Genomic DNA, 114,652 nt, shown 5'->3' with positions numbered 1-114,652 from the left:
GCCGATTTCGACGCTGCGGACGGGGTTGCGGGCATGCTGGGTAAACTGGCGCGGCGCCGAGCGCACGATCTCCTTCAGCATGCCGGGCTCGAACGTCACCCGCACGCCGTCCAGCTTGGCGCCAGCGCGTTTCCAATGATCAAGGGATGCCGGGTCATCGCGAAACTCGATGCCGACTTCGGCAAGAATACGGTCGGCGACCTTCTCGATTCGGAGCAGGTTTTCTTCGCTCAGGATATCGTAGGTCGGAATATTGCGGACGATGTAGGGGACGCCAAGGCTCTTGGCGCTGACACCGCCGCGTTGCGGCCTTGATCCTCGTGTCCGTCTCGGTGCTTCGCCCGCTTCCACAGCCACCATTTCCATCGCCGTCCTCCCATCATTTGAGGTGATGGTATTGACGAAAAATCACGTTGTAACGCTGGAAAAAATTGAGCCATGCGATAAGCCTAAGTTATGGAAAATCTACGCCGCCTGCTCCCGTCTGCAACCAGCCTCATCGTGTTCGAGGCTGCCGGCCGTCATCAGAATTTCACCCGAGCCGCCAACGAGCTCGGCATGACGCAGGCGGCCGTCTCCTACGCCATTCGCGGGCTGGAAGAGCAGCTGGGTGTACCGCTCTTCCACCGCGTGCATCGCGCCGTCGAATTGACGGAGGCTGGTGAGAAATTCCACGCCGACGTATCCGTCGGTCTGTCACGGATCCAGAAGTCGGCGGAAGACATTCGCTCCAAGGGGCGCGAGACTAATGTGACGCTTGCGGCATCGACCGCTTTTGCCTCGATGTGGATGCTGCCGCGCCTCAACCGCATGCGCGAGGATCTGCCGGAGATCGATCTGAGGATCCAGACGAGCGTGCGCGATCTCGACCTCGACGAGGAGCCCATCCCGCTCGGCATCCGCGGCGGCGATCCGAGCCATTGGCCGCGCTACCATGCAGCACTTCTGGCCGAGGAAGTCGTCAATGCGGTGGCGACGCCCGCCTATATCGAGCAGCATGGACTGCCAAGCAAACCTGCCGATTTGCTGCGCCACAACCTCATTCATCTGGAAGAACCGGTCCGGCGCGCCTGCGACTGGACCGAATGGTTCGCCAGCGCCGGCCTTCCCTACCCGCCTCAGGCGCGTCGTCTCGCCATCAACGACTATGTCCTGGTGATCCAGGCGGTGCTATCAGGCGAAGGGGTGGCGCTTGGCTGGGAGCACCTGACCGATCCGCAGGTTCGCTCCGGTGCACTGGTGCCGGTCTGCGGTCACGTGCTGAAGACCGGACTGGCGTTTTACGTCGTCTGGCCGCGCTCACGCGAGCTGAACAGTCAGGCGCGACGGGTCAGGGATTGGCTGCTGGCGGAAGGTACGCGAAACCGGGCCGAGAGCGCCAAGGACTGAAACCCACTATTGCGGCAGGGTCTAAAGCTGAGCTGCAACGCCGCGATAGCGGTCCGAGAGGTAGCGCATCGTCGCGACAGCGTCGGCCGGCTTGCCGTAGAAGTAGCCCTGGCCCATGCCGCAGCCGAGCGCCTTCAGCTTCAACGCTTCGGAAAAATCCTCGATGCCTTCGGCGACGACCTCAAGTTCCAGGCCTTCGCACATCGACACGATCGCCTTGATGATATGCTCGGAGGCCCGGTCGGCGGAAATCCGCGACACGAAGGCACGGTCGATCTTGACCTTGTCGAAGGAGAAGTCGCGAAGGCGCCCAAGGCTCGACTGACCCGTGCCGAAATCGTCGAGCGAGACGCGCACGCCGGCTGCCCGAAGCTCAGTCACGATCTTCTGGGCAGTCTCCGCGTCAGCCATGACGGCCGTCTCGGTGATCTCCAGTTCCAACCGTCGCGGGTCGAGACCGATCTGGTTGATGATCGTCAGGAGACGCGTGCTGGTCGCCGGGTCCATCAACTGTGCCGACGACAGGTTGAACGACAGGAACAGCTCCTTCGGCCAGGCGAGTGCCGCATGGGCGGCCTTGCGCAACAGCGTCTCGGCCAGCGATTCGATGAAGCCGCGCTCTTCTGCCAAAGGTACGAACACGGCTGGAGAGACATAGCCGAGGTCGGCGTCGCACCATCTGGCCAGGGCTTCGAAACCGACGACCGCGTCGTTGCGCAGATCGACGATCGGCTGGAAGTGCACGTCGACCTCGTTGGCGATGATCGCGTTGCGCAGCGCCTGTTCGAGCTGCGTCGCGCGCTTCATCTCTTGGGCGATTTCCTGGGAATAGACGGTGATCTGGCCGCGGCCGCGGCGCTTGGAACGATAAAGCGCCGTATCGGCGCTCTTCAGCAGGTCTTCAAAGACCTCGCCGGCAAAAGGATAGACGGCAAAGCCGAACGAAGCGGAAAGGCGGACGTTGCGATCGCCGAGATCGAAGGGCGCCGACAGCACCTCTTTCAACATCTGCCCGACTTTCTCCGCACCCTTGCGCTCGAAGACGAGCGGCAGGACGAAAGCGAATTCGTCGTTCTCGGAGCGAATGATTGTCGCGCCTTCAGGTGCACAGGCTTGCAGCCGATGGGCAACCTGGCAGAGGATCTCGTCGCCGGCTCGCGGGCCGAACAGATCGTTGATCGGTTTGAACCCATCGATATTGGCAAGACCGATGGTAAAGGGAGCGGGATCGCTGGCGCGCTCTTCAGCCAGATCGCAAACGGTCTTGCGGAGTTGGCGCGCGTTGCCGAGCCCGGTCAACAGATCGACCGAGCCGCCGATAGCCGGAGCCTCCCTGCCGATGCGATGATAGGGAGTTTCGCCCGACATCATCGGCCAAGCCCCTGGATCTCAAAAGAACCCGCCCGTCCGTGCCGGTCGGCCGACAAGGCAAGCCGGTCCGCGAAGCGGCGGTGCGCTTCCGGCGAAGTTCCGACGTTGACGGCTGTGGGGCTGCGATGCATTCCGGAGGGGCTCTACACTTTTTGGCAATACGGTGCAGAAGATCGCAATCGGGGGTTAACAATCCGATATCGCCTCGCTCCAAGATCTGCCATCGACATCCCCAATTCTAGCGAGTTGACACGAATTCCGTTCAACCTGCCGTTCGCATGGCCATTACCGGCATGAATTTTCGCAGCACGGCCTCGATCATGTCGGGGCTAACCGGCTTCATGATGTGATCATCCATGCCCGACCTCTTGCACTGCTCCAGATCGATATCGAGGGCCTGAGCGGTCACGGCGATGATTGGCGTTCTGTCGTTTCTCGCCTTTTCCGCTGTTCGAATGGCAACGGTCGCATCGAAGCCGTTCATGACAGGCATGGACACATCCATGAGGACCAGTGCCGGCTGAAGCTCATGCCAGAGTTCGACGGCCTCGCGACCGTTGGCAGCAATGCGATGGGAGACGCCGAGCCCTTCCAGGATCTGCGTGAAGACGAACTGGTTGATCTGGTTGTCTTCGGCAACGAGGACGTCGACCTGTGAAACCGGCACGGACGCTGTGCCCTCGTCCTCAAACGAGATCGACCAGTCCGATTGTAGGAGCGGCGAGGCCTGCGGGCGCTCGGCACAAACACGGAAAACCTCGGTCAGAACAGCGGCAGCATCCTGATCGGATTCGACGGTAACGACCGGGCAATTGCGCCAGGCCCCCGGAATATGCTGCCCATCCGGAAAAGCACCATCCAGCAGCAGAATGTCGAGCTTCACGCCGGCGCTTTCGGCGGCCATGCCGAAGGCGGTCAACTCATCGAGGTTGCGCACCGCACAGGCTTCAAGGCCCGAGCCGCGCAGACGCGCAACCAGCCGATCTTCCGTCAGCCGATCGGCAGAGGCAAGCAGAACGCGCAAACCGCGCGCCGGAAGGGTCTCGATCATCGAGCCCGCCTCGACCAGTTGCTGTACGTTCAGCGCGCGGAACGGATCGTAGAAATTCTGGGCCGGCGCAAAAATGCTGTAGTCGTTGATCTGGAGACCGCCGGAGGGAGCGGAACCATCCTCGGAGCCATTGTACCAGCCGGCGATATCCGTCACGTCGCTCATGCAGGTCACGACGAAATGGCGGCCTGGCATGCCAACGCGATACTTGCGGGTGAGAACCCAGAGGTCGCTGCCATCAGCGCGGACAATATGTTCCGCTTCCGAATGCGGCTTGCCGGTTTCAAGCACGCGCCGATCGGAGTGCTCGAAACGTTCGGCAAGTTCGCTGTCGACCAGATCCCAGGCCGAACGACCGAGGATCGCGTCCTGCGAGAGATCGTGAATTAGGCAGAACGCCTTGTTGACCGCGATGTAGTTGAGGTTGCGATCCTTGACGCAGATCGGATTGGGCTGGACATCCAGGATCTCTTCGGTCAGTTCGACCCGCTCGAGGTCCGTCTGCAACTGCTCGTCACGCTTCCTCTGGTCGGAGACATCGGTGATCGAAAGGATGCCGATACCGTTGGAAAGACGACGCTTGCGCATGGAAACCCAGCGCGTGCGGCCGGCGCGCTCGACATTCTCGTAGCGCTCGCGCCAGTGCAGCGCCATATGCTCGGCAATCCAGTCTTCGCGGTTCGTCCGACGACGGCTGTTTTCGGGAACTGTGCCGGGGCGAACTCCGGTGTCGTAGACGGCGCCGAGGAAATCGCGCAATCGCGTTCCCGGCAACAGCATCTCGGAGGGAACGGGGAAGTACTGCAGCATGGTGCGGCTGGCAAAGAGGATGGTGTCGTCCCGGCCGCAGACAACCATCGCTGAGCCGAGCGCATCGCAGCTCGACTCAAGAATGATCCTGTTGATGTCCGCGCCGTTCGGCGCCCCATCGTTCATTGCGCTGTCCTCACTCGCCCCCTGCGGCGGTTTCATTTCGGGACATGCTGGGATGGCCTTGGAAGGCGTCTCTTCGAGCGGGGGTGACACGACGTCCAGCAACGCCGCGGTGCTCCAAAGACAAAACCCGTGATCATTCAGGTTGTTGTGGAAAATCGCAGCAGAATATTAAGGGGCAATTAAATCTCCGTCTCATTTTTTGGTGCACCAATGGGTTGCACAACCAAAGCCCAATAATAGAAGGCACGAGGCGGGGACAGAGCTGTATTTCCACTTCCGTTCCGTCGCCGAATCCGGGAAAATAGAGCATGGCCATCAAGCAGCTCTCCGAGACCCTCATCAATCAGATCGCCGCCGGCGAAGTCATCGAACGCCCGGCCAGTGCCGCCAAGGAACTGATCGAAAACGCGCTCGATGCCGGTGCGACCCGGATCGAAATCGCCACCGCCGGTGGCGGCAAGACGTTGCTGCGCGTCACCGACAACGGCGCGGGCATGCAGCCGGCCGATCTGGAGCTGGCGGTCAGGCGGCACTGCACGTCGAAGCTCGACGACAACCTGTTCGATATCCGCACACTCGGCTTTCGCGGCGAGGCTCTGCCGTCGATCGGATCGGTCTCCCGGCTTTCGATCACCACTCGAACGGCAGGCGCTAGCGAGGGTGCCGTCATTTCCATTGCCGGCGGCAGGACGGACCCCGTCCGCCCGTCGCCCGCCAATACCGGCACGGTCGTCGAAGTCCGCGACCTGTTCTTTGCGACCCCCGCCCGGCTCAAATTCATGAAGTCGGAAAAGGCCGAGGCCTCGGCGATCTCGGATGTGGTGCGTCGCATGGCGATCGCCTTTCCGAAGGTGCGTTTCGTGCTGTCGGGATCTGACCGGACGACGCTGGAGTTTCCGGCGACGGGCGACGACCGGCTCGCCCGCATGGCGCAGGTGCTCGGCAAGGATTTCCGCGACAACGCCATCGAGATCGATGCCGAGCGCGAGGACATTCAGCTGACCGGCTTTGCCGGGGTGCCGACCTACAACCGCGGCAACTCGCTGCAGCAATATGTTTTCGTCAACGGCCGTCCGGTTCAGGACAAGCAACTGCTTTCCGCCATTCGGGCAGCCTATTCCGAAACGATCCCGCATGGCCGCTATCCCGTGGCGGTGCTGTCGATCGCGCTCGACCCGGCACTCGTCGACGTCAACGTGCATCCGGCGAAATCGGATGTTCGCTTCCGCGATCCGGGCCTCATCCGCGGGTTGATCATCGGTGCCATCCGCGAGGCCCTGGCCCGCGAGGGTGACCGGGCATCGACGACCGGAGCGAGCGGAATGATGCAGGCGTTCCGCGCCGAGCAGTTCCGGCCGCGTCAGCCCTGGAGCGCGGAAACCTCGCCCTACCGGCCGACGCATTTCGAGACCATCGTGCGCGGCCTGTCCGAGACGCCGCAGGCAAGCTTTTCTGCCTTCTCCGCACCCTCGGCCCGCACGGCGTCGCCTTTGGCAGAGCCTGACCGGACCGTTGCGGACGCGCTGGCGCCGCAATCGTTTCCACTCGGCGCCGTGCGCGCCCAGCTTCACGAAAACTATATCGTCGCGCAGACGCAGGACGGCCTTGTCATCGTCGACCAGCACGCCGCCCACGAACGTCTCGTCTTCGAAACCATGCGAACGGCGCTGCATTCGAAGCCTGTCGCCGCCCAGGCGCTGCTGATCCCGGAAATCGTCGATCTTTCCGAAGACGATTGCGACCGGCTGATGACGCATGCGGAAGAACTGGGTCGCCTCGGCCTCGGCATCGAGCGCTTCGGACCTGGCGCCATCGCAGTGCGGGAAACGCCGGCCATGCTGGGCGAGATGGATGCCGCCGGCCTCGTGCGCCAGCTCGCCGACGAGATTGCCGAATGGGACACGGCCAACGGGCTCGCCAGCCGGCTTGAATATCTCGCCGCGACCATGGCCTGCCATGGATCCGTCCGCTCCGGCCGCCGCATGCGGACTGAGGAAATGAACGCACTGTTGCGCCAGATGGAAGCAACGCCGGGCTCTGGCCAATGCAATCACGGCCGGCCGACCTATATCGAGCTGAAGCTCTCCGACATCGAGCGACTGTTCGGCAGGAGCTGATGCCGGGAGCGGTCCGGCGCGGCGAAATGCACTGGCATTTTACCGGGCGTCGGGCTAGATCAGACAGCAGACCACGAAGACGGAACAGGCCCAGAAAATGATGAACCGGTTTGAAGGAAGCGCCTCGCGCGAAGCGAAGGTCCGTTATCTCGACGGCGACTTTCAGATCGTCCTTGCTGGCTCGCATGTCATCTGCGCGATGACGGGCAAGACCATTCCCGTGGACGAACTGCGCTACTGGAGCGTTGCCCGTCAGCAGCCCTATGTCGACGCGGAAGCCTCGCTCGAAGCGGAAAAGCGCGCAGGCGCCCTGCCGAACCAGCGCCGCTAACGTTTTCCGTCAGGAGGGCCTTCCCATGGCTCCGCTGGCGACAAAAACGCTCTAACGGCCAAATCCAGCCTTACTTCTGTTCCGCTTCCCGCAGCTTGCGGGTGCGCGCGGCCGACAGCGCGGTTGTCACGATCTTTGCCGGTGCCGACGGATCGTCGAAGTGCACGTCGATTTCGATCACCCGGCTTGCCCGAGCCAGTTCCGCTGCCCGGCCGTGGCCGGGCTCCAGGCGAACCATGTCCTTGGCCGTGGTCACGAGCGTGCAGCCGAGTGCTGCGGCCCGGTCGAGAAGGTCCGATATCTCGTCCTCTGAGAAATGATGATGGTCGGGGAAGCTGCGGGTTTCCTCGATGACGGCGCCGGTTTCCCGTACGGTGCGATAGAATTTTTCCGGGTCGGCGATACCGGCCCAGGCCAACACTCTCACGCCGTTCAGCGAGCCGTCGTCGAGCCGCACGACCTCCGCCTGGTAGACCTGCTTGCCGGCCCGGGCGGCGCGACGGATCAAGGCATCCGCCTCGGCGCCGTTGCCGATCTTCAACAGCGCGGTCGCATGGCGCAACTGATTGGAAATCGGCGCGCGCACCGGGCCTGACGGCACGAGGTAACCGTTGCCGATGCCGCGGCGGGAATCGATGACGAGCAGCGCAAAATCGAAGGCCAGCCGCGCGCTCTGGAAACCATCGTCCATGATGATGATATCGACGCCTTCGGCCACCAGCCGGCGGGCACCATCGACGCGGCGACGGCACACAACCGTCAGCGCCTCGCGCGCCAGCAACAACGGCTCGTCGCCAACATCGCGTGCCCTGTGGTGTTCAGGCTCGACGATCGTCGTCACATCAAGCGAACCGCCATAGCCGCGGCTGAGGAAACCCGGCTTCAGGCCTTTGGCCCTGACGGCGCGCGCAAGCGCGATCGCCGTCGGCGTCTTGCCGGCGCCGCCGACCGTGAAATTGCCGATGCAGATGATCGGGACCGGAACGGACGCTCGGCGAGCGCGGTCCATGCGCAGGCCGGCGATACGTCCATAGATCCAGGAAAACGGCCACAAAGCCCGCGCACGCCAATCCGCCTTTGTCCACCAGAACGGCGGCGCTTCCGATACCATCTTTGTTTCCGTGGCCCCGTCTGGTCCTTCCGGGAAGGACGATGCACATCTTGGCTGCCGCTGGCCAAAACCGGCGACGGCGTAACTGCCGACAAAAAACGTCAGAACGCGGAAAAAGGCAAGCGGCACAAGACAATGCCTGTTGCGTCAGACTTGTCGTCTAGCTGAGGTCCCGGCTTTCCACAGCAAGGCCGGCTGCTTTCCAATCCGGGAACCCGCTCTCAAGCCGGCGGACGGTAAAGCCGTTGCCTTGCAGAACCCTCACCGCGTCAAACGACAAGGCGCAGTAAGGCCCGCGGCAATAGGCGACGATCTCGCCTCCTTCAGGCAGTTCGGCAAGGCGTCGTTCGAGTTCCGCAATCGGAATATTGATCGCACCGGGAAGATGACCCGACAAAAATTCGTCCTGCGGCCGCACATCCAGCAGCGTGACGTCCCCTCCCCGCATCCGCAGCAGCAACTCTTCGCGCGAAATCGCCTCGAGGCGGTCCGGTCGGTCGAGGCGATCGGCGACGAGTTCGCGGATCTGAGCGCGATTGTGCTCGGCATATTGACGCAGGGCCGAGAGCAGGCCGATCACCGGGCCGGCACCCAGCCGATAAAGCACGCGCTTGCCATCCCGCCGGGTCTCGACAAAACCGGCGCGGCGCAACTGCTGCAGATGCTGCGACGCGTTGGCGATGCTCAGGCCGGCGAGCTCAGCAAGACGCTCCACCGAGCGCTCGCCCTGGGCGATATGCTCGAGCAGGAGCAGGCGCTGGGGGCTCGCAAGCGTGCGGGCAAGCTCGGCAAATTCCTCGAAGATATGGAGTTGAAGGTCGGTCATTGACAGAAGCCTAGCATTTCTCCATGACTCATTCAATTACTCAATTGAATGATGCTTTGACTTGTCAGATGACAGATCGAACGCCCGCATGTGCGCGATCTGTCGATGCAGCGGCCATGAAGATGATGTGAGAGGATACGAATATGGAAAAGGATCTGGTGTTGCAGGCCATCCTGATCGGGATCGGTGCGACTGCGGTCATGGATCTCTGGGCGGTGGCGGTGAAACGTTTGCTCGGCATACCTTCCCTGGACTACGGCATGGTGGGCCGCTGGATCGGACATTTTCCGCAGGGCCGCTTCCTGCACCAGCGTATCGCAGCAGCGGCACCCGTCCGTAGCGAGCGGCTGATCGGCTGGACTGCACATTATGCGATCGGCGTAGTCTTCGCCGGACTTCTGTTGCTGATCTGGGGGACTGACTGGGCGGAGCGGCCGACGCTTGTCCCGGCACTCATTGTCGGCCTCGCGACCGTGGTCGCACCGTTCTTCCTGATGCAGCCGGGTATGGGCGCGGGCATCGCGGCCTCGAAAACGCCGAGCCCCAACATTGCCCGCCTGCGCAGCCTGCTCGCACATGCGGCATTCGGCTTCGGGCTCTATCTCTCGGCGTTGGCTTTATCGGTCCTCTGGCGATCATAGGACCATGCTTGAAACTCGTGAGAGCGGCAACGAAGGAAATACAGCTCGGCAAAACCTAGAGAACGGCTTCAAGCTCGGTGATATCAGCCAGGCAATGGTCAGAGGCATCGGCGAGCGATTGGCGCGAGCCGGTGCCCGTCAGCACTGCGACGGTCATGCCGACGCCGGCGTTGCGGCCCATGTGCATGTCGTGATTGTTGTCGCCGACGACCACGACCTGCTGCGGATCAAGCCCCGTCGCGGCACAGAAGCCGAGCACCATGCCGGGCTCGGGCTTGACACCGTAGCCGCTGTCGTAGCCGGCGACGTAATGCAGATAGCCGTCGAAACCAAAGCGTCTGGCGGTTTCGCGGATCGAGCGCTCGTTGTCGCTGGATGCGACACCCAGGCGATAGCCCTTGGCATGCAGACCGGCGAAGAACGACCCGAGGTCGGTGACCGGTACCGCGTACTCGGCAGAACGGGCAAACAACCCGTCAAGCAGCGTCGTCAACGCTTCCACGGTAAACGGCGCACCGGCGGTGACGAACCCGGTCGAGATCTCGACGGTGTTGCCGGCGGCAAGCAGGCTGTCGGGCAACACATGGCCGGTGTCCGGATCCATGCCGCCGGCCTTGAGCAGGGTGCGGGCCAGGCCCTCGTCGCCCTTGGCTGCGATCTTCGCCAGTTCGTAGTTCACCGGCACCCAGCTCTTGGCGTAGTCGAGCAGCGTTCCGTCCTTGTCGAACAGGATACCGGCGATGGCTGTCGGTGCGCTCATGGTGATCTTGCGTCTCCCGGTGTGGTCAGATGTCGTTGCGCGGTTCGAGCCGCGCCTTGACGACGAGCGGATTGATATAGGGCTCGAGCCCCTTCATCGTCGCCGACAGCGCTCCGCGCATCTCTTGCACGGTTTCGAGGCCGGCATCGATCATCGAACGACGCATGTCGTCGTTGGCGAGCAGGTAGTTGACGCCCTTTGCCAGCATCTCGGTATCGCGGACGATCTTGGCGCTGCCGTTCTTGGCGAGCATCTGGTAGGTCTCGCGGAAATTCTGGACGTTGCCACCCGAAAGAACGGCGCAGCCGAGCATTGCCGGCTCCAGCGGATTCTGCCCGCCTTCGGCAAACAGCGAGCGTCCGACAAAGGCCACCTCGGTCAGGCGCAGATAGAGCCCCATCTCGCCGATCGTGTCGCCAAGGAAAATATCGACGTCTGATGTCAGCGGATCGCGACGGGTGCGACGCGCAACTTTCAGCCCCTTGGCCGTTAGCGCCGCCTCGATCGCATCGCTGCGCTCGGGGTGCCGCGGCACGACGATGGTCAACAGACCGGTGCGCTCCTTGAGGGCACGATGCACGACGCCGGCAGCATTTTCCTCGCCGTCGAAGGTCGAGATCGCCGCCCAGGTTTTGCGCGTGCCGATCTGCTGGCGATATTCCTTCAACGCCTGCGGGTCGTGCGGCGGCGCGTCGGTATCGACCTTCAGGTTACCCGATACCATTACCGGCAGAGCACCGAGCGTGCGAAACCGCTCGGCATCGACATCCGATTGGGCGATGACGAGCGCGAGGTTCTCAAACAGTGCATCGGCGAGCGCCGGCCGTTTCTTCCAGCGGGCGAATGTGCGGTCGGACAGGCGGCCGTTGACCAGAACCTGCGGGATATGGCGTCGCCCAAGTTCCAGGATGGTCATCGGCCAGATCTCGGATTCGGCGATGATGGCCAGATCCGGCTGCCAGTATTCGAGGAAACGATTGACCGCCGGCTTGAAATCGAGCGGCACGTATTGGTGAATGACCGCCTCGCCCAGACGCCCAGCCGCGACCCGCGCCGACGTCTTCGTGCCGGTCGTCAGCACGACATTGATACCGCGGCGATGGATTTCCTTGATCAGCGGGATGACCGCATTGGTCTCTCCGACGCTTGCAGCGTGGAACCAGACGAGCGGACCTTGCGGACGCGGCACGCTGGCATGGCCGTAACGCTCGCGGCGGCGCGCCGGGTCCTCCTTGCCCTTCGCAGCGCGCAGGGCAAGATAGGACCACACGAACGGATAGATCGCCGAACCAATCCAGCGATAGCTGGAGAGCGCCAGCCGGGCGCGAAAGCTGCTCATGGCCTCAATCCCCAGCCCAATGGAAAGCTCGGGCGAGGGTCAGACGCAGCGCGCGCGCGGGAACGCGCCACGCATGCCCAAGGCATCGGCATCAATCGTTTTCCGGATCGAGCAGGCGATGCATGTGAACGATGAAATAACGCATATGGGCGTTGTCGACGGTCATATGGGCCTTCGACTTCCAGGCAATGTGGGCGCTTTCGTAGTCAGGATAAATGCCGACGATATCGAGCTTGTCCAGGTCACGGAAATGAACATCGGTGAGTGTGGTCAGTTCACCACCAAAGACCAAATGCAGACGTTGTTTCTTCTCGGAGTCGTGAGCCATTGGAGTTCCATTTTTTTTAGGGTATGGGCGTTGGTTTGCGGCATTCGGCCAGAAAGGTCAATGGCCCTCAAGGGTCCTTGAGGCAGCAAGCAATCCCGGCAACGTCGCCTTCGACGCCGCGCAAAGAAGCCCATGAACGACATTGGGGCGATTGTAGGACAGGGCCCGAGATTCAAGCGTATTGAGCGCCCCGCCCGCCCTTTCGAGGATGAGGTCGGCGGCGGCGAGATCCCAGTCATGTGAGTTCTTCTTGACCACCGTGCCGTCGATCCGCCCGTCCGCAACCATTGCCAGCCTGTAGGCGAGCGAAGGCACATGCGGTACCCGCACGATGCCGTTGCGATAGGACGGTGCTAGGGCCGAGACGACGTCTTCGGCGACCGCCACATGCAGCGCTTCGCCATCGTGGACGTCGCGCACGCGAATGCCCGCACCGTTCTTCAGCGCCGGACCATCCACGGTTGCCTGAAACAGCTCGTCGAGCGCCGGCGCATAGAGCACACCGGCAACCGGCAGGCCACGGTGGACGACAGCGACGCTGACGCACCAGAGATCCTTGCCGGCGATGAAGGCGCGGGTACCGTCGATCGGGTCGATGACGAAGACCGTTTCGCGGGTGAGACGGCTCTCATCGTCGTCCGTCTCTTCCGACAGCCAGCCGTAGTGCGGCCGGGCGCCCAGCAGGCGGTCCCTAAGGATGTCGTTGGCGGCGATATCGGCCTCGCTGACCGGCGAACGCCCCTCGTTTTTCCAGCGCACATCGGGCTCGTTCCGAAAGTAAGTCAAAGCCGTTTCGCCGGCGGCGATCGCGGCGGAAAGGATCAGATCCAGATCCTCCTTCCACGTCGCGATCGATGGTGCTTTGTCTGACATTCAAATCCTTATGCGTCGGCATACGGCCGAACGTTTTTGTCATGGCATCGACGTCAGCAGCTCAGAGGCCGGCGAGCGTCATGCCTTCGATGGCGAGTGTCGGTGCGGCAACGCCGAACTTCCTGTCGATGTCGTCGGCCGGCGTGATCGCCATGAACATCTGCTTGAGGTTGGACGCGATCGTGACCTCGGACACGGCAAAAGTCAGCTCACCGTTCTCGATCCAGAAGCCTGAGGCGCCGCGGCTATATTCGCCGGTCACCATATTGACGCCCTGGCCGATCAGCTCGGTCACGTAGAAGCCGGTTCCGACACTGCGGATCAGGTCTTCGCGTGAAACCGAACCCGGTTCGAGCGCCAGGTTGGTGGAAGCCGGATTGACCGTCGGGCCGCCGCGCACGCCGCGGCCGTTGGTCTCAAGACCGAGTTCGCGCGCCGCGGAGGTCGACAGAAACCAATGGTTCAGCACGCCATCCTCGACCATCGTCAGCTTGGAGCCGCTGACGCCTTCGCCGTCGAACGGACGCGAAGAGGAGCCACGGACGATCAAGGGGTCGTCCGTCACCGACAGGCCGGCCTTCATGACCTGCTTGCCCATCATATCGCGCAGGAAACTGGTCTTGCGCGCGACGGATGCGCCGTTGATGGCGCCGGCGATATGCCCGACGAAGCCGCGCGCCATGCGCGGATCGAAAACAACAGTGACATTCCTGGCAGTCGGCACCTGGCGGGGGTTGATCCGCGCGACGGCACGCTCGCCCGCAAGCCGGCCGATTTCTTCGGCAGCACGCAATTCGTCGAAGTAGATGCGGCTGTCGTAGTCGTAGTCGCGCTCCATCTTCGTGCCTTCGCCGGCAATCGCGCTCACCGAACGGCCGAAGCGGGTCGCCATGTAGGAGCCGGAGAAACCATGCGAGGTCACGAGCACGAGCCCGCCCATGCCGGCGGAGGCACCTGCGCCGCTGGAGTTGGTGACACCAGACACCGCAAGGGCAGCCTCTTCCGCGGCGAGTGCCGCCTCGGTCAGGGCGTCCGTCGAAACTTCGCGATCGTCGAAAAGCTCGAGATCCGGGTAGCATTTCGCCAGCCGGTCCGGATCGGCAAGCGAAGCGAAGGGATCTTCGGGCGATGCCTTGGCCATCGCCACGGCCCGCTCGGCGAGCACCTTCAGGTCGAACCCGGGATTGGCCGAAACGCTGGCGACGCGGTTGCCGACAAAGACGCGCAGCGAGAAGTCGTCGCTTTCGGATGCTTCGGTTGCTTCGACCTTGCCGAGGCGAACCGAGACGGAACGGGAGCGCCCGCGAACGACGACGGCGTCAGCGGCGTCGGCACCTGCCTTGCGGGCAAGATCCACCAGTTCGGCGGCGCGTTTTTCGAGGGAGGCGGAATCGATCGTTTCTGACATGATGTGGCCTTTCATTCCTGCCCCATTTATTGTGCACTGAAGCATGCATCAAGGGCATTGGCATGATTCCCGCCCATACACTGCCCCATACACTGCAATGACACTCCCGCCGAAACCTCTGCCTGCCTGGGCAGGACGAGGCCATATCGAAAGCAATCAGCATGACGACGACCCCGATCATCTACTCCCAGGCGTTGATATTGCTCGGGGGCGCAGTCATCGCGGCGCCACTGTTCAAGCGTCTCGGGCTTGGCACGATCCTCGGCTATCTCGCGGCCGGGATCCTGATCGGCCCGGTTGCCCAGAGCATCACCGATGGCGAAGAGATCCTGCACGGTTCCGAACTCGGCGTCGTCTTCCTGCTCTTCATCATCGGGCTGGAACTGAAGCCGTCGCGGCTTTGGCAGCTGCGGCGCGACATCTTCGGTCTCGGCACGGCGCAAGTCCTCATCACCGGTGTGGTCCTGTCCTACGGGATCGCCCTGACCGGACTGCTCGATCATGCCGGAAGCATCGTCGCCGGCTTCGGCTTAGCGCTGTCGTCCACGGCCTTTGCCATGCAGATTCTCGATGAGGGCAACGACCGCAATACGCGCTTCGGCCAACGCGCCTTCTCGATCCTTCTGCTGCAGGATCTGGCGATTGTCCCGCTGCTTGCGCTGATCCCGCTTCTGGCGGCGCAAGCGCCGGAGGATACGACGCCGCCACTCGAAGACTTTGCCATCGCCATCACAGCGGTTGCGGTCCTTGTGGCCGCAGGCCGCTATCTACTCAACCCACTGTTCCAGATCATCGCCCGAACCGGCGCGCGCGACGTGATGATTGCCGCCGCCCTGCTGGTGGTCATGGGAGCGGCAACGCTGATGCAGATGGCCGGCCTTTCCATGGCCATGGGCGCCTTCCTTGCCGGCGTGCTCCTGGCAGAATCCTCCTATCGCCATGAACTTGAGGCCGATATCGAGCCCTTTCGCGGCATCCTGCAAGCCCTGTTCTTCATGGCCGTGGGCCTGTCGCTGCAACTTGACGTGATCATCGACAATTACCTGGTGATCATTGTTGCCGTACCTCTGCTGATGCTGGTGAAGAGCTTCATCCTCTACTGGCTCTGCCGCCTGGCCGCCTCGCATCACAACGATGCGGTGCGCGTCAGCTTGCTCTTGCCGCAAGGCGGCGAATTCGGCTTCGTCCTGTTTACTGCTGGAGCGGTCGCTGGCGTCTTCTCGCCGGGCAGCGCATCGCTGCTCGTCGCCATCGTTACGCTTTCGATGGCGCTGACCCCGATCGCCTCCATGCTCGCCCCGCGCCTCATGCGCGAACAGGACGAGATGGCCGACGAAATGGAGGAGGACTTCGAAGGTGCTGATGCCGACGTGCTGATGATCGGCTTTTCGCGTTTCGGCCAGATCGCCGCGCAGATCCTGCTTGCCGGCGGTCGCGACGTGACGATCATCGACCACTCGGCCGCGCGTGTTCGCCAGGCGGCGACCTTCGGCTTCCGGATCTACTTCGGCGACGGCAACCGGCTCGACGTGCTGCGTGCCGCCGGCATCGAGCGGGCGAAGCTCATCGCCATCTGCACGCAAAAGAAGGAAACGACCGACCGGATCGTCGATCTGGTTCAGGCCGAATATCCGGACGCCCGTATCTTCGCGCGATCCTACGACCGGCTGCATACGCTCGAACTGAGGGCGAAGGGCGTCGACTACGAGCTGCGCGAAACCTTCGAGTCCGGCCTGCTCTTCGGTCGAAAGACGCTGGAGGCGCTGGGCGTCGGCAACGAAGAGGCGCTCGCCATCATGGACGATATCCGCAAGCGCGACGAGGCCCGCCTGGTGCTGCAGGAGGCAGAGGGCATCACCGCCGGGCGCGACATGTTGCATTCGCAGCCCGTGCGTCCCGAGCCGCTGGTCAAGCCCAAGCGCGACGTCGATCATTCCTCGGAAACGGGCGAGAGCATCCTGCCGGGATTGCCGGCTGACGAGCGGGAAAGCGCCTAGAACATTTCCAGGAAAAGGCGAAGCGGTTTTCCGTCAGGCAATGTGTTAAAATAGGGAGATAGAGCGTTTCTGCGGCTCTGTCGCTCTAACAGAAACGGCGACCGGCCGACAGCCTTATCCGGAGACGCCGGCCACCTTCATTCGCTCCTCAAGCGTCCGCTTGAACTGATCCTTGATGCCGGCGGTCGCCGCCAGGACTTCCTTTGCGCGCAGAAAATCCATCACCCGATAGCGGCCGACATCCGGCCGCAGCAGGATATCCGGCGCACCTTCCTTCAGTTTCATGGCGATGATCGACTGCATCATCAGCTGGCTGGCGCCGAACAGGCTGTCGATGCGGCTGGGGATCGTCTCGCCATCACCGTCCGGGCCGCCGACGACATCGACGCCGACGACGATCTCAGCAAGGCCGCGAAGATGATCGAAGGGGATGGGATTGTAGATGCCGCCATCGATCATCACCCGGCCGTCGATCTTGACCGGCATGAAGACCGCAGGCAGGGCTGCGGACGCCGCCAGCGCCTTCTGCAGGTCGCCTGTCGCGCAGATGTGCTCGGTCTGGCCATAGTAGTCGGTAACGACAACTTTGAGCGGAATATCCAGTTCTGAAAACGTCGCGGGGATGGCTTCGGGCAGGAACGCCTTCAAGACGCGCTCGATGTTGAACTGACCGAAACGAAAGCCGTTGGTCATCGCTTCCGACCAGCTAGCCGGTCGCAACTGCCACAGGCGATTGACGACCTCGCGGCGGTGGCCAACCGTCGCAAGCGTGTGTTCCCGGATTTCCTTGCCGCTGAGGCCCGCCGCCATACCGGCGCCCATGATGGCGCCGATCGACGAGCCGGCGATGACAACAGGGCGAATGCCCAACTCGTCGAAAGCCTCGATGACATGGATATGGGCGAGCCCGCGGGCACCGCCGCCGCCAAGCGCCAGCGCGACCGACGGTTCGCTCGCGCTGACCGGCGAAATATCCGCGGTGGAAACGTCCTGCTTCATCGACCTGCACCTCAGTTCAGCCGGCAGTCTAACTTTGCAAGCGAATCAAAAGTGTGACGTCAGACGCCACGGAAGCGGTAGAAATGCATGCGTGTATCGCCGAACACCCTGACGTCCAGCCGCTCGAAAACGGCTGTTGGCGCAGGCTGAACGTCGGCACGCTCCTCCAGCACGACAAGGGCATTCGGAACCAGCCAATTGCCGAGAGCCGCCGACGCCAACGCCTTCTCTCCCAATCCCATCGCGTAGGGTGGATCTGCAAAGACCAGGTGGAACGGCTCCATCGTGCCGACGGAACCGAGGCTGGTCGCATCCCTGCGGAAGACCTTGGCGCGACCTTGCAGGCCGAACGCCTCGATATTGTTCTGCAGGAGACCCCTGCCCTCGACGCCCTGTTCGACGAAGAGTGCCTGACGGCACCCCCGCGACAGGGCCTCGAGGCCCACGGCTCCGGTGCCGGCAAAAAGATCCAGCACCCGGGTGCCATCGAGAGCCTCCGGATACGAATGGCTCAGGATGTTGAACAGGCTTTCGCGCGTCCGGTCGGTGGTCGGACGGATATCATTCGACTTGGGCGTAGCCAGACTGCGGCCACGGAACTCTCCGCCGACAATGCGCACGACCGCTTAGTTTCCTCTGCCGCGCGGCTTGCCGCCGGCCGGGCGCCCACCGCCACCGGGACGGCCGCCACCACCGGGCCTGCCGCCGCCGCCAGCCGGTTTTCCGCCACCGGGCTTGCCGCCACGCGGACCACCCGAGCGTTCACCAAAGGATTTGCCGCCGGATGGCTTGCCACCGAAGGACTTACCGCGAGGCTTATCGCCGAACGGGCGGTCACCGCCTTCGCGGCGTGGCGGACGATCGCCCTCGGCGCGCGGGGTTCTCGGCTTGTCGGAATAGCTGCGCGGACCACCTTCGGCGCGGGCAGGCCGATCGCCACGTGGGCGGTCGCCATCTTCGCGACGTGCAGGCCGGTCGCCTTCAGCGCGCGGGAACCGCGGCTTGTCGGAGAAGCTGCGCGGTCCTCCTTCTGAACGGGCCGGCCGATCGCCGCCTTCGCGACGCGGGGGACGATCACCGTGATCGCGCGACCTGCGGTCTCCGGCATCGCCCGACTTGCGCCGGCCGAAGCCGCCATCACGGCCTTCATCCTTGCCGCGGCGTGCGGGTTCGCTGGCGCTGATCCATTCGCCCTCTTCATCCCGGCGCTTGACCGGTGCGGCGGAAGCCGGACGGTCGAAGTCCCTGGGCGCACCGCCCTTGCGGTCGGGATCGAACTTGCCGGATGACTTCGTCGCAAATCCATCCTTCGTGCGGCCGTAGCGTTTGGTCTTCGGAGCGCCATCCGGGCGCTCGCGACGGGCCGGCGTTGCCGAGGCATCGCCTTCAGCGGACTTCGGCTTCTTCTCGGCCAGCGGACGCGCACCGGGCGCCATCCACACATTGGCCGTGCGGGCGCGTTGCGCCGGCGTGCGCTTCGGCCGATCCTCGAACTTGGCGTCGCCGCGCTCTTCGCGGGGGCCACCCTTGCCGCGGGGACCTTCCTTACCACGCGGCCCATCCTTGCCACGGCCACCGTCGCGGCGGTCGTCACGACGGGTATCAAGACGGGAAAGCGCGCGCTCGCGCTTGTCTTCCGGCTTTTCCCAGCGGTTGGCACGCTCGGGCTTGCGGGTGTCGGAGGCTTCGCCTTCCGGCGCTTCGCCAGGAAGGGTTGCCGACTGATCGTTGTAGAGCGGCGCGTCGAAGTTCGCCTTGGCGTCTTCGATCAGGCGCGGGCCGAGCTGGTCGCGCAGCGTCCGGCCACGGATTTCCTGCACATGGCCTTCCGGCAATTCGCCGAGCTGGAACGGGCCGTAGGAGATACGGATAAGGCGGTTGACGTCGAGCCCGAGCGCGCCGAGCACGTTCTTGATCTCACGGTTCTTGCCTTCGCGCAGACCCATCGTGATCCAGACGTTCGAACCCTGCACACGGTCGAGCGTCGCTTCGATGCCGCCGTAAAGCACGCCGTCGACGGCAATGCCGTCCTTCAGCTTGTCCAGTTCGTCCTGGTCGATTTCGCCATGGGCGCGCACGCGGTAGCGGCGCAGCCAGCCGGTCGACGGAAGTTCGAGCACGCGGGCAAGCCCGCCGTCGTTGGTCAAAAGCAGCAGGCCTTCGGTGTTGATGTCGAGGCGGCCGATCGATAGAACGCGCGGCAGCTCGTCCGGCAGGTTGTCAAAGACCGTCGGGCGGCCCTCCGGGTCGGCATTGGTGGTCACCAGTCCGGCCGGCTTGTGGTAGAGCCACAGACGGGTGCGCTCGATGCCGCGGATCGGATTTCCGTCGACTTCGATGCTGTCGGCCAGTGTCGCGTTGACAACAGGCGTGTCGAGAATGACGCCGTTGAGCTTCACCCGACCTTCCATGATCATGCGTTCGATATCGCGGCGCGAGGCAACGCCGGCGCGCGCCAGGATTTTGGAGATGCGCTGCGGCTCGTCGCTGCTTGCGGCGGCGGGCTTCGGGCCTGCCTTGGGCGGCCGCGAGGCACCGGCTTCAGGCGCTGCCGCCTTCTTGCCAGCGAATTGAGGTTTCTTGTCCCGGCCAGCGGGCTTGCCGCCAGGCCGCGTGGGCTTGTCTTTGGATGTCATTTGTGTTGCCTGCCTTTTGCGGCTGTCCTATCAGGTCGGAGCCCGTGGGTTAAGAGAAATTATTGTTTGAGCGATGGCTGATACGACACGCTTCATGGATGCGGCCCTCGAAGAGGCCAAAAAGGCGGGCCAACGTGGCGAGGTGCCGATCGGCGCCGTCGTCGTTTTCAACGGCGAGATCATCGCGCGCGCCGGAAACCGAACCCGCGAACTCAACGATATCACCGCCCATGCCGAGGTCGTTGCGATCCGCGAAGCGTCCATGGTGCTCAACGACGAACGGCTGACGGGCGCCGACCTCTATGTCACCCTGGAGCCCTGCACCATGTGCGCGGCAGCGATTTCCTTTGCCCGCATCCGTCGCCTCTACTACGGCGCCGAAGACCCCAAGGGTGGCGCGGTCGATAGCGGCGTGCGCTTTTACGGCTCGCCGACATGCCACCACGTGCCCGATGTCTATTCCGGGCTTGCCGAGCGCGAAGCCGCTGACATTCTCAGGGATTTTTTTGCCGGGAAACGCTAAGTGAGCGAACTCTCAGCCGGCTGCGAAAGACTCTAGCGCCGCACCCGCAAGCCGGTAGCGCGTCCACTCCGACATCGGTTCGGCGCCGACGGCTTCGTAAACGCGGATTGCCGGCTCGTTCCAATCGAGCACGCTCCATTCGAAACGACCACAGCCTTCCTCGACGGCGATCTTGGCGAGATGCTTCAACAGCATCTTGCCCGCGCCGGAGCCGCGGCAATCCGGCGTTACGTAGAGGTCTTCGAGATAAAGCCCCTTGCGCGCCTGCCAGGTGGAGTAGTTGTAGAACCACATGGCAAAGCCAGCCGGCTTTCCGTCCTTCTCGCAGATCACCGCACGGGTGAGCGCATCCGGGCCAAAGAGCGAGGCCTGCAACTGCTCGACCGTCGCCTCGACTTCGTCGGGCGCCTTCTCGTAGGTGGCCAGTTCTGTGATGAAGCGCAGGATGGTTTCCGCGTCTTCCGGTCGCGCGTCGCGAATGCTGATCGTCATGGTTTAAAAGGGCCAGTACCACTTGCTGCCGGAATTCTTGATCTGCGCTTCCTTCTTGCGGCGGCGCTCCTTGAGCTTTTCCGGCTCACCAAGGTCGGCTTCCGAAGCTTCCGGAAGGCGGCGGTATTCGAGCGGCGGATCGCTCAGGAAGCGGCGCTTGTCGGCGTAGGCACCCATCTCGATCTTGCGCGCGTCGCGATAGGCTTGCTGCTGCTCCTTGGCCGAAAGGCGGCGGCCATTGGCGCTGGCCTTTGCGAGTGGCGAGACGTAGTTTGGGTTGTCCTTGTTGGCGTCGGCTTCTTCGCGCAGACGGTTGCGCGCCTCTTCCGGAGATTCGACCCACTCCGGATTGGCTTCGCGACTGGCGAGCGACTTCTGCGGCTCCACGAGGGCGGTCTGCTGGCCGGTAGGCGGCAGCACCAGGCCGGGGCGCGGCTGGTACTTGACCGGATCACGCTTCGTCGGGGTAAAGCTCACAGCGCTTCCGAGATCGTCGATCAACTGCTCGCCAGCCGATTTGTCGGTGCCGTAGGTCGGACCGCCGATGCAGCCGGAAAGTACCAGGCCGCTCGTCATAATGGCGGCAACGCTAGCAAACAGTCGCAACTCTCGCGTCATTTCCATGAAATTCCTTCTAGCCGGCCACCGTCACGTGCGCGGCCACTCAGCGCCATGGCGGATAAATCCGCCAAATTTCGGGCAGGTTTTACCGGATGAATGCGGTAAGCGCAATTCATCCGGTAAATGATCCCTTAAGCCTTGAAGCCAAGTTCCCGCAGGGCGGCGGCATCGCGGGCAGACACCTCAGGGTAGAGTGCATCCGAACCGACATCGGTCGTGATCCGCCAGGAGCGGGCGCACTTGCGGCCAACGGCGGCCTCCGGAACGACGCCAACCTTGGCGACCTCAGGCAGACGGAAGGCGTCGGCAGGGCCCTCGCCCGCCTCGACGGTGATCGCCGACGTGATGCAGATCTCGGCGAAGTCTTCGCCTTCGAGCGCCTTCAACAGCTCCGGATCGGCGATGTAGACGACGGGAGCCGCCTCCAGCGACGAGCCGATACGCTTCTCGCGACGCTCGATTTCAAGCGCCCCGGTCACGACCGTGCGCACCGCGCGGATCTTTTCCCACTTCGCCTCGAGGGCGTCGTTCTTCCATTCCGCCGGGATCGCCGGGAACTGCTCGAGATGGACCGAGACAGCGTCAGGCTTGCGCGACAGCCATGCTTCTTCGCAGGTGAAGGGCAGCATCGGCGCGAGCCACAGCACCAGGCAATCGAACAGCTTGCGGATCACCGCAAGCGCCGACCGGCGACGAAGGCTCGACGGTGCGTCGCAATAGAGCGCATCCTTGCGCACGTCGAAATAGAACGCGGAGAGTTCGACGTTCGAGAAATCGATCAGAGCGCGGGCGATCCTCTTGAAGTCGAACGCGTCATAACCTTCACGAACGACCTGGTCGAGTTCGGCCAGGCGATGCAGCATCAGTTTTTCCAGCTCGGGCAGCTCGGCGTGGGCGACTTCCTCGCCCTTGTCGTGCGCCAGCGTGCCCAGCATCCAGCGGATGGTATTGCGCAGCTTGCGATAGGCGTCGATGTTGGTCTGGATGATCGTCTTGCCGAGGCGCTGATCTTCCCAATAGTCCGTCGTCATCACCCAGAGGCGCAGGATGTCGGCGCCGGCATCCTTCATCACTTCCTGCGGCGTGACGGTGTTGCCCTTCGACTTCGACATCTTCTCGCCCTTCTCATCCATGGTGAAACCATGAGTGACAACGGCGTTGTAGGGCGCACGGCCGCGCGTTGCGCAGGATTCGAGCAGCGACGAATGGAACCAGCCGCGGTGCTGGTCGGAGCCTTCGAGATAGACGTCAGCCGGCCACTTCAGATCCGGACGATCTTCGAGCGTGAAGGTATGCGTCGAGCCTGAATCGAACCAGACGTCGAGAATGTCCATGACCTGGTGCCACTTCTCGTGGTCGTGGTCATTACCGAGGAAGCGATCCTTGGCACCTTCGGCGAACCAGGCATCGGCGCCTTCCTGCTCGAAGGCTTCGAGAATGCGGGCGTTGACGGCCTCATCGACAAGGATCTCGCCCTGCTCGTCGGCAAAGATCGCGATCGGAACGCCCCAGGCACGCTGGCGCGAGAGCACCCAGTCCGGACGTCCCTCGATCATCGCACGCAGGCGGTTCTGGCCGGCGCCGGGGACGAAGCGGGTATCGTCGATGGCCGACAGGGCGCGCGAGCGCAGCGTCGTGCCGTCGCCGAAGCCCTTGTCCATGTAGACGAACCACTGCGGCGTGTTGCGGAAGATCACCGGCTTCTTGGAACGCCAGGAATGCGGATAGGAATGCTTCAGACGGCCGCGGGCAAACAGCGCGTGACGGGCGATCAGCGCCTTGATGACGCGATCATTGGCATCGCCCTTCTTGCCCTTGTCGTCGAGCACGCGGCCGGCGCCACCTTCGGCGTCCGGGCCGAAGCCATGGGCGTCGGCGGTGAAATAACCGGCGTCGTCGACGGTGAACGGAATTGCCGAGGAGATGCCGCGGGCTTCAAGCGCGCGGGCATTGTCCATCCAGGCGTCAAAGTCCTCGCGGCCGTGGCTCGGCGCCGTGTGCACGAAGCCGGTGCCGGCGTCGTCGGTGACATGGTCGCCATCGAGCAACGGCACCTTGAACGCGTAACCGCCACCCAGCCCATGCAGCGGATGGGCGCAGGTGACGGCGGCCAGTTCAGCGCCCTCGATGTCGCGGACGAAATTGAAGGTGAGCTTCGCCTTGGCGGCGGACTCGTCTGCCAGACGTTTGGCGAAGATCAGCTTTTCGCCGGGCTGCGGACCGAAATCGTTCTCTGCAGTCGCAACCTCGTAGAGACCATAGGCGTAACGCGAGGAGAAGGCGATGGCGCGGTTGCCGGGGATCGTCCAGGGTGTGGTCGTCCAGATCACGACGAAGGTGCCTGCAAGATCTGCCGAGCCTTCGGTGACCGGGAACTTCACCCAGATCATGTCGCTTTCGACGTCGGCATATTCGACTTCGGCTTCGGCGAGCGCCGTGCGCTCGACGACCGACCACATCACCGGCTTGGAGCCGCGATAGAGCTGCCCCATCTTGGCGATTTTCATCAGTTCGCCGGCGATGCGGGCTTCGGCGTGGAAGTTCATCGTCGTATAGGGGTTGTCGAAGTCGCCCTCAATGCCGAGGCGCTTGAACTCTTCCGCCTGGATCTGGATCCAGCCCGCAGCGAAGTCGCGGCATTCCTTGCGGAACTCGTTAACCGGGACCTCGTCCTTGTTCTGGCCCTTCTCGCGATACTTCTCCTCGATCTTCCATTCGATCGGCAGGCCGTGGCAATCCCAGCCCGGCACGTAGTTGGCGTCGAAGCCGCGCATCTGGAACGAGCGGTTGATGACGTCCTTGAGGATCTTGTTCAGCGCATGGCCGATATGGATGTTGCCGTTGGCGTAGGGAGGGCCGTCATGCAGCACGAATTTCTCGCGACCGGCGGCCGAGGCACGCAGCTTCTTGTAGAGACCCATCTTCTGCCAGCGGGAAACCGTTTCGGGCTCCTTCTGCGGCAGGCCGGCACGCATCGGAAACTCCGTCTGCGGCAGATAGAGGGTGGAGGAATAGTCGATCTTCTCAGCGGTATCTGTCATGGTCTTTGCAATCGTCTTTTCCGCGCGGATCATCGCGCATGCGAAAGGGTTCGGTATCCGGCGCATAACCCTGAAATCGGGATCGATTTTCGGAAAAGGATCATGCGCAGCTTCAAAGTGTTCGAGCTACCTTAGCGTGTCCAAGAGACGCGCGGCGCTCCAGAGATGACTGAGGCGTTGGAAACGCCGAAATCCCGGACCTTCCGGCGGCCTAGTGCGCGCGGAAAGCCGGGCCAATAATTCGCTGATCGATGGTCAGTCGACGGTGCCGGGTCATGGTGGCCGGTTGTTTAAGGCGTTTTCGGCCTTTTGAAAAGGTCCGCCGCTTCGGCGCGACGGATTTCTTTAGGCGAAGTTGATCCGGCGATCGATATCGCTCAAGGGCGTGACGCCGGAGAGCAACGCCCTCGCCTCGTCTTCGTCCTTTCGGATCTGCGCCACCAGCGGGTCGAGCCCGTCGAACTTCAGCTCGTCGCGCAGGTGGCCGAAGAACGAAACCGAACAGACCTCGCCGTAGAGATCGCCGGAAAAATCGAAGACGAAGGTTTCAAGCAACGCCTCGCCGTCGCTGTCGACGGTCGGACGCCGGCCAAAGCTGGCAACGCCATCATAGAGCGAGCCGTCAGCCCGGCGGAAGCGCACGGCATAGATGCCGGTTCTAAGTTCGACCTCGGGCGGTAGACGCATGTTGGCCGTGGGATAGCCGAGGGTCCGCCCGAGTTTTTTGCCGTCGATTACTTCGGCCTCGACCGTGTAGCGATAGCCGAGCAAGCCGGCCGCGTGAGAAACGTCGCCCTGGCCGAGCAGCGAGCGAATGAAGCTCGAGGAGATCACCGAGGCATTCTCATCGCGGAAGGCGTCGACCAGGGTGACGCCGAAGCCGTTTTCGCCGCCCGCCGCCATCAGAAAGGCGGGACCGCCTTCGCGCCCCTTGCCGAAATGGAAATCGAACCCGGTGACCACATGCGAGGCATGCAGCCACTCCAGGAGCACCCGATGGATGAAATCGGACGCGGAAAGTTCGGAGAAGGTGCGATCGAACGGGTATTCGATGACGGCGCCAAACCCCATGCCTTCGAGGATACGGGCTTTCAGCGGTGCGGGCGTCAGCCGGAAGACCGGCGTGTCTGGCCGAAAGACCGTGCGCGGATGCGGCTCGAAGGTCAACACCAGTGCGGGAACGACGCGTGCCGCGGCTTCTTCCAGCGCTCGCTCCAGCACGGATTGGTGGCCGCGGTGAACACCGTCGAAATTGCCGATGGCGACAACGCCGCCACGCAGACGCTCGGGCAGCGGGTCGCGGGTTTCGTTGCGATGAAAAACCGTCATCTCGATCTTCCCGTCAGGCGAGCCTGGGCATCCACCACTTCGGCGAAGCACCTTCCTTCCTCAGGAAGGCAGTAAGCTTCGCCTCGTCGGTGCGGCTTTCGTTCATGTATTCTTGCGCGTGAATACCGGCACTGATGTAAAGCAGATCGAAGCCGGCATCCTGGGCGCCCTTGACATCGGTCGGCATACCGTCGCCGACGGCGATGACACGCGACAGATCGAGTGGACCGCGAACGGCCTTGGCTTCCGTCAGCGCGGCACGGTAGATGGAGATATAGGGCTTTCCGGCGATCCGGGCTTCGCCGCCGAGCTCCTCGTAAAGCTTGGCGATGGCGCCGGCACAGGGGATCAGCCGGTGGCCGCGCTCGACCACCAGGTCCGGATTGGCGCAGATGAACGGGATCTTGCGCTTGGCAAGTCCGGTCAGCGTCGCGCGATAGTGCTCCGGCGTTTCGGTTTCATCGTCGTAGAAGCCGGCGCAGACGACGGTCTCTGCATCTTCCGACGAGACGATCTCGGTGCCGAGCCCTTCGAGCAACGGCAGATCGCGTTCGGCGCCGATGAAGAAAATCTTCTTGTCGGCTGCGGCGATCAAGGTGCGGGTCACATCGCCCGACGTGACGATGCGATCATAGGCTTCATCGGGAACGCCCAGCCCGCGGATCTGTACCTTGACGCTGGGGCTTGGCCGGGGAGAATTGGTGATGAGGACAACCGTAAGCCCTGCTGCACGCGCTTCCGCCAGGGCCTCGCAGGCCGACGCAAACGCCTGAACGCCGTTGTGGAGAACACCCCAGACGTCACAGAGCACGACGTCATAGCGCCCTGCGATTTCCCGAAAACTGTTGATCCTTGCGGCCATGCGGGCTTCCTGCAAACTCGGTTTCCGGCTTGCATGGCAAGGAAGGGCCGAGAATACAAGCCTCGCGCCTAGAAAATCGCCGCCATTCCCAAGGATTCGGCGCCCGCCCCTCCCTCATGCCGAGGAGACGGTCCACGGGACATCAGCGTCAGGGCCTGCCGACCCCGAGGCTCATGATAACAACCGGATCGGGCAGCGAGACCAGGCAAATCCTCGATATCGGATCTGCCCAAATTCCGACCGCTTCATGCAATAGGCAGGCAAACGTTCCGGCCCGGCCGCCGTTCGTTGCCTGTCATCAGCCGCCGATAATCATGTCGCCTGAAATTTTTTGAACGGCCAATCCTTGACTCGTCCCGGACCCAGCCTTATCTCGGCCTCGCTAGCACTCGACAAAAGAGAGTGCTGACACCCATCCATCGGGTCGTTGAGCGATCCGTAGTGTCATTTGATCGAGGGATTAGACTAATGGCAAGCACCAATTTCCGCCCGCTGCACGACCGCGTTGTCGTCCGCCGCGTCGAGTCTGAGGAAAAGACCAAGGGCGGCATCATCATTCCGGACACCGCTAAGGAAAAGCCGCAGGAAGGCGAAATCGTCGCTGTTGGCTCGGGCGCCCGTGACGAAAGCGGCAAGGTTGTTGCTCTCGACGTCAAGGCTGGCGACCGCGTTCTGTTCGGCAAGTGGTCGGGCACCGAAGTCAAGATCAACGGCGAAGACCTTCTCATCATGAAGGAAGCCGACATCATGGGCATCATCGGCTGATCTGCCGTCGTCCACACCTTTTCATGACAACCAATGGGCAATGAGCCCGGGAGTTTTCTCAAATGGCTGCAAAAGAAATCAAATTCGGCCGCACCGCGCGCGAAAAGATGCTGCGTGGCGTCGATATCCTCGCTGACGCCGTAAAGGTCACGCTCGGCCCGAAGGGCCGTAACGTCATCATCGACAAGTCCTTCGGCGCTCCGCGCATCACCAAGGACGGCGTATCAGTTGCCAAGGAAATCGAACTTGAAGACAAGTTCGAAAACATGGGCGCCCAGATGGTCCGCGAAGTTGCTTCGAAGACCAACGACATCGCCGGCGACGGCACCACGACTGCAACCGTTCTGGCCCAGGCGATCGTTCGCGAAGGCGCCAAGGCTGTTGCTGCCGGCATGAACCCGATGGACCTGAAGCGCGGCATCGACCTCGCTGTCACCGAAGTCGTCAAGGATCTCCAGGCCAAGGCCAAGAAGATCAACACTTCGGAAGAAGTCGCACAGGTCGGCACGATCTCGGCAAACGGCGAGCGTCAGATCGGCCTCGACATCGCAGAAGCGATGCAGAAGGTCGGCAACGAAGGCGTCATCACGGTTGAAGAAGCCAAGACCGCCGAAACCGAACTCGAAGTCGTCGAAGGCATGCAGTTCGACCGTGGCTACCTCAGCCCCTACTTCGTCACCAACCCGGAAAAGATGGTCGCTGACCTCGACGACGTCTTCGTTCTCCTCCACGAGAAGAAGCTCTCGAACCTCCAGGCCATGCTCCCGGTTCTCGAAGCTGTCGTTCAGACCGGCAAGCCGCTCCTCATCATCGCTGAAGACGTCGAAGGCGAAGCTCTTGCTACGCTCGTCGTCAACAAGCTGCGTGGCGGCCTGAAGATCGCTGCCGTCAAGGCTCCGGGCTTCGGCGATCGCCGCAAGGCCATGCTCGAAGACATCGCCATCCTGACCGGTGGTACCGTGATCTCCGAAGACCTCGGCATCAAGCTCGAAAACGTCACGCTCGACATGCTCGGCCGTGCGAAGAAGGTTTCGATCTCCAAGGAAAACACCACGATCGTCGACGGTGCTGGCCAGAAGAGCGACATCGAAGGCCGCGTTTCGCAGATCAAGGCTCAGATCGAAGAAACCACTTCTGACTACGACCGCGAAAAGCTGCAGGAACGTCTTGCCAAGCTCGCTGGCGGCGTTGCCGTAATCCGCGTTGGCGGCTCGACGGAAGTTGAAGTGAAGGAAAAGAAGGACCGCATCGACGACGCTCTCAACGCGACGCGCGCTGCTGTTCAGGAAGGCATCGTACCGGGCGGCGGCGTTGCCCTGCTGCGTTCTTCCGTCAAGATCACCGTCAAGGGTGTGAACGACGACCAGGAAGCCGGCATCAACATCGTTCGTCGCGCTCTGCAGGCTCCGGCCCGCCAGATCGCTGAGAACGCTGGTGACGAAGCTTCGATCGTTGTCGGCAAGATCCTCGACAAGGACCAGGACAACTTCGGCTACAACGCCCAGACCGGCGAATATGGCGACATGATTGCCATGGGCATCATCGACCCGGTCAAGGTTGTTCGCACCGCCCTTCAGGACGCGGCTTCGGTTGCTGGCCTTCTCGTTACGACGGAAGCCATGATCGCCGAACTGCCGAAGAAGGACTCGCCGGCGATGCCGGGCGGCATGGGCGGCATGGGCGGCATGGACATGATGTGATAGGGCGCCAGCCCAATCGCAGCATTGTCCATAGAGCTTCGCCCATGCACCAAGAGCAGTTCAGCGCGTCAAGCGCGCTGAACGGGCGGCATGGACATGATGTGATAGGGCGCCAGCCCAATCGCAGCATTGTCCATAAAGCTTTGCCCATGCACTAAGAGCGGTTCAGCGCGTCAAGCGCGCTGAACGGGCAGCATGGACATGATGTGATAGGGCGCCAGCCTTATCGCGGACCTGTTCAAGCAGATCCACGATGATCCATTCGGATCGGAAAGGGCGACCCTCGGGTCGCCCTTTCTCGTTTTTGCGATAATCCTGCGGTTGCATCTAACGTGCACGTCAAAGCTGTCCGCAGGAAAAATTACCCGGTAGCTGCGGCGGCACTAAAAAAGCGTTGAAGTTGAGAAAAAACGAACTATAACACCGCCCCAAGTGGACAGAGATTCACGAGAGACTGGATGGTGGGCCTAAAGCGAGCGAAAAATCGCTCAAACTTTTCATATTAACTGTGTGTCCAAGCTCTCTTTGAGAACATCACGCAAAGCATATAAGTATTTCATCGCAAATTAAGCCGGCCTTTCCTGCGAAATCATTTCGCTTGGCGAGCTACGTCACAGTTTCGTGACCTTTCCGTACAGAAAGACGCAAACGACTATCGTGCGTGTTCTTCCTGCTATGGGTCGATGGCTGGCGAGGGTTGTATATTGGGGATGGGCCTGCCTGGTGGGAAGACGACATTCGCCAGGGGTCGTGCTGGGGTAGACCGTGTTTAAGATCACGAGAACAAATTCAGTTCCCCTCGGTGTTCCGGGACAGATGCATTCCGGTCTCCCGCATCAGGAATTCCTGGAACAGTTCTGCGTTTCCGAAGGTTGGTCGGGCGACCTGTCGACGGGCCTGTTCCGGCTTGGCGAGAAGGCGTCCGCGATCCACGGTCTCAACGAGAGCGAATGCGGGCTGCTCAATTTCGTGCGCTGCTACGACCTCGCCGACCGCAACCACGTGCTCGAGCTTTTTGAGCAGGCGGCAACCACGTGTTCGTCCTTCTGCTTCTCGACGACGATCAGCCTCGAATCCGGCCACAAGCAGCCGGTGTTCTGCATCGGCGAATCCTCGGGCCTCGAAGAACGCTATTCCGGTACGATCCACGGCATCTTCTTCTTCCCGCGCTTCCTTGTCGAAGGTGCGGGAAAGATGCTTCTGCGCCAGTAGGTGCATTCCCGCCTACAGAGCGCTTCCGCGCTTAAACAGAGTCCCAAAAGCGTTCCAGCTCGTTGTCTTTACGCGTTTCCTGGTGGAAAATCGCATCGCACTTTCCTGGAAATAGCCTCAATGATGTTTGCCGGGCCGCCGTGTCGTGCAGGCGGCGGCGACCGTCAGGCGGCCGCCACTTTCACCTTGCCCATGGCGAGACTTGAGATCGGTGCTGGTCTGCCGAGCAGGTAACCCTGCGCTTCGTCACAGCCTTCCGCCTGCAGGATATCGAGCTGCGTCTGCGTCTCGACGCCTTCGGCGAGAACAGGAACCGAGAGGCTCTGCCCGAGTGCGAGGATGGCGCGCACGATCGCCTTTGCCTGCGGACTTGCTTCCACCTCCCACATGAAGCTCTTGTCGAGCTTGATCTTGTCGAACGGGAAGGACCGCAGCGTCTCGAGCGACGAATAGCCGGTGCCGAAGTCGTCGATCGCGATGGTGACCCCAAGCTCCTTGATCTGGCGAAGGGTCAGGAGCGCGCGCTCCTTGTCGTCGATGATCGTCGATTCCGTGATTTCGAGTTCCAGCCGCTTCGGGTCGAGCCCGGTCTCGGAAATCACGTCCTCGACCAGGCTGACGATGTCACCATTGGCAAGCTGCACCGGCGAAAGATTGACGGCGATCTTGTGGGTGCTCTGCCAGCCCGCGGCTTCGCGGCAGGCCTCGCGCAGAACCCATTCGCCGATCGGCAGGATCGCGCCGCATTCTTCCGCCAGCGGAATGAACTCGTTCGGAGGCACCATACCGCGCTCGGGATGGTGCCAGCGCAGAAGCACCTCATAACCGATGACGTCACCTGACATCACCGACTTCTGGACCTGGTAGTGCAACGCCAACTGATTCTTCTCGATCGCATCCCACAGATCGTTGGCAAGGCTGCGGCGCTGGCGTGCAGCCTCATCCATCGACACTTCGTAGAAGCAGACGCTCTGGTTCAGCGCGGCCTTGGCGCGGTACATCGCAAGGTCGGCATTGTTGATCAGCGTGTCGGCCGTCTCGGCGTCCTGCGGATAGATCGCGACACCCATGCTGCCACCGGACTTCAACTCGAAGTCGCCGAAGCGCATTTCTTCATGCAGGCTTTTCTCGATGCGGCGGAGGAAGTCGTTGAGTTCGGACAATTCCTCGAAGCGCTTGACGGCCGCGAACTCGTCGCCGCCGAAGCGGGCCACGAACTCGCCCTCCTGCAACAGCGACTTCATCCGCTGGGCAATCGTCACCAACACGAAATCGCCGGCAGCATGGCCATGCAGGTCGTTGACTTCCTTGAACTTATTGAGGTCGAGACCGATCACCGCGACCTTGCGCGAGAACCAGGCGGCCGCATCGAGTTCCTCCTCTAGATAGCTGCTGAACTGCAGCCGGTTCGGGAGGCCCGTCAGGCTGTCATGGCGAGCGAGGAACGAAATCTGCTCCTCGCTGTCCAGGCGCTCGGTGATGTCCTCGTAGGTGCTGACCCAGCCGCCATCCGCGAGGGTGCGGTGCTTGGTCAGGATCGAGCGACCGTTCGGCAGCTTTTCGACGATGTCGCCACCGCCCTTGCCGACCATGTCGACGCGGTGCCTCTGATAGAGTTCTTCCGATTTCGCCCGGGCGATGACCGGATCGGAATAGGTTCGGGCAAAAACCTCGTCGAGGATCTGGCGGAACGTCAGGCCCTTTCCGGCCAGCGTCTCCGAGAAGCCGAAGATCTCGCGGCAGCGCCGGTTGGATAGCAGCAGGCGGTCGCCGCTGTCGAAGAGGCAGATGCCCTGCGACATGTTCTCAAGCGCAATGTCGAGATTCTTGCTCACTTCGGCGATGCGGTCGGCGTCGACCTTTTCCTTGGTGATGTCCTTGACGATCTTGATGAAGCCCGCATGCGTGCCATCCTCATGCAGGAACGGGTCGATCACGACATGCGCCCAGAAGCGCGTGCCATCCCTGCGATAGCGCCAGCCTACACACTCGAACTTGCCGTTGGCATAGGCTTCGTCGAGCGCCTGTTGCGGTACGCCTGCCCGCTGATCCTCGGGAGAATAGAAGCATCCGAAACTCTTGCCGACGATTTCGTCGGCAGTATAGCCCTTGTTGGCTTCGGCTCCGGCATTCCAGCTCGCGACGCGGCCTTTTGCGTCGAGCATGTAGATGGCGTAGTCCTTGACGCTTTTCACGAAGCGGGCGAATTCGCGCTCGGAGGCGGCGGCGGAAAGCTCGGCATGGTGCGCAAAGCCTGCGGCAAGCAAGACCATGGTTAGCAGGAAGAAAGCGGTTCCGGCGATGACGAAAGCAAGAAAATGCGGCTGTATCATCCCCTCGGGCGACGGCAGCAGCAAATCGGCTTCGATCGTCACCGCACCCATCGCCGTGAAGTGCAAGGCGACGATACCGAGCGTCATGAACAGCGTCGCCAGAATTTTGGCTTTCAACGGCCGATCGATGTGTGTGATGGCCCGCAAGGCGCCGATATCGAACAGGGAGCCGGCAAAGACGGAGGCGACGACGAGCGTCCAGTCCCAGCGGATGGTACCTGGAACATCGAGCGCCGCCATGCCGAGGAAGTGCATGCAGGCGACGCCGAAACCGAGGACGATGCCGCCGGCGATCCAGGCGACAGGTCCCTGCGCATAGGTCGCAATCAGCAGTGCCATCGTCGTCAGAACGACCGCGACGGCAAGCGACAGGGCCGTCAGATCGATCTGATAGCCGAGCACGACGCCTGGGTCGTAGGCAAGCATGGCGATGAAGTGGGTCGCCCAGATGCCGAAGCCACTGGCGATGCCGGCAGCCACGGCCCATATCGCCCGCGCCTTGCCTGCGGATGCGCGTCCTCGCTGAAGCAAGGTCACGGCACCGTAGCTCGACAGGAAGCAGATGAGGGCGGCGAGCACGACCAGCTTTGGGTCATGCTCGACCACGAGGCATGTAAGAACCTTGAACATCGCCAAACGCCTAAATGAAATTTCTGGTCCGGAAATGGAACGCCCACTTCCGGTTCATCGCTTCTGTTGGCGTCGTGCCGTTTAAGGAATTGTGAAAAGTCAGGTCGCAACGTCCGTTTCGAAACAGGACGTTGCTTTCGTCCTTAACGAAGGCTGAAATGCCAACGCCTTGTAGTTAAAGATTTCGAAGCGGCCCAATGACGCTGTGACGGTCACACCGCTAAAGCGCATCGGGGTCTCTACTGCATGTTTCCTTAAATCGTCTTCGATATAAGGATAAAAACATGCAGCAATTCAAAGTGCTACAGCGACCTTTGCGCGTCTAATAAGACGCGCGGCGCTGTAGAATTCGCTTGGTGCGCTTCAAGCCCCTGTTTTCGCCTGTCGATGTCGCAAATCCGCTACGCACTTTTGCGCGACAGGCTCTAAGCCTGGGCCAGAAGCGCCTTCAGATCCGATTGCGGATCGGCAATGACGGCCCTGTCCGGATGAATACCCGTCTCCAGCAGCTTCTTGCCGGTGACATAGGCCTTGGCGTCGTTGATCGCGTCGACGGCCAGAAGCTTGCCCTCGCGGAAATACCAGACCGAAACGCTGCCCTCGCGCTGGCCGGGGCGAACGATGGTTTCGTCGTGGCCGAGGCCAAAGCCGGCGATCTGCAACTTCACATCGTACTGGTCCGACCAGAACCAGGGCTTGGGCGCATAAGGCTCGACACCGCCGGCAATGACGGCGGCAACAGCCTCGGCCTGATCCACGGCGTTCTGAACCGATTCGAGGCGGATGCGCATGTTGCCCCAGGGCTGAACGGCGCAATCGCCCATCGCGAAAATCGCCGGGTCGGAGGTGCGGCCGTGGCTGTCGACGACGATGCCGCCGGCGGTTTCAAGACCGGCGTCGTGCGCCAGGTGGTCGTTGGCGGTCACGCCGATACCGACGATGACGAGGTCGACCGGAAGCACCGACCCGTCGGAAAGCTCGACGCCGGTAACGCGGCCATTCTCGCCAACCAGCCGGTTGAGCCCTGTTCCCTCGCGAATATCGACACCGCGCGATCGATGGATTTCTCGAACGATGCCTGACGTCGCCGCGGAGGCGACGCGTTGCAGGATGCGGTCGGCCATCTCGATGACCGTCACCTCAAGCCCGAGCGTTCGTGCAACGGCCGCGGCCTCAAGGCCGATATAGCCGCCGCCGACGACGAGCGCCCGCCTGCCCGGCTTCATCTCTTCAGCCAGCAGATCGGCATCCCTGAAGTCGCGGACGGTGAAAACGCCGTCGAGATCGCCGCCGACCGAGGCTGGCAACCGACGGGGGGTGGCGCCGGTTGCAAACGCGAGCGTCTCATAGTCGAGCGACGTGCCGTCGCTCAGCATCACGCGGCTGGCATCTCGGTCGAGATCCGTCACCGTGGTCGACAGCCTGATGTCGACATCATGCTCGCCGTACCAGGCTTCCGCCCGATAAAGCAGTCGATCAAGGCTCATCTCGCGAAGCAGGTATTTCTTGGAAAGTGGCGGACGCTGATAGGGCAGGCTTGCCTCGGACGCGACGATGGTGATCGGTCTTTCGTCCTTCAACGCCCGCAGTTTGGCGACCAACGCAAAGGCGGCCTGACCGCCACCGATAACAACAAGCTTTCCGGACACGCTCTCACCCGTCATTTATTCGTTTGTACAACAAGGCGTAGCCTTTCCGCCCGAGCCTCGTCAACTCGAACGACGGCCACGCCGGCCGATCGTCAGCCCTTGGCCGGGATCTCCATGCCCTTTTGCGCTGCCGGACGCGCCAGTCCTCGGTCGACCCAGGCCATCACATTCGGGAAGCTCTTGTAGTCGAGCACATCGGCGCCGCCATAGAATTTGCGCGCACCTTCGACCCAGGGATAGGTGGCGATGTCGGCGATCGTATACTCATCGCCCATCAGCCATTACCGCCCCTGGAGCCGCCCCTCCAGCACGCCCAGCAGCCGTTTCGATTCGTCGCGGTAGCGCTCCACCGGATAGATGTTGTTGGCGACCTTGTCGGCAGCGAATTTGAAGAAGTGACCGAACTGGCCGAGCATCGGGCCGACGCCGCCCATCTGGAACATCACCCAGCAGATCGCTTCATAACGCGCGGCCGCATCCGAAGGCAGAAGTTTCACTGTCTTTTCCGCGAGATAGAGAAGGATCGCCCCAGACTCGAACAACCCGATCGCCTTGCCGCCAGGGCCGTGCGGATCGATGAGCGCCGGAATGCGGCCATTGGGGTTGAGCGACAGGAATTCCGCCGATTTCTGGTCGTTGGTGTCGAACGAGATCCGGTGCGCCTCGTAGGGCAATCCCAGTTCTTCGAGCACAATGGAGATCTTCACGCCGTTCGGCGTCGGCAAGGAATAGAGCTGGGACGATGTCCGGGTTCTTCGCAGGCCAGCGCTTGGTGATCGGAAAGGCGGAAAGGTCGGCCATGGAATGCTCCTCGAAACGAATGGCGCGAACGGCACCCGCCGCTTGCGCCGCGCAGATACCAACCTGCGCTGCGCCCGGCAGAGCGCCTGAGCGGCGGTTCTTAAGTTTCAAAGCGCGTCGCGCACCGCCGAGAGAATGCGACCGACGATCGGGTCGCCGTCATGCGCCGGCTTGCGTGCACGCACCAGGCAGGCCTCCGACCGCAGTATGACGCCGTCGGCAAGGGTCTTCAGGTGGTTGGCATGCAGGGTCGAACCGGTCGAGGTGATGTCGACGATGATGTCGGCAGAGCCGGAGGCCGGCGCACCCTCGGTCGCTCCGAGGCTTTCGACGATGTGGTAGAGCTGGATGCCGTGGCTGCCGGAAAAGTGGTTCTGCGTCAGCCGCCAGTATTTGGTGGCAATCGCCAGCCGCCGCCCGTGGCGGGCGCGGAAGTCGGCGGCGACGTCGCCGAGGTCGGCCATGGTGTCGACGTCGTACCAGATCTCCGGAACGGCGACGACGACATCGGCATGGCCGAAGCCGAGGCGGGCGCAGAACTCGACGCGAGCGTCGGCATTGGCAAGCCCCTCGCGCACAAGGTCTTCTCCGGTGACGCCGAAATCGATCGAGCCGTTGCCGAGCTCGCGCGAAATCTCCGAGGCCGACAGGAAGGCGATCTCGACATCGTCCCAGCCTTCGACACGGCCGCGATAGGAGCGGTCATTGCCGACGGCGACGATCTTCATGCCGGCGCGCTCGAAGATCGCCGAGGCGTCGTCCTTCATCCGCCCCTTGGACGGCAATGCGATGGTGATGGTCATGCGGCACCTCCGCTGGCGGCGATCGCCGCTTCGATCCGGTCGAGCCAGAGCGAGAAGCCGACGGCGGGAATATGTTCGCGCGCGCCAAGCAGGGTTAGGAGCCGGTCGAAGCGCCCGCCACCGGCAAGCACCGCCGGTGTCCCCTCGACTTCGACTTCGAAGACGAGGCCGGTATAATAGTCGAGCGGGCGGCCGAAGGCGGCACGATAGCGAATGACATCGACATCGGCGCCGATGCCGGCAAGCGCCGCCACGCGCGCGTCAAAACGCGCCAGCGCTCCATCGAGCGTCAATCCGGTCTTCTCGGCAAAGCGGAAGAGTGCGGCAGGCGCTTCGGCAAGCGGCATGTCGAGCGCCAGGAATTCACGCACGAGATCCAGCGTTTCCGGATCGAGCCGGGTATTCGCCAGTTCCATCTTTTCCTTCAGGCGGCGGGCGATGTCCTGCGGCGAGCGGCTGGCATTGGTGGAGTAGCCCGTCGCCTCCATGGTTTCGCCGATATGGGCGACAAGCCGCACCTCGTCATCGAGCATGCCGGCGATCGCCAGCCGCTCGACCTCGGGGCCAAAGACGCCGGCAGCCTTTGGATCGGCAAGCTCGGCAAGCAGCTTCTGCAGGTGCTTCTGGTCGCCGAAGGCATGGATCAGCCGCTTCTGCCAGCCGCCCGGCAGGCCACAGGCACCGACGACCGCTTCGAAGACCGACTGGTCGCCGAGCGTGACCGCCAGGCGCCGGCCAGGAAGACGATTGGCAACCACCCGCATGGCATTGCCGACCGCACGCGCGTCGGAGGCGGCGATATCGGTATCACCGAGATCTTCGATGCCGGCCTGATAGAATTCGTTGCCGCCTTCGCGGCGCTGACGAAACACTTCGCCGAGATAGGCATAACGCTTGGGCGTGCCGGTTGCCGTTTCGATGTGGCGAAGGCAGACGGGGATGGTGAATTCCGGCCGCAGACAGAGGCTCTCTCCGGTCTCACTCTCGGTCATGAAGATGCGGCGGCGAAGATCCTCGCCAGCCATGGCGAGAAACGGCTCCGCCGGTTGGATCACCGGTGTGTCGACCCGAAGCGTGCCGAGACTTTCGAACTCGGCAAGCAGATCTGCGGAGAAGGCGGGAAGGTTGATCAGAGGCATCGCCGTCAGCCTGCCCTTGCCCGGTCCTCGGCCTGTGCCGCGAGCATTTCACGCACCTTTTCGACAAGGTCGCCTGCGGGCACGGAGACCTGCGCCACCCGCGCCTCGCGCCATGCCGCATTGTCCTCGATTTCGCCCGACAAGCGCTTGCCCTCGATCAGATCCTTGATCTGCACCAGACCGGCGGCGCGCTCGTCGCCGCCCTGAATGATCGCGAGCGGCGCACCGCGACGGTCGGCGTATTTCAGCTGGTCGCCGAAGTTCTTCTTGTTGCCCTGGTACATCTCGGCGCGAATGCCGGCATGGCGGAGCTGCTGCACGAAGCGCTGGTAGTGGCCCATGCTGTCGATGTCACGGTCCATAACGCAGACGACGACCGGTGCCACGACGTCCGACGTGCCGAGCTTGCCAAGGTTCTTGAGCGCGGTCATCAGGCGCGAAACACCGATCGAGAAACCGGTGGCCGGCACCGGCTGGCCCATGAAGCGCGAGACGAGACCATCGTAACGTCCGCCGCCGCCGACCGAACCGAAGACGACCTTTTCGCCCTTCTCATTGGTGACGGCAAACTGCAACTCGGCCTCGAAAACCGGGCCGGTGTAATATTCGAGACCGCGAACGACCGAAGGGTCGATCTTGATGCGATCGGCCTCGTAGCCCGCGCTCACGACCAGGCTGCGGATGGTGTTGAGTTCCTCGACGCCCTCGCCGCCCTTGGCTGTGCCGGCAACGAGCGCTGCGAGTTCGGCGGCACTTTCGGCGTAGTCCTGGATGCCAACGAAGAACAGGACCTTGTCGATCTGCTCGCCGTTCAGACCGGCGCCCTTGGTGAAGTCGCCGCTCTCGTCCTTGCGGCCTTCGCCGAGCAGCAGGCGCACGCCTTCGGGACCGAACTTGTCGAGCTTGTCGATGGCGCGCAGCACCGTCAGGCGGGCATTCGCCTTGTCGTCGCCGCCGAGGCCAATCGCCTCCATGACGCCATCAAGAACCTTGCGGTTGTTGACCCGGATCACGTAGTCGCCGCGCTTGATGCCGAGCGCTTCCATCGTGTCGGCCATCATCATGCACATTTCGGCATCCGCCTGGACGCCGGCGGCACCGACCGTATCGGCATCGAACTGCATGAACTGGCGGAAGCGACCCGGGCCCGGCTTTTCGTTGCGGAAAACGTAGCCGGCGCGATAGGTGCGGAAGGGAAGCTGGATCTCGTTGAAGTTCTCGGCGACGTGACGGGCAAGCGGCGCCGTCAGGTCGTAGCGCAGCGACATCCACTGGTCGTCGTCATCCGTCAGCGAAAACACGCCCTCGTTCGGGCGGTCGCTGTCGGGCAGGAATTTTCCAAGCGCATCGGTGTATTCGAACAGCGGCGTTTCGACCGGATCGAAACCATAACGCTCATAGACTTCGCGGATCTTGACGATCATGTCGTCGGTGGCGCGAATATCGGCGGCCGAACGGTCGACAAAGCCACGCGGAAGGCGTGCCTTGAGCTTCTGCGGTTTCTTTTGTTTCTCGGTCATGGGGAGCATTCCGGACTGTCAGCGGGTTTCGAGCTTTCCCTATCGGATAGAGGCATGGGCGGCAAGGGTTAGCACGGCGCAAAGCGGCTCCAGGCGTGCGCGAAGGCAACGATCGGACCGGCAGCGTGCCGATCACGTCTTCTCTTTGCCACGGGCCATCCTAAGTAAAGGGCATGCGTTTTGCCGCCGTCATACTCCTGTTCGTTGCAGCCCTGTTCTCAGGCGCGCCTTCGGCGATGCTGCAGGCCCAGGACCTGGCGGCCGGTGCCGCACAAACCGCCGCCCATGACTCGTCGCAAAAGCAAGCCGTTCACGCTGGCCATGCGATCTCCTGCGAAGATATCCGGGCATGCAAGGACCACTCGAAAAAACAGGCGCATCCTTCGTCCTGTTCGGCCTGCATCGCGATCGAGCCAATTGCCTTGATGTTCGATCCGGCGACCACGACATCGTCGCGTCTGGCGGCAGCGACATATCCCGCATTGCACGCGATCACGATCGGGCCGCGCTCGCCACCACCCAAGTCGTTCCTGCTTGTGTGACCGTCATCGTGGCTCACCTTCGGGTGTATCGGCTGCGCTGACGAAACGAAATTCCATATGACCGGCCGCAACAACCGGCCGACATTTCGGCGATTGCACGGCGCTGCCTCAGTCGCGCGAGATGATAATGAGATGAAGAAGGAAACCATCATGTCTTTGAAAACGATCATAGCAGCCTCAGTCCTGATCGCGTCACTTTATGCTCCCGCTATGGCCCAGGACCACGGCAGCAGCATGCATCACGGATCGGCTGAGGCGGCGGCGCCGGCCGGCGACACCTCCGCCTCCAGCAAGGCTTTCGCCGAGGTCAACGCCCGCATGCACAAGGGCATGGACATCGCCTTTACCGGCAACGCCGATGTCGACTTCGTGCGGGGCATGATCGCCCATCATCAGGGCGCGATCGGCATGGCCAGGGTCGAACTCGAATACGGCAAGGACGAACAACTGCGCAAACTGGCGGAAGACATCATCAAGGCCCAGGAGGGCGAGATCCAGATGATGAAGGATTGGCTTGCCAAGAACGGTGGCTGAAGCCGTTCCTGGAAAGATGCAAATTCAGGGTTGCGGGCGCGTCAGCGCCCGCCGCATGTCCTCGACCGTCGCGCGGCAATGGCAGCCTTCGATGTGGTCGTTGACAAGCCCCATGGCCTGCATGAAGGCATAGATCGTCGTCGGGCCGACGAAGGTCCAGCCGCGCTTTTTCAGATCCTTGGAGATCAGCGTCGAGGTCGGAGTCGTCGGATTGGCGGCGATCGCTTCATAGCTGACAAATGCCGGCCGCTCGTCCGGGCCGGGTTCGTGCGACCAGAAATAGGCAGCAAGCGAACCAAACTCGGCTTTAAGCTCCTGGGCGCGCTTGGCGTTGTTGATGGTCGAGACGATTTTGCCGCGATGGCGCACGATGCCGGTATTGCCAAGGCAGCGCTCGATGTCAGCATCGCCGAAGGCGGCAACCGCATCGACGTCGAAGCCGGCGAAGGCGGCGCGAAAGGCCTCGCGCTTGCGCAGGATCGTCAGCCAGGAGAGGCCGGATTGAAACCCCTCCAGACAGATCTTCTCGAAGAGGCGCCGGTCATCGGTAACCGGCCGCCCCCATTCCTCGTCGTGATACCGTCTGTAGTCATCGAGATTGCTCTGCCAGGCGCAACGCCCAAGGCCGTCTTCGCCAATCATTATGCCCTTGGTCGTCATTACCAGCCCCGTTTCATCGTGCTCTTCCGCATTTACCATTCACAAACCAGATTCCTAAAGCGACGGATAACCCTACCCAAAGCTTTATCGGCGCTTCCTCCCTTTCGCGGGCTGCCGTTTACCATTCCGTGGCGCCGCGATGACACGATCGCCCCATTGCCAAGGCGCATGCCGTCCGTCCTGGAGACCCGTTCTCCGGCTGGCCGCGCCCCATTTTGATACGTTTCGGCGAAAGGTAGCGAGTCCGTCCGATGTTGAAAAAATCCCTTGTTGTAGCCGCATCCATCCTCACCCTCGTCGCCGGCCAGGCGCAGGCCCAGGACCGGTACCAGAACCGGCCGCCGGTGATCGTCAGCCCAGACCTGACCGCCCCGTGGGTGATGCAGCTCGGCGGCCAGCCGCAACAGGCGCGCCGGGTCATCTACCGCCAGCAGATACCGACCACCACCCGAAAACAGTATTATCAGGGCCTGACCGTGAAGCCGCAGGCAAAACGCCGCGTCGGCGCCCCGCTGGTACAACCGGTCAACGCCACCCGCGCCCAGCGTCCCGTCAAGTCTAAGTTCGACCCGCAGTATCTGCCGCAGACAGTTGCCTACGACGGCAAGGAAAAGGCAGGCACGATCGTCATCGATACCAACAATCGTTTCCTCTACCTTGTCGCCGGTAATGGTCAGGCACGGCGCTACGGTGTCGGCGTCGGCAAGCCGGGGTTCGAATGGGCCGGCGCTCATAAGGTCACCCGCAAGGCGGAATGGCCGAGCTGGACGCCGCCGACGGAAATGATCTCGCGCGAAGCCGCCAAGGGGCACTACCTGCCGGCCCGCATGGACGGCGGCCCGGAAAATCCGCTTGGCGCACGCGCCATGTATCTCGGCTCGACGCTTTACCGCATCCACGGCACCAATGCGCCCTGGACGATCGGTTACGCGGTCTCCTCAGGCTGCATCCGCATGCGCAACGAGGACGTCGTCGATCTCTATGAACGGGTGAATGTCGGCACCAAGGTTATCGTCATATAATTGGCGCCGGACATAGAATATTTCCCTCTCCCCATACGTTTTGCTGTTGCCTGGTCGTGATCTTCAGGCAACAGACGGGCTTAAAGATACAAAATCCGTGACCATGTTCGGTCTATCGGATGTATCCCGGGCTTGAACTTCGGGCCAATTTGCATAGCCTTGATGTAACGAGGGCTTAGAGGGAATCGTATATGAAACGTCATGCCAGCAAATTGGTCGCGATCGCCATCGCGACCAGCGCTATTCTTGCCGCCGCCAATGCCCAGGCTTTCACGCCCGCGCCGACATCCGGAACCACTCCCAAGAGCAGTGATATCGTCCTTGTCGCGACGCAGAAAAAGCCGCCGAAGCAATTCTGGCGCACCAAGGTTCGCTTCAGCACCGACGAAGCCCCCGGCACGATCATTGTCGATACCAACAACAAGTTTCTCTACTACATCGACGGTCCGAACCGCGCGACCCGATACGGTATCGGCGTCGGTCGTGAAGGCTTCGGCTGGTCAGGCGTGGTGAAGGTGGGCCGCAAGGCTGAATGGCCGACCTGGACGCCGCCGGAAGAAATGCGCCGCCGCGAAGCCGCCAAGGGCCGCATCCTGCCGATCACGCAGGAAGGCGGCATCGACAACCCGCTCGGCGCGCGTGCCATGTATCTCTATAAGGGCGGCCGCGACACGATCTTCCGCATCCACGGCACCAACCAGCCGTGGACGATCGGCCAGAATATGTCTTCGGGCTGCATCCGCATGATGAATAACGACATCGAGCACCTCTACGACCGGGCCGACGTCGGCACCAAGGTGATCGTCATCGGACCCGGCAGCAAGACCGGCGATACCTACTTCAACGATCGCGGCGTCGATATCTTCCGCCAGATCTTTGGCGGCTGATACGCTCGCCAGAAATAGCCCAGAAAAACCAATGCCGGCGCCATCGCGCCGGCATTTTTCGTTTCACAATCCAGCCGGTTTCGCGCCGCCATAGGCCCAGTCGAGCAGTTCGACCGTGTGGACGATCGGGATCGCCGTGCCGGTCGCGATCTGGGTGATGCAGCCGATATTGCCGGTGGCGATCACGTCGGGCTTCGTCGCCGCGAGGTTCTTGACCTTGCGGTCCTTGAGCTTCTGCGAGATCTCCGGCTGCAGGATGTTGTAGGTGCCGGCCGAGCCGCAACAGAGATGGCCTTCTGCGGGATCGCGCACGACGAACCCCGCCTGTTTTAACAGTTGCTTCGGCGCCATGGTGATCTTCTGGCCGTGCTGCATGGAGCAGGCGGAATGATAGGTCACGGTCATGCCGCGCGGATCCTGCACTGGAAGATCCAGAGTCGACAGGTATTCGGTGATGTCCTTCGCCATGGCCGAGACCCTTGCTGCCTTTTCCGCATAGGCGGGGTCGAGGCGCAGCATGTGGCCATAATCCTTGATCGTCGTGCCGCAGCCGGATGCGGTGATGATGATCGCATCGAGACTACCTTCGTCTGCCACGCTCAGCCAGGCATCGACATTGCGCCGGGCCGCGTCGAGCGCCTGGCCCTCCCGCCCCATGTGATGCACCAGCGCGCCGCAACAGCCCTCGCCTGCCGAGACGACCACCTCTATGCCGAGACGGGTAAGGAGGCGGATGGTTGCCTCGTTGATCTCCGGCTTCAGTACCGGTTGCGCGCAACCGTTCAGCAGCGCAACGCGGCCGACGCGCTTGCCGCTGGCGGCATGGGTGCCCGTGATCGCGGTCGCCGAGGGCTCCGGCACCGCCTTCGGCGCCAGATCGAGCATCACTCCGAAGGTCTTGAGCGCCGCCACCTTTTTCAGAACCCTGGCAAAGGGCCTTCCGAAAGCGGCCGCCTTCAAGGCAAGGCGAAAACGCGAGGGATAGGGCAGGACTTGCGCCAGCACGGCGCGGGCCAGCCTATCCTTCAATGGCCGCTTGTAGGTCTTCTCTATATGAACACGGGCATGATCAACGAGATGCATGTAGTCGACGCCTGACGGACACGTGGTGGTGCAGGCGAGACAGGACAGACAGCGGTCGATATGCGTCACGGTTTCGGTGTCGGCCGGCCGACTGTTCTCCAGCATATCCTTGATGAGATAGATGCGGCCACGCGGGCTATCGAGCTCGTCGCCAAGCGTCACATAGGTGGGACAGGTGGCGGTGCAAAAACCGCAATGCACGCATTTGCGCAGGATGGCCTCGGATTCGGCCACATGCGGATCGGCAAGCTGCGCGGGCGTAAAGTTCGTTTGCAAGCGGCTACTCCAGTATCGGGGCTCTGCCCCTCACGCGCGTTGCGATCTCTGATCGCTTACCGCATTTCAAGCTCTTGTTTTCCCATGTCGCTGTCGCAAAACCGCTACACACTTTTGCGCCACACGGTTTAGATCATCCAGCTTTCCGGATTGCTGATCGGCTCCTCGCGAGCGGCGCGTTGCAGGCCGACGACACAGCGCACGACGATCCAGACCGCGGTGGCGATAAACCCTAAAAACCCGATCAGCAACACCATCAGCAGCGCCGAGATGAGACCGAACAACAGCGCAATCCAGAAGGTGCGGATCGCCCAAGTATAGTGTGTCTGGACCCAGGGCGCACCCTTGCCGCGGTTGAGATAAGCAAGCACGACGCCGATGACAGACGTGATCCCCACGGCGAAAGCGACGAGATAGAGCACATAAATGACCTGGACGTTGACCTTCCCGGGCTCCAGCCAGCGATCGGTCTCTCTGGGAGGCGGAGCCTGCGGACCATTGTCACTCATCGATACCTCCCTCTCTCGTCATTTCCCCGTGCCTCAGGAGACGGCCTGCATCCGGCCCGGATTGAAGATCCGCTGTGGATCGAACTTTTCCCGGACGCGCTCGCTCAACAGCGCCACCGGCGCGGGTTGCGGCTCGAACGATGGAATGGTCGCGCGAAAGCCGTCAGCTGCGCGAACGAGGCTCGCATGGCCGCCGCCAAGCGCCTTGATATAGCGGCGCACCAGCGCCGCCTCCGGATCGGCCTCCATGCGCAGCCACACAAGTCCGCCCTGCCAGTCATAAAAGGCATCGACACCCGTTTGCAGGCGCAACGCGGCAACCAGTTGGTGGCCGGCCGAAGGCGCAACCGAGACACGCCAGAGCGGGCGATCCGTGCCATCTGCATAGGGCTTCACATCGCGGATCTCCAACCAGAGCGCCGCCGTCTGCTCCGCATCGAGCCGCGATACCGGACCGAACTTTTCGAGCGCCTTCGACAGTTTTTCCGCGCGGATCGAGACCGAGGCCTGCAAGCCTTCCAGCCGAAGAACGGTTGCTGCGCCATCGGGCAGGCCGCCGGCGATGAACCGGCCGCGGACGCTCTCGGCCAGATGCGCCGCACCTGATACCTCGACCGTTTGCGCCATGGCTTCTGCCATCACGGCCGCCGCCTCGGCATCGTTCAAGCCCGAGACCACGACGGTTTCGCAGGCTGGCGGCTTCGGCAGCACGCGGAATGTCACCTCGGTCAGAATTCCAAGCGTTCCGTGCGAGCCCGCCAAAAGTTTTACCAGATCGAGGCCGGTGACGTTCTTCATCACCCGGCCGCCAGCCTTGATCGCGTCGCCCCTGCCATTGACGAAACGGACGCCGAGCAGGCTGTCGCGAGCGGCACCGGCGATGAGGCGCCTCGGCCCCGAGACATTGGCCGCGAAAACCCCGCCGATCGTCGGTTCGCCGGTCGTTGCAAAGATCGGGCGGTGGTCCATCGGTTCGAATGACAGCATCTGCCGGTTTTCGGCAAGGGCCGCCTCGACCTCGGCAAGCGGCGTCCCGGCGAGCGCGCTGACGGTCATTTCCGCCGGGTTGTAGCTGACAATACCTGAGAGACGGCGGGTGGACAGCACCCGGTCGGCGCGCACGGGGTTGCCGAGGCCGGAGCGCGTGCCGCCGCCGATGACGGTAAGCGACGCCCTTTCCGCGGCCATCGCCCGAACCACGGTTGCGATCCCCTCTTCGCTCGCAGGCTCGAAATGCACGATCATGCGGCGGGGCGTCCTTCGAGCGGAAAGACCTTGGACGGGTTCAGGATCCATTGTGGATCGAAGGCGGCGCGCGCCGCCATCTGCTGGTCCAGATCGGTCTGGGTGAACTGATGCAGCATGAGATCGCGTTTCTCGATACCGACGCCATGTTCGCCGGTCAGGCATCCGCCGGCATCGACGCAAAGCTTCAGGATGTCGTTGCCGGCGCTTTCGGCGCGTGCCGCATCATCGGGGTCGTTGATGTTGTAGAGGATCAGCGGATGCATGTTGCCGTCGCCGGCGTGAAAGACATTGGCGACGCGCAGACCGTAGGAAGCGACGATCTCGCCGGTGCGGCGCAGAACGTGGGAAAGCTGGCTGAGCGGCACGGTGCCGTCCATGCAGATATAGTCGGCGATGCGTCCGGTTGCGCCGAACGCCGATTTGCGGCCCTTCCAGATCAGCGCCGCCTCGAGCGCCGATTGGCTTTCCTTGATTGTGGTAACGCCGTGGCGCCGGGCAACGTCGATGATGCTTGCGAGCATCGCGTCCATCTCGGCCTCCGAGCCCTCCACCTCGACGATCAGTAGCGCCTCCACATCCAGCGGATAGCCGGCATGGGCAAAGGCTTCGCAGATCTCGATTGCCGGCTTGTCCATGAATTCCATGGCGACGGGGATGATGCCGGAACCGATGACGTCGGCGACGCAGGCGCCGGCGGCTTCAGAGGAGGCAAAGCCGAACAGCACCGGGCGGGCGCCCTCGGGCTTGGCGATCAGCCGCACGGTTGCCTCGGTAACGATGCCGAGCTGCCCCTCCGAGCCGCAGACAAGGCCGAGCAGATCGTAGCCGGCCGCATCGAACGCCTTGCCGCCGAGATCAATGATCGTGCCGTCGAACAGCACCATCTTCACGCCCAGCAGATTGTTGGTGGTGACGCCGTATTTCAGGCAATGGGCGCCGCCGGAATTCATGCCGATATTGCCGCCGATGGTGCAGGCAAGCTGCGAACTCGGATCCGGCGCGTAGAAGAAGCCATCGGCGGAAACGGCTTCGGAAATATTGAGATTGGTCACACCGGCCTGGACCGTCGCGGTGCGGTTGAAGAAGTCGATATCGAGGATGCGCGACATCTTCGAGAGGCCGATTACCACAGCGTCTTCCTGGGGGATGGCGCCGCCGGACAAAGAGGTGCCGGCGCCACGCGGCACGACGGGAATGCCGTAGCGGCTGCAATATTTAAGCACCGCTGCCACCTGTTCGGTCGTCTCGGGCAGGGCGACGGCAAGCGGCATGCGGCGATAGGCGATGAAGGCATCGGTCTCGAACGGCTTTAAGCCGCGCTCGTCGCTGATGAGGCAGCCTGATGGCAGCAGGTCTGCCAGGTCAGCAGCGATCTCGCGGCGCCGGGCGATGACGGCCGGCCTTGGCTGCAGAAAGCCGATCGTTTCCGCCATCAAATCCTCCGCCCATATGTCAATTGGTTCATTTTCTTTACCACTAGGATAGCCCCCTCGCAAATGCTATCGAGCTTTTCCATTTCGGAAACAATGGCAACGATTGATGACGAATTTAGGCGATCTTGAGATTTTTGCACGCGTCGTTTCCTCCGGCAGTATGTCGGCAGCAGGGCGGGCGCTCGGATTTTCCCCCGCGGTCATCTCCAAACGGATCAAGCGGCTGGAAGACCGGCTGGGCACGCGCCTGTTGCAGCGCACCACCCGGCAGATCTCGCTAACCGAGGCGGGCCAGGGCTTCTACGACCGCGTGCTCGGCATCCTCACGGGCATCGAAGAGGCGGAAGCCTATGCCTCAGGACGCTCGTCGCAGGCGCAGGGCGTGCTTCGCATTTCGGCGCCGACCTCCTTTGGCCGCATGCATATCGCGCCGCATCTGACCGGCTTCATGAAGGACCATCTGGATCTCAAGCTGCACATCGTGCTCACCGACGACTTTACCGATATCGTCGCCGAGGGCTTCGACATGGCCGTGCGCATCGGTGAGCTGACCGATTCGAGCCTGGTAGCGCGCAAGCTCGCGCCGGTCCGCAGGCTGCTCTGCGCCTCGCCGGACTACATTGCCAGCAACGGCGCCCCGAACGAGATTGGCGACCTCGCCCGGCATTTCTGCCTGCCCGCCCACAACAACGACAACTGGAAGCTCGAAGGGCCGGAGGGATCGCTCGTCTGGCACCCCGAAGGGCCGCTGGTGACCAATTCCTCTGAAATCGTCCGGGCGGCGGTGATCGCCGGCGCCGGCATCGCGCTCCGCTCCACCTGGGATATCGGCCCGGAGCTGCGCAGCGGCCAGCTGGTGCAGGTGCTGCCGCAATGGGAGGGCTCGAAGAACCTGACGCTATCGGCCGTCTACCCGAGCCGCCAGTTCCTGCCGGCCAAGGTGCGCCTGTTCATCGATTATCTCGCCGGCCTCTACGGGCCTGTCCCCTATTGGGAACGATAGGCGCTATTTGTGCTCGCCGTCGCCGTGATGGTGGCGGATGCGGCGAACGATGAGCCAGACGCCGGCGACCGCGAAGGGCACGGCAAGTCCGGTCAACAGACCGGGATCGATCGGCAGCTCATGGCTGACCGCCTTGGCGAGATAGCCGAACAGACCGACGACGTAATAGGAGATCGCGGCAACCGACAGACCCTCGACAGTCTGCTGCAGCCGCAGCTGCAACTTCGCGCGCCGATCCATCGAGTTCAAAAGGGCGCTGTTCTGCCGCTCCAGTTCGACATCGACCCAACTGCGCAGGAGCGCGGTGGCGCGGGCGAGCTTGCGCGACAGGTTCGCCTGCCGCTCCTCCACCGACTGGCAGGTGCGCATTGCCGGCGCCAGCCGACGCTCGAGAAAGGTGCCGATCGTCTCGTAGCCGGGGACCGCCGTCTCGGCCAGGGTGCGGATGCGCTCCTGGACGATGCCGTAATAGGCGCGGCTGGCGCCGAAGCGATAGAGGCTGAGTGCAGCACCCGCCTCCAGATCGGCCGCAAGCCGGGTGATCTCCGCCAGCATGTCGTCCGCCTCTTCGCGGACGTTCTCCTTCATGCGCTGAGTGATCGCCGTCAGGCCGTCTTCGGTGCGGCGGATCTCCGGCGACAGTGATTGCGCCAACGGCAGGCCGACCATCGCCAGCGTCCGATAGGTTTCGATATCGAGCAGACGCTGGATCAACGCGCCGGTGCCGGCCTCGGTCATGCCGCGGTCGATCACCAGGATCTGCGTCAGACCGTCACCGTTCTGGCGAAAGTCAGTGACGAGGATCGCCTGGCCGTTCTTCGTCTCGCTGTAACAGAGGCTGGTCGGGTCGAAAGCCTTGATCGCCTCGCGGGTCTCCGGTGAGTCCGCGCGGATCTCGAGGCGGATGCCCGAAATGAGCGAGCCGGGCGGCGAAAAGCCGTCGCCGAATGGGTGGATCGCCACCTCGCCACCGAAATGCTCCGGCGCCGGGCCGTCCCAAAAATAGGTCGAAAATTCCGTATGCCGTTCCCAGCGCAGCGTGCCCTGCCCCCAGGCCATGGCATGATGGTTGGCATCGCGTCCAGGCGGCGCAATGCCACGCGAACGCGACAATTCCGACAGAACGGCGTGGTCGACGATCGAGCCGCCCTCGGTCATGAAGGCGAGCTGAAAGATCACGCGCGGCGTCGCCACCAGGGCGTAAGGCCGCGAATGGACCTCGCCCAGCGCCTGCGCTCGCATCGGCGCGACCGGAAATGCAAAACTTCCCTTTGCCATGAAGCGCTTTATCCCCCTCACGCGTTCATCATGACTCTCTTATCAACCGAATGAGCAAAAGCAAAAGGACGCATTGCCGCAGTTTGACTTTTGTCAGGGCGGCCAAAGTGGACAAGGAAATTGACCAGTTGGCTGCCGATGCCTAGATTGCGGCGCATGGGAGACCCAAGCGTGACCGAAGACCAGATCGACCTCTATGCCCGCATCAGCCACAGCCGCACGGCGGACGAGGTTGTCCAACAGATCGAGCTTCTCATCCTCGAAGGCATCCTGCGCGACGGCGACAGGCTGCCGGGCGAACGGGAACTGTCGAAGCGTTTCGACGTGTCGCGGCCGATCCTGCGCGAAGCGTTGAAGGAACTGGAGGCGCGCGGCCTCGTCGAGAGCCGCCACGGCGGCGGTACCTTCGTTGCCGATGTCGTCGGCGAAGTCTTCTCCAAGCCGCTGATCGAGCTGATCGGCCGCCACCACAAGGCGACGCAGGATTATCTCGAATATCGCCGCGAACTCGAAGGCTTGACCGCGGAACTGGCGGCAACGCGCGCAACGGATTTCGACCGCGATATCCTCACGCGCATTATCGAGCGAATGCGAACCGCCCACCGCAGTGGTGACTTCAACGACGAACTAGCCTCCGACGTCGAGTTGCATCAGGCGATCGGCGAAAGCGCCCACAACATCATCCTCATGCACACGCTGCGCGCCTGTTACCGGCTGCTGACGCAGGGGATCTTTTTTCACCGCAATTCGGTCTTCGACGCGCCAGGGGCGCGTGACCGGCTGCTCGCGCAACACGAGGCAATCTACGACGCGATCATGGCCGGAGACCCGAAAGCGGCCAAGGCCGCTGCCCAAAGCCATATCGATTTTGTTGCCGCCTCCACCCGCGAGGCCGAGCGCACCGGCGAGTGGGCGCGCATCGCGCGGCTGCGCCTCCAGCAGCGCGATCAGGCGAGCTGAAGCCGGGACCAACGCCCGGTTGCCGCCCCGCTGGCAAAACAGGCGCGAAAGCACCATATTCTGTCGCATCGGGACCACAGTTTGCAGCGAAGCTGACCGCATATCCGGCAGCCGACACGGTGCGACGTTTACACGCAACGCGACGCTGGCATACTGGCTGGAACGTCCAACGAACACTGATTCGCTAAGAGGAGAGCAAACGACCTTGAACTTCCTGAACCGGCTCGCATCCGATGTGCAGCTGATGCTGCGTCGACCGGCGCGCATGCAATATGCAGCGCTCTGTTTCCGTGTTCGCAAGAAGTCCAAGGCGCTCGAGATTCTGCTGATCACCAGCCGTGATACCGGCCGCTGGGTCATTCCCAAGGGATGGCCTATGCAAGGCAAGCGTGCCCACGAGGTGGCCGAGCGCGAGGCCTATGAAGAGGCAGGCGTCAAGGGCCGAGTGCAGAAGGCCCCGGCCGGCTTCTATCTCTACAAGAAGCGCATGGATCACGGCCTGAAGATCTCGGTCAAGGTCCAGGTGCATGCCCTCGAGGTAGACGATCTCTGCAAGCACTTCCCCGAGGAAGGTGTGCGCAAGCTGGAATGGGTCAGCTGCGAGGAGGCAGCCAGCCGTGTCGCAGAGCCGACACTGAAGGAGCTTATCCTCGCCTTCGGCCGCCGCGTGGCGGCACCGCCCTCGCCGGTCCCCAAGGCCGTCACCGGCTAGCCACCGCGGGCGATATCTTCGGCCATCTTTTGCACAGCTTTGCAGACATCATCAATTCCGCTTGAAAGCATTTCGCGGTGGCAGTAGTGGCCATGGTGAAAAGGGAGACCGCCATTGCCAAAGTCGCGCACGCGCCTTGAAAAGCAGACGCTCGACAAGGATCTGGACAAGTTCAGCCTTGCCGAGGAGGCATCGCAGCAGGTGATGCGTGGTCTGGCAGCCCCGGGCCTCGCTCTCCTGTTCCTGCTGCTCAGCATGGCATTTGCCGCAAGCTTCGTGACGAACTCGGCGACCGCGCCGATCATCATCGCCGCAGCCGCGATCGCCGGCTACATGGCGATGAACATCGGCGCCAACGACGTCACCAACAACGTCGGCGCGGCCGTTGGCGCCAAGGCGATGTCGATGGTAACGGCGCTGACAATCGCCGCCGTCTTCGAAATCGCTGGCGCGATGCTCGCCGGCCGTCAGGTGACACTGACGGTCGAGGCGGGCATCATTTACGGAGAAGACATTCTCGGGGCCCAGACGATCGTCTGGGTGATGATGGCGGCGCTCGCCTCGTCGGCCGTCTGGATCAATATCGCCACCTATTCCGGCGCGCCGGTTTCAACGACCCATTCGATCATTGGCGGCATCGTCGGAGCGGGCATTGCGGCTGCAGGCGTCTCCAGCGTGCAATGGTGGGAACTTGCCGGCATCACCGCCAGTTGGTCGATTTCACCTGTTCTCGGCGGCGTCATCGCCGCTGCCTTCCTTGCGCTTCTCAAGGAATTCATCATCTACCGCGAGGACAAGATCGCATCGGCCAGGCGCTGGATGCCCGTGCTTCTCGGGGTGACGGCAGGTTGTTTTACCGCCTATCTCGCGGTGATCGCCCTGGTGCAGGTTGCCTCGATCTCGCTGGTGACGGGCCTCGGCCTCGGCCTGATCGTCGGCATCGTCGTCTATTTCCTGAGCAAACCGTGGATTCGCCGTCAGTCGGAGGGTCTCGACAACCGCAATCAGTCGCTACGCAAGCTGTTTCGTGCGCCGCTGATCCTGGCGGCTGCGCTGCTTTCCTTCGCACACGGCGCCAATGACGTTTCCAACGCCATCGGTCCGCTGTCGGCGATCGTGTCCGCGCTCGACGGTGTCATCACCACGGAGAGATCGCCAACACCGCTTTGGGAACTTGCGATCGGCGCCATCGGCATATCGCTCGGCCTGCTGCTCTATGGCCCACGGCTGATCCGCGTCGTCGGCCAGGAAATCACCCGCCTCAATCCGATGCGCGCCTTCTGCGTTGCGCTGGCAACCGCGGTAACCGTGCTGCTCGCCTCCGCCCTCGGCCTGCCGATCAGCTCGACCCACACGGCGGTCGGCGCCGTCTTCGGCGTCGGCTTCTTCCGCGAATGGTATACTCGGCACTCGCAGCGTCGCCTGGAATATGTGCGCCAGAAGACCGGGCAGGCAGACTTCATGGGATCGACCGAGACCAACTTTGCCGAGGTCCGCCGCCGCCGACTGGTGCGCCGCTCGCATTTTCTGACGATCGTTGCCGCCTGGGTCATCACCGTTCCGGCCTCGGCCCTGCTTTCGGCCGTCGTCTACTTCATCCTTTCCAGCCTGTTCATCTAGAGGTAATCGACATGCGCGCCAATTTTCGCATGCAGCGACTGTTCGTGGAACATGCACTCCATGCCGGTGCAACCCAGGAGACGACCAAGGAACAGTTCAACTATTTGATCAACGTGCTCCGCTACGAGGAAGGCGGGTCCGTCCTCGTGTTCAACGGCCGCGACGGCGAATGGCGAGCCGAGCTTTCGCTCCCGACCAAGAAGCGCCTGATCCTGACTGCCGTCGAGCAGACACGTCCGCAGCCGGCACCTTGCGATCTCGTCTATCTCTTTGCACCGCTAAAGGTCGGCCGCCTCGACTACCTCGTGCAGAAGGCCGTCGAGATGGGCGCCGGGGTGCTCCAGCCGGTGATGACGCAACATGTTCAGGGCAAGATCGGCAACCTCGACCGGGTGCGCGCCAATGTCGTCGAGGCCGCGGAACAATGTGGCGTGCTCGGCATACCCAGTGTCGAAGAGCCCCGCCGGCTTGAGGACCTGCTGCAAAGTTGGCCCGCGGATCGGCGCATCATCTTCTGCGACGAAGGCAGCAACAGCCAGAATCCGCTACCGATCCTGAACGGCATTAAGGAAAAGAAGCTGGCACTGCTGATCGGGCCCGAAGGCGGTTTTTCCGACAGCGAGCGAAGCCTGCTGCGCAGCCTCGATTTCGTCACCGCCATTCCTCTTGGCCCCCGCATTCTCAGGGCCGATACCGCAGCGGTTGCGGCCATGGCGGTCATACAGGCAACGGTCGGTGATTGGCACTAACCGGTCGTTCGCACGCAAGCGCGGCGCATACTTTTTTTGAACAGATCTTGAAAGAAATTGACTTGCACCGCACCTGAATACGGTTCAAGCAGCCCCATCCACTTCCGCTGACCGGCGGAACCGCTCAAGCAAAAGAAGACGCTCATGGCCCGAGATACCACCGACCAGACGCCGGTAACCTCTGTCGCTGACCTGACCGCTTATCTGGCGGAGGGCTCGAAACCGGAGGAGCGGTTCCGGATCGGAACGGAGCACGAAAAGTTTGCCTTCTTTAAGGCGGACAACAGCCCCGTGCCCTATTACGGCGACGCCAGCATCCAGGCGCTGCTCAACGGTATGGCTGCAAAGAGCGGCTGGGATCCGATCGTTGACGAGGGCAATATCATCGGTCTTGCCGAGCATTCCGGCAACGGGGCGATCTCGCTGGAGCCGGGCGGTCAGTTCGAGCTCTCCGGTGCGCCACTCGAAAACCTCCACCAGACTTGCAAGGAATCGAACCAGCACCTCGCCGTCCTGCGCGAAGTGGCCGAGCCACTCGGCATTCGCTTCCTCGGCATCGGTGGCAGCCCGAAATGGACGTTTGACGAAACGCCGCGCATGCCGAAATCGCGCTATGGCATCATGAGCCGCTACATGCCCAAGGTCGGCACCAAGGGTCTCGACATGATGTATCGCACCTGCACGATCCAAGTGAACCTCGACTTCTCCTCGGAAGAGGACATGCGCCGCAAGATGCAGGTGTCCTTGAAGCTGCAGCCGCTGGCGACCGCTCTGTTTGCAAGCTCCCCCTTCACCGATGGCAAGCCGAACGGGCTCCTGTCCTGGCGCGGCGATATCTGGCGCGACACAGACAACCAGCGCTCCGGCCTTCTGCCTTCCGCTTTCAAGCCGGACTTCGGCTTTGCGGACTATGTCGAATGGGCGCTCGACGTGCCTATGTATTTTGTCGTTCGCGACGACCACTATCACGACTGTACCCATGTCACCTTCCGTCAGTTCATGGGCGGAGCGCTCAAGGGCGAGATCGCCGACTGGCAGCCGAACATGGGCGACTGGACCAATCATCTCTCGACCCTCTTCCCCGACGTGCGCCTCAAGCGCTTCCTGGAGATGCGGGGCGCCGACGGCGGCCCCTGGCGTCGGATCTGCGCTCTGCCTGCCTTCTGGGTCGGCCTGCTTTACGACGGCGAGGCGCTCTCTGCCGCCGAAGCACTCACGCGCGACTGGACCTTCGAGGAGGTCGGCTCACTGCGTGACACAGTGCCCGCCCAGGCGCTCAACACAAAATTCCGCGCCGGCAGCCTCTACGACATCGCCCGCGAAGTCGTTTCGATCTCGCGCGGCGGCCTGAAGCGACGCAACCGGCTGAACGGCGACGGCATCGACGAAAGCCAGTTCCTCGCACCGCTCGACGAAGTGCTTGCCAAGAAGGCAACGCTCGCCGAGGATCTGCTGTCGCTCTACAACGGCCGCTGGAATGGCTCCGTCGATCCGGTCTTTGCCGAGTACCAGTACTGAGCCGGTAAGCCTGCCATTACAGCGCCGCGCGTCAGGCATGACGCGCCCAAGGACGCTGTAACCGCTTAAACTTGCTGCATAATTTCGTCCTTAAATCGAGCCGGATTTAAGGAATTATGCAGTAAAAAGCGGTTTCCAGCCTCCAATTTCCCGGTATAGTGCAACGATATGCGTCGCTTGCAGCGCCGCGCATCAGACATGACGCGCAAAGGACGCTGCCACGCTTTACACTTGCTGCATCATTTTCCCCTTAAATCGTTCCGATCTAAGGAATCAGGCAGCAGCCGAAGGGAACCGGGGATGGCACCGCTTTTTGACATGTTCACGCAGGCGCAGAACGGACAGGCCACGGAGCTGATGGCTCGACAATTCGGGCTTGCGCAGGAGCAGATGGCGAAAGCTACCGCAGCGCTGCTCCCGGCCTTTTCCGCCGCCTTCAAGCGCAACACCACAAACCCCTACGATTTCGGCGCGCTGCTGACGGCGATGTCCAGCGGCAGCTATGCCAAATACTTCGAGGACGTGAGCCAGGCATTCACGCCGCAAGGCATGGCCGACGGCAACGGCATCCTCGGCCAGCTCTTCGGCTCCAAGGAAATGTCGCGCGCGATCGCGGCCCAGGCAGCCCAGGTCACCGGCATCAGCCAGGAGATCTACAAGCAGATGCTGCCGGCCATGGCCGATACGTTGATGGGCGGGCTGTTCAAGCAGGCGACGGGCCAGTTTGCAGGCGCGAACGTCGCCTTTGCCAACAATCCGATGGCAACGATGATGCAGCAGTGGATGCAGGCGGCCGGCCTTGCCAGGAAGCCGGAGCCGCAGGCCAACCCCTTCGACAATCCGTTTACGCAGGCGATGCAGGACTTCTTCGGTGCCGGCAAGAAAGAAGAGAAGGCCAAGGCGCCCGACCTCTTCGCCGATAATCCCTTCATGAAGGCGTTCCAGGACATGATGCAGACCGGCGCCGGCACGACAGCCAAGCCGGCTGCTGACAATCCTGCCGTCGCCCAGTTTTCGCAGATGATGAACAGCATGTTCGACAGCGGGCTGGAAATGCAGAAGGAATATCAGAAGAACATCGAGGCGCTGTTCGACAGCTACAAGACCGGCACCGGCGACAAGGCCTGAGCTGGATTAGAGCATTTCCAGAAAAAGTGCGAAGTGGTTTTCCGCCTGGAAATGCGTAAAAACAAAGAGATAGAGCGTTTCTGCGACTCCGTCTAAACCGGAAACGCTCGACGACGCTACCCTCACCAATCCGGCACCTGCTGGAAAAGAAAAAGGCCCGGTACATGTCTTGGTTCATGTACCGGGCCAAGCGGCAGGGTCTATTGGCTCTACCCTGCGGGGAACGTTTGGGCGCGCGATAGAGGCAGCAGCACCGAAACTTCGAAATTCGTAGCATGACCCGCGTTGGCGGCAGCTTGCGCGGATCATGCTCGACTGGCGCATCTCAAGCGGCGGGATGCGCCATAGGGAAATCAATCGTGACGGATCCCCTTGTAGAAGAGGCTCACGCGGTTTCGCGACGCACGCGTCAGATAGCTGGCGGGATTGTCGAAGAAGGGCGAGGTGATCGCCTCGTGCACATCTTCGCGCCGTAGCCCCATATCGAGCAGTTGGCGGTCATCCAGCTCATTCAGACGCGCAATCTGGCATCGGCTTCGAAACAGGCGCCATGCAGCCGTCATCACGCCGATAACGCCAGCGGCGCGGGAGGCATAGGCCTGCTTTCCGGCAACGAGGTCGAGGACGTGGTCGGTCGTGCGCATGACGGTACTCCTTTTTTCAGGCACGAAGGGACCCGTCCCCTGCGCGAGGTCAAACGCAGGGGTGGGCCAGGGAAGTTGGGATTAGCCGGCACCTGTGCCGGCCGGGATCAATGAAATTTGCCCCTGATAGATCGCAAATCCTTATTGATCAGTCCAACGAATGTTTTTAATGATATTCATCAAACAATCTTATGGGTGTATCACGGCCATGTCCGCACCGCTTGACATTGATCAGCTGCAAACCTTTGTCGCGATCGCCGACACGGGCAGCTTCACCAAGGCCGCCGACCGGGTTTTCAAGACACAGTCGGCCGTATCCATGCAGATGCGGCGCCTGGAAGAGCGCATCGGCAAGCCGTTGTTCATGAAGGACGGGCGCGGCAACCGCCTGACCGTCGAGGGTGACCGGCTGCTCAACTTCGCCCGCCGGATGATCCGTCTCAACAACGAGGCGATGGCCTCCTTCGACGACAATCGCCTCGAGGGCACGCTGCGCATCGGCACGCCTGATGACTATGCCGACCGCTACATGCCGGAGATCATCGTGCGGTTTGCCAAGACGCATCCGAACGTCGAGCTCTACATCATCTGCGAACCTTCGGTGGATCTTGCGGAGAAGATGGCCAAGGGCGATCTCGACATCGCACTGGTTACGCACAATCCACGTGCCCGAGCCTCGGACGTGGTGCGCACAGAGCCGCTCTGTTGGGTAAGTTCGATCAACCATCCGCTGCCGGAAAATGCGCCAATCCCGCTTGCGGTCGGCCGACGCGACTGCCAGTGGCGGCAGGCGGCCTGCGCCGCGCTCGATGCGACCGGCAAGGAATACCAGATCCTGTTTACCAGTTGGTCCTCGACCGTGGTCGCGGCCGCCGTGCTTGCCGGCATGGCGGTTTCGGTCCTGCCGGAATCGGCGCTGCGTCCGGGCATGAAGGTGCTGACGCTTGCGGACGGCTTCCCGGCGCTGGCTCCAGTGCAGATCGGCATCATGAAGCGGCCGGGTCTGTCGCCATCGCTATCGAATGCGATCACCAACCACATCACCGCCTGCCTGGACAACATCACGCCGATCACCGTCAACGACGACATCGACGGCGATATCAAGGGTTTTCCGCGCTATCCGCGGCTGCGGCAAAGCCACATGCTGCCGGGCTGGTAAGCATTTTTCGACACTTAGCAAAAAGGCCGCGCTTCCCGTGGGAGGCGCGGCCTTTTTTATGCGAAACGAGACGGGAGGGAAGAGGCGGACCCAGTGCCCGCCTCTTCTCCCCGCTTACAAGGTAGCGCTGCTGATCGCGCCGCCTTCATAGGCGTGAGCGGCTAGATCATTTCACTGTTTCATCGAAACAGTGAAATGATCTAACTCGTTGAAATAACGCAATTCCGGACGGGAAACCGTTTCACACTCTTCCTGGAATTGCTCTAGCCGAGCTTCGCCTTCAGAAATTCGACAGTGCGGCTCCAGGCAAGATCGGCTGCGGCCTTGTCGTAGCGGGCGGCCGACGTGTCGTTGTTGAAGGCGTGGTTGACGCCGTCATAGACATAGATCGTCGCGTCCTTGCCATTGTCGGTCAGCGCCTTGCGATAGGCTTCGATACCCGCATTAATGCGTTCGTCGAGGCCGGCATAATGCAGCAACAGCGCCGCCTTGATCTTCGGCACGTTCTCGGCCTTGGGCTGCGCGCCATAATAGGCGACACCCGCCTTGAGATCGGGCGCATTGACCGCAAGCCGATTGACCAGTCCACCGCCCCAGCAAAAGCCGATGGCGCCGACCTTGCCGGTCGACTGCGCGTGCTCTTCGAGGAATGCGACGGTTGCCACAGCATCCGCATTGGTTTCGGCGGCATCGAGCGCGCCGATCATCTCGCGTGCCTTGTCCTCATCCGCCGGCGTGCCGCCCGATGGCGACAGAAAATCCGGGGCGAGCGCGATGAAGCCCTCGAGCGCCATGCGGCGGGCGACATCGCGAATATGTGGATTGAGCCCGCGGTTCTCGTGGATGACGATGACGGCCGGCAGCTTTCCGGTCATGTTTGCCGGGCGGACCAGATAGCCCTTCATGTCGCCGTCGGCGCCGGGATAGGAAATGTCCTCGCCGATGATGCGATTGTCGGTATCTGCGATCATTTCGGCCTTGGCGCTGCTAGCAGCAAGCAAGGGGGCAATTGATGCTGCGGCCGCGGCAGAGCCGGCAAGTGCGGTCAGCGTTTCCATGAAACGGCGGCGATCAAGACTGAGATGGGTGTACTCGTCGTAAGCGTCGATCATTGCCTGCGTGATGACGGGTTTGTTCATGACGGCCTCCTTCGGTTTCTTCTCCTCAACAGCGCCGCGCGTTAGATATGGTGCGCCAAGGGCGCTGTAAGGCTTTAAACTCGCTGCATGATTTCTCCCACAAATCGGTTCCGATTTAAGGAATTATGCAGTGGCGGCAGCGCGAAAGATTACCGCCCGCGACAGAATAGGTCAGCGGGCGGCATCGAACATACAAACTTGCGTTACCGCTTGGCGGAAAGGCACACTTCGCAGCAGGCGGATCAGCCGGCGAGATCAAGCACAATGCGGCCATCGATCTTGCCCTCTTCCATGCGCTGGAAGATGGCGTTGATGTTCTCGATCTTGTCCCAGGTGAAGTGGGAGGCGACCTTGCCCTCGCCCGCAAACTCCAGTGACTCCTCGAGGTCCTGGCGGGTGCCGACGATAGAGCCGCGGATGGTGATGCGCTTCAGGACCGTATCGAAGATCGGCACGCACATCTGGCCAGGCGGCAGACCGACCAACGCCATCGTTCCCTTGGAGCGCAGCATGTTGAAGGCCTGCTCCATCGCCTTGGGTGCCACGGCCGTCACCAGCGCGCCGTGCACGCCGCCGGTCGCCTTCTGCACCTGCTCGACCGCATCCTTGTCGCGCGCATCGACGACGAGATCGGCGCCCAGCTTTCCCGCCAGCGCCAGCTTGTCGGGGAAGATATCGACGGCTGCGACATGCATGCCCATGGCCTTGGCGTATTGAACCGCCATGTGACCGAGACCGCCGATGCCGGAGATCAGCGCCCATTCGCCGGGGCGCACTTCCGTTTCCTTGAGACCCTTGTAAACCGTGACGCCGGCGCAAAGGACGGGCGCCGCCGGGCCGAACTCGAGCTTATCAGGCAGCCGGCCGACAAAGTCCGGATCGGCCAGGCCATACTCCGCGAACGTGCCGTTGACCGAATAGCCGGTGTTCTGCTGGCTGCCGCAGAGCGTCTCCCATCCGGTCCGGCATGGCGTGCAACCACCGCAGGCGGTGTGCAGCCACGGCACGCCGACGCGGTCGCCTTCCTTCAGCCGCTTGACGCCGGAGCCGAGCTTGGCGACATAACCGACGCCCTCGTGGCCGGGGATGAATGGTGGATTGGGTTTTACCGGCCAGTCACCGTTCACCGCATGCAGGTCGGTATGGCAGACGCCGGTCGCCTGAAACTTGATCAGCACCTGGCCGGGACCGGGCACTGGTATCGGCATTTCCTCGATCACGAGCGGCTTGCGGAATTCGCGCACCACGGCGGCTTTCATCGTTGCGGTCATATCGATCTCCGATGCTGTCTTGTTCGACGTCGGCGCAAAGGCCTTTGCCGGGCACGCGAGGCGCCAGCGACAAAGCTACGCTAACGACAGCCAGACTATCCGCAAAGTCGTGACGGGTACTTGATACGCATCAAGGCGCGAAGTTCATGTCGGAAAGTGTCGCAGATTTGCGTCAGTCGTGCCGGAGCGGCACCCGACCCAAAGCGCCGCGCGTCTTACCAGACGCGCAGAGGTCGCTGTAGCGTTTTGAATTGCTGCCTGTTTTGTCCTGAAACCGGCTGCGATTTAAGGAAACACGCAGCCATCAGTTCATCGCCATCCAGACGGAAAGCCAGATCCACATCCCACCGAGTGCAGCCACGCCGACCATGAACAGCGGTCGGCGGTAGCGGATGCGGTTGCTGGTGACATGGACGAAGGCATGCAGATAGCGCGAAGCAATGAACACCCAGGCGAGCGCCAGCGAGACGATATTGTCAGCCTCGGTGATGTAGAGAAGCACGCAGCAGACGTGGAAAAGCACCGGCAGTTCGAACTGGTTGGCGATGCTGTTGCGGACGACCAGGCTCTCGCCCGGCTCGTCGCGGTTCTCGCGAAACTGCGAAACCGAAACCTTGCCGGCCCGCACGAGACCGACGCGGCGGATCGACAGCAGGGCATAGAGGACGAAAACGAGCAGCACATGCGCCACCATCGGCCGGAAGATCTCGAAGCCCGTCACCGCTCTTACTCCACTCGACACAACCAAACAGGAAAACGGGGGCGCCGGATGGCACCCCCCATCAGGAAAAACGGGGGCGCCGGCCGGCGCCCCCGGGAGGACTCTTAGTGCGAGCCCGGATAGTTCGGGCTTTCGCGGGTGATGGTGACATCATGCGCATGGCTTTCCCGAAGGCCGGCGCCGGAGATGCGCACGAAGGTGGCGCGCTCCTGATAGTCCTTGATCGTCGCGCCGCCGACATAACCCATCGACGCCTTGAGGCCGCCGGCGAGCTGATGCAGAACGCCGGACACAGGGCCCTTGTAGGGAACCTGGCCTTCGATGCCTTCCGGTACGAGCTTCAGCGTGTCGCGCACTTCGGCCTGGAAATAGCGGTCGGCCGAGCCCCGCGCCATCGCGCCAACGGAACCCATGCCACGATAGGCCTTGAACGAGCGGCCCTGGTAGAGGAACACTTCACCTGGGCTTTCGTCGGTACCGGCAAGCAGCGAACCGACCATGACGGCGGAAGCGCCGGCGGCGATCGCCTTGGCCAGGTCGCCCGAGAACTTGATACCGCCGTCGGCGATGACGGGAATGTCCGCGGCCTGAGCGGCTTCGACAGCAGCCATGATCGCGGCCAGCTGCGGAACGCCGACGCCGGCCACGATACGCGTGGTGCAGATCGAGCCCGGACCGATACCCACCTTGACCGCATCGGCACCGGCGTCGATCAACGCCTTGGTGCCATCAGCGGTGGCGACGTTGCCGGCCATGATGCGAACCGAGTTCGACAGCGTCTTGACGCGGGTGACCGCATCGAGAACGCGCTGCGAATGGCCGTGCGCGGTATCGACAACAATAAGGTCGACGCCGGCGTCGATCAGACGTTCGGCGCGCTCGAAGCCATCATCGCCGACGGAGATGGCGGCGGCGGCGCGAAGACGGCCCTGCGCATCCTTGGAGGCGTTGGGGTTCAACTGCGACTTCTCGATGTCCTTGACGGTGATGAGGCCGACGCAACGGCCGTCGCCGTCGACGACCAGAAGCTTTTCGATGCGGTGCATGTGCAGCAGGCGCTTGGCCTCCTGCTGGTCGACGCTTTCCTTGACGGTGATGAGGTTTTCACGCGTCATCAACTCGTAGATCTTCTGGTTCGGATCGGAGGCGAAACGCACGTCGCGATTGGTGAGGATACCGACGAGACGGCCCTGCTTCTGGCCACCGTTGCCGCCGTTTTCAACGACCGGGATACCGGAAATGCCATGGATCTTCATCAGGCCGAGGGCGTCCGCCAGGGTGCCATCGGGACCGATCGTCACCGGATTGACGACCATGCCGCTTTCGAACTTCTTGACCTGGCGGACCTCTTCGGCCTGCTCGACCGGCGTCAGGTTGCGGTGGATGACGCCGATGCCGCCGGCCTGTGCCATGGCGATCGCCAGGCGTCCTTCGGTCACGGTATCCATGGCCGAGGAAAGGATCGGGAGGTTGAGGTCGATATCCTGCGCGATGCGGGTAGAGATGTTCGTCTGTCCCGGCATGACTTCGGAATGCCCGGGCTGGAGCAGAACGTCGTCGAAGGTCAGAGCCTCCAGACCGGTTGCCGTTTCGATGATACGCGCCATGGCCAATTCCCTTCAATAAACGAAAATCCCCGGGAAACGGGCTGCGATTTGCCCACCGGGTGACTTCAAAGCTTTTCTTGGAAGTTGGCGAGGGCTCGTAACACGGATATGTCAGGATGAAAATAGCAAAGCCCGGGAAATGTCCCGGGCTCGACCCATTGTTGTTGCATGGCAACATTTTTGCCCGTCCGCAAAGCTCAGATATCGAGCTGGTAGCTCGCCGGCACGAAGCGATAGCCCTGGTCGTGCACTTCCACGAAACCGACGGCCGGGAATGGCATGTGGTAGCCGATGAAGGGCAGTCTTTCGTTCGCAATCATGTCGAAGACCTTGCGGCGCGAGACGGCAGCCGCTGCCTTGTCCATGTCGAAGCGCACCTCCCAGTCCGGCCGCTGCAGCGACAGGACATAATGATTGGCGGTATCGGCCGTCAGCATCATCGCCTTGCCGTCCGATTCGAGACGGAACACCATGTGTCCGGGGGAATGGCCGAAGGCAGCCATCGCCGAAATGCCCGGCGCCACGTCGGCGCCGTCGCCGATGAACGTCGCCTTCTCGGCGAGCGGCACGACCTTTTCCAGCACACCCTTATGGCCACCCTCGGCCGGCGTGCCGACCCGGGCCGGGTCCTTCCAGAAGGCATATTCGGCCTCGCCGATGATATAACGGGCATTGGCAAAGGCCGGCTTGCCGCCCTCCATCAGGCCGCCGATATGGTCGCCGTGCATATGCGTCAGCACCACCACGGAGACGCGCTCGGGCGCGTAGCCAGCCGCGCGGATGCCGTCGATGAGGCGGCCGGAACCCGCTTCCCGTCCGGCTTCGCCCAGGCCGGTGTCGAACAGGATCACCTCGCTCCCGGTATCGACGAGAACAGGCGAATAGCTGTTGAGCAGCGCGTCGGTTGGAAGAAAATTCTTGGCCAGCAATTCGGATACGGCCTGTTCCGACTGGTTCGTGCCGTAGGTCTCATGCGGCCTGGCAGAGACGCGCGTGCCGTCGCTGATGACAACAACCTTGAGCGCGCCGAGTTTGAGAGCCCGGATGGGCGTTTGTGCTGATTGCATGTTCCGGTTGTCCGCTTTTTCCTGCGCTGCGGCAGATCCCACCATGATTGAGGGTGCCGCCAATACACCCGTTGTCCCCGCCGTCATCAAGGTGCGGCGGTTCATCGACATGTCGCTCGTCATCATTTTCTCCCGAAATCGCAGCTTCGGTTCCATCACCCGGCCAGAACTAGCGTCTTGACAGCAACGGACAGGCGGGATCACAGGCTTTTGATCCACAATCGTCGGTTTGGTCCCGACAAAGCCATCGCAAGCGCTAGCTTGGAGCCGAGCTGACGCTGACCACGCCCAAGGCAAATTCGCATGAACCGTATCGTCCCGATGATCCTAGCCGTCGCGCTCTTCATGGAGCAGATGGATTCCACCGTCATTTCGACATCGCTGCCGGCTATCGCCCGCGACATCGGCGTCGGGCCGATCACGCTCAAGCTGGCGCTGACCGCCTATATGGTGTCGCTGGCGATCTTCATCCCCTTGAGCGGCTGGATGGCCGACCGTTTCGGCGCCAAGAAGATCTTTCGCGCGGCGATCCTCGTCTTCATCGCTGGTTCAATCCTTTGCGCCATCTCCGACAGCCTGCTCGCCTTCGTGCTGTCACGGTTCCTGCAGGGCATGGGCGGTGCGATGATGACGCCCGTCGCCCGCCTCGTCTTGGTGCGCAGCGCACCGCGCAGCGAGCTCGTCTCGGCCATGGCGCTGCTCACGATCCCGGCGCTGGTGGGGCCGCTTGCCGGGCCGCCGCTCGGCGGCTTCATCACCACCTATTTCTCCTGGCACTGGATCTTCCTGATCAACGTGCCTGTCGGCATCGCCGGCTATATCCTCTCCGGCATCTACCTGCCCCACATGGAACCCCGCAATCCGCCGCCGGTCGACATTGTCGGCTTCCTGCTCGGCGGCATCGCCGCATCCGGCGTCGTCTTCGGCCTGTCGGTCATCAGCCTGCCGGCGCTGCCGCCGATCATCGGTATCGGCTCGGTCATCACGGGTGTGATCGCCACCCTGCTTTACATCGTCCATGCCCGAAGCCATCCGCACCCGATCCTCGACCTCAAACTGTTTCAGGACAGCGCGTTTCGCGCCGCCCAGATCGGCGGCACGGTATTCCGCATTTCCGTCGGCGCGGTGCCCTTCCTGATGCCGCTGATGCTGCAGGTCGGTTTCGGCCTCAACCCGTTCCAGTCCGGGATGATCACCTTCATCGGCGCGGTCGGCGCGATCACCACCAAATTCTATGCGCGCCGCGTGCTCGCCTTCGCCGGCTTCCGCACGACGCTGATCATCGCCGCCATCATTGCAGCGGTCACCACCTTCGCCAACGGCTTCTTCACGCCGGCAACGCCCTATCTGGTGATGGTCACCATTCTCTTGATCGCCGGTTTTGCCCGCTCGTTCTTCTTCACCAGCGTCAACGCACTGTCGTTTGCCGATATCGACGATGCGGATGCCAGCAAGGCGACATCGATGAGCGCGGTTCTGCAGCAGATCAGCCTGGCGCTCGGCGTGGCCGTTGCCGGCGCGATCCTCGAAATCGAGACCTCGCTCAGCGGCGGGCCGCTGCAACTCGACAACTTCCATACTGCCTTCATGATCATCGCCATCGCCAACCTTCTGGCGGCAATCCCGTTCCTGACAATGGCGAAGAATGCCGGCGCATCCGTTTCCGGCCACAGGCTGCCCGTGCGGGAAATCGAAACGACGGCAGGAAAGTGAAAGATTATTCCGGCCGTTCGCAGACGGCAGACAGCTTGTTGCCATCCCGGTCGCGCACGAAGGCCGCGTAGAAATGCGCGTGGAACGGCCTGAGGCCGGGGGCGCCCTCGTCCGTGCCGCCGTTGGCAAGTGCTGCCGCATGGAAGGCATCGACCGCCGCGCGCGTTTCGGCTTCAAGCGCGATGGTCGCTCCATTGCCAAAGGTCGCAGGCTTGCCATTGAACGGTGTCACCACCCAGAAGCGGCACCTGATATCGCCATCGGCGCTGTAGCCGATTTCGGTCTCGTCCTGGCGCTGACGGCGGTATCCGAGCGTCGCCAGAACCGGGTCGTAAAACACGCCCGCGCCGTCGAGATCGTTGGTGCCGACCGTCACATAAAGCAGCATGATTTAGTCCGCAGCCTCGTCTTCCATCGGTTCGTCCGTGTCGGTGACGCGGCGTCCCTTGAAGCCCTTGGCGAGCAGGAACATTTCCACCGATTCGGCACGCGAAGACGCCGGCTTGATGTGGATGACCTGGCGGAAATTCTGTTTGAGCATGTTGAGCAGATCGCGCTCGGTGCCGCCCTGGAAGGTTTTTGCCAGGAAATGCCCACCTTCTGCGAGAACGTCGACGGCGAAATGGGCTGCGACTTCGCAGAGATGCATGGTACGGAAATGGTCCGTCTGGCGGTGTCCCGTCGTCGGCGCCGCCATGTCGGAGATGACCAGATCCGGCGTGCCGCCGATCGCTTCCATCAGCTTCTCAGGCGCCTGCGGGTCGAGGAAGTCCATCTGCAGGATGCGAACGCCCGGCAGCGGATCCATCTCCAGGAAGTCGATCGCTGCCACACGCGGATCGCCATCCGTCGAATTGGTCACCTTGGCGGCGATCTGCGACCAGCTGCCGGGAGCGGCACCCAGGTCGATGATGCGACGGGTGCCATTGAGGATCTTGTGCTTCTCGTCGATCTCCAAGAGCTTGAAGGCCGCGCGCGCCCGGTAGCCTTCGAGCTGGGCGCGCTGGACATAGGGATCGTTGATATGGCGCTCGATCCAGCGGCGGGACGAAGCCTTGAGCTTGCCCTTCTTGACCTTCTGACCAAGCTTTCGACCGCTGCGGTTGCCGCCAACAGGAGGTTTCGTCATGTCTTGTTTCCTTCGTGGCGGCGACTGCCGCACATCCCTTCGGACGCACCGGGCCTGCCGTATCTGCAGAAGTTATCGCACAATTGCCTAAATCGTTGTCCGATTGAAGGAATTATGTGGTTGAGCTGCGCTGATGCCGGCGCGGTCGCGAGCGCCGCCAGGCGCCATCATCCGCCATCATGTCGGTCAGCAAGCCTTCGCGCAGCCCGCGATCGGCAACACGCATGCGCGTCGATGGCCAGCGGCGACGGATCGCTTCGAGGATTGCGCAGCCTGCCAGCACCAGATCGGCGCGATCGGGGCCGATGCAAGGGTTTGCCGCCCGCGCATCAAAATCCCACGAAAGCAGCCGCGCTTGCATGGCGGACACCTCGTCATCGGAAAGCCAGAGACCATCGACGCGGCGGCGGTCGTAGCGCGGAAGATCCAGATGAACGCCGGCAAGCGTGGTCACCGTGCCCGACGTGCCGATCAGGTGGAAGCCGCTGCCGGCAATGCCCGTTGCCAGCGCTTCGACCGGCGGGCTGTCGAAACGCGACAGCATGCCCTCGACTTCCTGGACCATGGCTTCGAAGTTTGCCGGGGTGACATGTTGGCCGCCATGGCGTTCGGAAAGGGTCACGACGCCGACCGGCAGCGAGGTCCAGTGGGTGATGTGATTGGCGAGCCGATTAGACCTGCTATCGCCGATGCGGATGACGGCGATCTCCGAGGAGCCTCCGCCGATATCGAAGAGAACGACCGACCTTGTCTCGCGATCGACCAGCGACGAGCAGCCCGACACGGCAAGCCGCGCCTCGGTCTCGCGGTTGATGATCTCAAGCTCGAGCCCGGTTTCCTTGGCCACGCGCTCGAGGAAGCTTTCGCCGTTTTCGGCGGCGCGCGCAGCTTCGGTGGCGATCAGCCGGCGGCGGCGAATCATCCGCGCACCCAGTTTGGTAGCGCAGACTTTCAGCGCCTCGACGGCGCGGTCCATCGCGTCCTCGGACAACCGGCCGCTGGCACCCAGCCCTTCACCCAGCCTGACGATGCGCGAGAAGGCATCCACCACCCGGAACTGGCCGGGGCGGGTCGGCTGCGCAATCAGCAGACGGCAATTGTTGGTACCGAGATCCAGCGCCGCATAAAGCGGCGCCGGCGGCTCGCTGGCGGCAACGAACGGCGCGCGCGGCTGGTCGCCCCGCGGGGCAGCCTGCCCGCCGGACTGAGGCGCTCCGGGCCTAGACGTGGTTGCGCCCTCGCTGGGGCGCGATTGTGCTTGCTGCTGACGCTCGCCCGAGGTGAGCGGCCGTCCCTGAATGCCACGGCGATGCCGCGCCTTCTTGTTGCGCTTGTGCCCCTTCCTGTCGCCCATTGCCGGGTCGACAAGCTGCACGTCGCGACCGCCCGCGGAAGCGGGCGCGGCCTGAGCCTGCTGTTTTGCGGATTTCGAACGACGACGCCGTTTGCGCTTGCGCGCCGGTTCCGCATCGTCTGGTCCTGCGGGACGCCCTGCCATGCCGGCACCGCCGGGTTGGCTGGCAATTGCAGACGGCAAAGCAGACGACTTGCGCCGTTTCCGCTTGCCCTTGCCGTTGCGCGGACCCATCTTGGGTCCATCGCTACGGCCTGCTGCCGACGCCCCGGATTCGGACGGCTTTTCGCCGTGATCGGGGTCTTTCACTTGTCTCAACCATCGCGCCGCGCAAAGCCTTTCGGCCGCTCAAGGCGCTTTCTCGATTTTTCGTTGGGGCGACTGTACCAGTGCAGTCCCCATTCGCCAAACTTTTTTTGAGAAACGGCTTGTGCACAACAAAGTGGCTGCGCGGCTTTCCCCTGCCCGACACCAACGGACAGACCGGGGTTGCCGGTTCGCCGGCCTGTTGACATCGCCGCCAAGCACACCATCGCCGCCGCCTGTGCGATTTTTTTTGCAAAAGGTATTTGCATCGGCCGCTGATTTGTTTATAAGCCCGCCAACCAACCCGACGGGCTTCGCCCCGACGGCGGCTTTGGGGAATAGGTTAACGGTAGACCCACGGACTCTGACTCCGTTAGTCCTGGTTCGAATCCAGGTTCCCCAGCCAAACTCTTTCACAAACAAATTCAGTAGCGTAAACACCTCGGCACGCGTGACTTTCGCACGCCTTGCGCCGATGCCTAGAATGCCCCTTTCGAAAGACACGGTCGCGTTCGACACCCTCACATCCAGATGCCTTGCAAACGGAATTCGCGTTGAGATTGCATTAACGATGTTTGCTTACTCTTTGCTAGGGTTTTCAGGGGGTGGGCAGATGTTTCGGACGAACGGTTTTCTTGTTTTTCTCTTGTCGAGCGCATCGCTCGCAGCGGCCGCCGATATGGATGGGCCATTGGTCGGGGCGGCCGACTACTATGAAGCGCCGGTCGAACAGGCATCGCTGGGCGTAACGGGATATATCGAAGGCGCCTACGGAAGTGTCGTCGATTCTCCCGGCGACATTGATGCCGACGCATGGGCGCTGCGTGGCGCCGTCAACTTCGATGCAGGCGGCGGCTTCAATCTCCAGACGGATCTCGGCTACGCCCGCGCCTCGATCGGGGACGCCGACACGAATACTTATAACGGCACCCTGCACGGTTATTACCGAGACAACCTCTATGCGGCGGGTGTGTTCGTGCAGGCGGCGCGTCTCGATGCAGGGTTCGACAGCCACATCAACGATTATATGGGCGGCATCGAGGGCGCCTATTTCCAGGACACATGGACCATCCACGGTGCGGCCGGTTATGGCCAGGCGGGATGGGAGGGTTTCGACGCCGACCATTACATGGCCGCGCTCGGCGCTCGCTTCTATGCTACAGACAACGTACGCTTCGATGTCGACGGCGCTCTCGACCGCATCACCGACAGCGGCATCGACTACGACATCCGCAGCCTGAAGCTGACGGCGAACTATCGCTCGGTATACTTCCCGGTCACATTGTTCGGCGGATACAAATACGCCGACGAGGAGGTATCCGGTTTCGGTTCGTCGGTGTCGGGCGACAGCAGCACGATCTTCGGTGGCCTCCGGTTCTCCTATGGGTCGAACAGCATCAAGGAAGAAGAGCGCCTGGGACCGGTCTGGTCCAACAACAGCCGAGCGTTTTGATCACGAGACCTATCTCGCAAATAGCGGTCGGGTCGCTGTGTGCCGGCAAATCGCATACCGAACACCGCGCCGGCTCTCCCCAGACCTCGGCGTGGCTGCGCCCGAATGTCGAAGGCTGACGCAGTCTGCCGGCAGACATACCGCGAAGATCAGGCTCGCAAAGTTCGGCGTGGAGATCGTCACGAACGCCGGAGCCGCGGCCCGACATGTCATCTCTTGCGCGCGACGATATAGGGACGGCTGTCGTTGCCCTTGGTCGCGTGGTTTTCCGTGGCAAGCACGTCGAAACCGGCAGCATGGATGATCTGACCCAATTCAGCCGCCCGGAAGATGCCGGCGTAAGGCGCCTGCCCGAGCGCTCGCATCGCGGGCAGCAGGACAAGCCGAATGAGCGGGTTCATATCCCCGACGCAGGGCGTCTTGGAAATGAACAGACCCTGCGGCGCCAGCAGGGCGTGAATGTGGCCCAGCGTGCCGGCCAAGTCGCGAACCAGATGCAGATAGTTGAACCCCATGATGACGTCGAACTGTGTTTCTTCGGGCGTCAGCGCCTCGACGGTTGCGACCCGGAAGGCTAGCCCCGGGATGGGATCGGCGGCACACCTTTCTTCGGCAATCGCTACCATTCCTTTGGAAATATCCGTCCCAAGATAGCTTTGCACATGGCTCGCAAGCCGGAGCGCCGTTGTTCCTGTCCCGCAACCCACTTCCAGCACCCGGTCGCTTGGTCTCAAAAGGGCGCGGGTTCGCTCCAGCGTGCGCTCATATCCGGCTTGATCGGCAATCTTGCCCATGGCGTATTTGCGCGCGCTCCGGTCCCAGAAGCGGGCGTCAGTCTCCATGCTCATGGTGGGTTTTCTGCCTTTCCAGTGCGGGGCCGGTCCGCTGTGTGGGAAATTGCTCCATCGTCCATACGAGGATCAAGGTCAGGTGAAGCGGACGTGTAGATTTGAATGAGACCGCCGACATCTTGTCAACGCCGCTTGCAACTGCCACGCTAGTCCCTGCGTGATTCACGATTACATATGGGAGGGCACATGGCTCATAAGTTCGAGATCTACAAAGACAAGGCTGGCGAATATCGGGTTCGCTTCAAGTACAACAGCGAAGTGATGTTTTCGACCGAAGGCTATTCGAGCAAGGCAAGCGCTCAGAACGCCATCGATTCGATCAAGAAGAACGGACCGAACGCGCCTGTCGAAGACAACAGCCAAGCTTAACTAAATTCCATGAGAGGCCCGCCGATGAGGATCGGCGGGCCTCTTTCCTTTAAGGCGGGCACTTGCCTAGCGCGCAATCCGGGCGCTTATTTCCGGCTGATGAGCCGCGGCTAAATCAGACCACGGCTGGCGAGATTGCGCATCAGCGCGGCCATGCCGAACGTCCAGGGCGGGCAATCCGTCGACAGGCGCACCACGTTGGTCAGGCTACCAAGTTCAGCATTTGAAATCGTCACCAAATCGCCGATCCTGTGGGTGAAGCCCTGCCCCTTCTCGTCGCGGTCTTCGACCGGGGCAAACAACGTGCCCATGAACAGCATCAACCCATCGGGATATTGATGGTGTGGCCCGATCGTCTGGGCGACGAGGTCGAGCGGGTCACGACTGATCTCCGCCATGCTGCTCATTCCCTTCAGGCGGTAGCCATCGGCGCCTTCGACCAGCAGCTCGAGTTCGGCCCTGCGCACATGATCGATCGTGTAGGTCTCGTCGAACAGGCGGATGAACGGGCCGATCGCACAGGAGGCATTATTGTCCTTCGCCTTGCCGAGAAGCAGAGCGGACCGGCCCTCGACATCGCGCAGGTTGACGTCATTGCCGAGCGCCGCGCCCTTGACGGCGCCGTCAGAGGCAACGGCCAGCACGATTTCCGGTTCCGGATTGTTCCAGCGCGAAATCGGGTGGAGGCCGACATCGGCACCCGAACCGACCGATGACAACACCTGTGCTTTCGTAAAAACTTCCGCATCCGGACCGATGCCGACTTCCAGATATTGCGACCAGACGCCCTCCTCGATCAGCGCGGCCTTGACACGGGCTGCCTCCGGTGAGCCGGCCTTAAGGTTTCGCAGGCTGTCGCCGATGACGGCAGTGACGCGTGTGCGGATCGCCTCGGCGCGGGCGGCATCGCCGGCCGCCCGCTCTTCGATGACGCGTTCGATCATCGAGCGCGCAAAGGTGACGCCACAGGCCTTCACGGCCTGGAGGTCACAGGGCGCAAGCAGGCGAAGGGTCGAGATCTTGCCCTCCCCCGTGAGTACGTCGGTCACCGACGCGAGACGTTCGCCATCGAGCTGACGGATGTGGGCAACCGGGTCGGGAAGCTCCAACAGATCGCGCATGGTGGGCGCCATTTTCGAGGTGATGTCGACAATCGCGCCGTCCCTGACGGTCACGAGCGCCGGCCCGTCAATATCAGATCGCCAGACGCGCCCGACAAAGGTTCCGCTTCGGTATGCCTCAAGCGTCATGATCGCTCCCCCAAAGAGATGATTTTCTTGCAGCGAAAACAGCGGGCTGTAAAGCGCATGCGATTTGGGTGGGTTGTACCCGATGGAACATTGCAAGTTTTCGCGCGTTTCCTGTTGCAGAGCGCGTCCAGTCGAGCATGCGAGGTTCGCAACGTTAGTTTGCAACCGCACAACCCGGTCCTCTGCCTTTGCCGAGGCCGTTCCGGCCGGCAAGACCCGTAGGCCGGAGGACGCCCAGAAAGGATGTGAACGCGATGAATCAACGTGAAGAGTTCAAGGAAAAGCCGCTCATCGACCCGGTGACAGGTCAGCCGACACCCATGCCGACAGATCCGGCACCGGTCCGCTCCGGGCGCAGCAGCTGGCCGCTCGTCATCATCCTGCTTGCCGGCCTCGTGCTCGCTTTGATCGCCTGGCTCCCGGCAGAACTGACGCGGGATACGACCGAGACGGCAACGCCACCGGCCACCACCGACCAGTCGACATCAGGGCAGACGGCGACACCGCCAGCAACGGATACGACGGCCACGCCGCCGGCCGATACGACCACCGCACCTTCCGGCGGAACGATGACCGCCCCGGAAACGACGCCGCAGCAGGGCACGACCCCGCCGGCAACGAACGGAACGACAACACAGCCGGCACCGGCCCAGTAACGGTATTGTCGCAATGGCTTGCCTTTGCCGGAAGAGCGTTCTTCCGGCAAAGGTCGAGTGTTGATCGCACCAGGACGTGGTTGTGCCGAAGAGCGCGCGCATTGGGGCGACCGCGATCAATTGAGACGACGCTTATCGGCCGTCATCGACAGCAGATCTCGTCATTCTCTCGTCGATGACGCCTTGACCATCGCGTCCCACCCCGCCGCGCAACAATCGGCGATTGCCATCAGGGTCTGACGCGAGGCTCCGTCGCGGGCGTGGATCGACATTCCATGCTGGATCGACGTGACATAGGCGGCGATGTCGTCGCAGGCCGTTCCCGCGGGCAGATCACCTTCCGCCACGCCACGCTCGAGACGCTGCTCTAATGCCGCCTGCTTTTCCAGCCGGCGCGCCTTCAGACCGTTGCACACCGCCGGGTCGACCCCCTCCATCTGCGGGGCAGAGAGCACCACCATGCAGCCGCGTGGCTCGGCCCATTGGGTAAAATTCTCGGCCGACCGGCGCAATAGGTCGTGCACCGCCTCCTTTGCCGTCGGTGCGCTGTCCAGAAACTCCCAGATACCGGCGCCATCGGTCCGGCCATAGAGGTCGACGGCCTCGAGGAAAAGCTTCGCCTTGCTGCCGAAGGCAGCGTAAAGGCTCGGCGGATTGAGCCCCATCACCCGCGTCAGATCGGCAAGCGAGGTGTTGTCGAAACCCTTGTCCCAGAAGATTTCCATCGCGCTCCTCAGCGCTTCCTCACGCGAAAAATTGCGCGGCCGGCCACGGCTGGACATCGCATGAACTCCTTTTTTTGTATCGACCAATACATAAATGACTTGACAGCGGGAGGCAAGTCGCCGCGTATATATGTATCGATCACTACAAATACGGAGCAAGAGCGTGTCGAATCTGAAAAACAAGGTCGCGTTGGTGACAGGCGGCGGACGCGGCATTGGTGCGGCGATCGCCAGGCGGCTGGCAAGTGAGGGCGCCATTGTCGCCATCACCTACGGGCAGTCGCAGGCAAAGGCCGATGCACTGGTCGCCGAAATCGAGCGCGCGGGCGGCAAGGCGCTCGCCGTACGCGCCGACAATCGAGATGCAAAGGCGGTGGAGACCGCCGTCCAGACGGTCGTCGAGCGGCACGGCCACATCGACATTCTGGTCAACAATGCTGGCATTTATGAAGCAGCCGCCATTACGGACGTGACCGCGGACGATTTCGACCGCACGGTCGATGTCAATGTGAAGGCGGTGGTACTGGCCACGAGCGCTGCGGCAAAACATATGCCGGAAGGCGGACGCATCATTTCGATCGGCAGCAATCTGGCGCAGCGCGTTCCCTTTCCGGGCATCAGCCTCTATGCGCTCAGCAAGTCGGCGCTCGTCGGCTTTACCAAGGCGGTCGCGCGTGACCTCGGACCGAAGAGCATCACCGTCAACATCGTCCATCCCGGCTCGACCAATACTGACATGAATCCGCAGGACGGCGCGCATGCGGATCCGCAACGCGGCTTGATGGCAATCCCCCGGTTCAACGATGCGAGCGAGGTGGCGAGCCTCGTCGCCTGGCTTGCCGGGCCCGAAGGCCGGGGCGTGACCGGCGCCGAATTCACCATCGACGGCGGCACGAACGCCTGACCGGCGACCAAATGCAGAAGAGGCCGGAAGCGATGCTCCCGGCCCCTTTTGGCGATCGGATAAACGATCAGGAGAAGAAGCGCTCCGGGCGATAGGGGGCGATGTCGATCACCGTCTTCTCGCCGGTCATGGCTTCGGCGAGCGCCCGGCCGGTGACCGGGCCGAGCGTCATGCCGTGATGGGCATGACCGAAGGCGAACCACAGGCCCTGGTGACGCGGCGCCTTGCCGATGATCGGCATCATGTCAGGCGTGCACGGGCGAGCGCCCATCCACGGTTCTTCGTCGCGGCGCTCGGCCAGTGGGAAGAACTCGCGCGCTACACGCTCGGCGCGGGTGAGCTGAACCGGCGTCTTCGGCGCATCGCGCCAGGCAAATTCCGCCCCCGTCGTCAGGCGGATGCCGCGCAGCATCGGCGCCAGGAAATAGCCCTTCTCGGCATCCAGTACCCAATTGTTGAGCTGGGCGCCCTCCTGCATGCCGTAATGCATGTGATAACCGCGCTTGACGGCAACCGGGAAATGGTAGCCGAGCTTGCGCGTGACCGTATCGGCCCAAGGACCAAGTGCGACGACGACTTCATGCGCCTCGAGCGGCCCTTCCGGGGTCGCGACCCGCCAGCCCGGACCTTCGAGAATGTGTTCCACCGTCGCCGCGTCCCCGGAAACCAGCCGGCCGCCGAGCGACTGGAAATAGGTGAGATAGGCCTTGTTGAGGCTGTGCGGATCGCGGATCGACCATGGGTCGCTCCAACGCAGGCCACCGACGAGATCGGCCCTGATCGAAGGCTCCAGGGTCTTCAATTCGCTGGTCGAGAGTTTCTGATGATTGACGCCGAAACCGGTCGACAGCTTCTCGGCATCCTTGTAGGCCGCGTCGCGCTCCTTCTCGGTGCGGAAGACCTTCATCCAGCCGTCCTTGCGGATCAGGTCGCCCGCGCCGGATGCATTGATGAGATCCTCATGCTCGGCGATCGAATTTTCGATCAGCGGCGCATACATGTTGGCGATGCGCTGGTGCTGGGTGAAGCCGGAATGCCACCAGTAGCGCGCCAGGAACGGCACCAGCCCCGGCAGCGCGCGAATATGGTAGTGCGCGTCGATGGTGTTGTTCAGCGCGTAGCGGAACAATGCCCCGAAATCATGCGGGAAGCCGTAGGGAAACACGCCCTCGCGCTGGATCAGGCCGGCATTGCCGTAGGATGTCTCTTCGCCCGCACCGCGACGATCAAGCAGCACCACCGACTTGCCGCGCCGCGCCAGATGGATGGCGGTCGATATGCCGACGATGCCGGCGCCGAGAACCACTACGTCAGTCTTCATGTCCAGTGCCCCGCTACTCGATCAAGACCATCAGCAGCGATGCACGCCGCTCGGCCCAAGCTACTTCTTCTTCAGCCCATTCATGATCTGCTCGAGATAACCGAGCAGAACCGCCGAAACCACGAAAGCGAGATGCATGATCGTCGCCCACATCAGTTGCTGGCTGGTATATTGCTGCGTGTTGAGGAAGATCTGCAGAAGATGGATGGACGAGATCGCGACGATCGACGATGCGACCTTGATCTTCAGGCTGCCGGCGTCGAGCTTGCCGAGGAAGGAGACCTCGGCATCAGCCTCGTCGAAGCGGCTGACGAAGTTCTCGTATCCTGAGATCATCACCATGACGATCAGGCTCGCCACTAGGGCGGCATCGATCAGGCCGAGCATCGACAGGATCATCTGGGCATCGTCGTAGACGAAGACCATGCCGGCGATCTTCAGGAACTTGTACATGAACGAAATGCCGTAGAGCGCCAACGCTGCAACAAGCCCGAGATAGAAAATGACCAGCAGCCAGCGACTGGACAGAATGATCCGCTCTACGAGGAGCTCCAGCGATTTCATGTGTTCCGCATTCCTTGGTGCGCGTCAGATCCGTTTCGGCATGAATAGCCAAGCACACCTGGGAGGGCAAGGGATGTAACCGGAGCATCGCGACATGCGAAAGGGACGAAGTCTTTCGACATTCGTCCCTTGTTGATTTCCTACTGCATAAATCCTTAAAGCTGAATCGATTTAAGCAGATAATTATGCAGCAGGTTTAATGCGTTACCAGCGCCTGGATCAGGTTCTGCGCATGAGCCCCACGACCAGCGAGATCACCAGGAAGGCGAGGAATAGGAAGAACAGGATCTGTGCAATACCTGCGGAAGCACCGGCAATACCGCCAAAACCAAGTACACCTGCGATAATTGCTACTACCAGAAAGACGAGAGCGTAGTAAAGCATAGGATATCTCCTTGTATGCGTCGCTGGAAATGAAACGTCATGACCGCCTATTTTGTTCCAGCACCGACGCAAGCAACGATGAAATCTTCAATCCCGCCCCGGAGGTTCGAAACCATCTGTTAACCATGATCGCCAAAACAGTCTCGATTTGGCACAGCCGAGGCGAAATTCGCCAGGAACCTTCGTGATAGTCTTACGTTGTTCCCTCAAGGAATGAAGCGGGTTCGACATGAAGATGCCAATGTCACATATTTGGAAGTCCGCAGCTGAAACAGCGCGCCGAAACGCCGAAACGCCGGACAGTAATCTTCACATCGGTAGAACGATGCGTGATCTCTACGCGCACAACACAGACAAACCGAGCCAGAACTTAAACAATCTTCTCGAAAAACTGAAAAAGACCGAGCCGAAACCGAAGAGATAATTGCGCAGCGCCGTTCTTCCGCTACTGCCTGTTTCCTTAAATCCTATTCGATTAAGGATAAAAACATGCAGCAATTCAAAGTGCTACAGCGACCCTTGCGCGTCTAATAAGACGCGCGGGGCTGTGGGGGCTCAAAAACCAAAAGCAAACGCCGCGACGGTCGATCACCACGGCGGCGTTTGCTTTTGGCCTTTCGGCTCGGTCGGGTTCGCCTCTCAGTGGCGGGAAGCCCAGTCGTCGATCTGGCGTTCGGCTTCATCGCGGGCGATGCCGTAGCGGGCCTGGATACGGCCGGCAAGTTCCTTGCGCCGCCCGTCGATGACATCGAGATCGTCATTGGTCAGCTTGCCCCATTCGATCTGAGCCTTGCCCTTCAACTCCGCCCATTTGCCCTGAATGATGTCCCAGTTCATGCTTTGATCCTTTCAGCGCGGCGACGGAGAATCGCTTCGCACTTTTCCTGGAGATGCTTTAGTTGCGGAACTTCGGCTTGTCGTCCGTGCGGGCAGCAACAGCGTAGGTGCCGTCGTCAGCGATCACATTGACTTCAAGCTGACGCGAAGGCGTGATCCACCATTCTATCGTCGCATCCTCGACAAACAGGGCGGGATCGACTTCGGCACATTTGCCATAGGCGCTCTTGAACGCCTTGCCGACCTCCTCGATCGACGGCGAAAGCAATTCATGAAATTCCTCGACAGTCTCAAAACCGACGACCGGTGTCGGGACTTCACGGCAGGCGGCGTCGCCCTGCATGCAACCGACGAGGACCATGATGGCAGCGATATGTTCCATCCGCATGCTCCTTCCATCAAAAACGTGAACAGCAAACGGTTATGAACGGCGCGAAGTTCCATGGGCCGAATCAAATTTCGTCGATGCCTTCGCTGGAGCGAGCACTCGACGCGGTATTTCATGCCCAGCGCGATGGTTGCGGCTGGCGAAACAGGTCGCAGGCGCACGTCGGAGCAATTGCCGCTGGCGGCCCTTCAAATCCCTGGATCGACGACAGGTCTGGGAAGAATTTGCCCAATGGAACAAATCGGCGTGATCGTCGTTTCCACAGCAATAACAAGCGCCGCACCCGTGGCGATACCACAAGGGAGACGTTGATGAGCGGTGCGGATCCGACCGTTGCGAGCATTCCAAAGGTGGTTAAGATAGGCGCGAAGCCAGGGTCAGGGCTGGCGTCGGCAAGGCGTGTTCGCTTTGGCGAACGGCCTCATTGTCGTCATTCTGTTCGTCATCAGTCCCCCGCAACCGGTCTCGGCCGAATGCATCCTTCAATGTTCAACAAAGCAAACCTCGGATAGGAACGCGTCATGAAGAAGATACTTATCGTAGCAAGCCTGATCCTCCCCTTGGCGGCATGCACGCAAACGGAGAAGGGCGCGGCGATCGGCGCGACCGGCGGCGCAATCATCGGCGGTGCAGCCACGGGCAATGTCAGAGGTGCTGCGGTCGGTGCCGCCATCGGCGGTGTCGCCGGCGCGCTCGTTGGCAATGCCAATGAGCCGGGACGTTGCATCTATCGCGACCGCTACGGCCGCCGCTACGAGGCCGCCTGCTAAGGCGCAAACGTCAAGAGGTCCAGGGAAGCGGGCTTCGGCCCGTTTCTCATGTCTTGCGCTTACAACTCGGGGAGAACTTTTTCGTCGGCACGGCTACTGCATAATTGCAGCAGGTTTAAAGTGTTACCGCGTCGTTTGTGCGTCCTGTTTGACGCGCGGCGCTGCAAGCGCCTCGGCGTCATCCAGCTTTTGCAGAAGGTCGATGAAAAGGTCAGGCACCGGCTCCTGCTCGATCGCGCGGTAGAGCGCCTTCAGCTTCGAGCCGATCAAGCCGTTCGGATCTGAGCCTCTCGCAGCCTTCGCCGTTTCCTCTTCCCCTACGCCACGCTCGTCCACAGGATGCTCCATCCCACAACCCCTAAGCCAGACAGCGCTCGAAACACCTCGAGCACGCATCGCTGTTGCCAGCTTCCCATAGGCCGAAAAACGTGTTCAAAACATTCACGTCTTTCGCAGGATGCTCATTGTCCTCAGAAAACAAGCGAATCACATCAGACCCAAGGAAGTACTTGATGTCACTTTCGACCCGTATTGCACCACACCTTCCCTTTCTCCGCCGTTACTCCCGCGCCGTGACCGGTTCGCAGGCGGCCGGAGACGGTTATGTGGCTGCAATTCTGGAAGCATTGATCGAGGACATCAGCCTTTTCCCGGAGGGTTCCAACGACCGCATTTCCCTCTACAAGCTGTTCTGCTCGCTGTTCGAGAAAGTCTCCGTCGACCGGACGGAGAACGTCTCTCCATTCGCCTGGGAACAGCAGGCTGCCGCCAATCTTTCGCTGATCGCGCCCGCGGCACGGCAGGCCTTTCTGCTCGTTTCGGTCGAAGGTTTCTCGATTGCCGATGCCGCCGAGATCATGGGGCAGAGCCAGGCGGCGTTTTCCAAGCTGCTGACGGTGGCCTCGGAAGACATTTCGCGCCAGGTGGCAACCGAAGTCCTGATCATCGAGGATGAGCCGCTGATTGCGCTCGATATCGAAGATATGGTGACGAGCCTCGGCCATCGCGTGACCGGCATTGCCCGCACGCATAAGGAAGCGCTGGATCTTTACCGCAAGACGGCGCCGAAGATGGTTCTCGCCGACATACAGCTGGCCGACGGCAGCTCCGGTATCGACGCGGTCAACGAGATCCTGAAGGATGCGGCGGTACCGGTGATCTTCATCACCGCCTTCCCCGAGCGGCTGCTGACAGGCAAGCGGCCGGAGCCCGCCTTCCTCGTGACCAAGCCGTTCAACCCGGACATGGTCAAGGCGCTGATCAGCCAGGCCCTGTTCTTCGACGAACACGCCCGCTCGACACGCGGATAAGCGCACACGCCTTAGGCCGGCAGCTGCCGTTCCGGCTGCTGCTCGCGCACCTCCTCGAAGATCGTCATGGCGATCAGCGACAACGGCAGCGCCAGCATCGCGCCGACCGCGCCCCACATCCATGTCCAGAAGATGATGGCGACGAAGACGAGGAACGGGTTGACTTCGAGCCTGTTGCCCAGGATCGACGGGATCACCAGATTTTCCATGACCAGATGCACGACGAAAAAGACGGCCGCCGGCGCCAGCGCCAGGAGGATGGCTTCGTGCGTCATCAGCCCGCCGACGAGCAGGGCCAGCGTCATCATGGTCACGCCGAGATAGGGTATGAAGCTGGAGACGAAGGCAAACAACCCCCAGAGCGGTGGCATGGCCAGGCCGCCGACCAGCGCGATGAGCATGGTGACGACGCCGAGCGCCAGATAGATTAGGCTCGCGATCGAAAAATACTGCGCCAGTGCGGTTTCGATCGCGTTCATGATCCGGATCGTGCTCAGACGTCGCTCCCGGCTGTTGAAGGCAAGGATGATGGTCCTGCGCAGATGCAGGCGACCTAGCAGGAAGAGCCCGAGTGCTGCAAGGAAAATCAGCGTCTGGACCAGGGCCGGCGTCAGCCCGGCGGCGACAACGCCGAGAACCGGACCAGCGTTCTTCATGACGGTGTCGGCAAGGGCTCCGTTGCCGGTTCCTCGCGCCACCGCCAGGCGCAGCCATTCGAAACGCTCGATGAAGGGTAACACACGTTCGACGACCCCCTCCGCCAGGGCCGGTGCCTTTTGCGCCAAGTCCGTCATTGGTCCGAGCAGGGCGCTGACCACCGAGGCGAGCCCAAGCACGAAGAACAGTGCCAGCAGCAGCCCACCCATGATCGGCGGCAGGCCGAACTTTGCCAGGCTGTCGGCCGCGCGTCCGAGCACGATGCCGACGACGACGGCGAGCGTGATCGGCATCAGGATCGTTTCCATCGAGTAGACGGCGGCTGAGCCGGCGATCACGAAGAGGCCGATGATGCTCCAGGCCACCATCAGGTCGATGCCGTCCCGCTTCGGCTCGGCGGGAAGTGCCGCCTCGACCGAGGCCTTTTCCTCCTCGGCGATGCGCTTCAGCTTGTAGTAAGCAGCCGTGTGCCCGGATGTGTCCAATGCCGTCCCTCGCCGTTGTTTGTCATGCGTCACGCCTAGAGCATTTTCCAGGAAAAGTGCGAAACGGTTTTCCGTCAGGAAATACGTAAAAGGAAAGAGATAGAGTGCGTCTGCGGCTCCGTCCAAACTGGAAACGCTCTACAGCGCCGCGCGTCTTATTAGACGCGCAAAGGTCGCTGTAGCACTTTGAATTGCGGACCGGATCACTCAGTGCCGTTCAGGCGGAAACACATGCAGGGTCAGCGACAGAAGCCCCAGGCCGAGGACGATGATGAGCAATGTGTGCGCCACGCCGACGGCTGTATGCGGGATGAACCCAAAACCGATCAACAGACCTGCAAAAGCAACCACGCAGACCCGCGGTAGCCAGTAGAGCATCGACAGCCCTCCCGTTTTTTTATGGAACCACAGGTAAACGTGCGGACTGGCGAATGGTTCCTGCCTGGGAGCCGCAGGTGGGGCGGTCGCGACAAAAGAAAACGCCGCCGTGCGTCGGGCACGGCGGCGGAAAGATAACATCACGCAAAGCCTTCTCGGCTTCGCCAAGCGCCTTAAAGCGTTTCCGGTTTAGACGGAACCGTAACAGCGCCGCGCAATTTTTGCGAGAGATGCTTTAGGCAGCGGCCGCGACGACGATTACTTCGACGAGGTATTCCGGCGTTGCAAGCTTGGCTTCGCCGGTGGCGCGTGCCGGGGTGTTGCCCTGCGGTGCCCAGGCGTCCCAGACCGAGTTCATCTTCGGGAAGTCGGCCATGTCCGCGAGCCAGATGGTGGCCGAGAGAATGCGGGTCTTGTCGGTGCCGGCGAGCGCCAGAAGACGGTCGACTTCGGCAAGCGCCTGCTTCGTCTGGGTCACGACATCGTCACCGGCATTGCCGACCTGGCCGGCGAGGTAGACGGTGTTGTTGTAAACCACGGCCTGGCTCATCCGGGGGCCGGTTTCGAAACGCTTGATTTCCATGATCGTGTTCCTGAAGTTGGGTCGAACGCTGATGGTTCGACCGAAAAGCGGCTGCCCGCCGCCGGAAGGCGAGAAGTGAATGGCGGCGCGAAAGCTCTACACCATCGGCCCGGCAAGGCCAAGAAGCCGGGGCGTTCTTTCCCCGGCCTCCTATTAGAGCGCTTCCACTTTAGATAGAGTCATGGAAACGCTCCATCTCCTACGCACTTCCGGACGGAAAACCGCTCCGCACTTTTCCTGGAAATGCACTTGTTACACGGCGCCGAAAGGCTCAGGCCGCCTGTTTCTTGGCGAGCCGTGCCTTGATGCTGGCAACGTCGGCGCGCGGCGTCGCGGCAAACAGCGTCTTGGTGTAGCTGTGCTTGGGATCAGCGAAGACTTCGTCGCGGCTGCCGTATTCGACGGCCTCACCGAAATACATCACCATCACGTCGTCGGCGATATAGCGCACCACCGAGAGGTCGTGGCTGATGAAGACGTAGGTCAGTTGGAACTCGTCCTGCAGGTCCGCGAGCAGGTTCAGCACTTGCGCCTGAACCGACAGGTCGAGCGCCGAGACCGGCTCGTCCAGCACCAGAAGCTTCGGGTTGAGCATCAGCGCGCGCGCAATGGCGATACGCTGGCGCTGGCCGCCGGAGAACATGTGCGGGTAACGATTGTAGTGCCGCTCGTCGAGACCGACCTTCTTCAGCATCGCCATCGCTCGCTCGCGACGTTCGTCGGCGGGCGTCTTGGTGTTGATGATCAGCGGTTCGGTGAGGATGTCGCCGATCTTCTGGCGCGGGTTGAGCGAGCCATAGGGGTTCTGGAAGACGATCTGCACCTTGCGGCGCATCTCCGGCGTCAGGTCACCCTTGGTGATGTCGATCTTGTTGCCATCGATCAGCAGGTCGCCTGATGTCGCCGGATCGATCAGCGTCAGGATGCGGCCAAGCGTTGACTTGCCGCAGCCGCTTTCGCCGACGATCGCCAGCGTCTTGCCCTGTTCGACCGAGAAGCTCACGCCCTTGAGCGCATGCACGGTCTTGGCCTTTTTTATCAGGCCGCCGGGGATATGGTAGTCGCGCACCAGATTGCGCGCTTCGAGAACGACGGTCATCGGGCGGCTCCTTGAAGGCTCGGCTCATCGACGAAAAGTTCGGAGATGGTCGGCAGCCGGTCACCGGTCGCATTGTCCGGCAGGGCTGCCAGAAGCGCGCGCGTGTAGTTACTCTTCGGCGATTCGAACAGCGACAGGACGTCGGCTTCTTCCATCTTGCGACCCTTGTACTGCACGACGACGCGGTCGGCCGTCTCGGCGACCACGCCCATATTGTGCGTGATCATGATCAGGCCCATGCCATGCTCGGCCTGAAGCCGCATCAGGAGGTCGAGGATCTGCTTCTGGATCGTCACGTCGAGCGCGGTCGTCGGCTCGTCGGCGATCAAGAGCTTCGGGTTGCAGGCAATGGCAATCGCGATCATCACGCGCTGGCACTGACCGCCCGACATCTGGTGAGGATAGTGCCCAAGCCGTTCGGCCGGATCGGGAATGCCGACCGCCTCGAACAGTTCGATGGCGCGCTTGCGCCGCTGAGCCTTGTCGAGACCGAGGTGAATGCGCAGCACTTCCTCGATCTGGAAGCCGACCGTGAAGCACGGATTGAGGCTTGCGACCGGCTCCTGGAAGATCATCGAGATATCCTTGCCGATGATCTTCTTGCGCTCGGACGACGACATGCCGAGCAGGTCGCGTCCGTTGAACGTCAGCTTGTCGGCCGTAACGTTGGCCGTCCAGGGCAGGAGACCCATGGCCGCCAACATAGACACGGATTTGCCCGAGCCGGACTCGCCGACGATCGCCAGCACTTCCTTTTCATGAACCTTCATCGACACGCCGTCGACGGCGCGGAAGGGACCGGTGGCCGTCTGGAATTCGACGACCAGGTTTTCAATTTCGAGAAGCGCCATGATCAGGACCTCTTCAGCTTGGGATCGAGAGCATCGCGCAGGCCGTCACCCATCAGGTTGATCGCCAGCACCGTGACCAAAATTGCAACGCCCGGAAGCGTCACTACCCACCACTTGCTCTGGATGAACTCACGCGCTTCGGCGAGCATCGTGCCCCACTCCGGTGTCGGAGGCTGTGCACCCATACCGAGGAAGCCGAGAGCGGCGGCGTCGAGGATCGCGCTCGAGAACGACAGGGTCGCCTGGACGATCAGCGGCGCCATGCAGTTCGGCAGGATCGTCTTGAACATCAGGCGGCCGTGGCCGGCACCCGCCACCTTCGCGGCAATGACGTAGTCACGGCTCTTCTCGCTCATGACGGCAGCACGCGTCAGGCGCACGAAGTGCGGCTGGAAGACCAGTGCGATGGCGATCATCGCATTGGTCAGGCCCGGTCCGAGAACGGCGACCAGCACGAGGGCCAGCAGCAGCGACGGGAAGGCCAGGATGATGTCCATCACACGCATGATGACGGTATCGACCCATCCACGGAAGTAACCCGCGATCACGCCGACGAAAATACCGCCGACCAGCGAGAGCGTGGTGACGATGACGCCGACGAACAGCGAGAACTGGGTGCCGTAGATCAGGCGCGAGAGCATGTCGCGACCAACGGCGTCGGTCCCGAGCAGGAATTCGGCACGGCCGCCTTCCTGCCACACTGGCGGGATCAGCACCGCATCGCGGTACTGGGCGGTCGGGTCATGCGGCGCGATGATCGGCGCGAAGATCGCGAGCAGGACGAGGAACAGGAAGAACACAAGGCCGATGACGGCACCGCGGTTCTCGGAGAAATAGTACCAGAATTCGGCCAGTCGCGCCCGGCGGGACGGATCTGTCGAAACGGCGCTCGTTGCAGCAGCTTGAGACATATCGCCCTCCTTAGTGCCGGATGCGGGGGTTGATGAGACCGTAGAGCAGGTCGACGGCAAGGTTCACCAGCATGATGATGCCAGCAATGACCAAGAGGCCACCCTGAATGACGGCGTAGTCGCGCCGGAAGACGGAATCGACCATCCACTTGCCGATGCCCGGCCAGGAGAAGATCGTCTCGGTCAGGATCGCGCCGGCGAGCATGACGCCCACCTGCAGGCCGATCGTCGTGATGACCGGGATCATCGCGTTTCGAAGCGCGTGGACACCGACGACACGGAAGGTCGAGAGGCCCTTGGCGCGCGCCGTGCGCACATAGTCTTCCGAAAGCACTTCAAGCATCGCCGATCGGGTCTGGCGCGCAATCACCGCCAGCGGGATGGTGCCAAGCACGATCGTCGGCAGGATGAGATGGCTCACCGCAGACTTGAACGCACCCGCCTGCCCCGACAACAACGAGTCGATCAGCATGAAGCCTGTAACCGGCGGGAAGAAGTACATCAGCGAGATGCGGCCCGAAACCGGCGTCCACTGCAGGATGCCGGAGACCAGCATGATCAACAGCAGGCCCCACCAGAAGATCGGCATGGAGAAACCGACGAGTGCGGTGCCCATGATCGTCTGGTCGACGAAGGAGCCGCGCTTGATCGCCGCGATGACGCCGGCGGGAATGCCGAGCACGATCGCGAAGATGATCGCGCAGAGCGAAAGCTCCAGCGTCGCCGGGAACAGTTCGAAGAACTGGTCGATCACCGGCTTCTTCGTCACGATCGACGTGCCGAAGTCGCCCTGGACGACGCCCAAGAGATAATCGAAGTATTGGATCACGATCGGCCGGTCGAAACCGAGCGCGTGTGAAATTTCCGCATGCCGCTCCGGCGACATGACACGCTCGCCCGAAAGCAGGGCGACAGGATCGCCCGGAAGCATGCGAATGAAGGAGAAGGCAATGATGGAGACCCCGATGAAAGTCGGGATCAGGACCGCCAAACGCCCCAAGAGAAATCGAAACATGTTTTACCCCGCGCCACGTTGCCGCGCCGTTGTCTCCCGGCGCTGGCACCACTGCATGTTTCCTTGAACCCTTCGGATTCGAGGGCAAAAACATGCAGCAACTCAAATTGCTACAGCGACCTTTGCGCGTCTGACAGGACGCGCGCCACTGTAGTAGATGCAAAGAGGGGCGTTTGCCCGTGGCAAACGCCCCCTTTCGGATCAGTTCATTAGCTTACTCGACAATATCCACGCCGTCGAAGGCAAAATCGCCGAGTGGGCTCTGGACGAAACCTTCGACATTCTTGCGCATCGGAACGACCGACAGCGAGTGGTCGAGCGTTGCCCAGGGCGCTTCGCGCTTGAAGACGACCTGCGCCTCTTCGTAGAGCTTGGTGCGCTCTGCCAGGTCGGACGTTTCCTTGGCCTTCTTGACCAGGGTGTCGAATTCCTGGTTGCACCACTGAGCGCGGTTGTTGCCGCCGACAGCGTTGCAGCCGAGAAGGGTGTCGAGGAAGTTGTCCGGGTCGCCGTTGTCGCCGGTCCAGCCGAGGATGACGGCACCGTCACGGTCCTTTGCCTTCGACTTGTCGAGGTATTCGGCCCATTCGTAGGACACGATCTCGACCTTGACACCGATCTTGGCGAAGTCAGCCTGCATCAATTCGGCAGCGCGGCGGGCGTTGAGCATGTACGGGCGCGAAACCGGCATCGCCCACAGCTTCATCGACAGATCCTTGACGCCTGCGTCTTCGAGCATCTTCTTGGCTGCGTCGAGATCGTAGGTGTCGTCCTGGAGCGTGTCGTTGTACGACCACATCGTCGGCGGGATCGGGTTCGTTGCCGGCTGGGCAGCGCCCTGGAATACGGCATCGACGATCGCCTGCTTGTTGATCGCCTTGTTCAGCGCCTTGCGGACTTCCGGCTTGTCGAACGGAGCCTGCGTCGTGTTGTAGGCGAGGTAAGCAACGTTCAGACCGGCCTGTTCCATGACCTTCAGGTTCGGATCGGCCTTCATGGCCTGTACGTCGGCCGAGTTCGGGTACGGCATCAGGTGGCATTCGCCGGCCTGCAGCTTCTGGAAGCGAACCGAAGCGTCGGTGGTGATCGCGAAGACGAGGTCGTCGATCTTCTGCTTGCCACCCCAGTAGTCGGGGTTTGCCTTGTAGCGGATGACGGCATCCTGCTGGTAGGCGACGAACGCGAACGGACCGGTGCCGAGCGGCATCTGGTTCATCTGGTTCATCTTGCCTTCGGCCTGCAGCTTGTCGGCATATTCCTTCGACAGGATCGAAGCGAACGGCATGGCGATGTTGGCGAGGAACGGTGCTTCCTTGCGCGTCAGGGTGAACTTGACCGTCAGGTCATCGACCTTCTCGACCGACTTGATGACTTCCGGGAAGCCCATGCCGGCTGCGTATTCCCACGAAGCGCCGGTCACGTATTTGTTCCAGGGATTGTCGGCCTTGAGCTGGCGCTCATACGAGAACACGACGTCGTCGGCGTTCAGCTCGCGAGTGGGAGTGAAGAACTCCGTCGTCTGGAACTTCACGCCCGGACGCAGCTTGAACGTGTATTCAAGGCCGTCATCGGAAATGGTCCAGCTCTCAGCGAGGCCCGGCTCGGTTTCGGTCGTGCCCTTCTTGAACTCGAGCAGGCGGTTGTAGACCGTGTGCGCCGCTGCGTCGAACGTCGTGCCGGCGGTGTAGAGGCCCGGATCAAAACCCTCAGGCGAACCTTCCGAGCAGTAAACGAACGTTTTCGACCAGGCGGAGCCGGCCATCAGCGTGGCAAGCGCCGTCGCTGCGAAGAGTGTAGTGAGCTTTTTCATGAGCTTTGCTTCCCAGATTTGTTCTTGTTCTCGTATTTTCCTGACGCGGAATGACGTTTGCCCCCGGTCAAGGCCGGATGGAACGACATTTGGCGTCGCATTGCAATAAGTCGCCAAACAAATTTGTCTATGCGAAAAATTCCTCCTATGGCGGAGCCGGAAATCTGTCCACTGTTTTAGAATACCCTGACATTTCCAGGGGCTTTTTCGGCCGCTGCTCGGCCGGCGTGCAACATCCCGATCCGGCTTATCGGTGACGGCGTGACCGAAGTGCGACGGTGACAGGCGGGAGTGTGGAGCAGGTCACATGTGCCGACCGCATCCATCGTGCACCCGCCTTGCGTGTGTCGCTCCGGCCGGGCGATCGGCGATTCGACGAAAATCGCAAGAAACGGTCAATCCCAAGATAGTTGGGTAGAAATCCCCTATGTGATCGTGCAATAGAACCTGGACAAAATCTCGGGGGAGACAATCGACGTGCCAAAACGTCCTTGGGAGGGGGCGGCATCCGCCACTCGGCGCTTTCAACATCGCGGCGACGCGACCGCGAGACGACCATGATGATGCCGATCCGCAATTTCGTCACCGGCTTCATGCCGTTGATTGAGCCGGCCTTGCGAGTAGACTGCCGCCTCGCGACAAAAGGGTAGCGCACGCGTGGCACGTTTGCTGGAAAATCACAGGCGTTACGATCTCCGCGACGATCTGGAGAAAGCGCTCAACCGCGTCGACTTCTTCCGCATCTTTCACACGATGGCATTGCGGTTCGGCTTCAACCATTTCGGCATTCTGCAGCTCGGCAACGAGAACGACGCCTGCATGTTGTCCACCCGGCTCGTCCTGCACGATCTTCCGTCGGGCCTCGCGGAAGAATACGACAAGCGCCACCGCTTCGGCGATTCGCTTTTCTACAAAACCCTGCACACATCGATCATTTCCTCCGTCTGGAGGTCAGGCGATCGCGGCTGCGCCAATGGCCAGAACCTGCTGGTCCAGCTCGGCTTCGAGCTGCTCTTGAGCGTGCCGGTGCACGCGGCAGCGACCGGCGCGCGATACGCCGTCCTGTTTCTGGGCGACGGCAACGACATCGGCCGCTCCGAGCATTTCGAGCTGACCTATGACGCCGTCTGCGCCTTCGACTATTTCTATCGCATCGCGCTTTCCAACAAGGCCGGCATGGGCCTGACGCCGCGCGAGACGGAGATCCTCAAGTGGATCTCCCATGGCAAGACGGCAAGCGAGATCGCGCTGATCGTATCGGTGTCCGAACACACCGTGAATTCGCATACGGCGACAATCCTGAAGAAGCTGGATGTCGTCAATCGGACCCAAATGGTGGCGAAGGCGATACGCGAACAGATCATTCAGTGAAGCCGATCGACGGGGCGATCTGAACCTGGCGGCGTCGCAAGGCGGCCCCGCTGACAGCAGGCGCCGCAGAAACGATGCAAACTCGCCACCCCACCCGCTTGCCGATGACAGGCGCGCGCAGCAGAATGGCTCCCGGTCACTCAGGTACTTGGACGATCATGACACAAAAAGCCCATATCCTGCTCGTTGACGACGACCCTGCGGAGAACCTCATTCTGCGCGGGCTGATCAAGAAGGTCAGCACCATCGAGATCGAACTGCATTATTGCCAGACGATCGAAAGCGCCCTCGAATTCCTTCGTTCGGGCAAACCGGTGTCGATGGTGTTGATGGACAATCGCCTTCAGCCGCAGCGCGACTTTCGCGAAACCGTGCCGGCACTCCGGTACCAGGGCTTCATCGGCCCGATCGGCGTGATCTCGGGGTCGCTCGTCGAGCCCTATTTCCAGAGTCTGGAAGAGTACGGCGCGGATTTCCGGATCGACAAGTCCGAGATCGATCCGACGGCAATAGAGTTCATCCTGAGGGAATATCTGGCACCGAACTGAAGGGGCGGCCGGCGGCCGCTTTGAGCGGCTAAATCATGAGCGGTAGAGCTACGGCGCCGAGGTCATGACTGATACGCGGCGCCGCAAACGTCGGATCAGGCCGCAGTCGTCTGCGGGGCCTGCGGACGCTTGGTCTCTTCCAGGCCGAGCAGGAAGTTGATCTGGGGACGCGCCTTGACCAGATCGTCGATGGTGTAGCCCTGAAGCACCTCGAAGAAAGCGTTCAAAGCCTTGCGCAGAGCGGTATTGAGGCCGCAGCTGTCAACCAGCGGGCAATCGATTTCACCGGCTTCGAAGCACTCGGCCATCGCGAAGCTGTCTTCCGTGACCTTGACCACGTCGAACAGGGTGATTGCGGAAGCGGGCCTCGGCAGCCGTACGCCGCCGTTGCGGCCACGAACAGTCTCGACCAGGCCAGCGCGGGTCAGCGGCTGGAGAATCTTGAACAGAAACAGCTCTGAGACGCCATAGGCCCTGGCGATTTCAGGAATGCGGCTGAGCTTCTCGCCGTTTGCAGCGCAGTACATCAACATGCGAACCGCGTAGTTCGTTTGTTTCGTCAGTCGCATCATTCACTCCGAAATCGAGAGGTTTATCAAACCTTCATATAGGACGGATCGTAGTTTGGAACAATTCCAAAATACCAAAAAAGTCACATCTGCTTGATCGTTAACGGTTTCCCAGTTGACTGTTTGGTGGCTGCCGATCAAAAAGATGAGCGATTTTGTTAACTTAGCTCAAACCAAAAAAATGGAGGAAACCATGTCCGTTTCAAGAGCTGCAATGGGCGTATTGTCCCTCACCGCCAGCCTGTTCGCGTCCACTGCTGCCTGGGCCGATGGCGAGGTCAACATCTATTCCTATCGTCAGCCCGATCTGATCAAGCCATTGCTTGATGCCTTTACCAAGGAAACCGGCATCACGACGAACGTGCTCTTCCTCGACAAGGGCCTCGTCGAGCGCATCCAGGCCGAAGGCGCCAACTCGCCTGCGGACGTGATCCTCACCGTCGACATCAGCCGCCTCACTGAAGCCAAGGATGCGGGCGTGACGCAGCCGGTCGCCAACGAGACGATCAACAAGGACATCCCGGCGCACTTCCGCGACCCCGATGGCAACTGGTTCGGCCTGACGACCCGCGGACGCGTTGTCTACGCCTCCAAGGACCGCGTCGCCGAAAACGACATCACCTATGAGGAACTCGCCGATCCCAAGTGGAAGGGCAAGATCTGCACCCGTGATGGCCAGCACTCCTACAATATCGGCCTGTTCGCCTCGATGATCGCCCACAACGGCGAAGCCGAGACCGAGAAGTGGCTGACTGGCCTGAAGAACAATCTGGCGAAGAAGCCCGATGGCGGCGACCGCGACCAGGCAAAGGCGATCCTTGCCGGCGAATGCGATCTGGCGCTTGGCAACACCTACTATGTCGGTCTGATGCTGACCAACGAGAAGGAGCCGGAACAGAAGGAATGGGCGGCGGCTATCAAGGTGCTCTTCCCGAACGCCAAGGACCGCGGCACGCATGTGAACATTTCGGGCATGGCACTCGCCAAGAACGCCCCGAACAAGGACAATGCGTTGAAGCTGATGGAATTCCTGTCGGAAGGCGAAGCGCAGAAGATCTACGCCGAGCAGGTATACGAATATCCGGTGCTGCCGGGTGCCGAGCCCTCCGACGTGGTCAAGTCGTTCGGCACGATCAAGCCCGACGAACTGCCGTTGGCCGACATTGCAGCCAACCGCAAGAAGGCATCGGAACTGGTCGACAAGGTCGGCTACAACGACGGCCCGCAGGACTGATCCTACTGCATGTTTCCTTAAATCCCATTCGATTTAAGGATCAAAACATGCAGCAATTCAAAGTGCTACAGCGACCTTTGCGCGTCAAATTAAGACGCGCGGCGCTGTAGCCATCGCGTGAATTGGAAACAGCGGGCCGTGTGCCCGCTGTTTTCGTTTTGATGACAGCGTCGCGCCTTGTGTGGGGAAGCCGCTCGACGGACCAGAGGGCTACTGAGCCTGCGCCCTCAGTTCGCCGGCATAATCGAGGATCGCCTTGCGCCGTTCCGGTGTGCCGGGATGGGTCGCAAGGATGCTGGTGTCGGAACTGTCGCCAAGCTCCTTTTCGAGCAGGTCGAAGAACCGTGCGATTGCCGTCGGATCCCGCCTGGCTTTCAGCATCAGTTCCACCGAATGCCGATCTGCTGCCGCTTCCGCGCTACGCGAAAAGGAGAGCGTAAGGAGACCGGCACCCTGCACCAGAATGTCCTCAGCACCGGAGCCGATGTCGCCACCGATCATCATGACCAGCCCAGCGACGCCCGCGGCGCGGTAGATCTGGCGCAGGCTATGCTCGAGTTCGACATGACCGATCTCGTGCGCCAGCACGCCGACGATCATTTCGGTATCGTCGCCGGCAAGCTCGATCAGCTCATCGGTAACGATCAGCGTGCCGTCGGGCAGCGCGAAAGCATTCGGGCCGATGGTCCCGCCCATGCGGAAGTTGAGGGTGTAGCCACCCTCGCCGCGATCGGACAGCCGTGCGATCGCGTTGAACCCCTCACGGATCTTGTCCTGGCGCTCAATTGCAAGCGCCGACGTGTCGAGCAGCGTGCGATCCATCGTCTCCATGGTGCTTGCCGACATGATCTTCGGCACGATCGGCGGCGTCACCAGCACGGCGATTTCGACCAGCGCCGGTACGGCATAACGATAGATGGCCACGCCGCTGAGCACGGTCGCCAGGACGACCGCGATCAGGCGCGGGTGAAAACGCTCCCATTCGTGGACGAGATTGGTTTTTCCCTTGCGTTTCAGGAAACGATCGACGGCGTCGTTGTCGGTCGTCTCGAACAGAGAACCATCGGGAAACTCGATGCGACGCGGAATGGCGCCGACGCGCGCAGAAATATCGACGGCAGCAAGTGCTCCACCTGCAAGTTCGGCGCCGGCCTCATCCAAAGCCTTGAGGCCACCGCCATCTTCGATCAGCCGCGAGGGCACCGACCGGCTGGAACCGGCCGGATGCCACTCGCCAACAGCAATCTCCGTGCCGTTAGAAGCCAAAGTCGAACCCTTCGAAGTCCATGAACTCCGAACCGACGGCCGAACCTTCCTGGGCGATCCGGTCGAACATCTCGCCGACATTGCCTTCGAAATGGACGCCCGTGTGTTCATTGACATAACGCGCCATGCGCACGGCTGCCCAGGGACGCATAAGGCCCAGCGTGAAGATGGTGACGATCATGTTGGTAATCGCGATCCAGGCGTAACGGCCCCGCGACAGGTCGCTCGTCAACTGATGCTTGCCGTCGAAGGTCGTTGCCGACCAGGCGACGTTGCGCACGCCGGCACGGTAGAACAGCGCCGCGACCCCGAAGATCGAGAGGAATGCAATGTAGGCGATGACGAACAAGGCAATCATCGAAACGTGCATTCCCAGCGTTGCCTCAATGGAGCCGTCGAACAACGACATGATCACGGCCAGATTGAGGAAACCAATAAAGGCAATGATCAGCAGGCCAGCGACGATGATGGCCGCCGACAGGAACCACGACTTGTAGATCGCACCGACGGAAGGATCGGTCGCGAATGCCCGTTGCCCATAACGCAGGTTGCTGCCGATGTAGCGATAGGACCAGCGGCTGGCGAGCGGCACCAGGATGCCAAGTGTGAGGACCGAAATAACCGGACCGACGATGAAGGCGAGAAACGCACCGCCGACGCCGCCGACGAAATCGAACCGCACATTGCGATAGCTGGTCACGCGGGCACTGAAGCGCAGGCCCCTGACGACCAGCCATGGCACGAAGGCCACCAGCAACAGGGCAAGAATGATGCCGGCGATCGGCACGACGTTCAGCATGACGTTGTAGAAGATCAGGTAAGCGAAAACGATCACCCGACCGATCAGGATCTGCTTACCCTTTGCGTGATATTCGAAGGCGCGCCCGAGAAGCACCGTGTTACCGTAGAAATAGCGGTTGCGGCGGACCTTCGCCCAGGCGGAATAGATGCCGAGCGTGATGATCGTCAGCAGCACGTTGACGATCCAGATGCCAAAATACTCTTTTCCGCTACCGGTAAACGACAGACGGTGGAAATTGTCCGGTACCCTCTGCGTCAACGTCCCTTGCATCGACGCCGTTTCGGCCACGACCATGATAAAACCTCTCTCAATGAAATCAGCTTGCGGCAGCCCGCCATCACACAGGCGCCGCGTTGCGACAGATTGACGTCAATTGTGAACCCAGCGAACTGTGGCTATCCCCCGGATGAGCCTTCCATGCAAATGAACGGTCGAAATGCCTGCAATATTCGACCAAGGCGCGAATCAATTTTCCGCCGCCTCGGGCATATCAAATTAGTTGCAGTGCAACATGACATGCAACAGAAAAGGGTCTTTCGAAGGGGCCCCGGCATGCAAAAAAAGGCCTCTCGAAGGAGGCCTCGGGCACGCAACAAAAAAGGGCCTCCCGAAGGAGGCCCTGGAGGCGGGAGGATCTTTATCCCGTCATTACTTCATCGTCGGCATGACGAACTCGGCACCGTCCTTGATGCCTGACGGCCAACGCTCAGTGATCGTCTTGGTCTTGGTCCAGAACTTGATCGAGTCCGTGCCGTGCTGGTTGAGGTCGCCGAAGGACGAGGACTTCCAGCCGCCGAAGGAGTGGTAGGCGAGCGGAACCGGGATCGGAACGTTGACGCCGACCATGCCGATGTTGATGCGCGAGGCGAAGTCACGGGCAGCATCGCCATCGCGGGTATAGATCGCGACGCCATTGCCGTATTCGTGCTTCATCGGCAGGTCGAGGGCTTCCTCGTAGTTCTTGGCGCGAACAACCGAAAGGACCGGTCCGAAGATTTCGGTCTTGTAGATATCCATATCCGGGGTGACGTGGTCGAACAGGCAACCGCCGACGAAGTAGCCGTCCTCATAGCCCTGGAGCTTGAAGTCGCGGCCGTCGACCACGAGTTTCGCACCCTGCTCGAGGCCGCTGTCGATCAGGCTTCTGATGCGCTTCTCCGCTTCCTTGGTGACAACCGGGCCCATGTCGGCCTTCTCGTCGGTATAGGGGCCGATGCGCAGGCTTTCGACCATCGGCGTCAGCTTGGCGATCAGGCGGTTGGCAGTGTCCTCGCCAACGGGAACGGCAACCGAGATAGCCATGCAGCGCTCGCCGGCCGAGCCGTAGCCGGCGCCCATCAGCGCGTTGGCGGCCTGGTCCAAATCGGCGTCCGGCATGATGATCATGTGGTTCTTGGCGCCGCCGAAGCACTGGGCGCGCTTGCCGTTCATGGCAGCCGTGCCGTAGACGTAGCGGGCGATCGGGGTCGAGCCGACGAAGGATACGGCCGAAATGTCGGGGTTGGTGAGGATCGCGTCGACCGCGCCCTTGTCGCCATTGACGACGTTGAGGATGCCGGCCGGCAGACCTGCCTCGATCATCAGTTCGGCCAGGCGGACCGGCACGGACGGATCACGCTCGGACGGCTTCAGGATGAAGGCGTTGCCGCAGGCGATCGCCGGGGCGAACATCCACATCGGGATCATGGCGGGGAAGTTGAACGGCGTGATGCCGGCGCCGATGCCGACGGCCTGGCGGATCGAGTACATGTCGATGCCGGGGCCGGCACCTTCGGTGAACTCGCTCTTCTGCAGATGCGGAATGCCGATGACGAATTCGCAGACTTCCAGGCCGCGCACGAGATCGCCCTTGGCGTCTTCAATCGTCTTGCCGTGCTCGCGCGAGAGGATCTCGGCCAGCTCGTTCATGTGGGTGTTGAGAAGTTCGACGAACTTCATGAACACGCGGGCGCGGCGCTGCGGGTTGGTGGCTGCCCACTTCGGCTGCGCGGCCTTGGCGCTGGCGACGGCAGCGCCGAGTTCCGCGTCGCTTGCCAGCGCCACGGTGCCCTGCACTTCGCCCGTTGCCGGGTTGAAGATGTTGCTCGTGCGCCCGCTGGTGCCGGCGACGCGCTTGCCATCGATGAAATGACCGAGTTCGTACATGGATGTCTCCTCCTGATCTTGATTGTGGCGGCATGATCGCACTACGATTTGAACAAAGCAATTTCCGATATTCAGCAACCGTTGTGCGCAAATTGAAGTCCATAGGGATCAGAAACATGAATTGGGACGACGTGAGAATGTTTCTGGCGGTCGCGCGCACCGGGCAGATCCTTGCCGCCTCCAAGCGGCTCGGCCTCAACCATGCCACGCTCAGCCGGCGGGTGACCTCGCTTGAGGAAACGCTGAAGACCCGTCTCCTGGTGCGCAGGCCGAACGGCTGCGAACTGACGGCCGAAGGCGAGATCTTCCTGGCGGCGGCCGAACGCATGGAAACGGAGATGCTGGCAGCACAGTCGCAGATCGGCCGCATCGACACGGCGATCGCCGGGACCGTACGCATCGGCGCGCCGGATGGATTTGGTGTCTCCTTCCTCGCGCCGCGCCTCGGGCGGCTGACGGCGCGCTATCCGGAACTGAAGCTGCAGCTCGTGCCGGTGCCCCGCTCCTTCTCGCTGTCGCAGCGTGAAGCCGATATCGCCATCACCATCGAAAGGCCGGAACAGGGACGCCTGGTCTCATCGAAGCTTACCGACTACACGCTCGGTCTCTACGCCTCCTCGACCTATCTTGCGCAGCACGGCACGCCGCAAACGATCGACGACCTCAAGCACCATCGCCGCATCGGCTATGTCGAGGACCTGATCTTCACGCCGTCGCTGAATTTTTCGGCCGAGATCATGCGCAGCTGGGATGCCGCCTTCGAAATCTCGAGCGCCACCGGGCAGACGGAGGCGGTGCGCTCCAGCGCCGGCATCGGCATCCTGCACAACTACATCGCCCGGCACACGCCGGAACTCGAGCGCATCCTGCCTGAAACCACAATCCGGCGTGCCTACTGGACCACCTACCACGAAAGCGCCCGCGACCTGGTGCGCGTGCGCACCGTGGCGGCCTTCCTGCAGGAGCTGGTGACCGCGGAGCACCAGATGTTTGCCTGACCGCGCTCCAGAGCTACAGCGCCGCGCGTCTTGTTAGACGCGCAAAGGTCGCTGTAGCACTTTGAATGGCTGCATGTTTTTATCCTTACATCGAAAACGATTTTAGGAAACATGCAGTGGAGCGATCCCGGACGATTGCGCGCCGGCGAATGTCTCTACCCACAGAATCCAACGCGGCGGTCTGGCGCGTTTTTCGCTGTCAATGTGCGACTTGTGAAACTGCCGACATCAATTCTTCGGGATTCAGCGCCCGGCACATATTTTGGCCCTGGCCATCAACTTCCGTGAAGCTCCAACGCACCACACCTTCTCGATCGAGCAGGAACTGGCCAATGAGTTGCATATGGCCGGGTACCCTCACCTGCTGATCGGCTTCTGTGATTTCGTACCCATCCTTCTCGCTGAGAAGGTCGCCCGCGGTCGCCGGATCCATCGGTTCAGGCAATTCACCCGGCCGATCGACCCGCATCGTCATGACCACGTCCATTCCAACCTTGCGTGGCCAGTCGGTCTCATTCTCCGTAAACTCGAGGAGGGGTAAGCCGAAGGCGCGGTGTGAAGCTCGCTCCGGGTCCGATGCAGCAAGAAGACCGGGTATCGGATGATAGCGGAAATAGAGTCGCGCGCGCTCGACCGGGGTGTTGACCACCGCCAGAGATTCGACGCCTTTTTCGCGCAGAGCCGTGTTGAACTGTGCCATCGCCGCGACATGGCGTCGGCAGAACGGACACAGCAGGCCTCGAAACAAACCGACCAACAACGGGCGACGGCCGCGAAAATCATCAAGTGCGATCTTCCCCTCGCGTGAGATCGCATCCAGCACAAAGTTCGGAGCCTGGTCGCCCGGTTGTAACGGATGATCCAGATAATGTGCAGACATGGTCAACCTCCTCGCCCGAAGGACCAATGAAGAAGAGGCAGCACAAGACGTACTTCAAAGAGCCCGTACTGGGCGCAAACGTCCTGCTCCAACGCAGAGAGCTCTCGGCCTCCGCCATGTTGCCGAGGTCGAAATCAAGCGCCGCAGGGCCTGACCTCTCGCCATACAGCGCCGCGCGTCTTATTAGACGCGCAAAGGTCGCTGTCGCACTTTGAATTGCTGCATGTTTTTTCCTTAAATCGAATAGGATTTAAGGAAACATGCAGTAGCGTACAGCCAGGATCGACCTGAGAATGGCCTCACATTGGCCCACGAGCAAGCAGTAAACAGCGAATCGTCATCCGTGCCACGGGACGGCACGGCGGCGAGGTCGAATGGACCTCCTGACACGCGCCTTCCCTGGTTAGATAGACACTCCGGCCTCGCGGAGTCCGTCCGCCAGTCGATCGAGCACAGTGGGATCCCGGTAAGGCAAGGCCCGCTTGAGGTGGTTGATGGAAAAGTTCGGGTTAACCTCGAACACTTCGCGCCAGTAGCGGCGCGCCTCCTCGTGGCGCCCGGTGCGACCATAGAGGCAGGCGAGATAAAAGCGCGTCATGTCCGATCGCGGCGCAAGCGCCAGGCGGCGCTTGAAGGCGATCTCGGCCTCGCCGAAACGGCCGAGGTTCAACAACGTCCGACCCAGGAAATGCAGCGACAGGTCGAATTGCGGATCGAGCCGATGGGCCCGTGTGTAGAATGGCAGCGCGTCTTCGTACCGACCTTGGAAATCCCGTGTCGTGCCAAGTGCAGTATGGCAGCTCGCGGAATTGGGATCGAGTTCGATCGCCCTTTGAGCGGCATGCTCCGCTTCGTCGAAGTGCCGCATCCAACAGTGCGCGAGCGAGAGAGCGTGATGGCCATGCGGCTCGTTATCGTCGATATCGACGGCCCTTTGTGCCAGCTCCAAAGCGCGTTCAAGATCGTCGGCCGTCCCGCCGTTCCACCGATTGATGAAATCGGTCAAGGCGATGATCGCGAGAGAAGCGTAGGCAGCCGCAAGCCCCGGATCGATGGCGATGGCACGCTCGAGCATGCTGCGCGCCTCCGCGGACGATACGGCGTTGAACTGCAGAATCGCCTGGCGGGAACGGACGAGCAGATCATAGGCTTCTGGATCGACCTTGCCGAGGCTCCCGCGTCGCTCTTCCTCGCCGGTTGTTAGCTTCACCTTGAGCGCGGTGACGATGGTGCGGGTCACTTCGTCCTGAACCGCAAAGATATCTTCAATTCCCCGATCGTAGCGCTCGGCCCATAGATGACCGCCGGTCGTGCCGTCGATCATCTGGGCATTGATGCGGATTCGATCAGCGGCCCGGCGTACGCTGCCTTCCAGGACATAGCGGACGCCAAGTTCCCGGCTCACCTTGCGGATATCTGGCGCCTTGCCCTTGTAGGCGAAAGAGGAGTTGCGGGCGATCACGAAGAGGCCGGAAACCTTTGAGAGATCCGTGATGATGTCCTCGGTGATGCCGTCGGCGAAATACCCCTGCTCCGGGTCGCCGGACATGTTGTCGAACGGCAGAACGGCTATCGATGGCTTCTTTGGAAGCTGCGGCGGGGCTTCGGTGGCAATCTTGACGGGATCGTTTGTGCGGTCGTCCGGCGACCACGTCCAGATATGCACCGGGCGTTCGATGTTCTTGACCTCGTGATGACCGCTGTCGACGAAGTCGAGGTCGATGCGACCATGCACATATTCATGAACACCATCCGCAATGGCTACGCTGCCAGGCCTGGCAAGCGCCTCGATACGCGCCGCCACATTGACCCCATCGCCGTAGAGATCGCTGTCGGCGACCATGATGTCGCCCAGGTTGACGCCGACGCGAAGCACGATCGCCAGGTCTGCCGGCACGTCCTTGTTGGCGGCTGCCATGGCCCGCTGAAGTGCCGCGGCGCATTCGACGGCGTTGACGGCGCTGGAGAACTCGACGAGCACGCCGTCGCCGGTCCTCTTGAAGACGCGGCCCTGATGTGTGGCGACGAGTGGCTCCAACACCTCTTTCCATCGCGCCATGAGCTGCGTGTAGGTGCTTTTCTCGTCACGCTCCATGAGCCGGCTGTAGCCGACTACGTCAGCCGCCAAAATGGCAGCGAGCCGCCGTGTGATGGGTTCGTTGGCCATGGACAATGGCGCCTTCCTGGGGCGCCTTCCTGGCGCCCATTGGCGAAATTTTACTGGCGTCTTGCTCCCATGTCCATTCGGCTTGAAGCCGATTGGTCGATATCCAACATCGTGGCAGGGCGCGCCAACCTCCACTTGTGTGGCGGTTCCAAAAAATGTCAGCTTCAGGGTGCGATCCGGGCCTCAGGAACGACCGGTTCGGGTCGATGGCGGAGATGGACACAGCGACGTTTGGAATTCCGTTCCTGCCTTAAGCGGATTTAAGCGTTGGAACACCAACCCGCACCGTCGATTGTGGTGCATTTGTCGTCCAAATATCCGGAGAACGTCGATAGAGACGGAAGCAGGTGCGCGAAAAGCGCTTAATATCAGATAGATATAAAGAGAATGGTACGGTTGGGGGGTCTCGAACCTCCGACCTCAGGTGCCACAAACCTGCGCTCTAACCAACTGAGCTACAACCGCACAAACGAGCGACATCAGTCGCTTGGCGGCTCACATACGGAGACTTCCGCCGCTTTGCAAGCCTAAACTTGAGATTATCCTGCAAAAAGACCGGATGGCAAGCCACCCGGTCCCATTCATGCCCAGCGCGGCCAGGGGCCGGCGCGGATCAGACCTTCTTGAAAGAAGACATCGCCTTTTCAGCGGCTTCCTTGCCAGGCTTGGTAACATTCTCAGCAACCTTCTTGGTTGCTTCCTGCATCGACTTGGTCTGTTCGACGGCAAGTTCAGCCTGCTTGCGGAAGAAAGAGGTCTGCAGCTCGACGAATTCGGACAGCGACTTCACACCGAGCAGCGCTTCCATGTGCGAAAGCGAGTTTTCGGCATTGGTGCGCAGGGCGTCGATGGCCTTGAGGCCGAGTTCAACGCTACCGGTCTGGGCGCTTTCAAGCGTCGCTTCGACGGTCTTGCTTGCTTCCTCGGCAGCGGTCTTCATCTTGGAATAAGCGTCCTTCGACTGGGCAGCGCCCTTTTCCGCGAAGTCGCGGAAGCTGTCGGCAACCTTTGCCGGGTCGAAAGAGGAGAAGGAAAATGCGTCGTCGATCTTCTTGGTAGCCATGAATGCGCTCCTTGGTGTCAGGGCCCTCTTTTGAGGCGCCGTTGATTGATGCACACTATATAACCGATCCTATTGTGCATTGCAATAAAATTGTGCAGTGCACAAATTCGCCTGCGTTAACCCTTCGCGATGAAAGGGGTGAGCGAAAGACGCCGATTGCTGGACCCTCAGCCGCGTGGCGGGTATTAATAGAGTGTTAACGTACCAGCGACCCGTCAATAGGCCCGTCCATGCCCGCAAGACAGTACCCCTTCATCGACATTGCCGTGCATGAGCGGGTGCGCGAACATTTTGCGCGCGGCGATGCGGCGATCCTGTTTTCGAGGGACCTTAACCGCGTTCTGTGGGCCAACGATCAGGGTGCCGCCTTCTTCGGCGCAGACTCGATCTACGACTTCATCGACACGGGCCCCAATGCGAACGACCTGTCGGCGCGGCAGTTGAAGGCCGCCGCGACGCAGCTCGTTTCGGTCGGCGATCGTCGCCAGCTCTTGATGCGCATTGCCGCGGGCTTTCGAAGCGTGCCGCTCAATACGACGGTGGAACTGATCCGCGTCCGGCTGGACGAATTGGGCGTGCTGTTCACCGCACCCCATTCCGGCAAGCCGCTTTCGACGGAAGATCGCGCGGCGCGCATGATCGCCGGGCTCGACGGCCCGGACACGCACATGGCCGTGCTGGATGCCGACGGTACGATCGTCGCCCAGTCGCCTGGCTTTGCCAATCTCGGCATGTCCGACGAGACGCGCCGCCAACTCGTCGCCGCCGTTGCCCGCGACCATGACTGGCTGATCAAGCGCCCGGTCGCCACGGCAAAGGGACACCTGCCCGCCGCCATCGGTAAGATCGCCGACGAACCGGCGCTTCATCTTCTCTTTGCGGTGGAAACCATCCTCGGCAACCTCGACCCGGATGAAGCACCGGCCGAGGCTGTCTTGCCGCCGACAGCCGTCGCGGAGGTCGTCGAGGCCGATGTTGTGACCGACGTCGCACCCGCTGTCGTCGAAACGGAAGCGGCGATGGCTACTGGCGCGGTGGAAACGGTCGTCGAGCAATCGGCTCCCGACGAGCTGGCTTCGGCGGATCAGCGGATCGTCGCCGAACGTGAAATCGAGCAGCCGCTTGCGGAAGCCGACGACGTCGTCGCCGCAGTCGAAGCAGAGGAACCCGACCTCGCCGTCGACACCGATACCGAAACGCCGCTGGAAACAGCGACCGCCGAAACATCAGATGCGGCCCAGGAACAGACGGACGCCGCACCAGAAGGCGCGGAGCAGTTGCCGTCCGCCGAGACGGCAATTGTCGCCGAGGCAGCGCCTGTCCCCGATGCTACATCGGTTGAACCGCGCGAACACAAAGACGCCCCTGTCGGCGCTCAGTCCGACTTCGCCTTTGCGATCGGCGGGCGGGCGGTGCGGTTCGTCTGGAAAATCGACGCGGAAGGACAGTTCAGCGAAATCTCGGAGGAGTTTGCCTCGGCGGTCGGGCCGAAGGCCGCCGACGTGATCGGTGTCAGCTTCGCCTCGCTTGCGGCGCGCTATGGTCTCGACCCCGACAACAAGATCAACGAGCTCCTGCACCGCCGCGACACCTGGTCCGGCAAGACGATTTTCTGGCCGGTCGAAGGCACGAGCCTTAAGGTCCCGGTCGACCTCGCCGCCCTGCCCACCTACTCGCGCTCGCGGGAGTTCGACGGTTTCCGCGGCTTCGGCATCGTGCGCGTTGCAGATGCCGTCGAAGATCACAACGCCAACGGCCTTTCGCTCGATCGTGACGAGGATGCGATAGAGGCCAACGATCTGACGGCGCCAACTTCGCCGAATGGCGTGGCAGCCGTTGAAGAGGCGACCCACGAGATCGCGACCGCCGGCGCGAATGAAGCCGACGAACCTGCACTTTTTTCCGACGAGCCGCAGCCGACCGAGGCAGTAACGACCGACCAGCCCGCGGTGCCGGCCGATCCCTTCCTTGGTGAGCGCCCAGCACTTCGCATCGTCGAGACGCCCGGACGCCGGGCTTCCGACAAGATCATCGAACTCGAGCTACACCGCCCGGCCGGTTCAAGCGCGCTCACCCGCGGCGAGCAGGCGGCTTTTCGCGAAATCGCGCGGCAGCTCGGCGAAAATTTTGTGGGACGCCCAGAGGCGCACGAGACCCGGTCGGACGAGGCTTCAGACGACGCCATCCAAGGCGAAGCGGAACAACCGGTATCTGAAACCCTGGACGAAGCAGCTCTTGAGGCCGCGCCGACCGCGACCAGCGAGTCTGAGTTCGAGACGCCAGAAGCTTCGAGCGAGGTGGCCGCAGCCGAACCTCGATCCGACGACCTGGCCGAGGCGAGCATGGACCCGGCGACGATCGCGACCGTCGGTTTCAGCGGCGAGATCCTCGATAGCCTGCCTGTCGGCCTGCTCGTGCATCTCGGCGACGACCTGCTGCACGCCAATCCGGAATTCCTGCGACTGACGGGCTACGACACGCTCGATGATTTCAAAGAGGAAGGCGGCATCGACGCGCTCTTTGCCAATGACGAGGAGGTCGGCGACACGGAGCCGGACGGCACGATGACGCTGATCCGCAAGACCGGGCAGTTGCTTCCGGTAACGGCCCACTTGCACTCGATCCGCTGGGACGGAAAGAGCGCGCTGATGCTGGCCCTGGCATCGACGGAAGTCGCGCAGCCCCAAGAGAGCGAAGCGAGCCCGGTCGAAACCGCTCCGGCTCCCGTCGCCGACGAACAGGTCGGCAAGCTCAAGACCGAAATCGACGAGCTGCGCTCGATCCTCGAGACGGCGACCGATGGTGTCGTCATTCTCGGACACGACGGCGATATCCGCTCGATCAACCGCTCAGCGAGCGCGCTCTTCAACTACGATGAGAGCGAAATCCGCGGCAAGCCGTTTGCAGCGCTCTTTGCCCATGAGAGCCAGAAGGCGGTCATCGATTATCTGCAAGGCCTGTCCGGCCATGGGGTTGCCAGCGTACTCAACGACGGCCGCGAAGTGATCGGCCGCGAGGCCGCAGGCGGCTTCCTGCCGCTGTTCATGACCATCGGCCGCCTGTCCGCCTCCAACGGCTATTGCGCCGTCATCCGCGACATCACCCAGTGGAAGCGGACCGAAGAGGAGTTGCGCAACGCCAAGCGCGCGGCCGAGACGGCAAATGCCCACAAGACGGAGTTCCTGGCGCGCGTCAGCCACGAAATCCGCACGCCTCTCAATGCGATCATCGGCTTTTCCGACATGATGGCGAGCGAGCATTTCGGCCCGGTTGGCCATCCGCGCTATATCGAATACGCCGGCGACATCGGCCGCTCCGGCCGCCATGTGCTCGATATCGTCAACGACTTGCTCGATATCTCGAAGATCGAGGCGGGCGAGATGGATCTCGACTTCGGCTCGGTCGAAATCAACGATGCGGTTTCCGAAGCGGTGTCGCTGGTGCAGCCGCAGGCAAACAGCCAGCGCGTCATCATCCGCACGTCGCTTTCGACAGCTGTGCCGAACGTGGTTGCCGACAGCCGCTCGATCAAGCAGATCGCACTCAACATCCTGGCGAACGCCATCCGCTTCACGCCATCGGGCGGACAGATCGTGGTGTCGACCTCCTATGAGCCGAACGGCAGCGTGATCCTGCGTATCCGCGACACCGGCGTCGGCATGACGCGCAGCGAACTCGACCAGGCGATGAAGCCCTTCCGGCAGGTGACGACCGGTGGCCGCAAGCGTGGCGACGGCACCGGCCTCGGGCTGCCGCTGACCAAAGCCATGGCCGAAGCCAACCGTGCGCAGTTCGCCATCACCTCGGCACCGAACGAGGGCACGCTGGTGGAAATCTCCTTCCCGTCACAACGCGTCTTGGCGAACTGACGACAGATGCTGTAAGGAAATGTTGACTTGGGGAAACCAGTTTGTTGGCATCCTCACGGCAATTCCTGCTGCATAATCCTCTTCTTGAAATCGGAGGCGATCCAAGGGGAAGATTATGCAGCGAGTTTAAAGCGTTACAGCATCCTTAGAGCGTCATGTCAGACGCGCGGCGCTGTGGCCGTTTCGCTCCGGATCAGATCGATTGCAGTCCACGTCACAAATCCTCAAGCGGCGCCCAACCGGCGCGAAAACCGGTCTTTCGCATCCGCTGCTCGCCGTATGGGCCGGGGGCGCATCGCTGATCGTGCTGATGCCGATCCTCGCCATTGCATGGCTGGCGATTTCCGGCGGCGGTTCCGACTGGCCGCATCTCATGCAAAACGTCATCCCGCGCGCCACCATCCGCACGTTGCTGCTGATCGCGTTCACCGGGATGACGACGGCCGTCGTCGGCATCGTGACCGCGTGGCTGGTGGCGAGTTGCGAGTTTCCCTTGCGCCGGTTTCTGTCCGCCGCGCTGGTGTTGCCGCTTGCCATTCCCGCCTATCTCGCCGCCTACGCCTTCGGTGAGCTGTTCACCTTCACCGGGCCGGTGCAGGGGCTGATCCGCGCTATCTTCGGCTTCAAGACCAGCCGCGACTACTGGTTTCCCGATATCCGCTCGCTCGGCGGCGCCGTCCTGGTGCTGAGTTCCGTGCTCTATCCCTATATCTATCTCGCCTGTCGCTCGATGTTTCTGATGCAAGGGCGCGCGGCGGCCGATGTTGCCCGCACGCTCGGCGCCGGGCCGCTCAAGGTGTTCTTCCGCATCCAGATCCCGATGGCGCGACCGGCGATCATGATCGGTCTGACGCTGGTGGCGATGGAGACGCTGAACGACATCGGTGCCGTCGAATTCCTCGGCGTGCAGACACTGACCTTCTCGATCTTCGACACCTGGCTCAACCGCGGCAGCCTTGCCGGCGCGGCGCAGATCGCCTGCATCATGCTCGTCTTCGTCATCGGGCTGATGATGATCGAGCGGGCTGCCCGGCGAAGGCAGCGCTTCTCCAGCCAGAAGACGACGTCGGCAGTCCATGATGCGACCAGGCTTCCGCTTTCCGGCTGGAAGAAGTGGGCCGCGACGATTGCGTGCCTGCTTCCGGTGCTCTCCGGCTTCGCGGTCCCGTTCCTGATCCTCGGCAATTACGCGCTGAAGCGCCTCGATCAATTCATCGAACCGCGGTTGCTGAACGCACTCTTCCACAGCATCCTGGTTTCCGGTGCAACCGCGCTGGTCACGGTGCTGCTCGGTTTCGTGCTTGCCTATGCCGCGCGTACCGGACGCTCGCGTTTCACCGATACCGCCGGCCGCCTCGCCTCCTTCGGCTATGGCGTGCCCGGCACGGTTCTGGCGATCGGCGTGCTCTTCCCGCTGGCAGCGCTAGACAATCTGGTCGACGCCGGCTTTCGCAGCACCTTCGGCATATCCACCGGGCTACTGATGACGGGAACGGGCTTTGCCATCATCTACGCCTGCACCGTCCGGTTCCTCACCATGGCCGAAGGCACGCTGGAGGCGGGTTTCCAGAAGCTGTCGCCGCACCTCGACATGGCTGCACGTGCGCTTGGCCGCACCGGAGGGCAGACGCTGCGAACCGTGCTTCTGCCGATGATGCGCCCCGCCGTGTTGACCGCAGCACTTCTCGTCTTCATCGAGACCATGAAGGAACTGTCGGCGACGATCATGCTGCGCCCGTTCAACTTCAACACGCTTGCGACGCTTGTTTACGAGGACGCATCGCGTGCCAAGGTCGAGGATGCATCGGTGGCTGCGATGATCATCGTCGTTGCCGGCATGATCCCCGTGATCCTGGTTTCGAGATCGATGGAGCGTCGGCCCTAACGCAGGTCGCGCAAAAGTGCGCAGCGGTTTTGCGATAAGGACATGCGTTAAGAAAAGAGCTTAAAGCGCAACAAGGGAATCCTGGAAATCGCAACGCGCTTAACAGCATTTCCAGGAAAAGTGCGAAGCGGTTTTCCGTCTGGAAATACGGGAAAACAAAGAGATAGAGCGTTTCCGCACCTCCGCCCAAAACGCTCTGTCCCGAAGGCAAAAAAAGAGGTGGCTGGGAGGCCACCTCGATAATTCAATGCTAAACCAACAAATGCTCGAGAAGTAATGACATCATGTCTGCGGCGGCATCGCTGCCAGGCGCCGACCACTCATCGGCCGGCCTCAAGTTGACATGACCATGCGCCCCCAATCGTTAACAAGACCTTACCAGCCGATCCGACAATTTTAGGGATTTATCAGCAAGTCTGAAGCCTTGGTTAATTCCGAAAGCGCGAACAAGTTAACGGCCCCTCAATTTTTGAGGGCATCGAGCCCGGCGAAAAGATCGAGCGCTTCCGGGTTGGCGAGCGCCTCCTTGTTCTTGACCGGGCGTCCATGCACAACGTCGCGGACCGCCAATTCGACGATCTTGCCCGACTTCGTGCGCGGAATATCGGCAACGGCGATGATCTTCGCCGGCACATGGCGGGGCGATGCGCCGGTGCGGATACGGTTCCTGATCGCCTTCTCCAATTGCTCATCGAGCGAGGCGCCGGATGCCATGCGCACGAACAGCACGACGCGCACGTCGTCTTCCCAGTCCTGTCCGATGCAGAGCGCTTCGGCCACCTCTTCCATCTGCTCGACCTGATTGTAGATCTCCGCCGTGCCGATGCGCACACCGCCGGGATTGAGTGTCGCGTCGGAGCGACCATGGATGACGATGCCGCCATGCGACGTCCATTCGGCAAAGTCGCCATGGCACCAGACGTTGTCGAAACGTTCGAAATAGGCGGCGCGGTATTTGACGCCTTCGGGATCGTTCCAGAACATCACCGGCATCGACGGGAATGCCTTGGTGCAGACGAGTTCACCCTTTTCGCCGCGCACGGAGCGCCCCTCGTCGTCCCAGACATCGATCGCCAGTCCGAGGCCAGGACCCTGGATCTCGCCACGCCAGACCGGCTTCAGCGGATTGCCGAGCACGAAGCACGAAACGATGTCGGTGCCGCCGGAGATCGACGCAAGCTGGACGTCCTGTTTGATGCCTTCATAGACGAAGGAGAAGCCTTCGGGCGACAGCGGCGAGCCAGTCGAGGTCAAGAGCCGCAGGCTTGAAAGGTCGTGGGTCTTGGCCGGCTCAAATCCGCCCTTGCGGACCGCGTCGATGTATTTTGCCGACGTACCGAAGACGGCAAACGTTTCGTCCGCCGCATAATCGAACAGGACGTTTCCATCAGGATAGAACGGCGAGCCGTCGAACAGGCACAGCGTCGCGCCGACCGCCAGGCCGGAGGCGAGCCAGTTCCACATCATCCAGCCGCAGGTGGTGAAATAGAAGAGCTTCTCCCCGTCGCCGAGCCCGCAGTGGAAGCGATGTTCCTTCAAATGCTGCAGCAGTGTGCCGCCGGCCGAATGAACGATGCACTTCGGGACGCCCGTGGTGCCGGAGGAGAAGAGCACATAGAGCGGGTGGCTGAACGGCAAACGCTCGAAGGCGAGCGCCTCGGCTTTAAACGGAGCGATGAAGTCCTCGAGCGTCACGCCATCGGCAATTGAGGCCGCCAGCGCCCTCGCCTCGCCCGCATAGGGAACGATGAGGGCTGGAACGTCGAGAGCCATGGAGACCGCACGAACCTTGGCGTCGACGTCCTGTCGTTTGCCGTTGTACCAATAGCCGTCGCAGGCGATGAACAGTTTCGGGGTGATCTGGCCAAAGCGATCGAGAACGCCCTGCTCGCCAAAATCGGGAGAACAGGACGACCAGATCGCACCGATCGACGCGGTCGCCAGCATGAGAGCGATCGTTTCGGGCATATTGGGCATCATCGCGGCGACGCGGTCACCCTTGCCGATGCTGCGCGCTTTCAGCGCCTGCTGCAGCCGCGAGACCAGCGTGCGCAGATCATCCCAGGAAAGCCGGTAGCTGACCTTATCCTCGCCGCGGAAAATGAGCGCATCGTCGCCGCCGGCGCGCCGCAGCAGGTTCTCGGCGAAATTCAGCGACGCCTCGGGAAAGAACCGAGCGTCGAGCATGCTGTTACCATTGACCAGAGCCGTCGCGCCACGATCGCCGATGACTTCGCAATGCTCCCAGACCGCCGTCCAGAAATCGCCGCGTTCGGCAACCGACCACGCGTGAAACGCGTCGTAATCGGCAAAGTCTTTGCCGAAGCGCTCGCTGCACCAGGCGATAAATTGCGCCATCGGGCTGTGCTCGCGGATCTCTGGACCGGGAACCCACAAAGGTTGCTCAGACTGCATGCTTTCCTCCACTCCTACTCCATGCCCTCTATACCATGCTGCAACGCAAAATAAACAGCAGGAGAACCCGCTCCGGCGTCGCATTGGCGACATTTCCATGTCGGGCGCATTTGATTTATGCGGGCTGAAAGCCTATCCAAGCAGCGTGATCCCAAGCGATGGGCAACCAGGCGGAAATGACAAGAAAAATCCTGCATATGATGGGTGAATCACGCCTTTGGTCGCGGCTTCGTCGTCGCCATTTCCTCTGGCCGGCGGCGATCGGCATCGTGCTGGCCGTCGGATACAACGCGGCCCTGCCGCTCGTGATCTCGACGACGGACGTGCGGCCGACGATGGAGCGCATGCTCGACGCCTGGTCGGGTGGCAAGAGCAGGATAACCGGCGAGCCGAACATCCGTTTCTGGCCGAACCCGACGCTGACATTGTACGGCGCCACGATCGAGACGACCGACGGTACCCCCCGCACACTCGCCCGGATCGGCAGCATCACCGCAGCCTTCAGCCTGGTTTCTGCGCTTCGCGGCGAACCGGCACTCGAAGACATCCGCCTCATCGAGCCTGTGGTAACGCTGGAGCGTGGCATCGACGGCACGCTCAACTGGGAGCGGCCGCGCTGGCTTGCGCCGCGCGAGGCGAAAGCGGACAACGACGACACCCCCTTCGGCGACATCACGATCGAGAATGGCCGCCTGCAGGTATTCGACCGGGCGACCAATTATGCGCGGGAGTTTCCCGGCATATCCGGCACCGTGAAGTGGCCCTCCTTTGCCGGGCGCCTGAATGCGCAACTGTCGAGCATGATCGGCGGGCAGGCCGTGAGCTGGGCGCTGGCCTGCGACGAGCCGCTGACGCTGCTGGCCGGCCGCAACACGACGCTGAAGACATCGCTGACCTCGGCCCCCCTCAATTTCTCCTTCGAGGGCGTCGGTAATCTGTCGATGAAACCATTCGCCTCGGGGCGGCTCCAGGTTTCCACCGCCTCGCTGCCGGCGCTTGCCGCGTGGTTTGAGGGGGCCTCGCATGAGGGGCTGCCCGAGAGCAGCTTCGATCTCAGTGCCAACGTCACGACCGGAGACGCGACGCTGAAGCTGGATGACTTGCGCCTGGCGATCGGCGGCGCGACGGCAACCGGGGTGCTCGACGTTGTCGCTCCTGCCAACGACACACCGCGCGTCGAGGGCACGCTCGCGTTCGACAGGATCGACCTCAACGGACTGCAACCACTTTTTGCGCAGCTTCCGGTCGATCCAGAAGAACTCGCCAGACATATGACCGAGGCTTTCGCCCGCACCTGGCGCGTCGACGTGCGCCTTTCGACGCAGGAGGCAGCGATCGGCCCGTTGCGGCTGACCGACGTGGCGGCCGGCGTCATGGTCGATCACGGGCGGGCGTCGCTTGATATCGGCGACAGCACCTATGCCAATGGCAGGCTCAGCGGCCGCCTCGTGCTGTCGGAAGCGGGCTTGACCCGTGGCGGCAAGCTAGAGCTGGCTCTCAAGGATGCGGATCTTGCGGCCGCCGTCGCCGACTTCGGCTTCACCGGCCCGGTGCCGACGGGACGCGGCAACGTCAACCTGGACCTGGCGACCGATCACCCGTTCTGGACGCCACGCGCAGCCGACGCATCCGGGCGCCTGACCTTGTCGCTTGCCAACGGCAGACTATCCGAATTCGACTCCGACGCCTTCTCGGACCTGGTCCGCAGGGGTGAGTTCTTCTCGCTGTCGCAGGCAGGCAGCGGCACGTTCGATTTTCAGCGGGCCGACATCGAGGCGCGCTTCAGCGACGGATCGGCCCGGTTGAACCGCGCTACCTTTATCGGGCCGACGGGCAGCCTGTCGGTCAACGGCGTCATACCCTATCGCAGCGGCAGCCTGGCTCTTGCCGGAACCTTTACCGACGCTACCAATGCCGCCCAGCGATTGCGGTTCTTCGTCGGCGGCTCCTGGCCGAATGCGGTGATCTCGCCGCTCTCGGTTCTCGGCGAGCCCAACTGAAACGGCCGGCGCTTTAAATGCACCAGCCGTCCTCTTGAAAACGGAGCTGAACTCTACTGCGCGAAAGCGGCGCGCTCGTCCTTCTCGCGTTGCGCTTCACGCTGTTTGGTCACAACAGAGGCAACGACGACACCGATCGCGACAATGCCGATCAGGATCGTGCAGATCGCGTTGATTTCAGGCGTCACCCCGAGACGAACCTGGCTGTAGATCTTCATCGGCAGCGTGGTGGCACCGGGGCCTGTGGTGAAGCTCGAGATCACGAGATCGTCGAGCGACAGCGTGAAGGCCAGCACCCAGCCGGAAAAGACGGCCGGCGCGATCACCGGCAGAGTGATCGCAAAGAAGGTCCTGACCGGGGTCGCGCCCAGATCCAGCGCCGCCTCCTCGATCGACTGGTCGAAGCTCAGGAGCCGCGACTGCACGACAACGGCAACGAAGCACATGGTGAAGGTGATGTGCGCAAGGGTGATCGTCCAGAAGCCACGGTCGAGCCCGATGGCAACGAACAGCAACAGCAGCGACAGGCCGGTGATCACCTCAGGCATGACCAGCGGCGCATAGACCATGCCGGAAAACAGCATGCGGCCGCGAAAGCGCGTGTAGCGCACCAGCGCGAGGGCCGCCAAGGTCCCGAGCACGGTTGCGCAGGTGGCCGAGATCAATGCCACGCGGATGGTGACCCAGGCGGCGTCGAGAAGCGCCTGATTGTGCCAGAGCTGCGCGTACCATTTGGTCGAAAACCCGGCCCATACCGTGACCAGCTTCGATTCGTTGAACGAGAAGATCACCAAAAGCACGATCGGCAGATAGAGAAAGCCGAAGCCGAGCACGATCGAGGCAATGTTGAAGCGTGACCAGTTGCCCATGACCTACTTCCCCTCGCCGTCGGCTTTGGCCTGCGCGTTCTGGAAGAACACGATCGGTATCACCAGGATCAAAAGCAGGATCGTGGCAACCGCCGAAGAGACCGGCCAGTCGCGGTTGGCGTTGAACTCGTTCCACAGCGTCTTGCCGATCATCAGCGTTTCCGATCCGCCGAGCAGATCGGGGATGACGAACTCGCCGACAGCCGGAATGAAGACGAGCAGGCAACCGGCAACGACGCCGGCCAGTGACAGCGGGAACGTGACGCGCCAGAAGGCGGAGAATGGCGTGCAGCCGAGATCCAGCGCCGCTTCCGTCAGCGTGTGGTCCATCTTCTCCAGCGACGAATAGATCGGCAGGACCATGAACGGCAGGTAGGAATAGACGATACCGATATAGATCGCCCAGTTGGTGTTGAGGATGATCAGCGGCTGGTCGATGACATTGATGCTCATCAGGAACTGGTTGAGCAGTCCTTCCGGCTTCAGGATGGCGATCCAGGCGTAAACGCGGATCAGGAAGCTGGTCCAAAACGGCAGGATCACCAACATCAACAGCGTCGGGCGGATCGATTTCGGCGCCTTCGCCATCCCGTAGGCGACGGGATAGGCGATCATCAACGTCAGCACCGTCGAGATTCCGGCGATGATGACACTCGACACATAGGCGTTGAAGTAGAGAACGTCCTCGGTCAGCCAGACATAGTTGTCGAGCGAGAACTCCCGTGCCTTTTCCATAATGCCGGAAAGGCCACCGAGGAGATCGAAGACCGGCGTATAGGGTGGCATCGCCACCGCCGTCTGCGACAACGAGATACGGAAGACGATGAAGAAGGGAATCAGGAAGAAGAACAGTAGCCAGGCATAGGGGATGATGATGACCAGGCGGCTGAAGACGGCTGATGCAACGCGCGCCATGGCTTCAATCCTTCAAGACGACGCCGGCGTCTTCGCCGAACGAGATCCAGACCTGCTGGTCGTAGCCGAAGGGATCTTCCACGGCGCGCACCGCGTTCAAGGACGACGCCTTCACGACCCTGCCATCCTTCAATCTGATATGGAAGACGGTCATGTCGCCGAGATAGCCGACGTCCCAGATCTCACCCTCGACCGCGTTGACCGGCGCGTGCGCCGGCGGCTGGCGGGTGACACGGATCTTTTCCGGGCGAATGGCGACCGCGGCCTTGGCGCCGGCGGCAGGCCTCTCCGGCGATGCCATGCGAATGGGAAAGCCGTTGCCGGTTTCAATGCTGAGGTAGCCGTTTTCCGCGGTTGTGGCTGTTCCGTCGAAGATGTTCACATCGCCGATGAAGTCGGCGACGAAGCGCGAATTGGGCGCCTCGTAGATTTCCGCTGGCGTTGCCACCTGCGCGACCTTGCCGTGGCTCATGACGGCGATGCGGTCCGCCATCGTCATCGCTTCCTCCTGGTCGTGCGTGACCACGACGAAGGTAAGGCCGAGTTCCTGCTGCAGGTCCATCAGTTCGAACTGGGTTTCCTCGCGCAGCTTCTTGTCGAGTGCGCCGAGCGGCTCGTCGAGCAGCAGCACCTTCGGGCGCTTGGCGAGTGAGCGTGCCAGCGCGACACGTTGGCGCTGGCCGCCGGAAAGCTGGTGCGGCTTGCGCTTGGCAAACTTCTCGAGCTTCACCAGCTTGAGCATCTGGCCGACGCGCTCGGCGATGTCGGCCTTGGGCATGCCGTCCTGCTTCAGGCCGAAGGCGATGTTGGTCTCAACGGTCATATGCGGAAACAGCGCGTAGGACTGGAACATCATGTTGACGGGCCGCCGGTAGGGCGGAATGCCGGCAAGGTTCTGGCCGTCGAGAATGATCTCCCCCGAGGTCGGCTGCTCGAAACCGGCCAGCATGCGCAGGAGCGTCGACTTTCCGCAGCCCGACGCACCCAAGAGTGCAAAGAACTCGCGCGTGTAGATGTTGAGCGAAAGATCGTCGACGGCGGTGAAATCGCCGAACTTCTTGGTGACGTTCTTGACGGAAATGAATGGCTTGGAAGCGGGATCCGCCCAGGGGGCGAAAGAGCGCCTGATACTGCCGAGTGACTTCATCATCTATCCCCGAATGATACAGCCGATGGGCACTCTCGTTTTCCCCGGTGCCCCCTTTAAGAAAATTGCCCGGATTTTGAGGTCCGGGCAATTCGTTTTGCTCTTACTGGCCGGTGACGACCTTTGTCCAGAG

At 61.9% G+C, this 114,652-nt stretch carries 103 protein-coding genes, 2 tRNA genes and 1 pseudogene (2 of these 106 only partly in view); 36 read left to right on the top strand and 70 right to left on the bottom strand.

The features are described from left to right. Positions 1–366, bottom strand: the start of a protein-coding gene (locus ASD00_RS37725; RefSeq protein WP_025426081.1) for a trimethylamine methyltransferase family protein. Its footprint begins 1,185 nt before the window's first position; the window shows 366 of its 1,551 coding nt (coding positions 1–366); its start codon is at positions 364–366; the stop codon falls past the left edge of the window. A gap of 90 nt (positions 367–456) precedes the next feature. On the opposite strand from ASD00_RS37725, the gene ASD00_RS37720 reads away from it, so the two are divergent. Further along, positions 457–1,389 (top strand): LysR substrate-binding domain-containing protein, encoded by a 933-nt coding sequence (locus ASD00_RS37720; RefSeq protein ID WP_025426080.1) that lies wholly within the window; start codon positions 457–459, stop codon positions 1,387–1,389. Positions 1,390–1,410: 21 nt separating this feature from the next. Here the strand turns inward: ASD00_RS37720 and ASD00_RS37715 are convergent, their stop codons facing one another. Then, complete coding sequence (locus ASD00_RS37715) at positions 1,411–2,757, bottom strand: EAL domain-containing protein (protein WP_225906253.1); 1,347 nt, start codon at positions 2,755–2,757, stop codon at positions 1,411–1,413. 265 nt (positions 2,758–3,022) lie between these two features. Next, entirely contained in the window at positions 3,023–4,747 is a 1,725-nt protein-coding gene (locus ASD00_RS37710) for a response regulator (RefSeq protein WP_025426078.1), read from the bottom strand. 308 nt (positions 4,748–5,055) lie between these two features. On the opposite strand from ASD00_RS37710, the gene mutL reads away from it, so the two are divergent. Then, positions 5,056–6,864: a DNA mismatch repair endonuclease MutL gene (gene mutL, locus ASD00_RS37705; RefSeq protein ID WP_025426077.1), complete on the top strand. Its 1,809-nt coding sequence runs from the start codon at positions 5,056–5,058 to the stop codon at positions 6,862–6,864. A 97-nt stretch (positions 6,865–6,961) separates the two neighbouring features. After that, positions 6,962–7,195 carry a DUF2093 domain-containing protein gene (locus ASD00_RS37700; RefSeq protein WP_025426076.1) on the top strand — a complete coding sequence of 78 codons (234 nt, stop codon included), beginning with the start codon at positions 6,962–6,964 and terminating at the stop codon, positions 7,193–7,195. A gap of 70 nt (positions 7,196–7,265) precedes the next feature. Here ASD00_RS37700 and lpxK read toward each other — a convergent pair whose 3' ends face one another. Both lpxK and ASD00_RS37690 read right to left on the bottom strand, forming a co-directional pair. Then, positions 7,266–8,306: a tetraacyldisaccharide 4'-kinase gene (gene lpxK / locus ASD00_RS37695; protein WP_025426075.1), complete on the bottom strand. Its 1,041-nt coding sequence runs from the start codon at positions 8,304–8,306 to the stop codon at positions 7,266–7,268. A gap of 160 nt (positions 8,307–8,466) precedes the next feature. Next, positions 8,467–9,132 (bottom strand): metalloregulator ArsR/SmtB family transcription factor, encoded by a 666-nt coding sequence (locus tag ASD00_RS37690; protein WP_038575925.1) that lies wholly within the window; start codon positions 9,130–9,132, stop codon positions 8,467–8,469. A gap of 143 nt (positions 9,133–9,275) precedes the next feature. Between ASD00_RS37690 and ASD00_RS37685 the strand changes: the two genes are divergently transcribed. Continuing rightward, positions 9,276–9,773, top strand: a complete 498-nt coding sequence (locus ASD00_RS37685; RefSeq protein ID WP_025426073.1) for a DUF2938 domain-containing protein — start codon at positions 9,276–9,278, stop codon at positions 9,771–9,773. 55 nt (positions 9,774–9,828) lie between these two features. Here ASD00_RS37685 and ASD00_RS37680 read toward each other — a convergent pair whose 3' ends face one another. From ASD00_RS37680 to ASD00_RS37660, 5 genes are all read right to left on the bottom strand, one after another. Continuing rightward, the gene (locus tag ASD00_RS37680) at positions 9,829–10,533 is read right to left on the bottom strand and encodes an HAD family hydrolase (protein WP_025426072.1); all 705 of its coding nucleotides are present in this window, start codon (positions 10,531–10,533) and stop codon (positions 9,829–9,831) included. A 25-nt stretch (positions 10,534–10,558) separates the two neighbouring features. Next, a complete protein-coding gene (gene waaA / locus ASD00_RS37675; RefSeq protein ID WP_025426071.1) occupies positions 10,559–11,872 on the bottom strand; it encodes a lipid IV(A) 3-deoxy-D-manno-octulosonic acid transferase in 1,314 nt (437 codons plus the stop codon). A 91-nt stretch (positions 11,873–11,963) separates the two neighbouring features. Further along, entirely contained in the window at positions 11,964–12,200 is a 237-nt protein-coding gene (locus ASD00_RS37670) for a DUF4170 domain-containing protein (RefSeq protein ID WP_025426070.1), read from the bottom strand. A 57-nt stretch (positions 12,201–12,257) separates the two neighbouring features. Further along, entirely contained in the window at positions 12,258–13,073 is an 816-nt protein-coding gene (locus ASD00_RS37665; RefSeq protein WP_025426069.1) for a 3'(2'),5'-bisphosphate nucleotidase CysQ, read from the bottom strand. A gap of 61 nt (positions 13,074–13,134) precedes the next feature. Further along, positions 13,135–14,481, bottom strand: coding sequence for a TldD/PmbA family protein (locus tag ASD00_RS37660; RefSeq protein WP_025426068.1), 1,347 nt, complete (start codon positions 14,479–14,481; stop codon positions 13,135–13,137). Between the two features lie 161 nt (positions 14,482–14,642). Here ASD00_RS37660 and ASD00_RS37655 point away from each other — a divergent pair, with 161 nt between their 5' ends. After that, positions 14,643–16,478: a monovalent cation:proton antiporter-2 (CPA2) family protein gene (locus ASD00_RS37655; RefSeq protein ID WP_025426067.1), complete on the top strand. Its 1,836-nt coding sequence runs from the start codon at positions 14,643–14,645 to the stop codon at positions 16,476–16,478. A 114-nt stretch (positions 16,479–16,592) separates the two neighbouring features. On the opposite strand, the gene ASD00_RS37650 is transcribed toward ASD00_RS37655, so the two are convergent. From ASD00_RS37650 to ASD00_RS37640, 3 genes are read right to left on the bottom strand one after another with little or no spacing between them, the layout of a single operon-like run. Beyond that, on the bottom strand, positions 16,593–17,477 hold the full coding sequence (locus ASD00_RS37650) for a patatin-like phospholipase family protein (RefSeq protein WP_025426066.1): 885 nt from the start codon (positions 17,475–17,477) through the stop codon (positions 16,593–16,595). A gap of 59 nt (positions 17,478–17,536) precedes the next feature. After that, a complete protein-coding gene (gene rsmD, locus ASD00_RS37645; protein ID WP_025426065.1) occupies positions 17,537–18,097 on the bottom strand; it encodes a 16S rRNA (guanine(966)-N(2))-methyltransferase RsmD in 561 nt (186 codons plus the stop codon). A gap of 6 nt (positions 18,098–18,103) precedes the next feature. After that, on the bottom strand, positions 18,104–20,113 hold the full coding sequence (locus tag ASD00_RS37640) for a pseudouridine synthase (RefSeq protein ID WP_025426064.1): 2,010 nt from the start codon (positions 20,111–20,113) through the stop codon (positions 18,104–18,106). Between the two features lie 73 nt (positions 20,114–20,186). On the opposite strand from ASD00_RS37640, the gene ASD00_RS37635 reads away from it, so the two are divergent. After that, positions 20,187–20,636, top strand: coding sequence for a nucleoside deaminase (locus tag ASD00_RS37635; protein WP_025426063.1), 450 nt, complete (start codon positions 20,187–20,189; stop codon positions 20,634–20,636). A 12-nt stretch (positions 20,637–20,648) separates the two neighbouring features. Here ASD00_RS37635 and ASD00_RS37630 read toward each other — a convergent pair whose 3' ends face one another. The 5 genes from ASD00_RS37630 to ASD00_RS37610 all read right to left on the bottom strand — a co-directional run bounded on the left by ASD00_RS37630 (position 20,649) and on the right by ASD00_RS37610 (position 26,981). Continuing rightward, on the bottom strand, positions 20,649–21,128 hold the full coding sequence (locus ASD00_RS37630; RefSeq protein WP_025426062.1) for a GNAT family N-acetyltransferase: 480 nt from the start codon (positions 21,126–21,128) through the stop codon (positions 20,649–20,651). 3 nt (positions 21,129–21,131) lie between these two features. Then, a complete protein-coding gene (locus tag ASD00_RS37625; RefSeq protein ID WP_025426061.1) occupies positions 21,132–21,752 on the bottom strand; it encodes a hypothetical protein in 621 nt (206 codons plus the stop codon). A 128-nt stretch (positions 21,753–21,880) separates the two neighbouring features. After that, positions 21,881–24,790, bottom strand: a complete 2,910-nt coding sequence (gene ileS, locus ASD00_RS37620) for an isoleucine--tRNA ligase (protein WP_025426060.1) — start codon at positions 24,788–24,790, stop codon at positions 21,881–21,883. A 345-nt stretch (positions 24,791–25,135) separates the two neighbouring features. After that, positions 25,136–26,119 carry a bifunctional riboflavin kinase/FAD synthetase gene (locus tag ASD00_RS37615; protein ID WP_057211574.1) on the bottom strand — a complete coding sequence of 328 codons (984 nt, stop codon included), beginning with the start codon at positions 26,117–26,119 and terminating at the stop codon, positions 25,136–25,138. Positions 26,120–26,132: 13 nt separating this feature from the next. Beyond that, positions 26,133–26,981 carry a TIGR01459 family HAD-type hydrolase gene (locus tag ASD00_RS37610; protein WP_025426058.1) on the bottom strand — a complete coding sequence of 283 codons (849 nt, stop codon included), beginning with the start codon at positions 26,979–26,981 and terminating at the stop codon, positions 26,133–26,135. Positions 26,982–27,449: 468 nt separating this feature from the next. Here ASD00_RS37610 and groES point away from each other — a divergent pair, with 468 nt between their 5' ends. The 3 genes from groES to ASD00_RS37595 all read left to right on the top strand — a co-directional run bounded on the left by groES (position 27,450) and on the right by ASD00_RS37595 (position 30,658). Continuing rightward, positions 27,450–27,746 carry a co-chaperone GroES gene (groES, locus tag ASD00_RS37605; protein WP_004675403.1) on the top strand — a complete coding sequence of 99 codons (297 nt, stop codon included), beginning with the start codon at positions 27,450–27,452 and terminating at the stop codon, positions 27,744–27,746. Between the two features lie 62 nt (positions 27,747–27,808). Then, positions 27,809–29,446: a chaperonin GroEL gene (gene groL, locus ASD00_RS37600; protein ID WP_025426057.1), complete on the top strand. Its 1,638-nt coding sequence runs from the start codon at positions 27,809–27,811 to the stop codon at positions 29,444–29,446. 765 nt (positions 29,447–30,211) lie between these two features. Next, on the top strand, positions 30,212–30,658 hold the full coding sequence (locus tag ASD00_RS37595; RefSeq protein WP_025426056.1) for a hypothetical protein: 447 nt from the start codon (positions 30,212–30,214) through the stop codon (positions 30,656–30,658). 164 nt (positions 30,659–30,822) lie between these two features. On the opposite strand, the gene ASD00_RS37590 is transcribed toward ASD00_RS37595, so the two are convergent. The 6 genes and pseudogenes from ASD00_RS37590 to hisS form a co-directional block, all read right to left on the bottom strand. Next, positions 30,823–33,621, bottom strand: a complete 2,799-nt coding sequence (locus ASD00_RS37590) for an EAL domain-containing protein (RefSeq protein ID WP_025426055.1) — start codon at positions 33,619–33,621, stop codon at positions 30,823–30,825. A gap of 425 nt (positions 33,622–34,046) precedes the next feature. After that, the gene (locus tag ASD00_RS37585; protein WP_038575919.1) at positions 34,047–35,285 is read right to left on the bottom strand and encodes an FAD-dependent oxidoreductase; all 1,239 of its coding nucleotides are present in this window, start codon (positions 35,283–35,285) and stop codon (positions 34,047–34,049) included. Between the two features lie 77 nt (positions 35,286–35,362). Beyond that, positions 35,363–36,071, bottom strand: a pseudogene (locus tag ASD00_RS37580) (glutathione binding-like protein). Positions 36,072–36,178: 107 nt separating this feature from the next. Continuing rightward, positions 36,179–36,874 (bottom strand): ATP phosphoribosyltransferase, encoded by a 696-nt coding sequence (gene hisG / locus ASD00_RS37575; protein WP_025426053.1) that lies wholly within the window; start codon positions 36,872–36,874, stop codon positions 36,179–36,181. Next, positions 36,871–38,013: an ATP phosphoribosyltransferase regulatory subunit gene (locus ASD00_RS37570; protein WP_025426052.1), complete on the bottom strand. Its 1,143-nt coding sequence runs from the start codon at positions 38,011–38,013 to the stop codon at positions 36,871–36,873. The genes hisG and ASD00_RS37570 overlap by 4 nt, the downstream gene beginning before the upstream one ends. 5 nt (positions 38,014–38,018) lie before the next feature. Continuing rightward, on the bottom strand, positions 38,019–39,533 hold the full coding sequence (gene hisS / locus ASD00_RS37565) for a histidine--tRNA ligase (RefSeq protein ID WP_025426051.1): 1,515 nt from the start codon (positions 39,531–39,533) through the stop codon (positions 38,019–38,021). Positions 39,534–39,706: 173 nt separating this feature from the next. Between hisS and ASD00_RS37560 the strand changes: the two genes are divergently transcribed. Together ASD00_RS37560 and ASD00_RS37555 are read left to right on the top strand one after the other, a co-directional pair. Next, on the top strand, positions 39,707–40,075 hold the full coding sequence (locus tag ASD00_RS37560) for a hypothetical protein (protein ID WP_025426050.1): 369 nt from the start codon (positions 39,707–39,709) through the stop codon (positions 40,073–40,075). A gap of 150 nt (positions 40,076–40,225) precedes the next feature. Then, positions 40,226–40,609 carry a DUF305 domain-containing protein gene (locus ASD00_RS37555; RefSeq protein WP_025426049.1) on the top strand — a complete coding sequence of 128 codons (384 nt, stop codon included), beginning with the start codon at positions 40,226–40,228 and terminating at the stop codon, positions 40,607–40,609. A 24-nt stretch (positions 40,610–40,633) separates the two neighbouring features. Here ASD00_RS37555 and ASD00_RS37550 read toward each other — a convergent pair whose 3' ends face one another. Continuing rightward, a complete protein-coding gene (locus tag ASD00_RS37550; protein WP_025426048.1) occupies positions 40,634–41,269 on the bottom strand; it encodes a DNA-3-methyladenine glycosylase I in 636 nt (211 codons plus the stop codon). Between the two features lie 251 nt (positions 41,270–41,520). Here ASD00_RS37550 and ASD00_RS37545 point away from each other — a divergent pair, with 251 nt between their 5' ends. Next, a complete protein-coding gene (locus ASD00_RS37545) occupies positions 41,521–42,291 on the top strand; it encodes a L,D-transpeptidase (protein ID WP_025426047.1) in 771 nt (256 codons plus the stop codon). A gap of 191 nt (positions 42,292–42,482) precedes the next feature. Continuing rightward, the gene (locus tag ASD00_RS37540) at positions 42,483–43,178 is read left to right on the top strand and encodes a L,D-transpeptidase (RefSeq protein WP_025426046.1); all 696 of its coding nucleotides are present in this window, start codon (positions 42,483–42,485) and stop codon (positions 43,176–43,178) included. Between the two features lie 63 nt (positions 43,179–43,241). Here ASD00_RS37540 and glcF read toward each other — a convergent pair whose 3' ends face one another. The 4 genes from glcF to ASD00_RS37520 form a co-directional block, all read right to left on the bottom strand. Further along, positions 43,242–44,537: a glycolate oxidase subunit GlcF gene (glcF, locus tag ASD00_RS37535; protein WP_025426045.1), complete on the bottom strand. Its 1,296-nt coding sequence runs from the start codon at positions 44,535–44,537 to the stop codon at positions 43,242–43,244. Between the two features lie 128 nt (positions 44,538–44,665). Beyond that, positions 44,666–45,046, bottom strand: a complete 381-nt coding sequence (locus tag ASD00_RS37530; protein ID WP_025426044.1) for a DUF4870 domain-containing protein — start codon at positions 45,044–45,046, stop codon at positions 44,666–44,668. 33 nt (positions 45,047–45,079) lie between these two features. Next, positions 45,080–46,291, bottom strand: a complete 1,212-nt coding sequence (glcE, locus tag ASD00_RS37525) for a glycolate oxidase subunit GlcE (protein WP_057211572.1) — start codon at positions 46,289–46,291, stop codon at positions 45,080–45,082. Beyond that, positions 46,288–47,727 (bottom strand): FAD-linked oxidase C-terminal domain-containing protein, encoded by a 1,440-nt coding sequence (locus ASD00_RS37520; protein WP_025426042.1) that lies wholly within the window; start codon positions 47,725–47,727, stop codon positions 46,288–46,290. Before ASD00_RS37520 ends, glcE begins: the two co-directional genes overlap by 4 nt. Positions 47,728–47,833: 106 nt before the next feature. On the opposite strand from ASD00_RS37520, the gene ASD00_RS37515 reads away from it, so the two are divergent. Beyond that, the gene (locus tag ASD00_RS37515; RefSeq protein WP_025426041.1) at positions 47,834–48,730 is read left to right on the top strand and encodes a LysR family transcriptional regulator; all 897 of its coding nucleotides are present in this window, start codon (positions 47,834–47,836) and stop codon (positions 48,728–48,730) included. Positions 48,731–48,733: 3 nt separating this feature from the next. Here ASD00_RS37515 and ASD00_RS37510 read toward each other — a convergent pair whose 3' ends face one another. After that, positions 48,734–50,008, bottom strand: a complete 1,275-nt coding sequence (locus ASD00_RS37510; RefSeq protein ID WP_025426040.1) for a DUF3422 family protein — start codon at positions 50,006–50,008, stop codon at positions 48,734–48,736. A 171-nt stretch (positions 50,009–50,179) separates the two neighbouring features. Between ASD00_RS37510 and ASD00_RS37505 the strand changes: the two genes are divergently transcribed. From ASD00_RS37505 to ASD00_RS37480, 6 genes are all read left to right on the top strand, one after another. Beyond that, positions 50,180–50,968, top strand: a complete 789-nt coding sequence (locus ASD00_RS37505) for a FadR/GntR family transcriptional regulator (RefSeq protein WP_025426039.1) — start codon at positions 50,180–50,182, stop codon at positions 50,966–50,968. Between the two features lie 205 nt (positions 50,969–51,173). Then, positions 51,174–51,680, top strand: a complete 507-nt coding sequence (locus ASD00_RS37500) for an NUDIX hydrolase (protein WP_025426038.1) — start codon at positions 51,174–51,176, stop codon at positions 51,678–51,680. A gap of 114 nt (positions 51,681–51,794) precedes the next feature. After that, positions 51,795–53,300, top strand: coding sequence for an inorganic phosphate transporter (locus tag ASD00_RS37495; RefSeq protein ID WP_025426037.1), 1,506 nt, complete (start codon positions 51,795–51,797; stop codon positions 53,298–53,300). Positions 53,301–53,311: 11 nt separating this feature from the next. Further along, positions 53,312–54,049: a 16S rRNA (uracil(1498)-N(3))-methyltransferase gene (locus tag ASD00_RS37490; RefSeq protein WP_025426036.1), complete on the top strand. Its 738-nt coding sequence runs from the start codon at positions 53,312–53,314 to the stop codon at positions 54,047–54,049. A 144-nt stretch (positions 54,050–54,193) separates the two neighbouring features. Next, positions 54,194–55,567, top strand: coding sequence for a glutamate--cysteine ligase (locus tag ASD00_RS37485; protein WP_025426035.1), 1,374 nt, complete (start codon positions 54,194–54,196; stop codon positions 55,565–55,567). Positions 55,568–55,867: 300 nt separating this feature from the next. Beyond that, positions 55,868–56,695, top strand: coding sequence for a DUF937 domain-containing protein (locus ASD00_RS37480; RefSeq protein ID WP_057211571.1), 828 nt, complete (start codon positions 55,868–55,870; stop codon positions 56,693–56,695). Positions 56,696–57,048: 353 nt separating this feature from the next. Here the strand turns inward: ASD00_RS37480 and ASD00_RS37475 are convergent, their stop codons facing one another. After that, positions 57,049–57,339 (bottom strand): DUF1127 domain-containing protein, encoded by a 291-nt coding sequence (locus ASD00_RS37475; RefSeq protein WP_057211569.1) that lies wholly within the window; start codon positions 57,337–57,339, stop codon positions 57,049–57,051. A 208-nt stretch (positions 57,340–57,547) separates the two neighbouring features. On the opposite strand from ASD00_RS37475, the gene ASD00_RS37470 reads away from it, so the two are divergent. Next, positions 57,548–58,498 carry a LysR substrate-binding domain-containing protein gene (locus tag ASD00_RS37470; protein ID WP_025426032.1) on the top strand — a complete coding sequence of 317 codons (951 nt, stop codon included), beginning with the start codon at positions 57,548–57,550 and terminating at the stop codon, positions 58,496–58,498. A gap of 263 nt (positions 58,499–58,761) precedes the next feature. Here ASD00_RS37470 and ASD00_RS37465 read toward each other — a convergent pair whose 3' ends face one another. From ASD00_RS37465 to ASD00_RS37445, 5 genes are all read right to left on the bottom strand, one after another. After that, positions 58,762–59,637 (bottom strand): dienelactone hydrolase family protein, encoded by an 876-nt coding sequence (locus ASD00_RS37465; protein ID WP_025426031.1) that lies wholly within the window; start codon positions 59,635–59,637, stop codon positions 58,762–58,764. Between the two features lie 242 nt (positions 59,638–59,879). Then, on the bottom strand, positions 59,880–60,908 hold the full coding sequence (gene adhP, locus ASD00_RS37460) for an alcohol dehydrogenase AdhP (RefSeq protein WP_025426030.1): 1,029 nt from the start codon (positions 60,906–60,908) through the stop codon (positions 59,880–59,882). 304 nt (positions 60,909–61,212) lie between these two features. Further along, positions 61,213–61,629, bottom strand: a complete 417-nt coding sequence (locus ASD00_RS37455; protein ID WP_025426029.1) for an MAPEG family protein — start codon at positions 61,627–61,629, stop codon at positions 61,213–61,215. Positions 61,630–61,733: 104 nt separating this feature from the next. Then, positions 61,734–63,236 carry an IMP dehydrogenase gene (gene guaB, locus ASD00_RS37450; protein ID WP_025426028.1) on the bottom strand — a complete coding sequence of 501 codons (1,503 nt, stop codon included), beginning with the start codon at positions 63,234–63,236 and terminating at the stop codon, positions 61,734–61,736. A gap of 197 nt (positions 63,237–63,433) precedes the next feature. Then, positions 63,434–64,426 carry an MBL fold metallo-hydrolase gene (locus tag ASD00_RS37445; RefSeq protein ID WP_025426027.1) on the bottom strand — a complete coding sequence of 331 codons (993 nt, stop codon included), beginning with the start codon at positions 64,424–64,426 and terminating at the stop codon, positions 63,434–63,436. 180 nt (positions 64,427–64,606) lie between these two features. Here ASD00_RS37445 and ASD00_RS37440 point away from each other — a divergent pair, with 180 nt between their 5' ends. Beyond that, on the top strand, positions 64,607–66,016 hold the full coding sequence (locus ASD00_RS37440; protein ID WP_025426026.1) for a DHA2 family efflux MFS transporter permease subunit: 1,410 nt from the start codon (positions 64,607–64,609) through the stop codon (positions 66,014–66,016). Positions 66,017–66,020: 4 nt separating this feature from the next. Here the strand turns inward: ASD00_RS37440 and ASD00_RS37435 are convergent, their stop codons facing one another. From ASD00_RS37435 to ASD00_RS40690, 4 genes are all read right to left on the bottom strand, one after another. Beyond that, positions 66,021–66,404 (bottom strand): VOC family protein, encoded by a 384-nt coding sequence (locus tag ASD00_RS37435; protein WP_025426025.1) that lies wholly within the window; start codon positions 66,402–66,404, stop codon positions 66,021–66,023. A gap of 3 nt (positions 66,405–66,407) precedes the next feature. Beyond that, positions 66,408–67,145 carry an RlmE family RNA methyltransferase gene (locus tag ASD00_RS37430; RefSeq protein WP_025426024.1) on the bottom strand — a complete coding sequence of 246 codons (738 nt, stop codon included), beginning with the start codon at positions 67,143–67,145 and terminating at the stop codon, positions 66,408–66,410. Positions 67,146–67,257: 112 nt separating this feature from the next. Next, positions 67,258–68,808, bottom strand: a complete 1,551-nt coding sequence (locus ASD00_RS37425) for a Ppx/GppA phosphatase family protein (RefSeq protein ID WP_025426023.1) — start codon at positions 68,806–68,808, stop codon at positions 67,258–67,260. Between the two features lie 5 nt (positions 68,809–68,813). Then, positions 68,814–69,074, bottom strand: coding sequence for a hypothetical protein (locus ASD00_RS40690; protein WP_128090403.1), 261 nt, complete (start codon positions 69,072–69,074; stop codon positions 68,814–68,816). A 63-nt stretch (positions 69,075–69,137) separates the two neighbouring features. Between ASD00_RS40690 and ASD00_RS37420 the strand changes: the two genes are divergently transcribed. Together ASD00_RS37420 and ASD00_RS37415 are read left to right on the top strand one after the other, a co-directional pair. Further along, positions 69,138–69,211 (top strand) — tRNA-Gln (locus ASD00_RS37420). Between the two features lie 207 nt (positions 69,212–69,418). Next, complete coding sequence (locus ASD00_RS37415; RefSeq protein WP_025426022.1) at positions 69,419–70,258, top strand: hypothetical protein; 840 nt, start codon at positions 69,419–69,421, stop codon at positions 70,256–70,258. A gap of 209 nt (positions 70,259–70,467) precedes the next feature. On the opposite strand, the gene ASD00_RS37410 is transcribed toward ASD00_RS37415, so the two are convergent. Next, positions 70,468–71,106 carry a class I SAM-dependent methyltransferase gene (locus tag ASD00_RS37410; RefSeq protein ID WP_057211566.1) on the bottom strand — a complete coding sequence of 213 codons (639 nt, stop codon included), beginning with the start codon at positions 71,104–71,106 and terminating at the stop codon, positions 70,468–70,470. 189 nt (positions 71,107–71,295) lie between these two features. On the opposite strand from ASD00_RS37410, the gene ASD00_RS37405 reads away from it, so the two are divergent. Then, entirely contained in the window at positions 71,296–71,478 is a 183-nt protein-coding gene (locus tag ASD00_RS37405; protein ID WP_025426020.1) for a YegP family protein, read from the top strand. A 110-nt stretch (positions 71,479–71,588) separates the two neighbouring features. Here the strand turns inward: ASD00_RS37405 and ASD00_RS37400 are convergent, their stop codons facing one another. After that, complete coding sequence (locus tag ASD00_RS37400) at positions 71,589–72,728, bottom strand: fumarylacetoacetate hydrolase family protein (RefSeq protein WP_107026893.1); 1,140 nt, start codon at positions 72,726–72,728, stop codon at positions 71,589–71,591. A 254-nt stretch (positions 72,729–72,982) separates the two neighbouring features. Here ASD00_RS37400 and ASD00_RS37395 point away from each other — a divergent pair, with 254 nt between their 5' ends. Then, a complete protein-coding gene (locus ASD00_RS37395; RefSeq protein ID WP_113567036.1) occupies positions 72,983–73,384 on the top strand; it encodes a hypothetical protein in 402 nt (133 codons plus the stop codon). Positions 73,385–73,545: 161 nt separating this feature from the next. Here the strand turns inward: ASD00_RS37395 and ASD00_RS37390 are convergent, their stop codons facing one another. Beyond that, a complete protein-coding gene (locus ASD00_RS37390) occupies positions 73,546–74,166 on the bottom strand; it encodes a TetR/AcrR family transcriptional regulator (protein WP_025426017.1) in 621 nt (206 codons plus the stop codon). Positions 74,167–74,239: 73 nt separating this feature from the next. Here ASD00_RS37390 and ASD00_RS37385 point away from each other — a divergent pair, with 73 nt between their 5' ends. Continuing rightward, positions 74,240–75,013 (top strand): SDR family NAD(P)-dependent oxidoreductase, encoded by a 774-nt coding sequence (locus tag ASD00_RS37385; protein ID WP_051509154.1) that lies wholly within the window; start codon positions 74,240–74,242, stop codon positions 75,011–75,013. A gap of 67 nt (positions 75,014–75,080) precedes the next feature. On the opposite strand, the gene ASD00_RS37380 is transcribed toward ASD00_RS37385, so the two are convergent. The 5 genes from ASD00_RS37380 to ASD00_RS37360 form a co-directional block, all read right to left on the bottom strand. Then, positions 75,081–76,334 carry an FAD-binding oxidoreductase gene (locus tag ASD00_RS37380; RefSeq protein ID WP_025426015.1) on the bottom strand — a complete coding sequence of 418 codons (1,254 nt, stop codon included), beginning with the start codon at positions 76,332–76,334 and terminating at the stop codon, positions 75,081–75,083. A 60-nt stretch (positions 76,335–76,394) separates the two neighbouring features. Next, a complete protein-coding gene (locus tag ASD00_RS37375; protein ID WP_081788838.1) occupies positions 76,395–76,898 on the bottom strand; it encodes a TIGR00645 family protein in 504 nt (167 codons plus the stop codon). A gap of 219 nt (positions 76,899–77,117) precedes the next feature. Then, a complete protein-coding gene (locus ASD00_RS39630) occupies positions 77,118–77,282 on the bottom strand; it encodes a DUF1328 domain-containing protein (protein ID WP_025426013.1) in 165 nt (54 codons plus the stop codon). Positions 77,283–77,921: 639 nt separating this feature from the next. Continuing rightward, on the bottom strand, positions 77,922–78,119 hold the full coding sequence (locus ASD00_RS37365; protein ID WP_025426012.1) for a CsbD family protein: 198 nt from the start codon (positions 78,117–78,119) through the stop codon (positions 77,922–77,924). Positions 78,120–78,177: 58 nt separating this feature from the next. Continuing rightward, on the bottom strand, positions 78,178–78,501 hold the full coding sequence (locus tag ASD00_RS37360) for a hypothetical protein (RefSeq protein WP_025426011.1): 324 nt from the start codon (positions 78,499–78,501) through the stop codon (positions 78,178–78,180). Between the two features lie 527 nt (positions 78,502–79,028). Here ASD00_RS37360 and ASD00_RS37355 point away from each other — a divergent pair. Further along, positions 79,029–79,277: a glycine zipper domain-containing protein gene (locus ASD00_RS37355; protein WP_025426010.1), complete on the top strand. Its 249-nt coding sequence runs from the start codon at positions 79,029–79,031 to the stop codon at positions 79,275–79,277. A 123-nt stretch (positions 79,278–79,400) separates the two neighbouring features. Here the strand turns inward: ASD00_RS37355 and ASD00_RS37350 are convergent, their stop codons facing one another. Then, a complete protein-coding gene (locus ASD00_RS37350) occupies positions 79,401–79,625 on the bottom strand; it encodes a NepR family anti-sigma factor (RefSeq protein WP_025426009.1) in 225 nt (74 codons plus the stop codon). Between the two features lie 164 nt (positions 79,626–79,789). Here ASD00_RS37350 and ASD00_RS37345 point away from each other — a divergent pair, with 164 nt between their 5' ends. Beyond that, positions 79,790–80,587 (top strand): response regulator, encoded by a 798-nt coding sequence (locus ASD00_RS37345; protein WP_025426008.1) that lies wholly within the window; start codon positions 79,790–79,792, stop codon positions 80,585–80,587. Positions 80,588–80,598: 11 nt separating this feature from the next. Here the strand turns inward: ASD00_RS37345 and ASD00_RS37340 are convergent, their stop codons facing one another. The 8 genes from ASD00_RS37340 to ASD00_RS37310 all read right to left on the bottom strand — a co-directional run bounded on the left by ASD00_RS37340 (position 80,599) and on the right by ASD00_RS37310 (position 88,376). Next, positions 80,599–81,729 carry an AI-2E family transporter gene (locus ASD00_RS37340; protein WP_025426007.1) on the bottom strand — a complete coding sequence of 377 codons (1,131 nt, stop codon included), beginning with the start codon at positions 81,727–81,729 and terminating at the stop codon, positions 80,599–80,601. 207 nt (positions 81,730–81,936) lie between these two features. Next, positions 81,937–82,251, bottom strand: a complete 315-nt coding sequence (locus ASD00_RS40685; RefSeq protein WP_156585934.1) for a hypothetical protein — start codon at positions 82,249–82,251, stop codon at positions 81,937–81,939. 91 nt (positions 82,252–82,342) lie between these two features. Further along, on the bottom strand, positions 82,343–82,690 hold the full coding sequence (locus ASD00_RS37335; RefSeq protein ID WP_025426006.1) for a RidA family protein: 348 nt from the start codon (positions 82,688–82,690) through the stop codon (positions 82,343–82,345). A 271-nt stretch (positions 82,691–82,961) separates the two neighbouring features. Next, a complete protein-coding gene (locus tag ASD00_RS37330; protein WP_025426005.1) occupies positions 82,962–83,789 on the bottom strand; it encodes a dipeptide ABC transporter ATP-binding protein in 828 nt (275 codons plus the stop codon). After that, positions 83,786–84,640 (bottom strand): ABC transporter ATP-binding protein, encoded by an 855-nt coding sequence (locus ASD00_RS37325; RefSeq protein ID WP_025426004.1) that lies wholly within the window; start codon positions 84,638–84,640, stop codon positions 83,786–83,788. Before ASD00_RS37325 ends, ASD00_RS37330 begins: the two co-directional genes overlap by 4 nt. A gap of 2 nt (positions 84,641–84,642) precedes the next feature. After that, positions 84,643–85,551, bottom strand: a complete 909-nt coding sequence (locus tag ASD00_RS37320) for an ABC transporter permease subunit (protein ID WP_025426003.1) — start codon at positions 85,549–85,551, stop codon at positions 84,643–84,645. 10 nt (positions 85,552–85,561) lie between these two features. After that, positions 85,562–86,566 carry an ABC transporter permease subunit gene (locus ASD00_RS37315; RefSeq protein ID WP_025426002.1) on the bottom strand — a complete coding sequence of 335 codons (1,005 nt, stop codon included), beginning with the start codon at positions 86,564–86,566 and terminating at the stop codon, positions 85,562–85,564. A 214-nt stretch (positions 86,567–86,780) separates the two neighbouring features. Beyond that, complete coding sequence (locus ASD00_RS37310; protein WP_025426001.1) at positions 86,781–88,376, bottom strand: ABC transporter substrate-binding protein; 1,596 nt, start codon at positions 88,374–88,376, stop codon at positions 86,781–86,783. 657 nt (positions 88,377–89,033) lie between these two features. Here ASD00_RS37310 and ASD00_RS37305 point away from each other — a divergent pair. Together ASD00_RS37305 and ASD00_RS37300 are read left to right on the top strand one after the other, a co-directional pair. Then, the gene (locus ASD00_RS37305; RefSeq protein ID WP_057221820.1) at positions 89,034–89,747 is read left to right on the top strand and encodes a helix-turn-helix transcriptional regulator; all 714 of its coding nucleotides are present in this window, start codon (positions 89,034–89,036) and stop codon (positions 89,745–89,747) included. A gap of 158 nt (positions 89,748–89,905) precedes the next feature. Further along, on the top strand, positions 89,906–90,295 hold the full coding sequence (locus tag ASD00_RS37300; protein WP_025425999.1) for a response regulator: 390 nt from the start codon (positions 89,906–89,908) through the stop codon (positions 90,293–90,295). A 95-nt stretch (positions 90,296–90,390) separates the two neighbouring features. Here ASD00_RS37300 and rirA read toward each other — a convergent pair whose 3' ends face one another. Further along, positions 90,391–90,864, bottom strand: a complete 474-nt coding sequence (gene rirA, locus ASD00_RS37295; RefSeq protein ID WP_025425998.1) for an iron-responsive transcriptional regulator RirA — start codon at positions 90,862–90,864, stop codon at positions 90,391–90,393. Positions 90,865–91,057: 193 nt separating this feature from the next. On the opposite strand from rirA, the gene ASD00_RS37290 reads away from it, so the two are divergent. Beyond that, on the top strand, positions 91,058–92,098 hold the full coding sequence (locus ASD00_RS37290; RefSeq protein ID WP_025425997.1) for a Fe(3+) ABC transporter substrate-binding protein: 1,041 nt from the start codon (positions 91,058–91,060) through the stop codon (positions 92,096–92,098). A gap of 210 nt (positions 92,099–92,308) precedes the next feature. Here ASD00_RS37290 and ASD00_RS37285 read toward each other — a convergent pair whose 3' ends face one another. The 3 genes from ASD00_RS37285 to ASD00_RS37275 form a co-directional block, all read right to left on the bottom strand. Further along, complete coding sequence (locus tag ASD00_RS37285) at positions 92,309–93,364, bottom strand: M48 family metallopeptidase (RefSeq protein WP_025425996.1); 1,056 nt, start codon at positions 93,362–93,364, stop codon at positions 92,309–92,311. Further along, on the bottom strand, positions 93,354–94,436 hold the full coding sequence (locus ASD00_RS37280) for a YjgN family protein (protein WP_051509196.1): 1,083 nt from the start codon (positions 94,434–94,436) through the stop codon (positions 93,354–93,356). Before ASD00_RS37280 ends, ASD00_RS37285 begins: the two co-directional genes overlap by 11 nt. 378 nt (positions 94,437–94,814) lie before the next feature. Further along, entirely contained in the window at positions 94,815–96,311 is a 1,497-nt protein-coding gene (locus ASD00_RS37275; protein WP_025425994.1) for a CoA-acylating methylmalonate-semialdehyde dehydrogenase, read from the bottom strand. 116 nt (positions 96,312–96,427) lie between these two features. Between ASD00_RS37275 and ASD00_RS37270 the strand changes: the two genes are divergently transcribed. Then, the gene (locus ASD00_RS37270; protein WP_025425993.1) at positions 96,428–97,309 is read left to right on the top strand and encodes a LysR family transcriptional regulator; all 882 of its coding nucleotides are present in this window, start codon (positions 96,428–96,430) and stop codon (positions 97,307–97,309) included. Between the two features lie 199 nt (positions 97,310–97,508). Here the strand turns inward: ASD00_RS37270 and ASD00_RS37265 are convergent, their stop codons facing one another. The 4 genes from ASD00_RS37265 to ASD00_RS37245 form a co-directional block, all read right to left on the bottom strand. Continuing rightward, entirely contained in the window at positions 97,509–98,189 is a 681-nt protein-coding gene (locus tag ASD00_RS37265; protein WP_025425992.1) for a peroxiredoxin-like family protein, read from the bottom strand. A gap of 403 nt (positions 98,190–98,592) precedes the next feature. After that, positions 98,593–100,356 carry an adenylate/guanylate cyclase domain-containing protein gene (locus tag ASD00_RS37255; protein WP_057211561.1) on the bottom strand — a complete coding sequence of 588 codons (1,764 nt, stop codon included), beginning with the start codon at positions 100,354–100,356 and terminating at the stop codon, positions 98,593–98,595. A 388-nt stretch (positions 100,357–100,744) separates the two neighbouring features. Next, positions 100,745–100,821, bottom strand: a tRNA-His gene (locus tag ASD00_RS37250). Positions 100,822–100,969: 148 nt separating this feature from the next. Then, positions 100,970–101,419 (bottom strand): phasin, encoded by a 450-nt coding sequence (locus ASD00_RS37245; protein WP_025425989.1) that lies wholly within the window; start codon positions 101,417–101,419, stop codon positions 100,970–100,972. A 230-nt stretch (positions 101,420–101,649) separates the two neighbouring features. Here ASD00_RS37245 and ASD00_RS37240 point away from each other — a divergent pair, with 230 nt between their 5' ends. Both ASD00_RS37240 and ASD00_RS37235 read left to right on the top strand, forming a co-directional pair. Further along, a complete protein-coding gene (locus ASD00_RS37240) occupies positions 101,650–105,288 on the top strand; it encodes a PAS domain S-box protein (protein WP_057211559.1) in 3,639 nt (1,212 codons plus the stop codon). Positions 105,289–105,490: 202 nt separating this feature from the next. Then, positions 105,491–107,173, top strand: a complete 1,683-nt coding sequence (locus tag ASD00_RS37235) for an iron ABC transporter permease (protein WP_057211557.1) — start codon at positions 105,491–105,493, stop codon at positions 107,171–107,173. A gap of 462 nt (positions 107,174–107,635) precedes the next feature. Here ASD00_RS37235 and ASD00_RS37230 read toward each other — a convergent pair whose 3' ends face one another. After that, positions 107,636–109,588: an acetoacetate--CoA ligase gene (locus ASD00_RS37230; RefSeq protein WP_025425986.1), complete on the bottom strand. Its 1,953-nt coding sequence runs from the start codon at positions 109,586–109,588 to the stop codon at positions 107,636–107,638. A 176-nt stretch (positions 109,589–109,764) separates the two neighbouring features. Between ASD00_RS37230 and ASD00_RS37225 the strand changes: the two genes are divergently transcribed. Then, positions 109,765–111,588, top strand: coding sequence for an AsmA family protein (locus ASD00_RS37225; RefSeq protein WP_025425985.1), 1,824 nt, complete (start codon positions 109,765–109,767; stop codon positions 111,586–111,588). 53 nt (positions 111,589–111,641) lie between these two features. Here the strand turns inward: ASD00_RS37225 and ASD00_RS37220 are convergent, their stop codons facing one another. The 4 genes from ASD00_RS37220 to ASD00_RS37205 form a co-directional block, all read right to left on the bottom strand. Beyond that, positions 111,642–112,457, bottom strand: coding sequence for an ABC transporter permease subunit (locus tag ASD00_RS37220; RefSeq protein WP_025425984.1), 816 nt, complete (start codon positions 112,455–112,457; stop codon positions 111,642–111,644). A 3-nt stretch (positions 112,458–112,460) separates the two neighbouring features. Beyond that, entirely contained in the window at positions 112,461–113,372 is a 912-nt protein-coding gene (locus tag ASD00_RS37215) for an ABC transporter permease subunit (protein WP_025425983.1), read from the bottom strand. Between the two features lie 4 nt (positions 113,373–113,376). Next, positions 113,377–114,519: an ABC transporter ATP-binding protein gene (locus tag ASD00_RS37210; protein ID WP_025425982.1), complete on the bottom strand. Its 1,143-nt coding sequence runs from the start codon at positions 114,517–114,519 to the stop codon at positions 113,377–113,379. Between the two features lie 103 nt (positions 114,520–114,622). Then, positions 114,623–114,652, bottom strand: the final stretch of a protein-coding gene (locus ASD00_RS37205; protein WP_057211556.1) for a polyamine ABC transporter substrate-binding protein. 1,065 nt of this gene lie beyond the right edge of the window; 30 of the gene's 1,095 nt are visible here — the last part of the coding sequence; the start codon falls outside the window, past its right edge; its stop codon occupies positions 114,623–114,625.

It is taken from the genome of Ensifer sp. Root31, from assembly GCF_001424825.1.
GTDB lineage: Bacteria > Pseudomonadota > Alphaproteobacteria > Rhizobiales > Rhizobiaceae > Ensifer > Ensifer canadensis.
Note: the sequence above shows the minus strand (reverse complement) of the source record. Positions and strands in the feature narration are given on the sequence as shown.

Bases quoted from the DNA above. Each gene is read 5' to 3' on its own strand.
- ASD00_RS37720 (WP_025426080.1), top strand. From the start codon at position 457: ATGGAAAATCTACGCCGCCTGCTCCCGTCTGCAACCAGCCTCATCGTG.
- ASD00_RS37715 (WP_225906253.1), bottom strand. From the start codon at position 2,757: ATGTCGGGCGAAACTCCCTATCATCGCATCGGCAGGGAGGCTCCGGCT.
- ASD00_RS37710 (WP_025426078.1), bottom strand. From the start codon at position 4,747: ATGAACGATGGGGCGCCGAACGGCGCGGACATCAACAGGATCATTCTT.
- mutL (WP_025426077.1), top strand. From the start codon at position 5,056: ATGGCCATCAAGCAGCTCTCCGAGACCCTCATCAATCAGATCGCCGCC.
- ASD00_RS37700 (WP_025426076.1), top strand. From the start codon at position 6,962: ATGATGAACCGGTTTGAAGGAAGCGCCTCGCGCGAAGCGAAGGTCCGT.
- lpxK (WP_025426075.1), bottom strand. From the start codon at position 8,306: ATGGTATCGGAAGCGCCGCCGTTCTGGTGGACAAAGGCGGATTGGCGT.
- ASD00_RS37690 (WP_038575925.1), bottom strand. From the start codon at position 9,132: ATGACCGACCTTCAACTCCATATCTTCGAGGAATTTGCCGAGCTTGCC.
- ASD00_RS37685 (WP_025426073.1), top strand. From the start codon at position 9,276: ATGGAAAAGGATCTGGTGTTGCAGGCCATCCTGATCGGGATCGGTGCG.
- ASD00_RS37680 (WP_025426072.1), bottom strand. From the start codon at position 10,533: ATGAGCGCACCGACAGCCATCGCCGGTATCCTGTTCGACAAGGACGGA.
- waaA (WP_025426071.1), bottom strand. From the start codon at position 11,872: ATGAGCAGCTTTCGCGCCCGGCTGGCGCTCTCCAGCTATCGCTGGATT.
- ASD00_RS37670 (WP_025426070.1), bottom strand. From the start codon at position 12,200: ATGGCTCACGACTCCGAGAAGAAACAACGTCTGCATTTGGTCTTTGGT.
- ASD00_RS37665 (WP_025426069.1), bottom strand. From the start codon at position 13,073: ATGTCAGACAAAGCACCATCGATCGCGACGTGGAAGGAGGATCTGGAT.
- ASD00_RS37660 (WP_025426068.1), bottom strand. From the start codon at position 14,481: ATGTCAGAAACGATCGATTCCGCCTCCCTCGAAAAACGCGCCGCCGAA.
- ASD00_RS37655 (WP_025426067.1), top strand. From the start codon at position 14,643: ATGACGACGACCCCGATCATCTACTCCCAGGCGTTGATATTGCTCGGG.
- ASD00_RS37650 (WP_025426066.1), bottom strand. From the start codon at position 17,477: ATGAAGCAGGACGTTTCCACCGCGGATATTTCGCCGGTCAGCGCGAGC.
- ASD00_RS37640 (WP_025426064.1), bottom strand. From the start codon at position 20,113: ATGACATCCAAAGACAAGCCCACGCGGCCTGGCGGCAAGCCCGCTGGC.
- ASD00_RS37635 (WP_025426063.1), top strand. From the start codon at position 20,187: ATGGCTGATACGACACGCTTCATGGATGCGGCCCTCGAAGAGGCCAAA.
- ASD00_RS37630 (WP_025426062.1), bottom strand. From the start codon at position 21,128: ATGACGATCAGCATTCGCGACGCGCGACCGGAAGACGCGGAAACCATC.
- ASD00_RS37625 (WP_025426061.1), bottom strand. From the start codon at position 21,752: ATGGAAATGACGCGAGAGTTGCGACTGTTTGCTAGCGTTGCCGCCATT.
- ileS (WP_025426060.1), bottom strand. From the start codon at position 24,790: ATGACAGATACCGCTGAGAAGATCGACTATTCCTCCACCCTCTATCTG.
- ASD00_RS37615 (WP_057211574.1), bottom strand. From the start codon at position 26,119: ATGACGGTTTTTCATCGCAACGAAACCCGCGACCCGCTGCCCGAGCGT.
- ASD00_RS37610 (WP_025426058.1), bottom strand. From the start codon at position 26,981: ATGGCCGCAAGGATCAACAGTTTTCGGGAAATCGCAGGGCGCTATGAC.
- groES (WP_004675403.1), top strand. From the start codon at position 27,450: ATGGCAAGCACCAATTTCCGCCCGCTGCACGACCGCGTTGTCGTCCGC.
- groL (WP_025426057.1), top strand. From the start codon at position 27,809: ATGGCTGCAAAAGAAATCAAATTCGGCCGCACCGCGCGCGAAAAGATG.
- ASD00_RS37590 (WP_025426055.1), bottom strand. From the start codon at position 33,621: ATGTTCAAGGTTCTTACATGCCTCGTGGTCGAGCATGACCCAAAGCTG.
- ASD00_RS37585 (WP_038575919.1), bottom strand. From the start codon at position 35,285: ATGACGGGTGAGAGCGTGTCCGGAAAGCTTGTTGTTATCGGTGGCGGT.
- hisG (WP_025426053.1), bottom strand. From the start codon at position 36,874: ATGACCATCACCATCGCATTGCCGTCCAAGGGGCGGATGAAGGACGAC.
- ASD00_RS37570 (WP_025426052.1), bottom strand. From the start codon at position 38,013: ATGCCTCTGATCAACCTTCCCGCCTTCTCCGCAGATCTGCTTGCCGAG.
- hisS (WP_025426051.1), bottom strand. From the start codon at position 39,533: ATGACCGAGAAACAAAAGAAACCGCAGAAGCTCAAGGCACGCCTTCCG.
- ASD00_RS37560 (WP_025426050.1), top strand. From the start codon at position 39,707: ATGCGTTTTGCCGCCGTCATACTCCTGTTCGTTGCAGCCCTGTTCTCA.
- ASD00_RS37555 (WP_025426049.1), top strand. From the start codon at position 40,226: ATGTCTTTGAAAACGATCATAGCAGCCTCAGTCCTGATCGCGTCACTT.
- ASD00_RS37550 (WP_025426048.1), bottom strand. From the start codon at position 41,269: ATGACGACCAAGGGCATAATGATTGGCGAAGACGGCCTTGGGCGTTGC.
- ASD00_RS37545 (WP_025426047.1), top strand. From the start codon at position 41,521: ATGTTGAAAAAATCCCTTGTTGTAGCCGCATCCATCCTCACCCTCGTC.
- ASD00_RS37540 (WP_025426046.1), top strand. From the start codon at position 42,483: ATGAAACGTCATGCCAGCAAATTGGTCGCGATCGCCATCGCGACCAGC.
- ASD00_RS37530 (WP_025426044.1), bottom strand. From the start codon at position 45,046: ATGAGTGACAATGGTCCGCAGGCTCCGCCTCCCAGAGAGACCGATCGC.
- glcE (WP_057211572.1), bottom strand. From the start codon at position 46,291: ATGATCGTGCATTTCGAGCCTGCGAGCGAAGAGGGGATCGCAACCGTG.
- ASD00_RS37520 (WP_025426042.1), bottom strand. From the start codon at position 47,727: ATGGCGGAAACGATCGGCTTTCTGCAGCCAAGGCCGGCCGTCATCGCC.
- ASD00_RS37515 (WP_025426041.1), top strand. From the start codon at position 47,834: ATGACGAATTTAGGCGATCTTGAGATTTTTGCACGCGTCGTTTCCTCC.
- ASD00_RS37510 (WP_025426040.1), bottom strand. From the start codon at position 50,008: ATGGCAAAGGGAAGTTTTGCATTTCCGGTCGCGCCGATGCGAGCGCAG.
- ASD00_RS37490 (WP_025426036.1), top strand. From the start codon at position 53,312: ATGCGCGCCAATTTTCGCATGCAGCGACTGTTCGTGGAACATGCACTC.
- ASD00_RS37485 (WP_025426035.1), top strand. From the start codon at position 54,194: ATGGCCCGAGATACCACCGACCAGACGCCGGTAACCTCTGTCGCTGAC.
- ASD00_RS37480 (WP_057211571.1), top strand. From the start codon at position 55,868: ATGGCACCGCTTTTTGACATGTTCACGCAGGCGCAGAACGGACAGGCC.
- ASD00_RS37475 (WP_057211569.1), bottom strand. From the start codon at position 57,339: ATGCGCACGACCGACCACGTCCTCGACCTCGTTGCCGGAAAGCAGGCC.
- ASD00_RS37470 (WP_025426032.1), top strand. From the start codon at position 57,548: ATGTCCGCACCGCTTGACATTGATCAGCTGCAAACCTTTGTCGCGATC.
- ASD00_RS37465 (WP_025426031.1), bottom strand. From the start codon at position 59,637: ATGAACAAACCCGTCATCACGCAGGCAATGATCGACGCTTACGACGAG.
- adhP (WP_025426030.1), bottom strand. From the start codon at position 60,908: ATGACCGCAACGATGAAAGCCGCCGTGGTGCGCGAATTCCGCAAGCCG.
- guaB (WP_025426028.1), bottom strand. From the start codon at position 63,236: ATGGCGCGTATCATCGAAACGGCAACCGGTCTGGAGGCTCTGACCTTC.
- ASD00_RS37445 (WP_025426027.1), bottom strand. From the start codon at position 64,426: ATGACGAGCGACATGTCGATGAACCGCCGCACCTTGATGACGGCGGGG.
- ASD00_RS37440 (WP_025426026.1), top strand. From the start codon at position 64,607: ATGAACCGTATCGTCCCGATGATCCTAGCCGTCGCGCTCTTCATGGAG.
- ASD00_RS37435 (WP_025426025.1), bottom strand. From the start codon at position 66,404: ATGCTGCTTTATGTGACGGTCGGCACCAACGATCTCGACGGCGCGGGC.
- ASD00_RS37430 (WP_025426024.1), bottom strand. From the start codon at position 67,145: ATGACGAAACCTCCTGTTGGCGGCAACCGCAGCGGTCGAAAGCTTGGT.
- ASD00_RS40690 (WP_128090403.1), bottom strand. From the start codon at position 69,074: ATGCAAATACCTTTTGCAAAAAAAATCGCACAGGCGGCGGCGATGGTG.
- ASD00_RS37415 (WP_025426022.1), top strand. From the start codon at position 69,419: ATGTTTCGGACGAACGGTTTTCTTGTTTTTCTCTTGTCGAGCGCATCG.
- ASD00_RS37410 (WP_057211566.1), bottom strand. From the start codon at position 71,106: ATGAGCATGGAGACTGACGCCCGCTTCTGGGACCGGAGCGCGCGCAAA.
- ASD00_RS37405 (WP_025426020.1), top strand. From the start codon at position 71,296: ATGGCTCATAAGTTCGAGATCTACAAAGACAAGGCTGGCGAATATCGG.
- ASD00_RS37400 (WP_107026893.1), bottom strand. From the start codon at position 72,728: ATGACGCTTGAGGCATACCGAAGCGGAACCTTTGTCGGGCGCGTCTGG.
- ASD00_RS37395 (WP_113567036.1), top strand. From the start codon at position 72,983: ATGAATCAACGTGAAGAGTTCAAGGAAAAGCCGCTCATCGACCCGGTG.
- ASD00_RS37390 (WP_025426017.1), bottom strand. From the start codon at position 74,166: ATGTCCAGCCGTGGCCGGCCGCGCAATTTTTCGCGTGAGGAAGCGCTG.
- ASD00_RS37385 (WP_051509154.1), top strand. From the start codon at position 74,240: ATGTATCGATCACTACAAATACGGAGCAAGAGCGTGTCGAATCTGAAA.
- ASD00_RS37380 (WP_025426015.1), bottom strand. From the start codon at position 76,334: ATGAAGACTGACGTAGTGGTTCTCGGCGCCGGCATCGTCGGCATATCG.
- ASD00_RS37375 (WP_081788838.1), bottom strand. From the start codon at position 76,898: ATGAAATCGCTGGAGCTCCTCGTAGAGCGGATCATTCTGTCCAGTCGC.
- ASD00_RS39630 (WP_025426013.1), bottom strand. From the start codon at position 77,282: ATGCTTTACTACGCTCTCGTCTTTCTGGTAGTAGCAATTATCGCAGGT.
- ASD00_RS37365 (WP_025426012.1), bottom strand. From the start codon at position 78,119: ATGAACTGGGACATCATTCAGGGCAAATGGGCGGAGTTGAAGGGCAAG.
- ASD00_RS37360 (WP_025426011.1), bottom strand. From the start codon at position 78,501: ATGGAACATATCGCTGCCATCATGGTCCTCGTCGGTTGCATGCAGGGC.
- ASD00_RS37355 (WP_025426010.1), top strand. From the start codon at position 79,029: ATGAAGAAGATACTTATCGTAGCAAGCCTGATCCTCCCCTTGGCGGCA.
- ASD00_RS37350 (WP_025426009.1), bottom strand. From the start codon at position 79,625: ATGGAGCATCCTGTGGACGAGCGTGGCGTAGGGGAAGAGGAAACGGCG.
- ASD00_RS37345 (WP_025426008.1), top strand. From the start codon at position 79,790: ATGTCACTTTCGACCCGTATTGCACCACACCTTCCCTTTCTCCGCCGT.
- ASD00_RS37335 (WP_025426006.1), bottom strand. From the start codon at position 82,690: ATGGAAATCAAGCGTTTCGAAACCGGCCCCCGGATGAGCCAGGCCGTG.
- ASD00_RS37330 (WP_025426005.1), bottom strand. From the start codon at position 83,789: ATGACCGTCGTTCTCGAAGCGCGCAATCTGGTGCGCGACTACCATATC.
- ASD00_RS37325 (WP_025426004.1), bottom strand. From the start codon at position 84,640: ATGGCGCTTCTCGAAATTGAAAACCTGGTCGTCGAATTCCAGACGGCC.
- ASD00_RS37320 (WP_025426003.1), bottom strand. From the start codon at position 85,551: ATGTCTCAAGCTGCTGCAACGAGCGCCGTTTCGACAGATCCGTCCCGC.
- ASD00_RS37315 (WP_025426002.1), bottom strand. From the start codon at position 86,566: ATGTTTCGATTTCTCTTGGGGCGTTTGGCGGTCCTGATCCCGACTTTC.
- ASD00_RS37310 (WP_025426001.1), bottom strand. From the start codon at position 88,376: ATGAAAAAGCTCACTACACTCTTCGCAGCGACGGCGCTTGCCACGCTG.
- ASD00_RS37300 (WP_025425999.1), top strand. From the start codon at position 89,906: ATGACACAAAAAGCCCATATCCTGCTCGTTGACGACGACCCTGCGGAG.
- rirA (WP_025425998.1), bottom strand. From the start codon at position 90,864: ATGCGACTGACGAAACAAACGAACTACGCGGTTCGCATGTTGATGTAC.
- ASD00_RS37290 (WP_025425997.1), top strand. From the start codon at position 91,058: ATGTCCGTTTCAAGAGCTGCAATGGGCGTATTGTCCCTCACCGCCAGC.
- ASD00_RS37280 (WP_051509196.1), bottom strand. From the start codon at position 94,436: ATGCAAGGGACGTTGACGCAGAGGGTACCGGACAATTTCCACCGTCTG.
- ASD00_RS37275 (WP_025425994.1), bottom strand. From the start codon at position 96,311: ATGTACGAACTCGGTCATTTCATCGATGGCAAGCGCGTCGCCGGCACC.
- ASD00_RS37270 (WP_025425993.1), top strand. From the start codon at position 96,428: ATGAATTGGGACGACGTGAGAATGTTTCTGGCGGTCGCGCGCACCGGG.
- ASD00_RS37265 (WP_025425992.1), bottom strand. From the start codon at position 98,189: ATGTCTGCACATTATCTGGATCATCCGTTACAACCGGGCGACCAGGCT.
- ASD00_RS37255 (WP_057211561.1), bottom strand. From the start codon at position 100,356: ATGGCCAACGAACCCATCACACGGCGGCTCGCTGCCATTTTGGCGGCT.
- ASD00_RS37245 (WP_025425989.1), bottom strand. From the start codon at position 101,419: ATGGCTACCAAGAAGATCGACGACGCATTTTCCTTCTCCTCTTTCGAC.
- ASD00_RS37240 (WP_057211559.1), top strand. From the start codon at position 101,650: ATGCCCGCAAGACAGTACCCCTTCATCGACATTGCCGTGCATGAGCGG.
- ASD00_RS37230 (WP_025425986.1), bottom strand. From the start codon at position 109,588: ATGCAGTCTGAGCAACCTTTGTGGGTTCCCGGTCCAGAGATCCGCGAG.
- ASD00_RS37225 (WP_025425985.1), top strand. From the start codon at position 109,765: ATGACAAGAAAAATCCTGCATATGATGGGTGAATCACGCCTTTGGTCG.
- ASD00_RS37220 (WP_025425984.1), bottom strand. From the start codon at position 112,457: ATGGGCAACTGGTCACGCTTCAACATTGCCTCGATCGTGCTCGGCTTC.
- ASD00_RS37215 (WP_025425983.1), bottom strand. From the start codon at position 113,372: ATGGCGCGCGTTGCATCAGCCGTCTTCAGCCGCCTGGTCATCATCATC.
- ASD00_RS37210 (WP_025425982.1), bottom strand. From the start codon at position 114,519: ATGAAGTCACTCGGCAGTATCAGGCGCTCTTTCGCCCCCTGGGCGGAT.